We start from the raw sequence: 115,343 nt of genomic DNA, 5'->3' as shown, positions 1-115,343 counted from the left end.
GGCACCTTCCACGCGTTCGTCCCCGACGAGGGCGTGAAGCTGTACGGCTTCGAGGCGGGCGGCGACGGGGTGGCGAGCGGCAAGCACGCAGCGACCCTGGTCGGCGGCTCGCTCGGCGTCATCCACGGCATGCGCACCTACCTGCTCCAGGACGACGACGGGCAGACGATGGAGACCCACTCGATCTCCGCCGGGCTCGACTACCCGGGCGTCGGCCCCGAGCACTCCTGGCTGCACGACACCGGCCGGGCCGAGTACCGGGAGATCACCGACGCCGAGGCGATGGACGCGTTCGCGCTCCTGTGCCGTACGGAGGGGATCATCCCGGCCATCGAGTCGGCGCACGCGCTCGCGGGCGCGCTCAAGGTCGGCAGGGAGCTAGGCCCGGACGCCACCATCGTGGTGTGCCTGTCCGGACGCGGTGACAAGGACATGCAGACGGCGGCCACCTTCTTCGGCCTGATGCCCGAGGGAGAGGCCCAGTGACCGTCAAGACCGCCTACGACAAGGCCAAGGCCGACGGGCGCGCCGCCCTGGTCGGCTACCTGCCCGCCGGATTCCCCTCGTACGAGGGCGCCATCGAGGCCGCCAAGGCCATGGTGGAGGCCGGCTGCGACGTCATCGAGATCGGCCTGCCCTACACCGACCCGATGATGGACGGCCCGACCATCCAGGACGCCGTTCACCAGGCGCTGGTCGGCGGCGTCCGGGTCGCCGACGTGTTCCGTACGGTCGAGGCCGTGGCCGCCACCGGCGTGCCCACCCTGGTCATGACCTACTGGAACCCGGTCGACCACTACGGCGTGGACGCGTTCGCCCGCGACCTGAAGGCGGCGGGCGGCGCCGGCCTGATCACGCCCGACCTCAGCCCGGAGGAGGGCGAGGACTGGCTGGCCGCCGCCGACGCCCACGACCTCGACAAGGTCTTCCTGGTCGCGCTGAGCTCCACCGACGAGCGCATCGCCAAGATCACCCAGGCGTCGCGCGGGTTCGTCTACGCCGCGTCGCTGATGGGCGTCACCGGCGCCCGCAGCGCGGTCGACACCGGGGCGCCGCGGCTGGTCGAACGGACCAAGGAGAGCATCGCCGCGCAGGGGCTCGACCTGCCGGTCGGGCTGGGGCTCGGCGTCGGCAACGGCGTCCAGGCCGCCGAGGTGGCCGGGTTCGCCGACGGTGTGATCGTCGGCTCGGCGTTCATCCGCCGGATCCTGGACGCCCCGGACGCCGCCGCCGGTCTCGCCGGCATCCGCGAGCTCACCGCCGAGCTCGCCGAGGGCGTCCGCCGGGGCCGCTGACACGGCGCGGCCCGCACGGGTCGCGCCCGCGGAGGCCCGTTGACACGGGGGACTCATGCGGAGGCGCCTGACACGGAGCTGATGGGGGAGCGGCGGTGCCTTGCGGCGCCGCCGCTTTCCCTTAGCCCTACAGCGCGCTTATACGCCGTCCCCTAAGGTGGTCCCGCCGGCCCGTGGGCGTCGCCCACGGGCCAGAGCGGCATCCGGCACGGGCGGGTTGGAAGGATCCTGATGGTTCAGCAGGTCGAGAAGCAGGACGGCGGCGCGGCCAAGGCGCCGGCCCGGCCGCTGTGGTTCGTGGTCCCCGCCTGGCTGCTCACGCTGGCCGGGCTCGGTATCTCGATCTACCTGACGATCAGCCACTACGACGACAAGGCCCTGGTCTGCTCGGCGAGCGGCAAGATCGACTGTCACGCGGTCACCACGAGCAAGTACTCCGAGATCCTCGGCATCCCGCTGCCGCTGCTCGGCCTGGCCTTCTTCGTGGCGTTCGCGGTGCTGATCACCCCGTGGGCACTGCGCTCGGAGAACCCGGTCTTCCGCTGGGGGCGGCTGGCCGGCGCGGGCGTCGGCGTGATCATGGTCGTCTACCTGGTGACCGTCGAGCTGGCTCTGCTGCACAAGATCTGCCTGTGGTGCACCGGGGTCCACACGATCACTATCCTGCTCTTCATCCTCGTTCTGGCCGACGAGTTCCGGCGCATCGGCCAGGTCGACTAGGGCCCGCGGTACCAACCCTTCTCACCCGCGCGATCCGAACGCGCGGATCCCCTGCATAGGAGAACCGACAATGAGCAAGGCCGCACGAGAGCGTTCCGCCCGGGAACGGCTCGCCGAGGAGCGCAGGCGGCAGGCGGCACGCGACAAGCAGCGCAAGCTGCTCGCGATCGTGATCGGCGCGGTGGTCGCCGTCGCCGCGGTGGTCGTGGTGACCGTGATCGTCATGGACCGGCAGGGCAAGAGCAACCAGAAGGCGTCCGCGTACACCGGCCCGCAGGCCCCGACCAGCCGCCAGGCCGACGGCTCCATCGTGATGGCCAAGGCCGGCGTCACCGCCCCCACGCTGGAGGTCTTCGAGGACTTCCAGTGCCCGGTCTGCAAGCAGTTCGAGGACAGCACAGGCAAGACCGTGAAGCAACTGGCCTCCGAGGGCAAGGTGAAGGTCGTCTACCGGCCGTTCCACCTGTTCGGCCAGCAGCCCGACCCGGTGAAGCGCAACTCCTTCGCCTCGGCGAACGCCGCGCTGTGCGTGCCCGCCGACAAGTGGCTCTCCTACCACGACACGCTTTACAAGTACCAGCCTGAAGAGGGCACCAAGGGCTTCGCCAACAAGGAACTGGTCAACTGGGGCAAGGACATCGGGATCACCGACCCCGGCTTCGACAAGTGCGTGAACGACCAGCAGAAGAAGGACCAGGTCAACTCGATGACCTCGTACGCGCTCGACACCAAGAAGGTGACCGGGACGCCGACCCTCTTCCTGAACGACCAGAAGCTGGACACCAAGGACTACGACTCCGGCGACGCCATCACGAAGGCGATCGAGGCCGCGGGTAAGAAGACGACCAAGTAACACCTCGCGCGGGCCCGGACGCCGGGCCCGCGCCCCCGTCGCGGCTACGCTCTGGTCTGCGGTACACGCAGGTCAGAGGGGCCGATCGGGGGATCGATGAGCAAGGCGGAGAGGGAGCGCTCGGCGCGGCAGCGGCTCGCGGAGGAGCGGCTCAAGCAGGCGGCGCGCCAGAAGCAGCAGCGGATGCTGATGATCGTGCTCGGCGTCGTGGCCGTGGTCGCGGTCGCGGTGGTCGTCATCGTCACGGTGAGCAACTCCGGCGACGACAAGAAGGCCCCCAAGTACGCCGGGCCTCTCGCGCCCACCTCCCGCCAGGCCGACGGCTCGATCGTGATGGCCAAGGCCGGCGTCGCCAAGCCCGTCCTCGAAGTCTTCGAGGACTTTCAGTGCCCGGCGTGCAAAGCGCTGGAGGACACCACGGGCAAGACCATCAAGGAGCAGGCCGCCGCGGGCGCCGTCAAGGTCGTCTACCGGCCGTTCCGGCTCTTCCAGCAGGAGCCGCTGAAGTCCAACTCCCAGCGCGCCGCCAACGCCGCCGAGTGCGCGCCCGCCGACAAGTGGGTCCCGTTCCACGACCAGCTCTACGCCAACCAGCCCGAAGAGGGCAGCGACGGCTTCGCCAACAAGGACCTGATCAAGTGGGCCGGCGAGGTCGGGATCACCGGCGACGCGTTCACCCAGTGCGTGAACGGCGGGCAGAAGAACGCCTCGGTCGACCAGGCCACGGCCTACGCGCAGAAGGCCGGTGTCACCGGCACCCCGACGCTGATGCTGGACGGCAAGAAGGTCGGCGACGACGCGCTGACCCCGGACGGTTTGAAGAAGGCGATCTCGGCGGCCGGGAAGTGACGCCGATCTTGGCGCGGGGTGGCCGCCGGACGCGGTAACGTCCATGCTCATGCAGCCGCTCGCGTCCATTCCGAGTCCCTCCCAGGGTGTCTGGCACCTCGGCCCCCTCCCGATCCGCGCGTACGCGCTGATGATCATCATCGGCATCGTCGTCGCGGTATGGGTGGGCGAGCGGCGCTGGGCCGCCCGCGGCGGGACGCCGGGCGTGGTCATCGACGTCGCCGTCTGGGCCGTGCCGTTCGGGCTGGTCGGCGGCCGCCTCTACCACGTCATCACCGACTACCAGCGCTACTTCGGCGACGGCAAGGACCCGGTCAACGCGCTCAAGATCTGGGAGGGCGGCCTCGGCATCTGGGGCGCGGTGATCCTGGGCGCGGTCGGCGCGATCATCGGCTGCCGGCGGCGCGGGATCTCGGTGCTGGCGCTCGGCGACGCGATCGCGCCCGGCATCGCGCTGGCGCAGGCGATCGGCCGCTGGGGCAACTGGTGGAACCAGGAGCTGTACGGGCGGCCGCTGCACACGTTCTGGGCGCTCAAGATCGACTACGGCAACCGGCCCAAGCTGCCCGACGGCAGTGTGGACCCCAAGTACGCCGACGTCGCCACCTACCACCCGACGTTCCTGTACGAGTCGCTGTGGTGCGTTGGCGTCGCGATCCTGGTCATCTGGGCCGACCGGCGCTTCAAGCTCACCCACGGCCGTTCGTTCGCGCTCTACGTGGCCGCCTACACGGTGGGCCGCTTCTGGGTCGAGGCGCTGCGCATCGACGACGCCCACCACTTCCTGGGCCTGCGCCTGAACGACTGGACCTCGATCATCGTCTTCCTGGGCGCGGTCGGCTACCTCTACTGGGCCCGCAACCAGACCGGCCCCGAGAACGTCGTGGTCGGCGGTACGGAGGCCCCGGCCACCGAGCCCGGCCAGCCCGCCGCCGAGACGGACGAGCCCAAGGACGCCGAGCCGGTCGTCGCGGACGCTGCGGATGCGGAGCCGGAACCCGAAGACGAGGAACCGGCCAAGGCCGAGCCCGTCGCGGAAGAGGAGCCTCCCGCCGAGGAGGAGCCCGCGAAGGCCGAGCCCGCCAAGGCCGAGCCCGCCGAGGACGCTGCGGCCGAGGACGCGACGGTCGAGGAAGAGCCCGCCAAGGCCGAATCCACGAAGGACGCGCCCGCCGAAGACTCGCCTGCGGAGGACGAGCCCGCGAAGGCCGAGCCTTCGGCCGAGGTGACCGAGACCGCCGACGAGGTGGTGGACGAGGCTCCCGAGGCAGAGCCCGAGGCGCCGAAGGCCGCGGAGGCCACCGAGGCCGAGGAAGAGCCCGCGGCTAAGGCGGACGAGCCCGCCGAGTCGGAACAGTCTGCGGCCGAGGCGGACGAGCCCGCGGAGCCTGCCGAGCCCGTGGCCGAGGAGGAACCTGCCGCTGAGCAGGAGGAGCCCGCGGCCGAGGCGCCCGCCGCTACCGAGGAACCCGCCGACGAGGCCGAAACCGCCGCCGACGACAATGGAACGGGCGCGAACGGCAAGGCCGAGGACACCGAGGCCGGGGCCGAGCCCGTGAAGGACGGCAAGAAGTAGGCCTAGTCGGAGGAACCGGGTGACCGAGAGTGTGACCGCGGAGATCCATCACCAGCACCGGGACGTCAACGGCGGCTGGCTGCGGCCCGCGGTGTTCGGGGCGATGGACGGTCTGGTCTCCAACTTCGCGCTGATCGCCGGCATCGCCGGCGGTCAGGCGGATCAGAAGGTCGTGCTGCTGGCGGGCCTGGCGGGCCTCGCCGCGGGCGCGTTCTCCATGGCGGCCGGCGAGTACATCTCGGTGGCCTCGCAGTCGGAGCTGGCGATGGCGGAGATCGAGGTCGAACGGCTGGAGCTCGCCCGCCACCCGAAGGCCGAGATGCGCGAGCTGGCGCAGGTCTTCGAGGCGCGCGGCGTGGACCCGGACGTGGCGGCCGAGGTCGCACGCCAGCTGTCGCGCGACCCGGACGAGGCCCTGGAGGTGCACGCCCGCGAGGAGCTCGGCGTCGCCCCCGGCGACCTGCCCTCACCCGTGCTCGCCGCCGGTTCGTCGTTCCTCTCGTTCGCGATCGGCGCGATGCTGCCCGTTCTGCCGTACCTGCTCGGCGCCACCAACCTGTGGCCCGCCGCCGTGATCGCGGGGCTCGGCCTGTTCGGCGCGGGCGCGCTGGTCTCGCGGATCACGACCCGCTCGTGGTGGTTCGGCGGCCTCCGCCAGCTCGGCTTCGGCGCGCTCGCCGCCGCGCTCACCTACGGTCTCGGCGCGCTGATCGGCTCGAACGGACTCTGACCCGCTACAGAAGGGGATAAAGAGCCCTTTTGGGAGCGCGGGGTGCCGGTGTACCACTAAGCTCCCGGATTGTGATCGAGGCGCGTGACACAGACGCTAAGGGCGGGGCCGACTTCTGGCCCGAGTACAAGCCCGGGGACCGCGATCCCGGGTCCCGGTCGAAGCTGCTGTACGCCGGCGCCGCAGCGGTCGCCCTGGTGGCGATCATCGCCGTGGCCGTGGTCGTGCTGACCGGCGGTGGCGGCGACGACAAGGGCAAGGCCCCGGCGGCCGCCGCCGACAACGGCACCAAGGCGTCCCCGACCGCGTACACGCCCCAGCTGGCCGAGAAGTCGATGGCCAAGCTCGCGGCCCGAACCGCGGACGCGCGGCCGGTCACCGCGGGCGAGGTGTTCACCGCCGACGCCAAGAGCGTCAAGTACCGCAAGTTCACGTTCGCGCTGGCCGGCTCCCAGCTGTCGACCGACTGCAAGGCCGTCACCTGGGGCACGCGCCTGCAGGGCGACCTCGCGACCGCCGGTTGCACGCAGATCCTGCGCGGCGCGTACGTCAGCTCGGACAAGTCCCACGTGGGCCAGTGGATGGCGATCAACCTGTCCGGCCAGGACGGCGCGAACCAGATCGTCCGCGACCTCGACCCGAACACCCAGGCCGGGTTCGTCCTGCCGCTGAAGGCCGAGGGCATGCCCGCGTTCGGCACCGGCTTCAGCGCGGCCTACGCGCAGGCCTACGGCCACTACGTGGTCGTCACCTGGGTGCAGCGCGCGGGTGGCGCCACGCCGAGCTCGCTGAACGAGATGATCGACGCGAGCCTCGCCATCGACAAGCCCACCGACTTCGTCTGGGGCCGCCTGGAGATGGCCGACGGCAACCAATGAAAACGCCACGTCACAGCGTTACGGGCAGTAGTCTGCGGGCTCGTGGAGCACGATGACCCCCGCCGCCAAGGCCGCCCGGCGACCGGGCCCGGCCAGCGGCGCGGCTCGAGCGGCCGTTCCGGCGCACCCCGCCGCATAGGCGGCTCCCGCCGCCAGCCCACCCGCGGCCGCCCCCAAGGCAAAAGCCGCCGGGACCCCGACCGCTACCAGGCTCCACAACCCCCCGCCTCACCCAACGGCCCCGGCCTCCCCACCGCCCCCGGCACCCCCGCCCCATCCGCCGGCCAAGACGCCTCCGGCACATATGGCCTACGCGGCCCCGGCTCACCCAGCACGCCCGGCGCGCCCGGCTCACCTGGCGTGTCCGGCACAGCCGGCGCGACTGGCGGCCAAGACACTTCCGGCGCATATGGCCCGTCTGCTGCGCGACCTGGCATGCGCCCCGCGTCCGACGCGTATGGCCGGTCCGCCTCGCCCGGTGGACCAGACTCGCCCGCGTCCGGCACCGCCGACGCTTTCGGCCGCCCCGGAACGCCTACATCGCCCGGCCGCCCCGGCGCGTCCGGCGGTCCCGGCACTGCTGGTGGGTACGCCGCGTCCGGCGGCTACGGCTTGCCCGGCACGACCGGCTCACCTGGCGTGTCTTCTGCATCTGGCGGTCTCGGCGCGACGGGTGGGTACGGCGCGTCCAGCGGCTACGGCTCGCCCGGCACGACCGGCTTGCCCGGCGCGGCATCTGCGCCTGGCGGTCCCGGAACGTCTACGTCGCCTGGCCGCCCCGGCACGACCGGCGGACCTGGTGCGACCGGCGGGTATGGCGCGACCGGTGGTCAAGGGTCGACCGGCATGACCGGCACGGCCGGTGTGGCCGCGGCGTCCGGTGGCTCCGGCTTGCCTGGCGGGCCTGGCGGGCCTGGCGGGCCTGGCGCGGATGGGGCGGACTCGTGGCCTGAGGGAACGCGGGGGCGGGGGGTTGCGGCTGAGGTGCGGGCGGAGCCTGTTCCGCCGCAGCGGCGGTCGGGTGGGCGGCGGGCCAAGAGGGGGCCCTCGGCGGGGGCGTTGTTCGGCGCGGCGGGGGTGCTCGCCGTGGTGGTGGCCATGATCGTCGGGGCGCTGGTGATCGTGGATCGTTCCGGTGGGACGGCCAAACCGAGTGCTTCGGCAGACGGCTCGCCGGCCGAGTCCAGTGGGCCTTCGCCGGTGTCCTACTCCAGTTCGGCGTCGGCCAAGGCGTATGCGAGGATCGCGCAGCGGTCGGCGGACGCGGCCCCGTTGACGTCGGCGGAGCTGTTCCCCTCGTCGGCGTCGAGCGTCACGGTCGACAAGCTCAAGTTGTCCCGTACGGACAAACGATTGGACCGTGACTGTTCCGCGGCGGCCTGGGGCGACGCGGTGGCCACGCGGCTACGCGCGGACGGATGTACGCAGGCGGCGCGGACCACCTACGTCGACGGCAAGAAGCAGTACGCGCTGGCCGTGGTGGTGTTCAACCTGGCCGGGTCGGCGAAGTCCAACGACTTCGTGGACGTTCTGGGGAACGGGCGCGGCGGCGGTTTCGTGGCGCCGCTCGACCCGCCGGACGGGTTCGGCGACGGGTTCAGCATGGCCAGGGGCCTGGCGATGGGTCACTACGCCGTCGTCTCCTGGGCCCAGCGCCTGGACGGCAAGGGCGACGAGCAGGACGAGACGCTGCTCTCGCTGATCATCGAGGGCGGCAAGGCGCCCGCCGTGCTCGGCCGCGCCGCACGCTCCTGAGCGGACGCTCATTCTGGCCGGAGCGGCAACTCCGTTTCGTGCACTTCACGGTCGTTTCGCCTTAAACCTGATCGTTCGGTGACGATGATCACCGAGGTCAGGGCGATTTGGCCGGAACGCACCCCGGTATCCTGGTCTAAACCACTCAGAGATGACATCGAAGCGATCGGTGCGGAGAAGTTTCGCGATCTGGTCGTGTCGGGCATGATCCCGGCAGTGATGTAATGTCATCACACCGCAGCAGGGCCAACGTCGTCCCGGACTGCACTGACTCCGGCAGTGACAACGACGACGACGGGAGGGTTGATGGCTTCTGCTGCCCTCACTCCGGGCCTGCCTCGCAACCAGGGGCTGTACGACCGGGCCAACGAGCACGATGCCTGCGGCGTCGGCATGGTTGCCGACCTGCACGGCCGTAAGAGCCACGACATCGTTCAGAACGCCCTGACCGTCCTGAAGAACCTGGACCACCGCGGCGCGGTGGGCGCCGAGCCCGATGACGGCGACGGGGTGGGCATCCTCGTCCAGATCCCCGACGCGTTCTTCCGCGAGGTCTGCGACTTCGCGCTGCCCGCGGCCGGCTCGTACGCCGCCGGCCTCGCCTTCCTGCCCACCGACGGGGACGAGCGGGCCGCCGCCATCGCCCACGTCGAGACCCTGTGCGTCGAGGAGGGCCTGACCGTTCTCGGCTGGCGCGAGCTGCCGCACGACCCCGAGTTCGCGGGGCCCGCGGCGCGCAAGGCCATGCCGCACTTCGCGCAGCTGTTCGTGGCGCCGGCCGAGCCCGGCCCGCACGCCGGCACGACCGGCCTGGAGCTCGACCGCGCCGTCTTCTGCATGCGCGAGCGCGCCGAGCAGGACGTGCAGGTCTACTTCCCGAGCCTGTCCAGCCGGACCATCGTCTACAAGGGGATGCTGACCACCCCGCAGCTGGAGCCGTTCTTCCCCGACCTGTCGGACCGCCGCTTCGCCAGCGCCATCTGCCTGGTGCACTCGCGGTTCTCGACCAACACCTTCCCGGCCTGGGAGCTGGCCCACCCGTACCGCTTCATCGCCCACAACGGCGAGATCAACACGGTCAAGGGCAACCGGAACTGGATGCGCGCCCGCGAGGCGCTGCTGAAGTCCGACCTGATCCCCGGCGACCTGGCCCGCACCTACCCGGTGATCGACATCGAGGCCAGCGACACCGCCTCGTTCGACGAGTGCCTGGAACTGCTGCACCTGGGCGGCCGGTCGCTGCCGCACGCGGTGCTGATGATGATCCCCGAGGCGTGGGAGAACCACAGCGAGATGGACCCGCAACGGCGGGCCTTCTACGAGTTCCACTCCACGCTGATGGAGGCCTGGGACGGCCCCGCGTCCGTCACGTTCACCGACGGCACGGTCGTCGGCGCGGTGCTGGACCGCAACGGCCTGCGCCCCGGCCGCTACTGGGTCACCGACGAGGGCTTCGTCGTGCTGGCCTCCGAGGCCGGCGTGCTGGACATCCCGGCCGACAAGGTCGTGCGCAAGGGCCGCCTGCAGCCCGGCAAGATCTTCCTGGTCGACACCGAGGCCGGGCGGATCGTCGAGGACGACGAGGTCAAGGCCGAGCTGGCCGCGCAGCACCCTTACGAGGAGTGGCTGCACGAGGGCCTGGTCCGCTTCGAGGAGCTGCCGCAGCGCGAGCGCGAGATCCCGACGCACGAGACGCTGGTGAAGCGCCAGCAGACCTTCGGCTACACGCTGGAGGAAGAACGGATCATCCTGACCCCGATGGCCCGTACCGGCGCCGAGCCGATCGGCTCGATGGGCACCGACACCCCGCTCGCCGTGCTGTCCGAGCGGCCGCGGATGCTGTTCGACTACTTCAAGCAGCTGTTCGCGCAGGTGACCAACCCGCCGCTGGACGCCATCCGCGAAGAGATGATCACCAGCCTGCAGTCCACGCTCGGGCCCGAGGGCAACCTGCTGGAGCCCGGCCCCGAGTCGTGCCGCCGCCTGGTGCTGCCGACCCCGATCCTGGACAACGACGAGCTGTCCAAGATCATCCACATCAACGACGAGGGCTCGCTGCCGCACCTGGACGCCCACGTCGTGCACGGCCTGTACGACGTGAACGGCGGGGGAGAGGCCCTCGAGCACCGCCTCGAGGAGATCTGCTCGGAGGTGTCGCGGGCCATCTCGGCGGGCGCACGGATCATCGTGCTGTCCGACCGCGGCTCCGACCACCAGAAGGCGCCGATCCCGTCGCTGCTGCTCACCGGCGCGGTGCACCACCACCTGATCCGGGAGAAGACCCGCACCCAGGTCGGTCTGCTGATCGAGACCGCCGAGGCCCGCGAGTGCCACCACATGGCGCTGCTCATCGGGTACGGCGCGTCCGCGATCAACCCCTACCTGGCGCTGGAGACGGTCGAGGACCTGATCAAGACCGGTCAGATCGACGGTCTGGACCCGGTGACGGCCTCGCGCAACCTGGTCAAGGCGTACGGCAAGGGCGTCCTCAAGGTCATGTCGAAGATCGGCGTGTCCACGGTCGCCTCGTACACCGGCGCGCAGATCTTCGAGGCGATCGGCCTCGGCGCGGGCGTCATCGACCGCTGCTTCACCGGGACCACCTCCCGGCTCGGCGGCGTCGGCTTCGACGTGCTGGCCGCCGAGGTCGCCGAGCGGCACAAGAAGGCCTACCCGCCCGGCGGGAACGAGGCCGCGCACCGCACCCTGGAGGTCGGCGGCGAGTACCAGTGGCGCCGCGAGGGCGAGCTGCACCTGTTCAACCCGGACACGGTGTTCAAGCTGCAGCACGCCACCCGGACCCGCAAGTACGAGATCTTCAAGGAGTACACCGGCAAGGTCGACGACCAGGCCGAGAAGCTCATGACCCTCCGCGGGCTGTTCAAGCTCAGGGAGGGCGACCGGGAGCCGATCTCGATCGACGAGGTCGAGCCGGTCTCGGAGATCGTCAAGCGGTTCTCGACCGGCGCCATGTCGTACGGCTCCATCTCGGCCGAGGCGCACGAGACCCTCGCCATCGCGATGAACCGTCTCGGCGGCAAGTCCAACACCGGCGAGGGCGGCGAGGACCCGATCCGCTTCACCCCGGACGCCAACGGCGACCTGCGGCGCAGCGCGATCAAGCAGGTGGCCTCGGGCCGGTTCGGCGTGACGAGCGAGTACCTCACCAACGCCGACGACATCCAGATCAAGATGGCGCAGGGCGCCAAGCCCGGCGAGGGCGGGCAGCTGCCCGCGCACAAGGTCTATCCGTGGATCGCCAGGACCCGGCACTCCACGCCGGGCGTGGGCCTGATCTCGCCGCCGCCGCACCACGACATCTACTCGATCGAGGACCTGGCGCAGCTCATCCACGACCTGAAGAACGCCAACCCGGCGGCGCGCGTGCACGTGAAGCTCGTCGCCGAGGTCGGGGTCGGCACGGTCGCGGCGGGCGTGTCCAAGGCGCACGCCGACGTGGTGCTGATCTCCGGGCACGACGGCGGCACCGGCGCCTCGCCGCTGACCTCGCTGAAGCACGCCGGCGCGCCCTGGGAGCTCGGCCTCGCCGAGACCCAGCAGACGCTGCTGCTGAACGGGCTGCGCGACCGGATCGTCGTGCAGACCGACGGGCAGATGAAGACCGGCCGCGACGTCGTCATCGCCGCGCTGCTCGGCGCCGAGGAGTACGGCTTCGCGACCGCGCCGCTGGTGGTGTCGGGCTGCATCATGATGCGGGTCTGCCACCTGGACACCTGCCCGGTGGGCGTCGCCACGCAGAACCCGGTGCTGCGCGAGCGCTTCAGCGGCAAGGCCGAGTACGTGGTCAACTTCTTCGAGTTCATCGCCGAGGAGGTACGCGAGTACCTGGCGGCGCTGGGCTTCCGGTCCCTGGACGAGGCGATCGGGCACGTCGAGATGATCGACATGCGCGAGGCCGTGGACCACTGGAAGGCGGCCGGGCTCGACCTGACCCCGATCCTGCACCAGCCCGAGCTCGCCGACGGCGCCGCCATGCGCCAGGTGAACGGGCAGGACCACGGGCTGGAGAAGGCCCTGGACAACACGCTGATCCAGCTCGCCGAGGGCGCCATCGCGTTCGGCGACAAGGTGAAGCTGGACCTGCCGATCCGCAACGTCAACCGGACGGTCGGCACCATGCTCGGCCACGAGGTGACCAAGAAGTGGGGCGGCGAGGGCCTGCCCGACGACACGATCGACGTCACCTTCACCGGTTCGGCCGGCCAGTCGTTCGGCGCGTTCGTCCCGCGCGGCATCACGCTGCGGCTGGTCGGCGACGCCAACGACTACGTCGCCAAGGGCCTGTCCGGCGGCCGCGTCACCGTTCGCCCGCCGCAGGACGCGGTGTTCGAGGCCGAGACGCAGATCATCGGCGGCAACGTGATCCTCTACGGCGCCACCTCGGGCGAGCTGTTCGCCCGGGGCGTGGTCGGCGAACGGTTCTGCGTCCGCAACTCGGGCGCGACCGCCATCGTCGAGGGCGTCGGCGACCACGCGCTGGAGTACATGACCGGCGGGCGGGCCGTCATCCTCGGCCCGACCGGGCGGAACGTGGCGGCCGGCATGTCGGGCGGCATCGCCTACGTGCTCGACCTGGCGACCGAACGGGTCAACCCGGAGATGGTCGAGCTGGAGCCGCTCGACGACGCCGACCGCGACTTCCTGCGGACGGCCGTCGAGGGGCATTTCGCCGAGACCGGGTCCACGGTGGCCGAGAAGCTGCTGGCCCACTGGGACGAGGCGCTGGCCCGCATCACCAAGATCATGCCGCGGGACTACAAGCGGGTGCTCGACGCCAAGGCGCAGGCCGAGGCCGAGGGGCGCGACGTCGACGAGGCCATCATGGCCGCCGCGCAGAGCTGAGAGGGGGCTCCTAGATGGCTGACCCGAAGGGTTTCCTGACCGTGCAGCGGGAGCTGCCCAAGCGCCGCCCGGTCGACGTACGGATCAAGAGCTGGTCGGAGGTCTACGAGAACTTCGGCAACGACCGGCTGGAGAAGCAGGCCAGCCGCTGCATGGACTGCGGCATCCCGTTCTGCCACCAGGGCTGCCCGCTCGGCAACCTGATCCCCGAGTGGAACGACCTGGTCTACCGGCAGGACTGGCGGGAGGCGATCGAGCGGCTGCACGCCACCAACAACTTCCCGGAGTTCACCGGGCGGCTGTGCCCGGCGCCGTGCGAGAGCGCCTGCGTGCTCGGCATCAACCAGGACCCGGTGGCGATCAAGCGGGTCGAGGTCGAGATCATCGACCGCGCCTGGTCCGAGGGCTGGGTGCGCCCGCAGCCGCCCGAGGTGAAGACCGGCAGGAAGGTGGCCGTGATCGGCTCCGGGCCCGCGGGCCTGGCCGCCGCCCAGCAGCTCACCCGCGCCGGGCATGACGTGAAGGTGTACGAGCGCGCCGACCGCGTCGGCGGGCTGCTGCGCTACGGCATCCCCGAGTTCAAGATGGAGAAGCGGCATGTCGACCGGCGCGTCTCGCAGATGCGCGCCGAGGGCACCGACTTCAAGACCTCGGTGAACGCGGGCGTGGACGTCACCGGCGACGAGCTGCGGTCGCGCTACGACGCGGTCGTGCTCGCCGGGGGCGCCACCGCCTGGCGCGACCTGCCCGTGCCGGGCCGTGAGCTCAAGGGCATCTACCAGGCCATGGAGTACCTGCCCCCGGCCAACAAGGTGCAGGAGGGCGACTACGACGTGTCGCCCATCTCGGCCAAGGGCAAGCACGTGGTGGTCATCGGCGGCGGCGACACCGGCGCCGACTGCATCGGCACCGCGATCCGGCAGGAGGCCGCCTCGGTCACCCAGCTGGAGATCATGCCGCAGCCGCCCGCGTCGCGCCCCGACGCCCAGCCGTGGCCGACGTACCCGATGCTGTTCAAGATGGAGAGCGCCCACGAGGAGCTCGCCGACATGGGCGGCGACCGGGTCTACGCGGTCTCCACCAGCGAGTTCGTGGGCGACGAGGACGGCAACGTCCGCGCGCTCAGGCTCGTGGAGGTCGAGGGCCCGGCGAACGGCTTCAAGCCGATCCCGGGCACCGAGCGCGAGATCCCGGCCGAACTGGTCACCCTCGCGATGGGCTTCCTCGGCCCGCAGAAGGAGGGGCTGCTGGAGCAGCTCGGCGTCGAGCTCGACCAGCGCGGCAACGTCGTGCGCGACAAGGACTACAAGACCTCGGTCGACGGGGTCTTCGTCGCGGGCGACATGGGCCGCGGCCAGTCCCTCATCGTGTGGGCGATAGCGGAAGGGCGGGCTGCCGCTCACGGAGTGGACAAGTTCCTTTCGGGTGAAACATCACTTCCGTACCCCATCCTCCCGACGGCGCGTCCGATAGCCTGATCAAGACACACACCCCGCCGTGTCTCCGGTGTCCCCTGTGGGCCCCGAGGCACGGCGGTGTCATGTTTGGGGGGAATCTCATGCCGACCCGTCAGATCGACGTGACCACCTGGTACCTGGAGCAGCGCGAACGCTCCGACCAGCGCTCCGCGCGCGAGCCCGACGTCCCCGTTGAGATCGTGCGCGCCTCGGAGCCCAGCCCGGAGCTGAGCCGCTTCCTCTACACCGCGGTCGGCGGTGACTGGTACTGGACCGACCGCCTGCCCTGGTCGTACGAGCAGTGGCAGAACTGGCTGGAGCGCCCCGGCGTGGAGACCTGGATCGCCTGCGTCCACGGCACCCCCGCCGGCTACGTCGAACTGGACCCCCAGCCCGAGGGCCAGGTCGAGATCACCTGCTTCGGCCTCCTCCCGAGGTTCGGCGGCAAGGGCCTGGGCGGCCACCTCCTGGCCACCGGCGCCGCCCGCGCCTGGGACCTCGCCGAACGCTGGCCCGACCGCAAGCCCACCGAGCGCGTCTGGGTCCACACCTGCTCCAACGACGGCCCCTACGCCCTCAAGAACTACCAGGCCCGCGGCTTCCGGGTCTGCGACGTCAAGGTCGAACCCGAGACCATCAAGCACACCCCACCCGGCCCCTGGCCAGGCGCCCGCTGACGGTCCGGCTCCGCGTTCCCCCGAACGGGCCGCCTGCGTCAGCATCGGGGGCATGGGGACGGCGGTGGATACCGGGCAGTTGCGGCAGGTGAGGCTGGCCAAGGACGCGATGGACCGGGACTGGGCGCAGCCGCTCGACCTGGCTGCGGTGGCGGCTCGGGCGGGGTACTCGCGCACTTATTTCGTCAAGGTGTTCCGCGAGGTCTATGGGGAGACGCCGGGGCAGTATCTGAGCAGGCGGAGGGTTGAGCGGGCTCAGGAGCTGTTGAGGTCGGCGAATCTGACGGTGACCGAGATCTGCATGCTGGTGGGGTTCAGCAGTCTTGGGACGTTCACGACGAAGTTCAAGCGGCAGGTGGGGATGACGCCGGGGGAGTTCCGGCGGGCGGCGCGGCGGTCGGGGCCGACGCCGATTCCGGGGTGCTTCGTGCTTTTCTGGGCCGGCGGATTCCGCGAGGAGACACCGTAACTTTCGAGAAGTCCGCAGGTGAGCGCTGCTGTCATCGTGGAATCACCACGGAGTGAGACGAAGGGAGCGGCGATCATGATCACTGGACTGGGATTGGCCACCATCTGGGTGCTGGACCAGGATTCGGCGAAGGACTTCTTCACCGAGAAGCTCGGCCTGGAGCTGAAGAACGACCGGACGCTGGGCGAGGGCGGCATGCGGTGGGTGACGGTCGGGATGAAGGACCAGCCGGGGCTTGAGCTGGCCCTGATGGTCCCGGGGACGCCGTCGCTGGATCCCGAGTCCGCCGAGCAGTTGCGGGGGCTCATCGCCAAGGGCGTGCTGGGGGCGGGCGCGTTCAACACCGATGACTGCCAGGCCGAGTACGAGCGCCTCAAGGCCAAGGGCGTGACGTTCGTCCAGGGGCCGGAGAAGCGCCCGTACGGCATCGAGGCGATCTTCCGCGACGACTCGGGCAACTGGTACAGCCTCACCGAGCCGTTCGACGAGCTCGACGAGAGCATCGGGTGGGGCGAGGAGTGCGCTACCTGAGGGTCAGCTCGCGCAGGACGTCCAGGAGGAGTTCGGCGTCGGCGCGGGTGGTGCGCCAGTTGACCAGCGTCGGGCGGAAGACCGTCATGCCTCGGTACGTGCTGGTGCCCGCGTAGACGCGGCCGTCGGCGAGGAGGGCGGCGCCCAGGGCTGAATTCAGGTCGTCCAGCCGGTCTTCGGGGACGCCGGGCGGGCGGTAGCGGAAGCAGACGACGGACATCTGGACGGGGGCCACGAGCTCGAAGTCGGGGGATCGTTCGACCAGGGCGCCCAGGTGGGACGCGGCGTCCAGGTGGCGTTCCACCATCTCCCGGTAGCCCTCCCGCCCGTACGCGCGCAGCGTGGCCCAGATCGGCAGCGCGCGGGCGCGGCGGGACGACTCGGGGCCCAGCATGTTGTAGTTGATCCGCTCGTCGTCCATGGACGGCAGGTAGGCGGCGCCCCACGCGCCGAACGCCTTGCCGAGGATCTCGGGGTCCTGGACGAACGAGAAGCCGCTCTCGTACGGCACGTTCAGCCACTTGTGCCCGTCCGCGGTGATCGAGTTCGCGCGCTCGATGCCGCGGGCGAGGTGGGCGGTGCGGGGAGACAGTGCGGTGAAGATGCCGAACGCGCCGTCCACGTGCAACCAGGCGCCGTGGCGGGCGGCCAGGTCGGCGAGGTCGTTGATCGGGTCGGAGTCGCCGCTGTTGACCTCGCCGAGGTTGGCGACGATCACCGCGGGGGCGCCGCCCAGTGCGGTGAGCGCGGCCTCCATCGCGGCCAGGTCGACGCGGCCGGCGTCGTCGCGGGAGAACGTCCGCAGGGTGTCGCGTCCGCAGCCGAGGATCTGGAGCGCCTTGCGGGTGCTGGCGTGCACGAGACCGCTGCTGAGGACCGGCATCTGCGGCAGCCCTGCCAGGCCCTGCGCCGCCACGTCCACGCCGTGCCGTTCGGCCCACCAGTGGCGGGCCGCGGCGAGCCCGGTCACGTGCGCGAGCGTGGCGCTCGGGGTCAGCACGCCGCCGAACGAGGCGGGGATGCCGAACAGGTCCTTCAGCCAGCCGAGCGCGACGGTCTCGACATGGGTGGCGAACGGGGAGACCAGCCAGAGCCCGCCGCCCTGGTCGAGCAGCGACGTCGCCCAGTCGCCGGCCATCGCCGCCGGGGTGGAGCCGCCGACGACGAAGTGGAAGAAACGCGGCCCCGACGAGTGGGTGCCCGCCTCCGTGCCGATTCGCAACAGCCGTTCGACCGCCGCCGGGCCGCCGTCGCCCTTCTCGGGGAGCGGCCCCTCCAGCTCGCGCAGCAGTGCGTCGCGGGTGCGGTCGTGGACGAGCCTGTCGTCCAGGGTGCGCAGGTACGGTTCGGCCGCCTTGGCGACCAGGTCGAGTCCGGCGGCCGCGGTGTCGTGCTCGTGGATGGGGTCGCTCATGCGGCCATTCAACAGCGAGAACGACCATCCGTACATGACCGACTTGCCCTATGGATCCTTAGGCCGCGCGGTGGGCGAGACCGTTTTCTACAAGACCACTGTCAGAGGCCCGCTCTAGGGTGAGCGCATGAACGAGGGTGCTCTCATGATCGACGGCGGACGGCTGGACCGGGCCGAGGACTTCATGCGGCGCAACGCGCGCCTGATCGACCGGCGCAGGTTCGCGTTCCACTTCCGCGGCGGGCCAGCGGCGGCCATCGCGGCGGCCCTGCGCCCGTACGAGAACGCCGACGGCGGCTACGGCCAGGCGCTGGAGCCCGACCTGCGCGGCGAGGGCAGCCAGCCCGTTCCGGCGCAGCACGCGCTGGAGTTCCTGCACGAGGCGGGCGCGGACGACGACGCGGCGGTGACGCGGCTGTGCGACTACCTCGCCACGATCAGCCGCGGCGGGGGAGTGCCGTTCGTGCTGCCGTCGGTACGCGAGGCGCCGCACGCGCCCTGGTGGCAGACGCCGGACGACCCGCCGGGCGGCATCGTCCCCACCGGCACGCTGGCCGGGCAACTGCACCGGATCGGCTCCGCCCACCCGTGGCTGGGCCCGGCGACCGAGTTCTGCTGGGCGGCGATCGACGCCGCCGACGACCCGGCGCCGTACGAGATCTACGCGATCCTCGCCTTCCTCGACCAGGCGCCCGACCGCGATCGCGCCGAGGCCGCGTTCGAACGCCTCCGCAAGCCGATGCTGCAGCGCGTCACCCTCGACCCGAACGCGCCCGGCGGCGACCTGCACTTCCCCCTCGACCTCGCCCCGGCGCCCGACGGGTTCGGCCGCCGCCTCTTCTCCGACGAGACGATCGAGGAGCAGCTGGACGCGCTCGTGGAGGCCCAGCGCGAGGACGGCGGCTGGACGGTCGACTTCCTGATCTGGACGCCCAAGACCGAGCCCGAGTGGCGCGGCTATGTGACCGTCGAACGGCTCAAGACCCTGCGCGCGTACGGAAGGCTGCCGCGATGACCCCCGACGACGTTTCCCAGCACTGCCTGTCACTGGAGAGGACCAAAGAGGACTACCCCTTCGGCCCCCAGCCCGCCGTCTACCGCATCGAGGGCAAGATCTTCGCGCTGCTGTCGGAGGACGAGGAGAACCCGCGGGTCAGCCTCAAGCTCCCGCCCGACGAAGTGGAGGCCCTCAAGGCCCAGTACCCCGGCACCGTCCTGCCCGGCTACCACCTCAACAAGAAGCACTGGGTGACGGTCGTCCTGGACGGAGATCTGGACCCCGGCGAGGTCCGCGGCCTGATCGAAGAGGCCTACGACGTGGTGGTGGCATCCCTCCCGCGCCGCCTGCGCCCCGGCTACATCCCGCCCGCCCCCACCCACACCCGCTGATCAGACGAGGCCGGTGAGGGGGGTGCCTGCCAGGTCTCGGACCTCGTGGGCCAGGTGGGCCTGGTCGGTGTAGCCGGTTTCGTAGGCGACGTCGGCGAACGGGTGGCCCGCGCGGGCCAGTTTCAGCGCGCGCTGGAAGCGGAGGACGCGCTGCAGGGTCTTGGGGCTGTAGCCGAACGCGGCCATGGTGCGGCGGCGGAGCTGGCGTTCGCCCAGGCCGAGCGAGTGGGCGGCCTCCCGTACGGTGCCCTCGGCCAGGGCGGTGACCAGCGGACGGGCGATCGGGTCCACCGGGCCGGAGGCGGACGTGCGGTTCAGGACGGCGGCGGTCAGGGCGGCCTGCGGGTCCGCGGAGGCGGTCAGGAGGTCGCCCAGGCGGTCGGCGGCGTCGCCCCACAGGTCGCGGAGCGGCAGTCGGCCGTCCCGTACGGCGTCGGCGGGGACGCCCAGGGTCGGAGCGGCCATGCCCGGGCGGAAACGGACGGCGATCAGGCGGTCGCCGGGCTTGAGCCCGGCCAGGTTCGATCGGGTGTCGGGGCCCGCGACCTGGATCTTGCCCTCGCCGGCCCACCAGATCAGGTCGATGCACCCGTCCGGCACCACGAGCTGCTCGAACGGGCCGTCCGCGTCGCGTGAGAGCTCCTGGCTCCACGCGCACGCCAGGCCCGCCCCGGAGGGGGCCGGGACCTCGCGGTAGCGGCTCGGGTTCACCCTTCCTGCATACCACCCCGGGTGCTGGGCAGGGTGCTCGATGTAGGCCGAACAACCGTACGAGGAGGGATTTCGCCATGTCGAGCGAGCTTGAAGGCAAGGTCATCGCGTTCCTGGTCGCCCCGGAGGGGGCCGAGCAGGTCGAGCTCACCGAGCCCTGGAAGGCCGTCGAGGACGCCGGTGGGCGGCCCCGGCTGGTCTCCACGCAGTCCGGCCGCGTGCAGGCCTTCGATCACCTCGACAAGGCCGACACGTTCCCGGTCGACACCACCGTGGACGTCTCCACTTCCGAGGAGTTCGACGGCCTGGTGCTGCCGGGCGGCGTCGCCAACCCCGACTTCCTGCGGACCGACCCGAAGGCCGTCGGGTTCGCCAGGGCGTTCTTCGACGCGGGCAAGCCGGTCGCGTCGATCTGCCACGCGCCCTGGACGCTGATCGAGGCCGACGTCGTGCGCGGGCGGGTGATGACCTCGTGGCCGAGCCTGCGGACCGACCTGATGAACGCGGGGGCGACGTGGGTGGACGAGGAGGTCCAGGTCTGCGCCAACGGGCCGAACGTCTTGATCACCAGCCGCAAGCCCGATGATCTCAAGTCGTTCTGCCAGGCCGCGGTGGAGGCGTTCTTCGGCTGATCTGGAGGCTCGGCGGGTGATGCGGACCACATGGTCTAGACCTTTGAGCTAGACCACTACGTGAATGTTGGGTGGCCGCATCCTGCACGTTTATCCGTACCGGCTGGTAACTAAGTAGCGTTGTGCCCGTGACCCGTCGAGCGAAGATCGTCAGTACCATCGGCCCCGCCTGCTCCAGCCCCGAGCAGATCCGCGCCCTCGTCGACGCAGGCGTCGACGTCGCCCGGCTCAACATGAGCCACGGCGAGCACGCCGTGCACGAGCAGGTGTTCCACCGGCTGCGCGCGGCCGCCGAGGAGACCGGGCGCGGCGTGGGCATCCTGGCCGACCTCCAGGGCCCCAAGATCCGCATCGGGCGGTTCCCGGACGGGCCCGTACGGCTCACGCTGGGCGACGAGTTCACCATCACGACCGAGGACGTCCCCGGCTCCCGCCGCCAGGTCTCCACGACCTACCAGGGCCTGCCGGGCGACGTGAACCCCGGCGACACCGTGCTGATCGACGACGGCCGTGTCGCCCTCGAGGTGGCCTCGGTGGACGGGCCGCGCGTCCTCACCACGGTCAAGGTCGGCGGCATGGTCTCCGACAACAAGGGACTCAACCTGCCGGGCGTCCCGGTGAGCGTGCCCGCGCTCACCGACAAGGACGAGGAGGACCTGCGCTGGGCCCTGCGGCTCGGCGTCGACATGGTCGCGCTGTCCTTCGTGCGCTCGCCCGAGGACGCCGACATCTGTTATCGGATCATGGAGGAGGAGGGCGTCCGCGTCCCCCTCATCGGCAAGATCGAGAAGCCGCAGGCCGTGGAGGCGCTGCCGGAGATCGTCGCGGCGTTCGACGGCATCATGGTCGCCCGCGGCGACCTCGGCGTCGAGCTGCCGCTGGAGCAGGTGCCGATCGTCCAGAAGCGCGCCATCGAGCTGTGCCGCGAGAAGGCCCGCCCGGTCATCGTCGCCACCCAGATGCTGGAGTCGATGATCTCGGCGCCGCGGCCGACCCGCGCCGAGGCCTCCGACGTCGCCAACGCCGTCTTCGAGGGCGCCGACGCGGTCATGCTGTCCGGCGAGACCAGCGTCGGGCAGTACCCGATCGAGTCGGTCCAGACGATGAGCCGCATCGTGCAGGTCGCCGAGAAGGCGAGCCTGCACGCCACGCACGCGCTGAACCGTCGTTCCGAGACCGTCGGCGGCGCCATCGCGCGCGCCGCCGCCGAGGTCGGCGCGCTGGTCGGCGCCGAGGCGCTGGTCGCGTTCACCATGTCGGGGGAGACCGCGCGGCGGCTGTCGCGCTACCGCTCACCGATCCCGCTGCTGGCCTTCACCTCGGTCGCCGCGACCCGCGGCCGCCTCGCGCACGTCTGGGGCGTCGAGACGTTCATCGTCCCGCACGCGCACCACACCGACGACATGGTCCGCCAGGTGGAACAGGGCCTGCTGGAGACCGGCCGGGTCCAGAAGGGCGACCGCGTCGTGATCGTGGCGGGCTCGCCCCCCGGAACCCCGGGCTCGACCAACGCGCTGCGCGTGCACTGCATCGGCGAGGACATCGCCGCCCGCGACGCCGGCTGAGATCGTTCGGCACGCTTTTTCCTTCGTCTTTTCCCTCGTCCTTTCCTTCGTCGCCGGGGCCCGTGGCAGGCCTCGGCGACGGGCTGAGGCGCGTTCGGGCGCGTTGACGCAGGTTGTCCGATCCCGGTCAGTATCGGGTCGAACCCGACTTCATGTTCGATCGTGTCGTCAGTACGGGAGTAAGGCGTAACCAAGGGGGAGACGCGCGCACACCTGTCCTCATCCGGCCACGCTCGCGGCCCCCGGCTTGATGATCACCTGCGCCGCTCACGGCCCGGGTGCACAAGATCGCTTGGGGTGGCTGGACTGAGGCGGCGGACCGGCCGATGGTGGGCCACGTCCCGCCCCGGACGTGCCACCGTGGAGGACTACGTGCCGAAGTCTGCCGCCCTGACCGACGAACTCGACATCGACCAGTTCGCCAACGCGATCGCCGCCGACGCGGCGCCCGCGCTGGCCACCGCACTGCACTCGGCAGGACCCCGCTACCCCTGGGAAGAAATCGTGCCGGACATGGTCCGGCGCCTGATCGAGTGCCTCTGGACGGCCGGGGAGCCGTCCAGCCCCGACAAGCGCCGGGTGGCCGCGGCCGCCCGGCGGTGCGCCCGCGACTGGGTGCCGCTGCAGGAGATCGAGCTGTGCTGCCAGATCGTGCTGGTCAGCCTGTTCCGCAACCTGTGGAACACCGTCCGCCCGCGCGCCGCCTCCGACCTGCTGCGCGCCAGCTCCATGGCCGCCTCCGGGCTGCCGGTGATCCTCACGGTCATCCGGCGCGCCTACATCGAGGAGACCATCCGCGTCGGCGGCGGCCAGGCCGCCGCCCAGCTCGTGGTCGCCACGCTGTCCGGCGGCGGCGACGTCGCGAGCGTGGCCAGCGAGGCGGGCGTGAGCCTGCCCGACAACGGCGTCATCGCGGCGCTGGTCCCCGTGCCCGCCGACGACAAGACCGAGCCGCCGCTGTTCGACGAGGTGCCGCCCGGCATCCGCGCCCAGCTCCCCGCGGGCGCCCTGTGCGCCCCGACGCCCGAACGGACCCGCCTGCTCGCCCTGCTCCCCGCTCCCGACTCCTGCGATCCCGAGACCGAACCCGCCGTGCGCATCGCCGCGACGCGGCTGCTCGGCGCCTGCCACGCGACGTACGGATGGGGCTTCGTCGCCGGGCTGGCCGGGCTGACCGGCGGCGAGACCGCCGAGACCAGGGCGGTCGAGGCCAAGGCCGCCACCGAGGAGGCGATCGCGACCAGCGCGTTGCTCGCGGGCCTGGGCGAGGCGGGCCGTGCGGCCTTCCTGTCCGACACGGTCGTCGGCGCGGCGCTGGTCACCCGGCGCGACCTGAGGCTGCGGCTGGCCGCCCGGATGGCCGCCGTCCGCGAGCGCGAGCAGCTGTGGACCACGCTGCTCGCGCTCTACCGCTGCGACCTGGACCGCGGCCGGACCGCCCGGCTGCTCGGCATCCACCGCTCCACGCTGGACTACCGCCTCAACCGCATCGAGCAGCTCGCGGGCTGCTCGCCGACAAGCGTCCGCGGCATCCAGCTCTTCTCGGCAGGACTGGCGGCCGACGCCCTCGGCCCGTGATCGCGAGCCGGCGCGCTCGGCCCGTGATGAACGCGCCCCCGGAACGCTAGGGCGCGTACTCGCGGCCCAGCAGGTGACGCGCGACGACCAGCCGCGTCACCTGCTGGGTGCCGTCCCCGATCTCCAGGCCGATGACGTCGCGGAGCCGCTGCGCGATCGGCAGCTCCTCCGACCAGCCGAGCTGCCCGAACGTGAGCAGCGCCTGATGGCAGGCCTCGACGGCGGCGCGCGGCGCCCACGCCTTGGCCATGTTGGCGGGCACGGCGGGGTCGCTCCCGGTGTCCTTCAGCCACAGCGCCTCGTACGCGAGCAGCCGCGCGGCCCGCAGGTAGGTGGCGTGCTCGGCGAGCGGGAACGCCACGCCCTGGAACCGCCCGAGCGGACCGCCGAACGCCTGCCGTGAACGGGCGTGCTCGTGCGCCTCGTCGATGGACTGGCCCGCGGCGGCCAGGCACATCAGGCTGATCAGCGCGCGCGAGTAGTCGAAGCCGCGCATCACCTGGATGAAGCCGAGCCCCTCGCCGCCGACGATGTCCTCGGGACCGACCGGCAGCCCGTCGAACCGCAGCTCCGCCCGTCCCGCCGAACGGCCGCCGAGATCGCGGCCGCGCGTCCGCGTGAGGTGCGCGTCGTCCAGGGCGGCGTAGAAAGCGGTGACGCCGCGCGCGCCGGGGCCGCCCGTACGGGCGAACACCAGGCCGTGCGTCGCGTACGCGCCCAGCATGATCGAGGTCTTCACCCCGTTCAGCAGCCAGCGGCCGTCACCGGCCGGCTCGGCGGCCAGCTCGATCGAGGCGGCGTCCGAGCCGTGCCCCGGCTCGGTCAGGCACAGCGCGACCAGCGCCTCGCCGGACGCGATCCCCGGCAGCCACCGCGCCTGCTGCTCCTCGGACCCGTTGGAGGCCAGCACGTCGGCGATCAACGCGGCCTGCAGCACGGCGTAGCAGGCGTTGAAGTCGGCCCTCGCCAGCTCCTCCAGGGCCAGCCCGGTGGTCACGCAGTCCGCGCCGCGACCGCCGAGCGCGGCCGGTACGCGCAGCCCGAGCAGACCCTGTTCGGCGAGCTCGCTCCAGATCCCCGGCCGCGGTTCGCCGGTCCGGTCGCCCTCCTGGTAGTGCGGGGCGACGCGCTCCTCGGCGAACTTGCGGATCTGCGCCGCGTAGCGCTCCTGGTCCGGTGTGAACGAGAAGTCCATGCGTCACCCTTCGGTGATCTGGTCGGTGATCTGGTCGGTGGTCTCGTCGGCGAGCTCGGTGCGGAGCTGGAATTTCTGGATCTTCCCCGACGGGGTCTTCGGCAGTGCCTCGCGCAGCTCCAGCCGTTCGGGCCAGTACTGCTTGGCCATGCCGAGGTCGGCCAGGTGAGCGGTCAGCTCGGGCAGGCCGGGCGCGGGCTCGCTCGCGACGATGAACGCGCAGGCCCGTTCGCCGAGCCGATCGTCGGAGTAGCCGACGATCGCCACGTCGCGTACGGCCGGATGCCGCAGCAGCGCCGCCTCGACCTCGACCACCGGCACCTTCTCGCCGCCCCGCACGATGAGGTCCTTCACGCGGCCCGCGATGCGGATGCCGCCGAAGCCGTCGTCGCGCGCCAGGTCCCCGGTGTCGAACCAGCCGCCCGGCGCGAGCGACTCCTCGTAGAGATCGGGACGGCCGAGGTAGCCGAGGCACTGGCTCGCGCCGCGCACCTGGAGGCGCCCGGTCGTGCCCTCCGCCACGGGCTCGTTCGCGGCGTCGACGATCCGCGCCTCCATCCAGGCGACCGGGCTGCCGTCGCTCATGGCGGCACGGTCCGGCGGGTTCTCGGGCCGGGTGATCGTCACGGTCCCGTTCTCGGTCATGCCCCACAGCGCGTGGACACGCAGGCCCAGCACCTCGGTGGCGCGTTCCACGACCAGCGGCGGGATCGGGCTGCCGCCGCACGCGAAGACCTTCAGCGACGACAGGTCGCGCGGCGCGACGCGCTGCTCCTCGATCGCGTCGACCAGGAACGTCGTCGCGCCCATGCCGAACGTGACGCCCTGCTCCTGCACCAGGCGCAGCATCAGCGACGGGTCCCAGGACTCCTGGATGACCGCGGTCGCGCCGAGCAGCAGCGGCATCAGCATGCAGTACGCGAAGCCCGCCTGATGAGTCATCGGCGAGCCCATGCTGATGACGTCGTCGCCGGTCAGCGCCAGCGATTCGGACTCGGCGCGGGTCAGCGCGTACAGGGTGTTGTGCGAGTGCATGACGCCCTTGGGCTCGCCCGTCGTCCCGGACGTGAACATCACCTGCGCGAGGTCGTCGGGACGTGCCTCGCGCTTGTCGAGCTCCTCCGGCCCGTACGTCTCGCCCCACGAGGTCTGCAGGAAGTGCGCGTCGAAATCCAGCGCCTCGCCGCCCCCGTCGCCGCCCCCGTCGCCGCCCCCGTCGCCGTCTCCATCGCCGTCTCCATCGCCGTTCAGCAGGACGACGTGCTGGAGCGTGGGGACCTCGGAGCGGACCTCGGCGAGCATGCCCGCGTAGTCGAAGCCGTTCCAGGAGGCCGGCGCCACGTAGACCTTCGCGCCCGTACGCCGCGTCATGAACGCCACCTCGCGGCGCCGCATGATGGGCAGCACGGGGTTCACCGCCGCGCCGACCCGCGCGCACGCCAGGCACAGCGCGACGAACTGCCACGAGTTCGGCATTTGCAGGGACACCACGTCGCCGCGGTCGACGCCGAGCGCGAGCAGCCCCGCCGCCAGCCGGTCGACCATCTCCACGAGTTCGGCGTAGGCCAGGCTCTCGACGTCCTCCGACGCACGGTCCGCGCCGGTGCGGTAGACGACGACCGCCGGCCGGTCCGGATGCGCCGCGGTGGCGCGCCGCAGGTCGTCCAGCACCGTGTCGTCGCGCCACCAACCACGTTCCCGGTACTCCGCGGTCATGATCATCCTCCTCGTTCGACGAGACCGAGTATCAGCGCGGCGCCCGCGCGGCGGACCGGGCCGCCACTACGACATGTGCCGGAAGAAGTCTGGGCAGTTCCGACAATCTGCTCATGCTTGGGCAATACAGGTGAACGACGGCGCTACATACGCTCGGCGCTGCCGTCCCGGGTCCACGGTCGCGACGCGGCGACCGCCCGGCGCTCTGGCGTGAAGGGACGCAACCGTGTTCACCAGTGAGGAGACAGGACTCGCCGTCGAAGGGGGCCCGGCCGCTCGCACCGAGCCGTGGCCCACCTATGACAAGGGCGATGTCTTCATCAGCCCGGAGGACGAGGCGGCCGTCATCAAGGCCGTCCGCTCCCGCCTCTACTTCCGCTACGACCACCGCTCCTACGAGGAGACCTGCACGGGCCGCTTCGAGCGCCGCCTCGCCGAACGCTTCGGCGCGCGCCACGCCCTGGCCTGCAGCAGCGGCACCACGGCCATCTCGCTGGCACTGCTCGCCGGCGGGCTGGAGCCCGGCTCACCGGTCGCCTGTCCCGCGTTCACGTTCGCGGCGACGCCGAGCGCGATCATCCTGGCCGGGCACACCCCCGTGCTGGTCGAGTGCGACGCCGACCTGCACATGGACGTCGCCGACCTGAAGCGCGTGCTGGACGAGGGCGCCAAGGCCGTCGTCGTCGTGCACATGCGCGGCTTCGCCAGCGACATGCCCGCCATCTGCGAGCTCGCCGGAGAGTACGGCGTCCCGGTCGTCGAGGACGCGGTCCCGGCGCTCGGCGCGCGGATCGGCGACCGCCACCTCGGCACGTTCGGCGACTTCGGCGCGTTCAGCACCCAGTCCGACAAGTCCCTGAACACCGGCGAGGGCGGCTTCCTGCTGACCGACGACCCCGAGGCCTACGCCCGGGCGACGGTGTTCAGCGGCGCGTACGAGGACCGGATGAACCGCCACTTCGAGGGGACGCCCCCGCCCGTCGACGACCTCGCCTACCCGATCTTCTCGTTCCGCATGGACGAGATCCGCGCCGCGCTCGCCGACGCGCTGCTGGACCGGCTGCCCGACCGGCTCGCCCTGCACCACCGCAACTACGAGCACGTCGCGCAGTGCCTGGGCGAGATCTCCGGGATCACGCTCCGCACGCCCGTCGCGCCGCGCGCCTACCTGGGCGAGGCGCTGGTGTTCCGGCTGGAGGGCGCGAGCCCCGAGCAGTGCGCCTGGTTCGCCCGCGCGCTGTGCGCCGAGGGCGTGGACGCCCGCGCGCTCGGCGACCGCGGCGACAAGAACGTCCGGTCGTTCTGGAACTGGCGGTTCCTGGTCGGCCCCGACGCCGACGCCGCCCGCGCCGCCCTGCCCCGCACCGCGCGGTACGTGAGCGAGGCCATCGACATCCCCCTGTCGGCCAACCTCACGCCACGCGACTGCGACGACCTGGTCACCGCGGTCCGCAAGGTCCTGCCCGCGCTCGGCTGAGCCCCTCGCCCTCGCCCCTCGCCTTCCGGAAGGAACACCATCATGTCCGCACCCGCAGTCGCCCCCGCGGCCGCCGTCCCCCCGCCCCTGCAGGGGGAGGTGCCCTCGCCCGGCAGGGAGCTCGTCCGGGCGCTCGCCGAGGCCCCCGACGGCTCGGCCGAGGTCGCCCTCGACCTCCCGGTGACGCTGACGACGACCTTCCCCTTCTTCGCCACCCGCCCCCGCTACACCGTCCGCCACCTGCTCGGCACCCGGCCGGTGGAGGACGGCGCCGACCGTGCCACCTACGTCATCGAACCGGTCCGCGCCGACACCCCGGCCGAGTCCGGCACGTCCTACGACGCCAGTCCCGAGGCGGCGTTCGAGCCCGTGCTCGCCGAGGCGCGGCTCACCGACGTCCGCGTCACCGTGCCGCTGCCCGCCGGTCTGGTCGAACGTCCCGACCTGCTGGCCGCGCACATCGACCGCCGGGTCGTGGTCCGGCTGTGCACCGCCGAGAACGAGATGCTGCTGCACGGCAGCGCGGACGGTGCCGTACCGGGGCTGCTGAAGGCCCGCGGGCTGCGGACGGCGCGCGGCCGCGGCCGGATCGCCGACGACGTGGCGTGGGCCGCCGCGATGGTCGAGGAGACCGGCGGATCGTGCGACGGCATCGTCGTGCACCCGGACGTCTACTGGGCCCTCGCCCTGGACGGCCGCCTCGCGCACCTGAACGCCGCCGGCGTCCGGGTGTCGCGGACCCGGATGATCGCCCGTCATCAGGCGCTGTTCGCCGACTTCCGCGCCGTCGCGACGCTGCTGGACCCCGCCAGCTCCCGTCTCGTTCTCCGACGTGGCGGGAGCAACGGCAACGGCAACGGCAACGGCAACGGCAGCAGCGGCAGCAGCGGCAGCCGCGGTGCCGACGTGGTGGAGGCGTCGTGCCGCGTCGGTCTCGCCGTTCACCTGCCCCAGCACCTGGTCCTGGTGGACCTGGGCGAGGCGCCGCAGTGAAGGCCGCGGTGAAGGTCCTCTACATCACCGGCTGGTGCCGTTCGGGCAGCACGCTGCTCGGCAACGTGCTCGGTGAGCTGCCCGGGGTCGAGCACGTCGGCGAGCTCTCCTACCTGTGGAGCAACGGCGTGCTGCGCACCGGGACGAACCCGACCTGCGGCTGCGGCGAGGACCTGCTCGACTGCGGCGTGTGGAGCAAGGTGCTGGCGTCCCTCGCCGAGGACGACGCCGGGCTGCAGGCGCTGGCCGCCGACTGGGTGCGGCGGCACGACGCTCACCTGCGGACCCGCCACACGCGGGCCCGCCTGGCCGAGGCGACCGGGCGCACGGAGCCCGACCTGGACGTCGGTGCGACCCTCGGCGCGATGACCTCGCTGTACGAGGCGGCGGCGGAGGTGCTCGGCGCGGACGTCATCATCGACAGCTCCAAGTTCCCCGCCGAGGCCGCCGCGCTCACCGGACTGCCCGGCATCGACGCCCGGATTCTGCACCTCATCCGCGATCCTCGAGCGACGGCCTACTCATGGTTGCGCGCCAAGTCCTACATTCCGGCCATGGATCTGCGGCGCAGCACCGCCTACTGGACCGGGTTCAACATCGCCTCCGAGTGGATCGGCGGGGCGTTCCCGCGCCGATATCGCCGCCTCCGCTACGAGGACTTCGTCGCCGAGCCCGCGCGCGTTCTCACAACGCTCGCGGCCTGGGCCGAGCTGCCCGGCGCGCCCGCCGTCGGGCCCGGCAAGACCGTGAACCTGGGCGAGAACCACACCGTCACCGGCAATCCCGACCGGCTGCGGCGCGGCCCGGTCAAGATCCGCCCGGACGACGCCTGGGTGACCGGCCTGGCCCGCGGCGACGCGGCCGTCAGCACGGCGATCGCGCTGCCGCTGCTGGCGCGCTACCGCTACCCGCTCACCCCGAACGCGCGCGCCCCGAAAACACCGACTCCGGGGGGCTGAGCCATGGATCTCGGAGTGGCGGGCAAGGTCGCCCTGGTGGCGGGTGCGGGCAGCGGGCTCGGACGCGCGATCGCCTTGCGGCTCGCAGCCGAGGGCGCCGACGTCGCGATCTGCGGCCGCGATCCCGGCAGGCTCGCGGACGCCGAACGGGAGATCGACGCCGCCGGTACGGGCAGGGTGTGGAGCCAAGCCCTGGACCTCACCGTCGACGGCGCCCCCGAGGAGTGGGTGGAGTCGGCCGCCGACGAGGCGGGCGCGCTGCACATCGTCGTCACCAACGCCGCCGGGCCCCCGCCGGGACCGGTGGACTCCTTCACCCCGGCCGACTACCGTGCGGCCGTGGACGCGGCCTTCATCCCGCACATCGCGCTCGTGCTCGCCGCGCTGCCGCATCTGCGCGTCGCCGGCTGGGGCCGCATCCTGATGATCGCCTCGGAGACCGTACGGCAGCCGATCCCGCGCTACGGCCTGTCGAACGCGGCGCGCCCCGGGCTGGTCGGGTTCGCCAAGTCGATGGTGCAGGCGCTCGGCGCGGGCGACATCACGGTGAACGTGCTCGCCCCCGGCTACCACCGCACCCCGGCGCTGGAACGGCAGTTCGGCGACCGGGCGGACGAGGCGATCGCCGAGATCGCCAAGGACATCCCGCTGGGCCGGATCGGCACCCCCGACGAGTTCGCCGCGGTGGCCGCCTTCCTCGCCTCGGCCCACGCGGGCTTCGTGACCGGAACCGTCCAGCTCGTGGACGGCGGAGCCACCCGGGGGATCCCGTGACCACCTCCATGACCGGCACCGATACCGATTCGCGGACCTGGACGGGCACGTTCGCGGCGCTCTGCGCGATCCTGCTGCTGACCTTCACCGCGTTCGGCTCGGTCATCCCGGTGCTGCCCAAGCTGCTCACCCATGAGCTCGGCGGGTCGGACCTCGCGGTCGGCGCGGCGTTCGGGATCTCGGCCATCGCGGCGCTGCTGAGCCGCCCGTACGTCGGGCGGCTCGCGCAGGGCGGCGACGTCCGCCACGTCATCGCGGCGGGCACGGCGGGCGCCGCCCTGCTCGGCGCCGGTTACGCGGCGGCGGCCTCGCTCGGCGGCGGCGCCGCGATCGCTGCACTGCTCGCGCTGCGCGTGCTGATGGGCATGGCCGAGGCCGCGGTGTTCACCGCCGGGTCGCTGTGGGTGGTCGCGCTCGCGCCCGAGGACCGGCGCGGGCAGCTCGTCGGCTGGTACGGCCTGGCCATGTGGGGCGGCTGGACGCTCGGCCCGGTGATCGGTGACCTGCTGCGCCGCGAGATCGGCTACGGCGCGGTCTGGACGCTGCACGCCGTGCTGCCCGCGATCGCCGTCGTCATCGCGTTGCGGATGCCGCGCGGCGACCTCGGCGGCGGCGCGGTCTCCCGGCGGCTCGTGCCGCGGCCGGTGCTGCTGCCGGGCACCGCGCTCGCGCTCGCGGCGGTCGGCTACTCCGCGCTCGCCGGGTTCGTGGTGCTGCACCTGGACCACCGGGGCGTGGGCGGCGGTTCGCTGGCACTCGGGCTGTTCGGCGCCTCCTACATCGCCGTACGGCTGCTGTTCGGGCGGCTGCCCGACCGGGTCGGCGCCGCCCCCATCGCGGTGGTGTCCGGACTGCTGGAGGCGATCGGCCTGGCACTGATCGCGGTCGCCCACTCGCCCTGGCCAGCGGGGCTGGGCGCGCTGATCATGGGCGCGGGCTTCACCCTGCTCTACCCGTCGCTGGCGCTGCTGGTCATCAACCGTTCCGATCCCGCCGAACGCGGCGCGGCGCTCGGCGCCTACACCTCGTTCTGGGACCTGGGCCTGGGCGCGGCGGGCCTGATCACCGGCGCGATCGCGACCGGCCTGGGCTACCCGGCCGTCTTCGCGGTCGCCGCCTGCGCCGCTCTCGCCGCCGCTCTGGCGGGCCGTCTGGCCCGGTGACGTCTGGCCGAGTGACCTCTGGCCAGGTGACGTGTGGCCAGGTGACGTCTGGCCAGGTGACAGGGGCGGGTTGGCACTCTGAGCCGGGTTTCCGGGGCAAGGCCGCATGAGGCCATGTTCCGGAGGCCCGGTACCGCTTTGATCATCTGCGTGCCACCTTGTTGACCATGCGGCGAACGGGGCGCCTGGCCGTGCTCTGGCGGGGGATCAGGCTGAGGCGCGGCATGTCCGCCGGCGTCTTCCTGATGGCCGTCGTGTCCGCGGCCGCCGCCTCGGTCGGCCCGTCCTTCCACGACGCCGCCGCCACGTCCGCCCTGCGCCAGGCCATCGCCCTGGCGCCGCCGGGCGGGCAGTCGCTGCTCATCACGCTGACGGCCTCGACCAACGAGCCGGGCGGGCCGCTCTCGCCGGAGAGCCTCCAGACCGCGGCGAACACGGCCATGGGCGCCAACACGCGGCTGTTCCGCGCTCCCGTCCGCGAGATCCAGCTCCCCGGAGCGGTTCCCGGCAGCGACACCGCCGGCCTGATGTGGCGCGACGGCGTCTGCGGCCATCTCACGCTGGCCGCCGGCCGCTGCCCGCAGCGCGGCAACGAGGTCGTCGTGGACGAGGCGACGGCCACCGCGCGCGGCTGGCGGACCGGCTCCACGATCCCGACCCTGATCCCCGAGCCGGAGGAGGAGCCGGGGGCGGGCCAGGGCATGCTCACCCTCGATGTGGCCGGGGTCTACACGATCACCAGCCCGGGCGAGCCGTACTGGTACGGGCACGCCGCCGGGCCCGACGGCCGCCCGGCCTCCGGCGCGATCTTCGCCGCCGACCCGCTCATCACCTCGCTGACCACCTACCCGGTCCTGCCGGACAAGGTCGGGCTCATCGGCCGCGTGATGCTGCCGGTGCGCGGCGACGCGCTCCGTTCGGGCGACGGTCCCGTCCTCGGCCAGGCCGTACGGGACGTCGCCGCGTGGGTCGCCCACGACTCGAACCGCAGGGCGTTCAGCTCCACCATCGTCACCACGCTCGACGACATCGACTCCTCGCTCGGCGCCCTGCAGGTGCCCGTGGTGACGGTGACCGTCCAGCTCGTCGTGCTGTGCTGGCTGCTGCTGTTCTTCCTCATGATCGACATCGCCGAGGCGCGGGCCCCCGACGTCGCGCTCGCCAAGCTGCGCGGCCTCACCGGCGTGCGCCTGCTGGTCTTCGGCCTCGCCGAGCCGCTCGTGCTGCTCGCCGTCGCGCTGCCCGTCGGCGTGCTCGCCGGCCGGTTCGGGGCACGCCTGCTGGCCGACACGTTCGTCGGCGGCGTTCCGATGGGCTTCCCCTCGACGGTGTGGCCGGCCGCCGCCGCGACCACGGCGGGCGGCGCCGTCGCGGCGGCGCTGGCGTTCCGCGCGGCGCTCACCCGGCCCGTCACCGAGCAGTGGCGCCGCACCGCGGGGCGCCGCCCGCCGCGCGGCTGGATCCCCGAGGCCGTGCTGCTCACGCTGGTCGCGGGCGGTCTCGTGCAGATCATCGGGAACGGTCCGCTGGGCGACGCGGGCCGTCAGCACTCGGCCGCGCTGCTCGTGCCCGGTCTGCTCGCGCTCGGCGCCGCCCTGGTCGCCGCCCGGCTGCTGCCGCCCGCGTGCCGGTCGCTGTTCGCCCGGACGCGCAGGCGCGGGGGACTGGAGTACTTCCTCGCACTGCGGCACATCGCCCGGCGACCCGGCGTCAACCGGATCACGATCTCGCTCGCCACCTCGGTGGCGCTCGTGGTGTTCGCCGTCGCGGCCTGGTCGGTCACCCGTACCAACCACCACGAGTACGCCAGGCTCCAGCTCGGCGCGCCGGTCGCGTTCAGCGTCAGCGAGCCGCCGGGGCAGTCCGTCGCCGACTTCGCCGAGGCGGCCGACCCGGGCGGCCGGGACGTCGCCGGGGTGATGATCGCCAGGAGCGCCGAGGCGGGCACACCGGCCACGCTCGCGGTCGATCCGCAGCGCTTCGCCAGGGTCGCGTACTGGCGCAAGGACTTCGCGCCCCAGTCGCTGGCCGCCATGACGGCCGCGCTCAAGCAGAGTTCGCCGCCGCCGGTCGCGCTGCACGGCGACCGGCTCCGGATCCGCGTACGGGTCCAGAAGCTGAACGCCCGCGGCATCGAACTCCACGCCGACCTGATCGTTCCGGGCCAGCCACGCCCGACCGAGGTCGGCCTCGGGACCCTGCCCACCTCCGGGCGGCGTTCGCCCACCACGCGGCTTCCCGGATGCGAGCGCGGCTGCGAGATCCAGCGGATCTTCCTGCGCGACCAGCCCGCGGTCACGCCCGTCGACACCGACGGGCAGTTCACCGTCGAGGCGCTCGACGAACGGGTCGGCGGGCGGTGGCGGCCGGTCGACGCCGGGCTCGCCCAGCCGTCCCGGTGGCGGATCGTCCAGCCGCAGAACGCCCAGTACGGGGTGGGCAACGCCGGGGGAGGCGCCCAGGCCGACGGCCTGCACGTCACCGTCCAGTCCGACCTCGCGAGCTGGCGCGGCGTCTACCCGGCCACCTTCCCCGAGACCCTCTCGGCGATCGTGACCCCCGCCGCCGTACGCCCGCCGCCCGACCGGCCCGACGAGCGGCCGCCGCCGATCCGCGGGCTGAACGCGGGCACCCTCGCGATCAGGCAGGCGTTCACCGCCCGGGCCCTGCCCGCGGTGGCCGACCTCGGCGTCATCGTGGACCAGGACGAGGCCCGCCGTTCCGCCGGAGGCATCGACCGGGGCGTGGAGTACCAGGTCTGGACGACGCCCCGGGCCGCCCCCGCCGTCCGCGCCAAGATCCGCGCCGCCGGGATGACGATCTTCTCCGAGCGTTCCGTCGGCCAGGCCACCCGCGACCTGGACCGCCAGGGCCCCGGCCTCGCGCTGGCGCTGCTGCTCGCCGCCTCCGCGGCCGCCGCGCTGCTGGCCGCCGCGGGCGCCATGCTGAGCCTGTACGCGTCGGGACGCCGCCGCACCTACGAGCTGGCCGCGCTCCGCGTCGCCGGAACGCGGCGCCGTGTGCTCGCCGCCAGCCTCGTCCTCGAACAGCTGGTCGTGCTCGGCTTCGGCGCGCTCGTCGGCGTCGGCGCGGGCCTGCTCACGATCTGGCTCGCGCTGCCGTCGGTGCCGCAGTTCGTCCGCAAGCCCACCGCGCCCGTGCTGACCAACGCCCCGGACCCGCTCCCGCTCGGACTCGCAGTCACGGGCGTCGTGGTCGTGATGACGGCGGGCTCGCTGCTGATGTCGCGGGCGATCATGTCACGGGTGCACGCCGACCAGCTGAGGGAGGCGCCGCCGTGACCGTCGTCAGCTGCGAGAACGTCATGCACATCTACCACCTCGAGGGAAACGAGGTGATCGCGCTGCGCGGCGTGGACCTGCAGGTCGAGGAGGGCGAGAGCGTCGCCCTGCTGGGCCCGTCGGGCGCGGGGAAGTCGACGCTGCTGTGGCTGCTGGCCGGGCTGCTGCGGCCCAGCGCGGGCGGGCTGCGCGTGCTCGGCCGCGACGTCGAGAAGCTCGGCCCCGGCGCGCTGACCCGGCTGCGCGCCCGGGAGATCGGCATCGTCCTGCAGAACCCGGCGCGCAACGTCTTCGCGCACGCCACCGCCGCGCAGAACGTCGCGAACGCCCAGCGCATCGCCCGCAGCCGCCGCGCCTCCCGTTCCCGCCCGGTGAACGAGCTGCTGGGCCGGGTGGGCCTCGCGGACCTGGCCGGCCGGCCCGCGGGCCGCCTGTCGGGCGGTGAGCAGCAGCGGCTCGCCGTCGCCATCGCGCTCGCCCACCGTCCCAAGCTGCTGCTGGCCGACGAGCCCACCAGCCAGCTCGACCGCGAGTCCGCCGACGCCGTGATCGATCTGCTCCGGGAGGCCGGCGCCGAGAACGGCGCCACGGTCGTGGTGGTGACGCACGATCCCGCCGTCGGCGCCGCGTTCGACCGCGGCCTCACCATCCGCGACGGGCGCGTGGGCACCGAGGCCCGCGACGGCAACGAGTACCTGGTGGTCGGGCGGGACGGCTCCGTTCAGCTGCCGCCGGCCCTGCAGGAGCTCCTGCCGCCCGGCACCCGGGCCCGGGCGCGCGCCCTTCCCGACGGCGTGGAACTCCGCCGCGTCCACGAGGGGGAGGACGGGTGAACGAGCCGTTGCTGCGGGCCGAGGACCTGACCTACGCGGTCGACGGGCGGACGATCATCGACGGGGTGAGCCTGCGGATCGAGGCCTCCGAACGCGTCGCCGTCATGGGCCCGTCGGGCTCGGGCAAGTCGACCCTCTTCACCCTGCTCGCGGGCCTCGCTACGCCCGCGGCGGGGCGGGTGCTGCTGCGCGGTGAGCCGGTGGGGGAGTCCGGCCGGCAGGAGATCTCCTACGTGTTCCAGGGCTACGGCCTGGTCTCGTTGCTCACGGCCGCCGAGAACATCGAGGTCGCCCTGCGCGCCGCCGGACGGGCTCCGGAACACGCCCGGCGTCTGGCGGCCGACGCGCTCGACATGGTGGGGCTGACGCCGTTCGCCGACCATCTGATCGAGGAGCTGTCGGGCGGCCAGCAGCAGCGGACCGCCGTGGCGCTCGCGCTGGCCAGGCGCCCGGGGCTGCTGCTGGCCGACGAGCCCACCGCCGAGCAGGACTCGGGCAACCGTGATTTGGTGCTGAAGGGCCTGCTGGCCGAGACCGAACGCGGGGCCGCACTGGTCATCGCGACGCATGACCCGGATGTGGCCGCTCGCTGCGACCGGACCCTGACCCTCCGCGCGGGCCGTCTGGCCCCTCCGGAGACCCTTCCGGAGACCCGGACCGAGGCCCCGGCGGATTAAGGTTTCCTGAGAATTATCGAGGTGCCCCGAGTGGGATTCGAACCCACACTAAACGGTGTTTGAGACCGCTTCCTCTGCCATTGGGATATCGGGGCCCATGCCCGGGCAAACCGGACGTGGATCCGAGCCTGAGGCGGGCGCCCGTAACGCCTACCTGGCGAAGACCAGCGTAGCGGGTCCCGGTAGTCTCGTGCGCGTGACGGAGAGCGCGCGACGAGTTGTGATCGCTGAGGACGAGGCACTGATCCGCCTGGACCTCAAGGAGATGCTGCACGAGGACGGCTATGAGGTCGTCGGCGAGGCCGGGGACGGTGAGACCGCCGTGCGGCTGGCCGCCGAGCTGAAGCCGGACCTGGTGATGCTCGACGTCAAGATGCCCGTGCTGGACGGCATCTCGGCGGCCGAGCGGATCTCCGCGGACCGGATCGCGCCGGTGGTGATCCTCACCGCGTTCTCCCAGCGCGAGCTGGTCCAGCGGGCCACCGAGGCCGGCGCGATGGCCTACCTCGTCAAGCCGTTCACCAAGACCGACCTCGCGCCCGCCATCGAGATGGCGATCAGCCGCTACACCGAGCTGCGCGCGCTCGAGGCCGAGGTCGCCGGGCTCCAGGACCGGCTCGAGACCCGCAAGGTCGTGGATCGGGCCAAGGGGCTGCTCCAGGAGGCCAACGGGTGGAGCGAGCCCGAGGCGTTCCGCTGGATCCAGAAGACCTCGATGGACCGCAGGCTGACCATGCGCGCGGTGGCCGACGCGGTGCTCGCCGGGGCGCTCGGCAAGGGCGACGCCGGGCCCGACGGCGGGTCCGACGGCGGATCCGCCGGTACGGCCGACGGCACGGCCGGTGGGGCGACCGGTGGCACGGCGGGCGGGGTGCCCGGCGCCTAGGCGGGGCCGCCGGCCCGGCCTCCGGAACGGGCGCCTGACCAGGACCCCATCCGGGTGTGGCCGCGACCGCTTCCGGACCCCTTCAGACCTTGATAACGGCCTCCTGATCACCCTTTACCAGGGATTCACCAAGATTCATGGGATGTCTATGACATTTGGTCACTGTCTGTAATCAGTGCATGTACAAGCGGGTGTCGCATGAGCACGGAGCCGTAACGAAGGGGTAACCCTTCTGCGCGTAGGTGCTGATCTGTGATGTGCCGTCGGTGTACTAACGACAGGTCCCCGGATGACCGCTTTGGCCGATCTTCGGCTGTGGCGTTGGTCACCGGGGCACCACTCGTACCCGATCCACGGCGGATCCGGATTGAAAGGTTGGGCACCTTGCGGCGCAACATGATGAGGGTCACGGGCGCTGTGGCGCTGAGTGCGGCGCTTGCGCTCAGTGCCGCCGCGTGCGGTGGCAGCGACAAGAAGAGCGGGAGCGGTGACACCGTCACCATCGGCTTCATGGGTGACCTGACCGGAGAGAACTCCGGCATCGTCATTCCGCCGAAGCAGGGCGCGCAGATGGCCATCGACGCCTACAACGCGACCAACCCCAAGACCAAGATCACTCTGAAGACCTACGACAGCCAGGGCAAGGGCGAGCAGGCCGTGCCCCTGGCCAAGCAGGCCATCACCAAGGACAAGGTCGTCGGCATGATCGGCCCGGCCTTCTCCGGTGAGTCGGCGCAGGTCGGCCCGGTGCTGGAAGAGGGCAAGATCCCCAGCGTCTCGCCGTCGGCGACCAACGCCGCGCTCGGCACGCACGGCTGGAAGTACTGGCACCGGATCGTCGCCAACGACAACGTGCAGGGCGCGGGCATCGGCGGCTTCATCACCCGGGGCCTGAAGGCCAAGAACGTCTTCATCATCGACGACCAGTCGGAGTACGGTAAGCCGCTGGCCGCCACGGTGAAGGACACCGTCACCAAGGGCGGCGCGTCGGTCAAGACCGGTGCGATCGACCCGCAGGGCTCGGACTTCTCCGCGGCCGTGAACCAGGCCAAGGGCGCCAACCCCGACGCGATCTTCTTCGGTGGTTACTACGCGGCGGCCGGCAAGCTGGTCAAGCAGCTGCGCGAGGCGGGCGTGAAGGCGCGCTTCCTGTCCGGTGACGGCTCGCTGGACAAGGGCCTGGCCAAGGGCGCCGGCGGCGCCAACGCCGACGGCTCGGTCATCGGCTGCCCCTGCCTGATCGACCCGACCGGTAAGGCGAGCGAGGCGAGCAAGACCTTCTCGACCGCCTACAAGGCCAAGTTCAACGCCGACACCGCGATCTACTCGGCGGAGGGCTACGACGCCGCCACCGCGTTCATCGAGGCGATCAAGGCCGGCAACACCGACACGGACAAGATCAACGCCTACCTCGGCAAGATCGACGTGCCGGGCGTCTCGAAGCAGATCAAGTTCAGCCCGACGGGTGAGCCGGCTGCCGCGGACGTCTACGTCTACCAGATCAAGGGCGACACGCTGCCGCTCCTCGGCAAGGCCTCCGAGGCGACGGTCAGCTAATCCATCCCACCGTTCCGGCCGCGCCGCCGCGCACGCCCGCTGCACGATCATCACTGCGGGCACCGCGGCGGCGCACCGGACGGGTTCACGTAGGCGCAGGGGCGAGGGCGTCACGAGCGCGCTCGCCCCTTCGACGAAGGCGACCCACACGTGCACAACTTCTTCGACCAATTCTGGCCGTCAACGGTCGACGGCCTCTCGCTGGGCTCCATCTACGCTCTGGTCGCGCTGGGCTACACGATGGTCTACGGCGTGCTCAGACTGATCAACTTCGCGCACTCCGAGATCTTCATGATCGGCACCATGGCCGTCATCGGGGTCCTCAACGCGTTCGACGTCAACAGCCTCTACGGCGGCGTCGGCCTGATCGGCTTCGTGCTGATCCTGGCCCTCGTCGGAGCCGTCGCCTCGGGCGGCAGCGCCGTGCTGCTGGAGCTCATCGCGTACAGACCGCTGCGCAAGAAGGGCGCCTCCCGGCTGGCGGCGCTCATCTCGGCCATCGGCGCCTCGCTGTTCCTGCAGCAGCTGTTCGCCCGCATCATCATCCCCAAGGCGTTCGACCTGCCGAAGGAGAAGGGCGCGCTGCCGGTCCAGGGACACTTCGTGCAGCGCGAGAACCTGATCTCGATCGGCAAGTTCGTGGTCAGCAACGACAAGCTGATCGTGTTCCTCGGCGCCGTCCTGATGATGGTCCTGCTGGACCAGTTCGTGAACCGCACCAAGCTCGGCCGGGGCATCCGCGCCACCGCGCAGGACCCCGAGACCGCGGTGCTCATGGGCGTCAACATCGACCGGATCGTCACCGCCACGTTCCTGATCGGCGGCGCCATGGCCGGCGTCGCCGCCGCGCTCTACATGGTGCGGTTCGAGGAGACCAAGTTCGACGTCGGCTTCCTGCTCGGCATCAAGGCGTTCACCGCGGCCGTCCTCGGTGGCATCGGCAACCTGCGCGGCGCGCTGGTCGGTGGTCTGGTGCTCGGCCTGGTCGAGATGTACGGCGCGTCGATCTTCGGCGCCGAATGGCAGCACGTGATCGCCTTCTCGGTCCTGATCCTGGTCCTGATGTTCCGTCCCACCGGCATCCTCGGTGAGTCTCTCCAGCAGGCGCGCGCATGAACGAGAAACTGGTCAAGAAGACCGCGGGCGGCAAGCCCGCGAGCTCACAGCCGAACGTGCTGGAGCGGGCGCAGAACCGCGTCGCGCACCGGCCGGCCTGGCTCGGTTTCCTGCTCCTTCCGCTGTTCGTGGTGACCGAGTCGTTCGGCTCGGTCAACGACATGTTCAGCACGTGGTGGGCCAAGCAGCCGGGCTACATGCGGTGGATCGTCTACGTCCTCCTGATCATCGGCGCGATCCTGCTGCCGTCGGAGAGCGTCGCCAACTTCATGTCGCCCGACACCGACTGGCCGACACTCCTGTTCTTCCCGATCGGCGGCTACATCCTGCTGGCCATCGGCCTGAACGTCGTCGTCGGTTACGCCGGCCTGCTCGACCTCGGCTACGTCGCGTTCTTCGCCATCGGCGGCTACACGATGGCGATCTTCGGGACGAAGTACGGCTGGAACTTCTGGGAGATCCTGGTGGTGGGCATCGTGCTCTCCGCGCTCTCGGGAGTGGTCCTCGGCGGCCCGACGCTGCGGCTGCGCGGCGACTACCTGGCCATCGTCACGCTGGGCTTCGGTGAGATCGTCCGCATCACGGCGAACAACACCGACTACGTGAACGGCCCGAACGGCATCGGGGGCATCCCGCACCCGCCGAGCTTCAGCGAGTACACGACGCCGGACTCGTTCCCGTTCAGCACGCTCGGCCTCGCCGGCGTCCAGCCGTTCAAGTTCGGCACGCTCGGCGCGCACTCGTACTACTACCTGATGCTCGCGGTGATCATCGTCGCGATCATCTTCTGCAAGCGGCTCGAGCGCAGCCGGGTCGGCCGCGCGTGGGCCTCGATCCGCGAGGACGAGGACGCCGCCGAGCTGATGGGCGTGCCGACGTTCAAGTTCAAGCTGGCCTCGTTCGCGATCGGCGCGGCGATCGGCGGCGCGACCGGCGTCGTCTACGCCGCGCAGGCCGTGTCCATCATCCCGACGAACTTCCCGTTCATCCTCTCGGCGACCATCCTCGCCGCGGTGGTCATGGGCGGTTCCGGCAACATCCCGGGCGTCATGGTCGGCGCGTTCCTGGTGGCGTGGATCCCCGAGCGGGTCCGCTTCCTCGGGGAGTACCGCATCCTGGTGTTCGGCGCCGTGCTGGTGCTGCTGATGGTCTTCCGTCCGGAGGGCCTGCTGCCGTCCAGGCAGCGCAAGGCCGAGTTCGAAGAGGGTGGCGGGGGCATGGGCAGCATGGGTGCCGAGGTCGGCGGGAAGACCGTCGTTGCGGAACCGGAGGCGAGCCGATGAGCGACACGACGCCAGAGAGCACGCCGGAGGGCACGCCCGAAGCGGCGTCCGAAGCGACGTCCGGAGGCGCGTCCGGAGCGGCATCCGCCTCGTCGGGCAAGCCGATGCTCGAACTGCGCTCCATGACCATGCGCTTCGGCGGTGTGGTCGCGGCCAACAAGGTCGAGCTCACCGTCAGGGAAGGCGAGATCTTCTCCCTCATCGGGCCGAACGGCGCCGGCAAGACCACCGTGTTCAACGTGGTCACCGGCGTCTACCGGCCCAGCGAGGGCCAGGTCATCTTCAACGGCTCGCGGCTGGACGGGACCAAGCGCTTCAAGGTCACCAAGCTCGGCGTGGCCCGCACGTTCCAGAACATCCGGCTCTTCCACAACATGAGCGCGCTGGACAACGTGATGGTGGGCGCGGACGCGCACCACCGGGCCGGGCTCGCGGGCGCGGCGCTCGGGCTCCCGTGGCACCGCCGCGAGGAGCGCGAGGGCAAGGCCAGATCGCGTGAGCTGCTGGACTTCGTCGGCATCGGGCACCGTACCGAGGAGGCGGCCAAGAACCTCCCGTACGGCGACCAGCGCCGGCTGGAGATCGCCCGCGCCCTCGCCACCAACCCGAAGCTGCTGCTGCTGGACGAGCCGGCGGCGGGCATGAACCCGGTGGAGAAGGCGTCCCTGCAGAACCTGATCCGCAAGATCCGCGACACCGGGGTCACCGTGCTGCTGATCGAGCACGACATGAGCCTGGTCATGGGGATCAGCGACCGCATCGCGGTGCTGGACTTCGGCCAGAAGATCGCCGACGGCCTGCCGGCCGAGATCCAGGACGACCCGCGGGTCATCGAGGCCTATCTGGGGGCTGCCGCCGATGCTTCTTGAGATCCAGGACATCCACGTCTACTACGGCAAGATCGCCGCGCTGCGCGGGATCTCGCTGGAGGTCGACGAGGGTGAGATCGTCACGCTGATCGGCGCCAACGGCGCCGGCAAGACGACCACGCTGAAGACCATCTCCGGGCTCCGCCCGCTCACCCGCGGCAAGATCATCTTTGAGGGCAAGGACATCAGCCGCGTGCCCGGCCACAAGCGGGTGCTGAGCGGGATCGGGCAGGCGCCGGAGGGCCGGGGGATCTTCCCCGGCATGACGGTGACCGAGAACCTCCTCATGGGCGCGTACGCCCGCAAGGGGGACATGGACAAGGAGCTCAAGGAGGTCTTCGAGCTCTTCCCGCGCCTCGCCGAGCGGCGCAACCAGGCGGGCGGCACCATGTCCGGCGGCGAGCAGCAGATGCTGGCCATCGGGCGGGCGCTGATGACCAACCCGCGGGTGCTGCTGCTGGACGAGCCGTCCATGGGGCTGGCGCCCAAGCTGATCGCGCAGATCTTCTCGATCGTCGAGGAGATCAACCGGCGCGGCACGACGGTGCTGCTGGTCGAGCAGAACGCCCAGCAGGCGCTCCAGGTGGCGCACCGCGCGTACGTCATCGAGACCGGCGAGATCGTCAAGTCCGCGCCCGCCGCGGACCTGCTCGACGACCCCGAGGTCCGGGCCGCCTACCTGGGCCACGGCGCCGACCGTCCGGTGGAGGAGGTCGCCGCCGAGGCCGCTCCGAACGTGGTGGCGCCGGTCGACACGGCTTCGGAGGACTCGGCTCCGGAGGACTCGGCTTCGGAGGGCAACGAGACCGCGCGGCGCGAGAGCGACTGACGCGAGAACGGCCTGTGACGGCCCCGGTGGCTTCGGCCGCCGGGGCCGTCGTTGTGAGCGGGTTCTGTTTGAGCGGGTTCTGGCCGTACGGGCGTCAGCCGTCGAGGGGGAGATCCTTGGTGGCGGGACCGGCCTGCTTGCCCGCCAGCTGGTCGCTCAGCTTGGAGGAGGACGCGTCGCCGGTGATCCGCAGGGCCTTCACCTTGGCGCCGACCGGGATGTCGTACCAGAGGTCGAACGAGCGGACTTCATCGCGGGCGATGCTGAACGGCGTCGCGGGTCCCCGCGCCACCTGCATGGCGTCATAGCTGATCTTGTAGGTCTTGCCGTCGCGGGTGACCAGGAACTGCTTGTTCAGGTCCAGGTCGTGCCGGTCCCGGCCGCGGTTGGTCATCATGATCCGTACTCGCGCGTACCGGCCCTTGGCGGGGACGTCGGCGTGCGAGCCGGTGACCGAGACGATGTCGGTCAGCAACCCGATGCCGGCGTAGTCGACCTCGCCGATCGTGATCGTCTTGCCCGGCAGGGCCTTCTCGTGCTCGCGCACGGTCTGCCCTGGATTGGGATAGGAGGCGGGCCCGGAATCCGAGCACCCCGTCAACGTGGCCACGCCCGCCAGCAACGCTGCGGCGGCGAAGATCGCGCGCATGGGCCGACGGTAAGCCGGGCGCCGTACGGTTGGGAACGAGCCGTGCGGTTTCGCAACGCAACCGAAACCGGCTAACGACCATCGGGGGTTACACGCCCCGGGACGAGAATTACATGACTCGGGACCGCCTTTGGGGCCGCACGGGCCTTCCCCGGACGCGTGCGTTGTCTACTCAGCGGTCCCGAGCCGTTCCGGTCAACGCTACAGACACGGCGGCGCCCATCGCAAAGAAAGCGTGAAAGATCGCGTGTCCGACCGTGGCCGGGGCTCCCGGAGAACCCTCGGGAGGCGGCCCGGGAACCCTCAGGAGGCGGCGGGCGCGTCCCTGAGCATGCAGGTCAGGCGGGCCGTGCAGACCCTGCGGTCCTGATCGTCGGTGATGACGATGTCGTAGGTGGCCAGTGTCCGGCCGCCGTGGACCTGGGTGGCGACGCCCGTGACGTACCCCTCGGTGGCGGAACGGTGGTGGGTGGCGTTGATCTCGATGCCGACGGCGATGCGGCCCTCACCGGCGTGCAGGGCCGACCCGACCGAGCCCAGGGACTCGGCCAGGACGCAGGAGGCCCCGCCGTGCAGGATGCCGTACGGCTGGGTGTTGCCCTTGACCGGCATCCGGCCGACGACCCGCTCCGGGGACGCCTCCAGGTACTCCACGCCCATCGAGGATGCGAGGTCCCCATGGGCGTCGATCCCGGTCTCCGCGAGGATCTTCGCCCGCTGGTCGGGGTTCGCGTCAGTCACTTATGCCTCCCTGAAACTGTCTCACCGGCAGACTAGGCTCCCTGGTGTGGCAGCAGATGTACCGACCCCTGACAAGCAGCGGCTCCTCCTCCTGGACGGGCACTCCCTGGCCTACCGCGCCTTCTTCGCGCTCCCGGTGGAGAACTTCTCGACGACCGACGGGCAGCCGACCAACGCGGTCTACGGCTTCACCTCGATGCTGATCAACGTGCTGCGGGACGAGCAGCCGACGCACATCGCGGTGGCCTTCGACCGGTCGGAGCCGACGTTCCGGCACGAGCAGTACGTGGAGTACAAGGCGGGCCGGCAGAAGACGCCCGACGAGTTCCGCAGCCAGATCAGCCTGATCTTCGAGGTGCTGGACGCGCTGCGCATCCCGCGCATGTCGGTGGCGGGGTTCGAGGCCGACGACATCATCGCCACGTTGTCGGTCCAGGCCACCGCGGCGGGCCTGGAGACGTTGATCGTCACCGGTGACCGCGACGCGTTCCAGCTGGTCGACGACAAGGTGACGATCCTCTACCCGGTCCGCGGCGTGTCCGAGCTGGCGCGCATGGACCCGGCCGCCGTCGAGACCAAGTACGGCGTTCCCCCCGAGCGCTACCGCGAGCTGGCCGCGCTCGTCGGCGAGAGCAGCGACAACCTGCCCGGCGTGCCCGGCGTCGGCCCGAAGACCGCCGCCAAGTGGCTGGTGAAGTACGGCAACCTGGACGAGCTGGTCGCCCACGTCGACGAGATCAAGGGCAAGGCCGGCGACAACCTGCGCGAGCACCTCGGCGACGTGCTGCGCAACCAGCAGCTCAACAAGCTCGACTGCGACGTGGCCCTGGAGGCCGCGCCGCCCGAGCTGAAGATGGGCCAGTGGGACCGCGACGAGATCCACACCCTCTTCGACTCCCTCCAGTTCCGCGTGCTGCGCGAGCGCCTCTACTCCTCGCTGACGGCCGCCGAGCCCGAGGCCGACGAGGGCTTCGAGATCGACGTCCAGACCCTGGAGCCCGGCGCCCTCGGCAGCTGGCTGGAGGACAACTCCGGCGGCCGCCTCGGCATCGCCGTCACCGGCACCTGGGGCCGCGGTACGGGTGAGATCACCGCGCTCGCCCTGGCCACCCTGGCGGGCCCCGCGGTCAGCCTCGACCCCGCCGAGCTGATCGAGGACGACGAGCGCGCCCTGGCCGCCTGGCTGGCCGACGCCTCCAAGCCCAAGGCGATGCACGAGGCCAAGGGCCCGATGCTCGCCCTCTACGCCCGCGGCCTCACCATCGAGGGCCTCACCAGCGACACCGCGCTCGCCGCCTACCTGGCGCTGCCCGGCCAGCGCACGTTCGACCTGGCCGACCTCGCCCTGCGCTACCTGCACCGCGAGCTGCGCAGCGAGACCGAGGACACCGGCCAGCTCACCCTCGACGGCTCCGGCGAGGAGGAGGCGGCCAACGACCTGGCCGTCCGCGCCCGCGCCGTCGCCGAGCTCGCCGACGTCTTCGACGCCGACCTGGAGAAGCGCGGCGCCACCCGCCTGCTCCACGAGGTCGAGCTGCCGCTGGTCCGCGTTCTGGCCGACATGGAACGCGCGGGCATCGCCGTGGACGCCGACCACCTGGTCGGCATGTCCGCCTCCCTCGGCGGCCAGGTCAAGGAGACCGAGCAGCTCGCGCACGCCGCCGTCGGCCGCGAGTTCAACCTCGGCTCGCCCAAGCAGGTCCAGCAGGTGCTCTTCGACGAGCTCAACCTGCCCAAGACCAAGCGCACCAAGACCGGCTACACCACCGACTCCGACGCGCTGACGACCCTCCTGGAAAAGGACGGCCACCCCGTCCTGGAGCACATCCTGCGCTGGCGCGAGGTCGCCAAGCTGAAGAGCATCGTCGACTCGCTCATCCCGATGGCCGACGACGCCGGGCGCATCCACACCACGTTCAACCAGATGGTCGCCGCCACCGGCCGTCTCTCCTCGACCGACCCCAACCTGCAGAACATCCCGATCCGCACCGCCGAGGGCCGCCAGATCCGCGAGGCCTTCGTCGTCGGCCCCGGCTACGACACCCTGCTCACCGCCGACTACAGCCAGATCGAGCTGCGGATCATGGCGCACCTCTCTGAGGACGACGCGCTCCTGGACGCCTTCTCCTCCGGTGCCGACTTCCACACCATCACCGCCTCCCGCGTGTTCGGCCTGCCGCCCGAGCAGATCGACTCCGAGCTGCGCGCCCGCATCAAGGCGATGAACTACGGCCTGGCCTACGGCCTGTCGGCGTTCGGCCTCTCCCAGCAGCTGCGCATCTCCGCCGACGAGGCCCGCGGCCTCATGGAGGAGTACTTCCAGCAGTTCGGCGGCGTCCGCGACTACCTGCAGAACGTCGTCGCCAAGGCCCGCCAGGACGGCTACACCGAGACCATCCTCGGCCGCCGCCGCTACCTGCCCGACCTCAACTCCGACAACCGCCAGCGCCGCGAGATGGCCGAGCGCATGGCCCTGAACGCCCCCATCCAGGGCTCCGCCGCCGACATCATCAAGGTCGCCAGCCTCAACGTCGACAGCGCTCTGCGCGAGCACGGCCTGAAGTCCCGCATGCTCCTCCAGGTCCACGATGAACTCGTCTTCGAAGTGTCACCGGACGAGCACTCTGAGCTAGAATCTCTCGTACGCGAGCACATGGCGGGCGCCTACGAACTGAAGGCCCCGCTCGAGGTCTCGATGGGTACAGGCCGTACGTGGCAGGACGCCGCCCACTGATCCGCCCCAGGGGCGATCAAAGGCGAGGAGCGCCAGACCACAGAAACGCACCACCCATGACCTCTCCCATCGCAACGGCGCGAGAGAGAGGGGACAGTCATGTCCACCCCCCGAGAGATCAACCGCAGGATGAACCGACAGGAGAACGAGGTCGTGGATATTCACGACGCGCTCAAGGAGATCCGCGACACGCAGAAGAAGCAGACCGAGCAGTTCGAGGCGCGATTCACGCAGATGGATGCGAAGTTCGAGGCTGGGTTTGCTCGGCTGGACGAGAAGATCGATGCGAAGTTCGATCTGGTCGTGGGCCTGCTGACGAAGGGCGGCGAGGGGTAGGCCGCGGGAAAGGCCGAGGTGGCCGGGCGTCCGGGTAGACCGGGCGCCCGGTTTTCGTTTGTGCGCAGACGGCGCATGGTGGGCGATATCTCCAAGTTGTCCGCAATTGCCGATCTTTGCCTCTAGGCTCCAGGGCCGACAGCATCCCCCCGCTGGAGGCTTCATGACGGCAAGATCTACGAAGGTCGCGATCGCGTCGACGGTCGCGGTGGTCGGTATCGGCGGCGCGTCGGTGTACGCGTTCGCGGGCGACGACGGGCCGAAGGCGAGTGTCGGCGTCGCGGCGGTGCAGGGAGCGCCCGCCGCGGACACGGCACAGGCGAGCGAGCAGGCGACGGCGCAGGGCAAGGTGCCGAAGAAGGTGCTCGCCGCGGAGAAGGCCGTGTTCGACATCACCAACAAGCAGCGGCGCGCGCACGGGTGCAAGGCGCTGCGGCTGGCGCCGACGCTGACGATCGCGGCGCGGCGGCACTCCGACGACATGAGCAAGCACCACTACTTCTCGCACAACTCGCAGAACGGCACGTCGCCGTGGACGCGGATGAAGCGGGCCGGTTACCCGTACTCGGTGGGCGCGGAGAACATCGCGATGGGTTACCAGAGCGCGAAGGCCGTGATGGTCGGCTGGATGAAGAGCCCGGGCCACCGGGCGAACATCCTCAACTGCCGGCTGAAGGCGCTCGGCGTCGGCGTGCACTTCGGCGGCTACGGGCCCATGTGGACGCAGGACTTCGGCTTCAAGTAAGCGAGTGAGGTAGGCCCGGAGCTTTCGCTCCGGGCCTTTTCTTATTGCTCGAATTCTTTACTGCTCGAACTGCTCGAACTGGTCGAAGGGTTGGCGTGAACCGGCTAGGCGGTCGCGCCAGGCCTGGACCTCGGCGGGCTTGGCCCGGGAGGCGCGCCAGAGGCGGACCCGCTCCTTGCCGGAGGGGGCGGAGTCGGCGGGGAGGGCCGCGGTCCAGGTGCCGTCGGTCTCGAACTCCCAGATGAGCCCGGCGGTGACGGCGCCGGTGATGGGGTGGTCGCGGTAGTAGTGCGCCCAGTCGTCGAACGTCCAGACCCGGGCCTCGTCGAGGTCCCGTATGCGGATGCGTTCGGTGCGGAGGGTGTCGACAACGCGCTTGGCGTGCCGCTGTGCGCCCTCGATGCCGGTGCTGCCGTACCGCTTCTTGAAGCCGCGCGGGGTGGCGAACGGGTGTGCCGTGCGCTTGCGGACATCCTCGTCGTCGATCCAGGTGAGCGCGACCGTGTGGGCGTCCTCGACCGTGAGTTCGGCCCGGAACGGCGTCTTGCCGGAGATCGTGCGCTGGTCGTCCGGGCCGAACGTGCCGGTCCGGTCGGGCAGGAGGAGGCCGTGGGCGGGTACGGCCCGTTCCTGCTGGACCTCCTCGGGCACCCCCATGCGGGTGGCCGCCTCCCGCATCACGGGCGCCAGCCGGTCCTCGCGCAGGACGACGTAGTCGATCAGCCGGTAGAGCAGCCACAACCCGTCCAGCGCCGCCTGGTGGTTCAGGTCGGCGAGTCCGTAGAACGCGGCGACGGCGAGGGCGTCGTTGCGGAGCTGGGAGCCCTCGCCGGGGATCGCCGCCGACACGCGGGCGACCGTGATCAGGTCCGGTACGGCGGCCGGGTCGCCGGTCTGCCCGGCGGCCATCGCGATGCCGATGGCGATGGCGTTGCTCTGCCTGCCCGCCTGACGGTCGAGCGAGCCGTTCGCCAGCAGGCGCAGCGCGTCGAGGACGAACCCCGGCGCGCCGGGGGAGGAGAGCAGGACGGCGGTCCGCTTGGCCCAGGCCGGCTTGAGCTTGCGGCGATCGTCGAGGTGGTCGTTCACGGCCGCGAGGTGGCGTCCCAGCTCGTCCAGCTCCGGCGGGAGGTCGCGGAGGCGCTCGCGGAACGCCTTCACCCAGTCTCCGTCGGCCTCGGGCACCCAGTCGGGGAGTTCGGTCATGCCGATGATCCTTCCGGACGGGCCCGGCCTTGGTGGGCGAAGTCGTTCGTTGGAGGAGCCGGGCCGTTGGGGGAGCGAGATCGTTGGGGGAGCGGGGCCGTTGGGGGAGCGGGGCCGTTGGGAGGACGCAGTCGTTCGTTGGGGGAATGGACACCGGGCGTCATCTGTCGAGCAAAGGCCTGTGGGGCCTAGGCTTGGGGGCTCTGGTCGTGTCCGAGACGATCGACGGGAGGCTCGTGCCTATCCTCCACAAGCTCGCCGCTGCCCTGATCGTTTGCGCGGTGGTGCTCGGGTTGACGCTGCCCGGGCCCGACCGTCACAAGGAGCAGGCGACCAAGGCTCGTGCGGCCGGGGCGGCCACGCGGACGGCGCCGCCGACCGCGCCGGGACCGAGTCCGAGCGCGTCGGGGAGCGGGAAGGCCTCGGCCTCACCCAGCGCGTCGGCGTCCCCCACTCCGCCGGCGAAGCTGGCGGCGGCGACCCCGGCGGCGGTGGCGGCCAAGGCGAACGAGCTCGGTGAGGTGCCGGTGCTCATGTACCACCGGATCATGAAGAAGCCCGAGGCGTCCCTGGACCGTTCGACCAAGGAGCTGCACGACGAGCTGACCCGGCTGGCCAAGGAGGGCTACATGCCCATCACGGCGGCCGAGTTCGTCAGCGGGCGGATCGACGTGCCGGCGGGCAAGCACCCGGTCGTGCTCACCTTCGACGACAGCACGCCGGGGCACTTCGGGCTGGACGCCCAGGGCAACCCCAAGCCGGACACGGCGGTGTCGATCATCCTGGACGTGGCCAAGCAGAACCCCGGGTTCCGGCCGGTCGCCACGTTCTACCTGAACAAGGACCTGTTCCTGCTCGGCCCGCAGGAGTCGGCCGGGCTGAAGTGGCTGATCCAGCACGGGTTCGAGGTCGGCAACCACACGGTCACCCATCCCGATCTCTCCCGGATGAGCAAGGACGCGGTCCAGAAGGAGATCGGCGGCATGGAGAGCAAGATCGTGTCGCTGACCGGGGCGCACACGACGACGTTCGCCTACCCGTTCGGCGCGGCGCCGAAGAAGCGGTCCTGGGCCGAGAGCAAGGACGGCGAGTACGACTTCAGAGGAATCTTCCTGGCCGGGTGGAAGCCCTCAGAATCGCCGTTCAGCAAGGACTTCGACCGTTTCGCCATCCTCCGGGTGCGGTCCGAGGGCAAGATCAAGGAGAACGACTGCAAGCTGTACTGCTCGACGGCCTGGCTGGACTGGCTGGACAAGCACCCCGGCGACCGCTTCACCAGCGACGGAGACCCGAATACCATCAGCTTCCCGGCCGCCGGCGAGAAGAGCCTGGCCAAGGACTATCGGCAGTACGGGCGTACTTACTAAGGGAAGGGGGCCCAAGCGGCTCCCTCCGATTGACCCCACGGGTCTCGTCCCATATCCTGATCGCTGCGCTGTGGGCTTGCGCGCGCTTCAGACGGAGCAGGCTCGCGCTCGGTCAGGTCGTCGACATCGGTTCGGTTTTCACTGGCGCGGTTCGTCCGCGCCCGGGTCCTCGGCAGGGCGGAAGGCCCTCATCGCGTTCTTGACACCTACGCATGTCCGTATCCGGAGCCAGCCGACACATGACGAGCAGCACCGAGGCCACCTCGACCACCCCGCAGGTAGCGGTCAACGACATCGGTTCCGAGGAAGCCTTCCTCGCAGCAATCGATGAGACCATCAAGTACTTCAACGACGGCGACATTGTCGAAGGCACCGTCGTCAAGGTCGATCGTGACGAGGTCCTCCTCGACATCGGCTACAAGACCGAGGGCGTCATTCCCTCGCGTGAGCTGTCCATCAAGCACGACGTCGACCCGAACGAGGTCGTGTCGGTCGGCGATCACGTCGAGGCCCTGGTCCTCCAGAAGGAGGACAAGGAAGGCCGCCTGATCCTGTCCAAGAAGCGCGCTCAGTACGAGCGCGCCTGGGGCACGATCGAGAAGATCAAGGACGAGGACGGGATCGTCACCGGTACCGTCATCGAGGTCGTCAAGGGCGGCCTCATTCTCGACATCGGTCTTCGCGGCTTCCTGCCCGCCTCGCTGGTCGAGATGCGCCGGGTCCGGGACCTGCAGCCGTACGTCGGCCGCGAGCTCGAGGCCAAGATCATCGAGCTGGACAAGAACCGCAACAACGTGGTCCTGTCCCGCCGTGCCTGGCTGGAGCAGACGCAGAGCGAGGTCCGTCAGACCTTCCTCAACACGCTGCAGAAGGGCCAGGTCCGCAAGGGCGTCGTCTCCTCGATCGTCAACTTCGGTGCGTTCGTGGACCTCGGCGGCGTCGACGGTCTGGTGCACGTGTCCGAGCTGTCCTGGAAGCACATCGACCACCCGTCCGAGGTGGTCGAGGTCGGCCAGGAGGTCACGGTCGAGGTCCTGGACGTCGACATGGAGCGCGAGCGCGTCTCCCTGTCGCTCAAGGCGACCCAGGAAGACCCGTGGCAGCAGTTCGCCCGCACCCACCAGATCGGCCAGGTCGTTCCGGGCCGCGTCACCAAGCTGGTGCCGTTCGGCGCGTTCGTCCGCGTCGAGGAGGGCATCGAGGGCCTGGTGCACATCTCCGAGCTGGCCGAGCGCCACGTGGAGATCCCCGAGCAGGTCGTCCAGGTCGGCGACGAGATCTTCGTGAAGATCATCGACATCGACCTCGACCGGCGCCGGATCTCCCTGTCGCTCAAGCAGGCGAACGAGGGTGCCGCGGGGATCGAGGACGAGGACTTCGACCCGACCCTGTACGGCATGCCGGCCGAGTACGACGAGGGCGGCAACTACAAGTACCCCGAGGGCTTCGACGCCGACACCGGCGAGTGGCTCGAGGGCTTCGACGAGCAGCGCGAGACCTGGGAGCGGCAGTACGCCGAGGCCCGCTCGCGGTTCGACGCTCACCGCAAGCAGATCGAGGACGCCCGCAAGGCCGAGGCTGAGGCCGAGGCCACCGGCGGGACCACCTCGGTCGGCGGCGGAGGCGGCGAGACGTCCTACTCGGGCGGCGGCGAGGCCGAGACCACCGGTGGCGCCCTCGCCACCGACGAGGCTCTCGCGGCGCTCCGGGAGAAGCTCTCCGGCGGTCAGTGAGCACCCGCCGGTGAGAGCCGGCGACCGGTGACGTGAGATCACGGCCGGAGGCGGTCCCCAGGGACCCCCTCCGGCCGTGATCGTTTTCCCGGGCCGCCGCGCCGTCTTCGGGTGTCGGTCCCAAATCGGGCACCGGACCTCGGTACGCTCGCTGCGACGCGTTCGCCCGACCTTGTCCGGGCCCGTCGCCTTCGACCCCCTCATCGGCCACCCCTCAGTCCGCAACCCCCTCGATCACCACCCCGCACGGCACCACCAGCACGGGGCCCTCACCGCAGGCGTCCCGGGCGCGGGCCCCCGAGTACCGCCCCAGCGACACGGGACTTCGGGTACTGCACTAGCAAGCACAGCCCCCGGGAGCAACGGTTCAATTGGCCAGCACAGACCTAGGCACCAGGCACGCAGGACCGGCCGAGCCGGCCGGTCCGTCGATCGTCCCCCAGGGTCCGGCGCGGCTCGCCCTCATCGCGACCACGGTCGCGGTGCTCGCGCAGACCCTGCGCTTCGCGCTGCCCCAGCTCGACCACTTCGGCGACGACGCCGGGACCGCCTCGGCCGCGGCCCTCGTCACGGTCGTCTTCCTCGCGGGCTTCCTCAGCCCGGTGATCCGGCGCGTGGCCGGTCCGCGCGGCCTGCTGCTGGTCGGCGTCGCCGGGCTGTTCGCGGTACGGCTGGTGGCGCAGGCGCTCGGCCCGCAGGTCTGGCTGGCGTTCCTCGGCGCCGCCATCGGCATGATCGCGATCGCCGCGCTGTACGAGGGCGCGCGCGGCCTGTCGGGCGTCGGGTTCGCCACGGCGGCCGTCGCGGGCCTGGCGATCGACACGGCCGTACGGATGATGTTCGCCACCTGGGACCCGGTGTGGCGGTCGGGGATCGGGCCGTGGCTGGCGTGCCTGGGCTTCGTCGGCCTGGGCGCCGCCGCGCTCTACCGTGAGCTGGCCTCGGGCCCGGTGAAGGCGCCCGGGATCTCGTGGCGGGACGCGCTGGGCGCCGCCGGGATGGGGCCGTTCCTCGCCCTGCAGGTGCTGGTCTTCTCCAGCCCCGCCTTCGTCGCGTCGTCCGGGTGGCAGTCGCTCGTCGGCGCGCACATCGCGATCGTGGTCGGCCAGGGCCTGGCGCTGGCGTTCCTGGCCTCGGGCCTGGCCGTACGGGCCGTGCCCGGCGGCGTCTGCGTGCTCGGCGGAACGCTGCTCGGCGTCGGCGCCGGGGCGATCGCCGGAACGTACGCCATGACCGGCATCGAGGTCGTGCCCATCGTGATCGTCGGCCAGGTGCTGTCGGCCTGGCTGCTGGCCGTGGCCTGCCGCGCGCCGCTGCGCCGCGCGGGCCAGGGCGGCCCGGTCTGGCGGATCGACGTGGGCGCGGCGGCCGGCGGCCTGCTGATCGCCCTGATCCTCGTTCCGTACCAGGTCAGCGCCATCACCCCGCTGCCGATGCCCAACAACGTGCTGCCTGGCCTGGCCGGGATCCTGCTCGGCGGCCTGGCCGCGATCGCCGCCGCCCGCGGCGGCCCCCTCCCCGCCCGTGCGCCGCTGCGCGCCGTGACGGCCGGTGCCGCCGCGATCGCGCTCCTGCTCGGCACGGCGATCTTCACCGTGGCCACCCCCAAGGGCGAGGCCCGCGCCTCGACGGCGGGCGGCCAGGTGCGGGTCGTGACGTACAACATCCACGACGCGGTCAACCAGGACGGCCACCTCGACCCCGAGGGCGTCGCCCGCGCGATCAAGGCGCAGAAGGCCGACGTCGTCCTCCTCCAGGAGGCCAGCCGCGGCTCGCTGCTGTCGGGCACCACCGACGTCGGCGTGTGGCTGTCGCGCCGCCTCGGCATGAAGCTGCTGTGGGGTCCGGCCGCCGACGGCCAGTTCGGCAACGCGATCCTCACCAGCCTGCCGGTGAAGAGCTCGGGCACCGGCCGGATGGCCGAGAACGACTGGTCCCAGATCCGCGGCTACGTCTGGGCGCGGCTCGGCGTCGGCGACACCACCCTCACCGCCTGGTCGACCCACCTGGAGGGCGGGGCGGACTCCGGCGACGAGCGCACCCGCGAGGCCGCGACGCTGCTGCGGGCCTGGGCCGGCGCGCCCCGTACGGTCATCGGCGGCGACATGAACGACGAGCCGGGCAGCGCCGCGATCAGCCGCCTCACCGACGGGGGAGACCTGCGCGACGGCGCCATGGGCGATCCCTCGCACACCACCCCGGACGGCAAGCGGACCGACTGGATCTTCGGTACGGACGACGTGATGTTCTCCGACTACGCGGTGACCCGGTCCGCGGCGTCGGATCACTATCCGGTCGCGGTGACCGTCCGTATAGGGCGCTGAGGAGACCCCTGGCGCATGCGCCGCTAGGGTCTCCCTATGAGCACCGAGGAAGTCGGGATCGAGCCCGCGGGCGTCGATGACGCGGGTGAGATCCTGACCGCGCAACGTGCCGCGTACGTGAGCGAGGCGCAGCTCTACGGCGACCCGTTCATCCCGCCGCTCGTCGAGTCCTACGAACAGCTCCACAAGGTGCTGAGCGGCGACGCGGTGGTCCTCAAGGCGATGCTCGGCGCCCGTCTGGTCGGTGCCGTTCGCGCACAGTTCAGCGACCACACGTGCCTGATCGGCCGGCTCGTCGTGGTCCCCGACATGCAGGGCCGGGGCATCGCGCGCGCCCTCATGGAGGCCCTGGAGAAGGAGGTCGCGGGCCGAGCCGAGGCGGTCGTCCTGTTCACCGGCCACCTCAGCGAGGACAACCTGCGCCTCTACCGCAAGCTCGGCTACAGCGAGACCCACCGCGAACGCGTGGCCGCCCACCTCACCCTCGTCCACATGCGCAAGACCCTGGTCCCCGCCGAGACCTCCAGTTGAGGGCGCCGGCCGCGGTCTGAGGCGCCCCACCTGGCGCACCCGGGCCACCGGGGTGCCGGCCGGGAGGCCCGCTTGAGTACGGTGGTGCGCGTGCTGCTCAAGGTTGGACTCACCGGCGGGATCGGCTCGGGCAAGAGCGAGGTCTCCGCGCAGTTGGCCGCGCACGGCGCGGTGGTCATCGACGCCGACAAGATCGCGCGCGAGGTGGTGGAACGGGGCACGCCCGGGCTGGCCGCCGTGGTCAAGGAGTTCGGCGACGAGGTCCTGCTGCCGGACGGCGCCCTGGACCGCGAGAAGGTCGGCTCGATCGTCTTCGCCGACCCCGAACGCCTCAAGGCCCTCAACGCCATCGTTCACCCGCTCGTCGGGGAGCGCATGCAGGAGCTGATGGACGCCGCCCCCGAGGACGCGATCGTGGTCTACGACGTCCCGCTTCTCACGGAGAACAACCTGGCCGAGTTCTACGATGTGGTCGTGGTCGTCGACGCCCCCGTGGAGACCCAGCTCGACCGCCTCACCGCCAAGCGCGGCATGACCGAGAAGGCCGTCAGGGAACGCATGGCCGCCCAGGCCACCCGCGAGGCCCGCCGCGCCATCGCCCACCACGTGATCGACAACTCCGGCAGTCTCGAAGACCTCAAGACCCAGGTCGACGCACTCTGGGAGACCCTCAAGGAGGGCTGATGCAGGTCAGCTGGGCGACCGACGAAGGCAGCCCCGAGCGCGGCAACGAGGACTTCGTCGCCAGCGCACCCGGCGCGGTCGTCATCCTGGACGGTTGCGGCCTCCCGCTCGGCACCGACCTCGGCTGCGCGCACGGAACGGCCTGGTACTCCCGTTCCCTCGGAACGCGCCTGCTCGCCCGCCTCATGGACGGCGTCGGCCCGCCCGGCAGGCCGCCCGTCGCCCAGCCCGTCGGCCCACCCGAGGGCGCACACCAGCCGGGGGAGCGGCCGCTGGTCGCCCGCCTGGCCGGGGCCATCTCCGACGTCGCGGCCTCGCACCGCGCCACCTGCGATCTCGGCCGTTCCTCCACGCCCGCCGCCACGGTCGTCGCCCTGCGGGTGCGCGGAGACCAGGTCGACTACCTCGTCCTCGCCGACTCCAGCCTCCTGCTGCACCGGACGGACGGCGAGATCCAGCACATCACGGGCGGCGGTACGTTCGCCGCCGCCGATCCCGACGTGGCCGAGGCCGCCATCACCGGCACCGTCCCGCTCGCCGAACTGCGCCACGCGACGCTGCTCACCGACGGCGCCACCCGCCCGGTCGACTCCTACCGCCTCATGGACTGGCGGGAGATGGCGGACATCGTCGTTCGGCAGGGCCCGCGCGCCCTCATCGACCGCACCCGCGAGACCGAACACGGCGACCCCCAGGGGACGCGCTGGCCGCGCCAGAAGATCCACGACGACGCCACCCTGGCCCACTGCACCTTCGCCCCCTGAGAACGCCCTCACAGGCATCTCAGGGCGTTTCAGGCCTTACGCCTTACGGGAAGCCCCTGGGTGCCTGGACGCCCGGAGATCGGCCTCCAGGCCTGCCCGTACGGGCTAGAGGTCGGCTTCCAGGGGGAGGTGGCGGACTTCGGGGAGGTAGGGGTCCAGCTCGCCGGGTTCGAAGCGGGACATGCCGATGGCGTACCAGAACTCGGCGGTGACGTTGCCCTCCCACTTGTAGCGGCCGTCGGCGGCGAGGGCTGCCCAGCCTTCGGCGAGGCCGAGGAGGGTGGCGCGCTGGCCGGGGGCGGCGGGGTCGGCGACGTCCCACAGGATGATGGCGCCGTCGTCGCCCGCGCTGGCGAGCAGGCGGCCGTCGGGGCTGAAGGCGACCTGCCAGACGCGGCGGGTGTGGCCGGTGAGGGTGTGCAGGTGGCGGCCGGTGCGCGGGTCCCACAGGCGGACGACCAGGTCGTCGCCGGCGGTGGCGAGGAGCTCGCCGTCGGGGCTGATCGCGGCGGTCCAGAGGCGGCCGGTGTGCCGGGTGAAGGTGTGCCGGGCCTCGCCGGTGCGGGTGTCCCACAGCACGGCGGTGCCGTCGTTGCTCGCGCTGACCAGGCTGTCGCCGTCGGGGGCGAAGGCCACCCGGTAGACGCGGTCGGTGTGCCCGTGCATCGCCTGGACGCATTCGCCGGTACGGGTGTCCCACAGGCGGACCAGGGCGTCGTCGCAGCCGGTGGCGACCAGCGCGCCGTCCGGGCTGAACTCGATGGAACGGACCCGGCCGCGGTGGTCGGCGAGGTTGACGGTCTCGCGGCCGGTGGTCCAGTACCAGAGCCGCACGGTGTCGTCGTCGTTGGCGGTGGCGAGGAGGTCGCCGGCGGGGTTCCAGGCGTGCGCCCAGACGTGGTCGGTCTCGACGTTCAGCTCGCGTTCGAACGTCACGGTCGAGGCCTGCCACAGGTGCACGCCGCCGTCGTTGGTGGCGGTCGCCAGCTGCGAGCCGTTGGGGTTGAACGAGGCGGAGGTGAGGTTGTCGGCGACGCCGTGCAGCTCGCGGATCATCCGGCCGGTGCGCGGCTCCCAGAGCCGGACCAGGCCGTCGTTGCCGCTGGCGGCCAGCAGCGAGCCGTCCGGGCTGAACGCGACGCCGGTGGCGCGCCGGCCGTGCCCGCGCAGGACGGCGCGTGACTGGCCGGTCTCGGTGTCCCAGAGCCGGGCGGTGCCGTCGTTGCTGCTGGTGGCGAGCTGGGCGCCGTCGGGCCGGAACGCGAACGGCCAGACCGCGCCGCGGTGACCGGCGAGCTCCAGCCGCGCCTCGCCCGTCCCGGGGTCCCACAGGCGCACGGCGCCCGCGCTGTCGGCGGTGGCGAGGTGGCCGCCGTCGGGGCTGAACGTGGCCTGGTAGATCGCGCCGGAGTGGCGCGGCAGGGTCAGGATCTGCAGGCCCTCGCGCCAGACGCGGACCGAGCCCTTGGTGTCGCCGGTCGCCAGCAGCCCGCCGTCGGGGTGGAACGCGATGGCGTACACGCGGCCGGTGTGGCCGAGCAGTTCCTGGCGGATCTCGCCGGACCGGATGTCCCACAGCCGTACGACGCCGGCCTCGTCACCGGCGGCCAGCAGCGTCCCGCCGGGGTGGAAGACCGCCCGGAAGATCGCGCCCTGGTGGCCGCCGAGGGTGCGCTGGAGCTCGCCGGTGGCCAGGTTCCAGACGCGCAGCGTGCCGCCCGCGTCGCCGGTGACCATCAGCGTGCCGGACGGGTCGAAGACGGCGGTGTAGATCGGCGCGGTGTGGCCGGGCAGCTCGTGCAGCAGTTCGCCGGAGGCCAGGTCCCAGACGCGGATCGTCCCGTCGGCGGCGCCGGCGGCCAGCATCTCCGGACCCATGATGACCGGCCACACGCCCTCGGGGTGAACGGGGAGGGTGTGCGTGCAGCGGCCGGTCGCAAGGTCCCAGATCCGCACCGTTCCGTCGGCCGAGCCGGTGGCGAGCAGGTTGCCGTGCTCGTCGAAGACCACGGCGTAGGTGCGGTCGCGGTGGCCCTGCAGGGTGCGCAGCGGCAGGCCCGTGACGGCGTCGCAGATCAGCACGCCGCCGTCCTCGCTGCCGACCGCGACGACCGAGCCGCCGGGGCTGTAGGCGAGCGGCTGCGGGAGTCGGCTGGTGGCGAAGTGGAAGCCGTACGGGACGCCGACGGCGGCGGGGGCGACCTGGATGTCGACCGGCCGTCCGGGTGCGATCGCGGCCTCGTACAGCTCGGGCGCCGAGGCGATCCGGTCGGGCAGGTTGGCGTCGATGAGCGCGGCCCGCGTCCAGCGGCTGCCGTCGATCGTGGCGTCGCGCAGGTCGGCGCGGGCCAGGCGGGCGCGGGACAGGTCGGCACCGCGCAGGTCGGCGCCGGTGAGGCGCGCCTCGTCCAGCCGCGCCCCGGCGAGCGAGGCGTCGCGCAGCACGGCACGCGAAAGGTTCGTGCCGACCAGCTGCGCGTCGGTGAGGTCGGCGCCGGTGAGGTCGACCTCCTGCAGGTCGCGGTACGACAGGTCCTCGCCCTGCAGCTTGGCGCCGCGCAGGTCGGTCTGCGACGGGGTGCGCAGCCGAGTCGTGATCTTGATGGCGTTGGCGCGGGCGAGGTCGTCGGCGTTCGGGTCGGCGAGCACGCCGGACGCCCACTCCTGGCAGGCCCGGGTGTCGGCCAGGTCGCACAGGAAGTCCACGGTCAGCTGGGACAACGCCCGTAGCGTCAGGGTCCGCGGCGCGATGCCCCGTTCCAGCTCCTCGGCGATGTGCCGCGCCACCAGCCATTCCATGACCGACAGGTGGATGAAACCGAACAGCCCTTCCTCGGTGCGGATGAGCAGGCTTCCGGCGCCGACCGCGTGCGTGATCTGGCTGTGCGACAGGCGCCCGTCGGTCAGTCCGGTCAGTGCGTCGGCGATGTCGGACAGCTCGGCGAGCCGCAGGTACTGCTCGTTGCTCTCCCACAGCCGCAGCGCCAGCGTCCCGACCGCCTGCCACATGTCGTCGGTGGTGAGACCGGCGGGCCCGCCGGTGTGCCGGACGCGTTCGGCCTCGTAGGCCAGCCAGGACGACAGGATCTCCTTGTAGAGGTCGGCCGGGCTGACGGTCGCGCGCGCCTGCGCCACCGCGCGCAGCCGCTCCTCGGGCAGGTCGGCGATGAAGCTCAGCATGCGCGGGTTGCTGGTCAGGCCGAGCAGCTCCTCGACCCCGGCCAGGATCCGCAGCCGCTCCTCGGCGGCCGCCTCGCTGCCGTACCGGTTGATCAGGTACGAGTGCACCTGCGCGGGCGTGAACTCCTCCAGCGACAGGACGCGGCGGTGCGGCAGCACGCCGACCTTCTCGCCGAGCGCGGTCAGCACCTGCGCCTGCGACTTGAAGTGCTGCGTACGGCTCGCCACGACGATCTTCGCCTTGTCCTGGGCGGCCTGCAGCAGCGTGTCGAGGTGGTCGGCGGCCTGATCGTAGGTCACCCGCGTGACCAGCTCGTCGAAGCCGTCGAACAGCAGGACGATGCGCCCCTGCCGCAGCATGTAGTGGAACGCCTTGAGGTCGATCAGCTCCTCGCCGTGGTTGGCCAGGTGCGCGGCGACCAGGCCGTCCACCGAGTGCGCCTTGTCGAGGGCGCGCAGCTCGATGAGGATCGGGATCACGTGCGGCAGCTCGACCGGGATGCGCCGGGCCAGCTCGCGCAGCGCGAACGTCTTGCCGCGCCCGAAGTCGCCGAGCAGCAGCATGAACCGGCCGTGGTCGGTGGCCAGCAGCCGCAGCATCTCGCCGACCGCGTCCTCCTGCACCTCGGGTTTGGCGCCTTCAGGTGAAGCCTCTTCCGCGCCTCGGGGGGTGTGGGGTGTCGTCCCCCCTCGGGTGAGCTGAGCGCGGTCGCTCTCCCGGAACCGCTGCGGAACGTACAGCGACGGCGCGTACAGGCCGCCGGACGCCAGCCGCGCGGTCTGCCCGGCGACGTAGTCCGACAGGTCGAGCAGGCCCTGGAACTCGGTGAGGCTGCGCAGCCGGATCCCGCGCCGCTGCGCGTCGTCTCGGAGCGAGCGCGGTGCCTGCGGGCCGAGGTAGACCAGCTCGGACCCGTGGTCGGTGCCGTCGGCGTGCACGTGGCGGACGAACGCGTCCACGTCGGCCTCGGTGACCGCGCCGACGTGCGCGCCGATCCGGTACTGCCGTACGAAGCCGTCCTCCAGGTGCGTCAGCAGCAGGTGCGGGGGATCGGCGTCGATCCGGCGGATCGTCGCGCGTTCGAACCTGGTCTCGCAGGCCTCGGAGATGCGGTCGAGCAGCTCGCCGGTCGGGTCGGGGACGGTGACCGGGTCGATCTCGGTGCGGACCGGGCCGAGCTCGGGCGTCGGCCCGGCGGGGATCTCCGGCGGCGCCGCTTCTTCGCGCGGGGGCGGGAACGTTCCGGCGACGCGTTTCCAGGAGCGTTCGAGGCGCGTCGGGCCTCGGGTGGCGGCCTCCGCCGGGACCCAGCGCTCCAGGCCGTCGCGCTTCACGACGACGATCTGGTGGCGGCCGGGGCCGAGCGCGGGGATGCACGGGACGCCGGAGTCGAGGGACTGGATGCCGCCGCCGAAGCCCGCCTCCGTTCCCTGGAAGAGCAGGTTGAGGTGACCGCCGAGCAGCGAGTCGACCGCCTCGGGGTCGCGCAGCGCGCCGGGCTCGCCGGAGAGCGGGGCGTGCTCCAGTGCGCCCAGGCGCAGCCAGCCCTCGTCCTCGAAGTGCCGCAGCCGTTCGGTGAACCACGCCGCCTGCGCCTGCCCGACCTGGCCGTAGCGGTCCTCGTCGCGGTGGGTCTGGGGGAGTGTGGAGTTGAGCCCGGCGACGACCACCTTCAGGTCGTTGATCGGGAAGAGCGTCCACGGCTGGGCGCTGTCGAAGACCAGGCTGTCCAGGCCCTGGTAGAGCTCCTTGAACAGACCCGCGAAGTGTCGCCACTTGGGCCAGAACGGCGGCTGCGGATCGATGTCGTCGGCCTCGCAGCTGGAGAAGTAGGCCTGGGATGCCGCCCGGTTGACGTCGTGCGTCCCCGGAACGATCACGACGCGCTGCGCCTCCAGGCCGAGGAGGGCGCGCAGGTTGGTGAGGAACGACAACGCCTCGGCGAACTCCTTGCGGCTGCCCGAGTGCGTCAGGTTGCCGGTCACCACCAGCAGGTCGGGGCGCGGCACGTCCGAGTCGGCCAGGCGGGTGACGTCGCTCCAGATCTCGTCCTGCAGCTCGCTCGCCGTGGTCGCCTCGCCCGGATCGGCGAGCGTACGCCCGAACCGCGGGCCCGTCACATGCAGCACGCTGATGTGCTCGCGCGGGCGGTCGGCGACCCCGGGCGCGGCGGGGAACGCGGGCACCGCCACCGGCGCGCGCCGCGCGGGCCGTTCGCCCGTCATCTCAGGGCGTTCGGTGTCCTTGCCGTACAGCCGCGGCCGCCCGGCCGTACTGCTCGCCCGACCGGTCCCCGTCTGTCCCGAGCCGGACTGTCCCGAGACGGCCGTCTGGCCGGAACCGCCCGCCTGGCCGGAACCGCCCGCCTGGCCGGAACCCTGGCCGAACGCGCCCGCCTGGCCGGGGCCGCCTGCCTGGCCGGAGCCTTGGCCGAACGCGCCCGCCTGGCCGGGGCCGCCTGCCTGGCCGGAGCCTTGGCCGAACGCGCCCGCCTGGCCGGGACCGCGTGAGACCTCTTCCTCTACGCGGCCGGGGATCGCGCCGGGGAACCGCGGGCCGTCCGGCGGCATCGCGTGGCCCGCGAGCGCCTCGTCGATGCGGCGCATCAGCAGGTCGCGGGCGTCGTCGGGGTCGTCGACGCCGACGAGGTCGACATAGGTGATCGTGGAGAGCAGCCCGTCGATCGGGCAGTCCTCGATCCGTACGGTCACCAGCTTGTTCGCCGGGTTGTCGGGGTCGGCGCGGAGCGCCGTCATCCACTCCCACCGGCCGTACCGCGACCGCAGGTAGTTGCTCGACAGCACCGCCACCACGACCTTGGCCTCCGACAGGCCGCGGTCCATGAAGTCGATGAAGTTGGTCCCCGGCACGAAGTCCCACGCCTGCATCATCGTGCGGTGCCCGGCCGCCTCCAGCTGCCAGGCGATCCAGGAGGCCCAGCGTTCATCGGCAGGGGAGTAGCTGATGAACAGATCCGTCGGGCGGTCCTGCCGCGACTGGCCGGGGGGCGTCGTCATTCCCTCAGTATTGCGCGGTGACACGACGATCGCAGCGTCGCGGGGCGCTTATGGGATCATGTCCGCCGTGCCTTCTCCCGCGAACCTCCTGAGCCGTCTGGGGGTGCTCGACTGGATCCGCATCGGGCTGCTGCTCCTCGGCCTGGTGTTCGTCGCGACCGGTCTGCTCCCGAGGGCGACCGCGCAGGACAGCCTCGAGCGGATCGCCCCGCTGCTGCTGTTCCTGTTCAGCGTGATCATTCTCGCCGAGCTGACCAAGGAGGCCGGGGTCTTCGACGCGATCGCGCAGCGGATGGCACGGGCGGGACGCGGCGACTACGCGGCGCTGTTCGTGCTGTGCTTCGCGTTCGCCACGGTCAACACGGTCTTCCTCAACCTGGACACGACCGCGGTGCTGCTGACGCCGGTCATGCTGGCGCTGGCGAGCCGGGCGAAGATCGCGCCGCTGCCGCTGGCGATGACCACGGTGTGGCTGGCCAACACCGCCAGCCTGCTGCTGCCGGTGTCGAACCTGACCAACCTGCTCGCCGCCGACCGGGTGGCGCTGGAGACGCCCGAGTTCGCCGCGCGGATGTGGTTGCCGCAGCTGGCCGTGCTGATCGTGACGGCGGCGCTGCTGTGGACGTTCTTCTGGCGGCGTTCGATGCGCGGCGCCGACCGCTACGAGCCGCCCGTGCCCGAGCCCGTACGCGACCGCGTGCTGTTCTCGGCGACCGGGGTGGCGTGCCTGCTGTTCATCGGGGCGATCCTGGCCGGGGTCCACACGGGGTTCCAGCTCGGCATCGCCGCGACGATCCCGGCCGTGATCGCGGTGGTGGCGTTCGCCGTACGGGACCGGACGGCGCTGAAGCCCGCGCTGATCCCGTGGCAGCTGCTGGTGTTCGTGGCGGCGCTGTTCCTGGTGGTGCCCACGCTGGAGCGGTACGGGCTGGACGACGCGATGCGCTCGCTCATCGGCACCGACGACGGCTGGGCCGGTGCGATGCGGGCCGCGTTCGCCGGCGGTGGTCTGTCGAACGTGCTGAACAACCTGCCCGCCTACGTCGCGGGGGAGTCGGCCGTACCGGCCGAGAACAAGGACCAGCTCCTGTCGCTGCTGATCGGCACGAACGTGGGCCCGGTCATCACGCCGTGGGGTTCGCTGGCCACGCTGCTGTGGTTCGAGTGGTGCCGTCGCTGGGACGTCCGCGTTCCCATGCGCAAGTTCGTCCTGACCGGCGTCGCGCTGGCCACACTGGGCTGCTCCTCCGCCGTGGCCGCCCTCCTCCTCACCAGCTGACCGGCGCCAGCGGCGCGAGGCGGTGTGGTTGCCAGGCGGCGCGGCTGCCAGGCGGCGCGGCTGCCAGGCGGCGCGGCTGCCGGGCGGTGCGGTTGCCGGGCGGTGTGGTTGCCCGGCGACGGCGACGCGGCTATCAGGCGGTGTGGTTGCCAGGCGACGCTGCTGCCAGGCGATGCGGCTGCCAGGCGATGCGGCTACCGGGCGGTGTGGTTGCCAGGCGGTGTGGTTGCCAGGCGGTGTGGTTGCCAGGCGGTGTGGTTGCCGGGCGGTGTGGTTGCCGGGCGGTGTGGTTGCCAGGCGATGTGGTTGCCAGGCGGCGCGGCTGCCAGGCGGCGCGGCTGCCAGGCGGCGCGGCTGCCGGGCGGTGCGGTTGCCGGGCGGTGTGGTTGCCCGGCGACGGCGGCGCGGCTATCAGGCGGTGTGGTTGCCAGGCGACGCTGCTGCCAGGCGATGCGGCTGCCAGGCGGCGCGGCTGCCGGGCGGTGCGGTTGCCGGGCGGTGTGGTTGCCCGGCGACGGCGGCGCGGCTACCAGGCGGCGCGGCTGCCGGGCGGCGCGGCTGCCGGGCGGTGTGGTTGCCGGGCGATGCGGTTGCCCGGCGACGGCGGCGCGGCTACCGGGCGGCGCGGCTACCGGGCGGCGCGGCTGCCGGGCGGCGCGGCTGCCGGGCGGTGCGGCTACCAGGCGATGCGGACGGCTTCGGGGTTGGCGCCGTTGGCGTTGATCTTGACGGCCTCGGCGGCGGAGCCGGCGGTCTCCAGGAGGCTGTCGAGCAGGTCGGGGCGGGCGGCGACGAGCCCGCGCTCGGCGGCGGGCAGGTCGATGCTCGGGTCGTACGGGCGGCCGTCCAGCCGCCGCAGCTCGGCGCCCGCCTCCTCGGCGATCAGCACGCCTGCGGGCAGGTCGACCAGCTCGGGCCGGTAGCCGACGATCCCGTCGATGTCGCCGCGCGCCAGCATCGCCCAGCCGACCAGCGGCGCCCACAGCTGGATCACGCGTGCGCTGCGCGCCTCAAGCATCAGCTTCAGCGGGATCACGACCGGGTCGTCGGGGCCGACGCCGTGGCCCTGGATCCACGCCAGGACGGGCTTGTCAGCGCGGCCGGGCCGGGGTGCTGGCGGCAGCCGCAGGGCTTCGCCGTCGGGGCCGAGAGTGCCCTCGCCTCGTGTCGCCGACCACGTTCGCCCGGTCACCGGTTCGTGCACGACGCCCAAAACGGGGGTCTGGCCGACGCAGAGCGCGAGGCCGACCGCGCAGACCGGCATGCCGATCGCCACGTTGTTGGTGCCGTCCAGCGGATCGACCAGCCACGTCGCGTCCGCCGTGGCGCCGCCGACCGTTCCGGCCTCCTCCGAGACGATCCGGTGGCCGGGGAAGGCCGCGCCGATCCGGTCCAGGATCAGCGTCTCGGACGCCAGGTCCAGGTCGGTCACCACGTCGCCGGACGCGTCCTTGAGCCTCACCTCCAGCGGACCGGTCAGGCGGGCGCGCAGCAGGTCACCGGCGGCCTCGGCGGCCTCGACCGCCACGCGCCGGGCCCGGTGGAGGTCCACGTTCGGTGCGTTCATCGGGCCTCTCCGGTCGCGGGGTCGGGATCGTGCGTACGGTCTACGTCGTGCGATGAGCGCAGGGTTCATGCCGTTCCCCGAGCGAGTCGGGTTCGGGGCGGCGCGGGTGGGCGGCGGCCAGCAGGCGGGCCGAACGGCGGGCGGCGCGGACGGCCTCGTCGGGGTCGCAGGGCTGGCGGTGGGTGTGGTGGGTCGCCGCGTCCAGCGGGCCGAGCGACAGGTCGCCGCCGCCCGGGGTCTGGCGGCCGAGCGCGACGGTCGCGGCGTCCAGGCCGTTCTCGATGCGCGTGCTGTGGAAGACGCCCGCCGGGAGGGTGTAGGTGTCGCCGGTGCCGTGCACCGAGGACCCGCCGTCGCCCTCGGCGTAGCGGACCGTACGGGGCGTGGCACGCAGCTCGTCGCCGTCGGGGCCGCTCGCCACCTCGAAGATCCGATGCGTGGCGGCACCGGCGCCGGGCTCGACCGCGGCCGCCCCGAACGCGGCCTCCTCGACCGCGCCGGGCTCGACCGCGATGTCCTTGACCGCGCCGGGCGCGAGCGCGGCACCCTGGACCGCGCCGGGCTCGACTGTGGCCACCCCGACTGCGGCCTCCTCGACCGCGACGCGGGTGTTGCGGACCGTTCCGTACAGCACGAAGCTCACCAGGTCCCAGCTGTGGCAGTGCACCGGGGACGTGGTGGTCTCGGCGGCGCGAACCTCCGGCGTCCAGATGTGCAGGCACACGCCGTACTCGCCGCTGCGTTCCACCGGCAGGCACAGGAAGCCCAGCGGATGCCGTACGGCCGTCACCGTGCTCGCGCCCGCGTCGATCTCGTCCAGCACGCGACTCGCCCACGCCGGGAGCGAGCCCGCCGCGGTGCCCGCGGCCAGCTCGGCGAGGATCTCGTCGTATTTCATCGTCACTCGTGTCTCATGGTCACTGGTATCTCATGGTCACTGGTGCTTCATCGTCACTCGAAGGGGTCCTTGGCCCGCAGGGCCTTGCGGATGATGTCCACGATGTCGCGGTCGGTGTAGCCGCGGGCGAGCTCGATGCCGAGCACCTCGAAGAGCTTGCGGACCTCTTCGACCGTCGGCTCGTCGTCCAGCGGCGCCAGCCGCGCCTGCTCGATCGGGACGCGGCGGGCCTGGTCCAGGCTGATCTGGAGCTCGGCGCTGTACCAGCCGTAGTAGAACTTGTCGTTGTCGATGACCAGCGCCTCGCCGCGCGGGTCGTCGCGGGTGACCACGACGCAGGACTTCGACAGGTCGTAGCGGAGCGTGGTCATCGTCGCGGACACGCCCATGTCGATGTCGAGCATGCCGAACCGCTGCTTGTGCCAGCAGGCGGCCAGGATCGTGGCGTACGCCTCCTTGCGGGTGCGTTCCAGCGTCCAGGTCTCGCCGGTGCCGTCCGGATCGTCGGTGACCGAGCGGCGGTGGCGGGCGTACGCCTCGCAGACCTCCACGTTGGTCGGGTCGATGATCTCCAGGCGGAACAGCAGCGTGCGGCGTTCGCGGCGGGCCGTCGCCACGCACTCGGGGAGCGTGCGGGCGCGGATGTAGGTGCCGGTGCCGCCCTTGAAGAACCAGCGGTCGGTGCCGCGCCGCGCCTCGGCGAGGACCTCGCCGACTTGGCCGCCGCTGATCACCCGGACGACCGCGGTCTCCTCGAGCGCCCGTTTGGTGCCCGAGACGACGTTCTCGAACTCCTCCAGCCGCGACAGCTTCTCCGTCAGCCCGTCCAGCGTCGCCGACGAGGCCTGCAGTGTGTCGCGGACCTCGGCCTCCACCGGCGCCCGGCGGCCGCGGTCGCGCAGCACCGACGAGGCGAGCAGGCCCATGACCAGCAAGATCGCGCTGCTGGTGATCTGATCTTCGTGCGGCAGCTGGAACCCGATGTCCATCAACGTCACCACGACGGCCACCAGGAGCGCGATCGCGGCGTCGGCGTTCTTGCCGAACCAGATGACGAATCGGGTCATTGTCTGGGGGTCCCCGTCCCTTGTGGTGGCGCCGTCATCGTAACCAGACCACCGTCGCCGGGCCACCTGCGCGACCGCCGCACCCCCGTGCACGCAGCCGTTGCGGGGGCGCGCGTGGAGCGTTCGAAGTCGGCAGGCGGTCGGCGGGCGGTCGGCTGGCGGCCGGTAGGTGGTCCACGTCACATTGGTGACATATGAGGTCATAAACGGGCTATAAGCTCAGGTCATGCGCATTCGGGACTGGTGGTCGGCGCTGTGGCCGACGAGACAGGCCCGTGCGCTCGACCTGACATTGGCGATCAGCCTGGCCGTGTTCGACGGGGTCTGGATGCGGCTCGCCGACCAGAGCTTCTGGCTGCCGCCGACGGTCGTGTCGATCAGCAGCGCGCTGATGTCGCTGGCCCTGATCGTGCGGCGGCGCCATCCGGTGGCGCTGGTGCTGGTCTCGCTGACGCTCGGCACGATCCTCGGGGCGGGCGGCCTCGGCATCCTGGTCATGCTCTACTCGCTGGGCGCCTACACGGCGTCGCGGTGGACCGCGATCGGGCTGGCGATGGCGGGGTACGTGGCGTACCTGATCTTCCCGGGACCGACCTCGCGCGACCAGCCGCTCGCCGCCCAGGTGATCTTCGGCCTGGCGTTCTCCGCGCTGCCCGTCGTTCTTGGTCTCTATATGGGCGCACGCAAGCAGTTGCTCGCCTCGCTGCAGGAGCGCGCCGCCCGGCTGGAGCGGGAGCAGCATCTGCTCACCGAACGGACCAGGGCCGAGGAACGCACCCGCATCGCGCGCGAGATGCACGACGTGGTCGCCAACCGGGTCAGCGTGATGGTCGTGCACGCCGGGGCCCTGCGCGCGGTCGCCCACCGCGATCCCGACCGTGCCGCCGAGACGGCCGCCGTGATCGGCGACATGGGGCGGGCGGCGCTGGACGAACTCCGCCAGGTCATCGGCGTTCTCCGCCAGGGCGAGCAGGCGCTGCCGCGCCAGGCGCCGACGATCTCCGACGTCCGCGATCTCGCCGGCCAGTCCCGTGCCGCCGGGCTCGCCGTCGACCTGCGGGTGCTGGGGGAGGAGCAGCCGATGCCCGCCGCCGTCGGCCGAACGGTCTTCCGCCTCGTTCAGGAGGGGCTGACCAACGTCCACAAGCACGCGGGCGACGCCGACGCGTTCGTGCGGCTCCGGCTGACCCACGAGATCGTCGAGGTGGAGGTCGAGAACGGCCCGCCCAAGTCCGCCCCCGCCCACGACCTGCCCAGCGGCGGAAACGGCCTGGTGGGGCTGGAGGAACGCGTCGTGGCGCTCGGCGGCTCGTTCGACGCGGGCCCCTGCGAGGAGGGCGGTTTCGCGCTCCGCGCCACGCTGCCCCTCCCGGCATCCGACCTGCGCAAATAAGCGGTCGCTTTCCGTGTCCGCCCGCCTGTCCGACCTGCGGGGACAAGCGGTCGCTTTCCGCGTCCCGCCCGTGGGGACGAGCGGTCGGTTTCCCTGCCCGACCTGCGGGGACAAGGGGTCGCTTTTCGTGTCCGCCCGCCTGTCCGACCTGCGGGGACAGGTGGTCGCTCTCTGTGTCCGACCTGCGGGAATTCTGTGTCCGACCTGCGGAAATAAAGCGCGCCCGGCGATTGTCCTACCCCCTGCATAGAGTGGGGGAGGCGGGTCGAGCGGGCCCGCCGGGGGCTGATCAGGAGAGTCCCGCCGGGGTTGATCAGGGAGAGCTGAGCATGCGGCCGATCACAGACCTGCAGCGCAAGGTGGCGCCGTTCGAGGTCGTCACGGAGATGACGCCGTCGGGCGACCAGCCGCAGGCGATCGCCGACCTGTCCGTGCGGATGGAACGCGGCGACAAGGACGCGGTCCTGCTGGGCGCGACCGGCACGGGCAAGACCGCCTCGATCGCGTGGCTGGTCGAGAAGCTGCAGCGCCCGGTCCTGGTCATGCAGCCCAACAAGACGCTGGCCGCCCAGTTCGCCAACGAGCTGCGCGAGATGATGCCGCACAACGCGGTCGAGTACTTCGTCTCGTACTACGACTACTACCAGCCCGAGGCGTACATCCCGCAGACCGACACCTACATCGAGAAGGACTCCTCGATCAACGACGAGGTGGACCGGCTGCGCCACTCGGCGACCAACAGCCTGCTCACCCGCCGCGACACCGTCGTGGTCGCCTCGGTCTCCTGCATCTACGGCCTGGGCACCCCGCAGGAGTACGTCGACCGCATGGTCCGCCTGCGCACCGGCCAGGAGATCGAGCGCGACGACCTGCTCCGCCAGCTGGTCGGCATGCAGTACACCCGCAACGACCTGGCGTTCACCCGCGGCACGTTCCGCGTCCGCGGCGACACGATCGAGATCATCCCGCAGTACGAGGAGCTCGCCGTCCGCATCGAGATGTTCGGCGACGAGATCGAGAAGCTGAGCACCCTGCACCCGCTCACCGGCGAGGTCATCAGCGAGGACAACGAGCTGTACGTCTTCCCCGCCTCCCACTACGTCGCGGGTCCCGAGCGCATGGAACGGGCGATCGGCACCATCGAGGCCGAGCTGGAGGAGACGCTCGCCACCATGGAGCGGCAGAACAAGCTCCTGGAGGCCCAGCGCCTGCGCATGCGCACCACGTACGACATCGAGATGATGCGCCAGGTCGGCACCTGCTCGGGCATCGAGAACTACTCGCGCCACATCGACGGCCGCGAGCCCGGCACCGCGCCCAACACCCTCCTGGACTTCTTCCCCGAGGACTTCCTGCTGGTCATCGACGAGTCCCACCAGACCGTCCCGCAGATCGGCGCGATGTACGAGGGCGACGCCTCCCGCAAGCGCATGCTGGTCGAGCACGGCTTCCGCCTGCCGTCCGCGATGGACAACCGCCCGCTGAAGTGGGAGGAGTTCCTGGAGCGCATCGGCCAGACCGTCTACCTCTCCGCGACGCCGGGCACCTACGAGATGAACCGCGTCAAGGGCGACGTCGTCGAGCAGGTCATCCGCCCGACCGGCCTCATCGACCCCGAGATCGTCGTCAAGTCCACCAAGGGCCAGATCGACGACCTGATCCACGAGATCCGCCAGCGCACCGAGAAGGACGAGCGCGTCCTGGTCACCACCCTCACCAAGAAGATGGCCGAGGACCTCACCGACTACCTCCTCGAACTCGGCATCCAGGTCCGCTACCTGCACTCCGAGGTCGACACCCTCCGCCGCATCGAGCTCCTCCGCGAGCTGCGCGCCGGCGAGTACGACGTCCTGGTCGGCATCAACCTCCTCCGAGAGGGCCTGGACCTCCCCGAGGTGTCCCTGGTCGCCATCCTGGACGCCGACAAGGAGGGCTTCCTGCGCTCCGAGACGTCCCTCATCCAGACCATCGGCCGCGCCGCCCGAAACGTCTCCGGCCAGGTCCACATGTACGCCGACACGGTCACCCCCTCCATGGAACGCGCGATCGACGAGACCAACCGCCGCCGCGCCAAGCAGCAGGCCTACAACACAGAGAACAACATCCAGCCCCAGGCCCTCCGCAAGCGCATCGCCGACATCCTCGACTCTCTGGCCCGCGAGGACGCCGACACCGAGAAGCTCATCGGCGGCGCCGGCCGCCAGCAGAGCCGCGGCAAGGCCCCCGTCCCCGGCCTCGCCTCCCGCGCCGGCCGCCACGCCGCCGACCTGGTGGGCGAACGTCCCCGCGAGGAGATGGAGTCCCTCATCGAGCAGATGACCGACCAGATGCACCAGGCCGCCACCGACCTCCAGTTCGAGCTAGCCGCCCGCCTCCGCGACGAGATCAAGGAACTCAAGCGCGAACTCCGCGACATGAAAGAAGCCGGCGTCAAGTAACCCCGACCGGCACCCCACCAACACCCGCCCCACCAAGCCCCACGTTCGCCACGCCCTGCGTTCGCCACAGGTCCGCGTTCGGCACGGCCTGCGTTCGGCGCGGGTCGGCGTTCGCCACGCCCGGCGTTCGCCACGCCCGGCGTTCGCCACGCCCGGCGTTCGCCACGCCCGGCGTTCGCCACGCCCGGCGTTCGCCACGCCCGGCGTTGGCCACGGCCCGCGTTCGCCACGCCCGGCGTTGGCCACGGCCCGCGTTCGCCACGCCCGGCGTTGGCCACGGCCCGCGTTCGCCACGCCCGGCGTTCGCCATGACCGGCGTTTGGGACGGCCCGCGTTCACGGCGGCCCGGGTTCGTCACGGGCCCGCGTTCGCCACGGCCCGCGTTCACCACGACCTGCGTTTGCCATGACCTACGTTCGGCACAGCTCGCGTTCGCCACGGCCTACGTTCGCCACGGTCGGCGTTCGGCACGGCCTGCGTTCGCCGTGACCGGCGTTCGCCACAGCCCGCGTTTGGTACAGCCCGAGTTCGCCACGACTTGCGTTCGCTTCGACCTGCGTTCACCGCGACCTGCGTTCGGCACGACCTGCGTTCGGCACGGCCTGCGTTCGCCATGACCGGCGTTTGCCGCGGCCTCGCGTTCACCACGACCCGGGTTCGGCACGACTCGGGTTCGGCACGGCCCGGGTTCGGCACGGCCTGCGTTCGGCTCGCTAGGCGGGGTCGTGCTGCACGTCGCGCTGTTGTGGCTGGCGGGGGATGAGCATGGTGAGGGCGTGTTCGGTGTAGCGGGTGGCCAGCTCGAGGAGTTCGTGGGTCTTCTGGGGTGGCGCTTGGAAGGCCTGCTGGACTCCGGCGATGGCGGTGCCCACGGTGAGGGCGGCGACTGCGTGCAGGTCGTCGTCGGGCTTGTGGCCTAGTGCGGTGAGCTCGGCGCGGATGAGTTCGGCGATCTTCGTGGTGATCGTGGTGATGAGCTCGGTGACCGCGGCCAGGTGGCCTTCGGCTTCGGTGGTGAAGATCAGCCGGAACCCGTCGGGGTTGTCCTCGGCGTAGTCGAAGATCGCGGCCATCGCCGTGTGGATCTGCTCGTGGGCCGGCCGGCCGGCGGCCTGGTCGTAGGCGTTGAACAACCACGCCTGGAGACGGTTTAGCTCGCGCCGTAGGGCCGCGAGGTAGATGGCGTGCTTCGACCGGAAATGCGCATACAGGGTCGGCTTCGTGCACCTGGCGGCGTCGGCGATCTGCTCCATGCTCGCTGCAGTGACCCCGACCTGGGCGAACACCGCACGGGCGCCGTCGAGCAACTGGTCATCGCTAGGGCGTGCTCCCCGGCTCAGGCGCGGTGCGGGTTCAGAACTCACGGTTGTCATCCTCTCGCACCTCTGTTTAACTCCGAGTTAAACATGCCGGAGAGCACAGTGGAGGGTCGTGATGGTGGCACGCCGGGGCGCGCAACGGCTGGTGCGGGCGATGCTGATACCGACCGCGCTGGTGTTGGCGGCGGTGTCGACGCCAGCCATGGCGAACGTCGCGCCGGGGACCCTCGCGACGGCGAACGCTGCGACGGCGATCCCCGCGATGGCGAACGCCGCGATGGCGAACGCCGGGGCCGGGGCCGGGGCCGCGAGCCGGCCTGTGCAGGCGTGTGGGATGCCGGCCGCGGGCAAGGGCCCGGGGCGGGCGGAGCCGTCAGCGATGGGGTTCGATCCGGGCCGGCTCGCCAAGGCGGTCGCGTTCGCCGACAGCCGGCTGCGGTTGAACGTGCAGGTGTACCGGCACAACTGCCTGGTGGCGGAGGGATCGCGGAACGCGGTGACCGGCACGGTGCCGTGGAACATCTGGAGCGCGACGAAGAGCGTCGTGTCGATGCTGGCCGGGATCGCCGTCTCGGACGGGAGGCTCGACCCCAACGCCCCGATCGGACGCTACCTGCCTGCGGGGCAAGGGGACGCGGCGCATCGGGCGATCACCGTACGGGACCTGCTGACCGAGACCTCGGGGCTGAAGCAGTCGATCGTGAGCGAGGCCGTGCCGAGCCTGGTCGGGGCCGATCCGGACATCGTCGCCCAGACCCTCGCGCTGCCGATCGTGCACCGGCCGGGGACGTACTTCGAGTACAGCCAGCGCACCCCCGACCTGCTCGCCTACATCGTGCAGCGCGCGGTCGGCCAGGACCTGCAGACCTTCGCCCAGCGACGTTTGTTCGGCCCCATCGGGATTCCGGCCAGTGACTACTTCTGGCTCCGGGACCGGTCCGGGCACACCTACGGGCACGCCAACCTCTATCTGCCGCCGAACGCGTTCGCCCGGCTGGGCACGCTCATGCTCAACAACGGCCGATGGAACGCGACGCAGCTCATCGCCCCCGGCTACGTGCGGCAGGTTTCGAAGCCCACGAAAACGAACCCGTGCTATGGCTACCTGTTCTGGACCAACCACGCCCCGTGCGTCGGTCCCTCGATCCCATCGAGGAAGACCTTTGCCGCTCCGCCGCTGCAAGGCATGCCGTCCGACAGCTACGCCATGGTCGGGTTCCTGCAGCAGAACAACTTCCTGATCCCCAGCCTCGGCATCCAGGTCACCTGGACCGGGGTGCTCGGGGACGCTTCCCTCGACCCGCAGACCCTGATCTCGGCCAGCCCGAGCAGCGAGCTCTACTACAACTTCATGCGCCTGCTCGGCCGCGCCATCACCACGCCGCATGTCCCCGATCCCGGCCCCTACCGTCAGACCTTCAACCTCGACGTTCGCCCCGACGAGTTCGCCGACCCCGCCATCCTGCTCGGCACTCTCGGCATCGGCCCCGACGCGCCACGGGACTGCAACATCTTGTTCTGCCACGGCACCGTCCCCCTGCACGGCACCGCCCAGAACGTCGAAGCCATCCTTCGAGCACTCCTGGCCCGCATCACCCGCCAACCACACTGAAGCAGGCCCCGACTCGCCGGGGGCCAGGCAGACACCGGCGCGGGCAGGCATGGCCGGTGCGGGCACAGGCCCGGGCGGGCACCGGCCCGGGCATGCACGGCCCGGGCGGGACAGGCCCGGGCAGGCGTCGGCCTGGGTAGGCGCGGCCCGTGCGGGCACAGGCCTGGGCCAGCGTCGGCGCGGACAGGCGTCGGCCTGGGCAGGCACCGGCCCGGGCATGCACGGCCCGGGTAGGCGCGGCCCGTGCGGGCACAGGCCTGGGCCAGCGTCGGCGCGGACAGGCGTCGGCCTGGGCAGGCACCGGCCCGGGCATGCACGGCCCGGGTAGGCGCGGCCCGTGCGGGCACAGGCCTGGGCCAGCGTCGGCCCGGGCAGGCGTCGGCCTGGGTAGGCGCGGCGCGGGCGGGCATCGGCCTGGGCGGGCAACGGCGCGGGTGGGCGTCGGCCCGGGTAGGCATCGGCCTGGGTAGGCGCGGCCCGGACAGGCATCGGCCCGGACAGGCGTCGGCCCGGGTAGGCGCGGCCTGGGCGGGCACTGGCCTGGGCGGGCCGTGGGCTAGGCGGGTTGTGTGGGTTCTTGCGGGCGGGGGGTGAGGGTTACGGGGAGGCGTTCGAAGCCGCGGAGCATGTAGATGGGGCGGCGGGCGGCTTCGCCGGATCGTTCGATGTCGTAGCGGGTCACCAGGAAGTGCAGGAAGACCTCTGCCTCCAGGCGGGTGAGGTGGGCGCCCAGGCAGAAGTGGAGGCCGGACGCGAAGGCTAGGTGCGAGCCCTGGTCGCGGCCGAGGTCCAGTCGTTCTGGATGGTCGAAGCGTTCCGGGTCGTGGTTGGCGGCGGCGAAGAGGGGGAGGACCATCCGGCCCGGTTCTAGGTCGGCGCCGGCCAGGGTGACCGGTTCCAGCACGGTCCGCACGGTGAACTGGACGGGCGGGTCGAAGCGGAGCAGTTCCTCGATCGCGAGGGGGATCAGTTCGGGGTGCTCGCGGAGCCTGCGGAACTGCCCGGGATCGTTCAGGAGCGCGTTCAGGCCGTTGCCGAGCAGGTTGGTGGTGGTCTCGAAACCGGCGATGAACAGCAGGATCGCCGTGGAGATCATCTCCTGGTCGTCCAGCGCGTCGTCTTCGCGTGAGGCGACCAGGCGGCTGAGCATGTCGTCGGCCGGGTGGGCGCGCTTGTCGGTCAGCAGCGCCGAGAAGTAGCCGATGAGGTCGCGTCCGGCCCGTTCACCGGACAGCACGCATTCCTGATCCGCCGTGGGTGCCAGCGCGGCGACCAGCGCGTGCACCTTCGGGGTGAAGGCCATCCGGTCGGCCTCGGGGATTCCCAGCAGGTCGGAGATGACGTTGACGGGCAGCGGCAGGGCCACGGTGGTGATGAAGTCGCCGCCGGGTTCGGCGGCCAGCGCCTCCAGCAGCGTGCCGGTGCGGCCGGTCACCGCGGGGCGCAGGTCCTGGACGTGGCGGGTGTTGAACGCGGAGCTGACCAGCCGCCGCAACCGGGTGTGGTCGGGTGGATTGGCGAAGAGCATGCTGCTGCTGAACAGCTCCACGAGCGTCACCGAGCGGTTCAGCGGGGTGTCGGAGATCTTGGGGTCGAAGACCTGGTCGTCCTTGCCCAGGGCGCGGTGGCGCAGCGCGTGCTCGCAGTCGTCGAACCTGCTCAGTGCCAGGGTCCCGTCGGAGGTCAGCAGCGCGGGCGCCTGTTCGCGCACGTGCCGGTAGCCCTCGTACGGCTCGTCACCGAGCGGGTCGAGCATGATCTGGTACAGGAGCCGTTCGGCGTCGGGGTCGGTGCGGGCCGCCGTGGTGCCGGGGGCGGGTGGTGGGCTCGGAGACATCGGCCGCTCCTTCCGCATGGACGGGTCATGGTCACGACCGCGCGGGCGTCAGGCTGACGGGCAGGGCGCGGTGGCCGTTGGAGATGAACGAGTCGAGCGGCTGGAGTTCGTCCGGCTTCACGGCGAGCGCCAGGTCGGGGAACCGAGTGAACAGGGCGGGCAGCGCGATGGCCGCCTCCAGCCTGGCGAGCGGCGCGCCGAGGCAGTAGTGGACGCCGTAGCCGAACGCCATGTGCTCCTTGTCGGCGCGGGTGACGTCGAAGAGGCCGGCGTCGTCGCCGTGGGTGCCGGTGTCGCGTCCGGCCGCCGCGTAGCAGGCCAGGATCGCCTCGCCCTTGCCGAGCGTGACGCCGTCCTCCAGCTCGATGTCCTCGACGGCGAAGCGCAGTGGCAGGTTGGCGATCGGCGGCTCGGCGCGCAGCGTCTCCTCGATGACGTCGTCCCAGGTGGCCCGTCCCGCCTGGACCAGGGCGCGCTGGTCGGGACGGGTGAGCATGGCGTGGATCGCGTTGTCGAGGAGGTTGACGGTCGTCTCGTGCCCCGCGCTGAGGAACAGTACGAGGGTGTCGACCAGTTCCTCCTCCGAGAGGGGCGAGCCCTCGTCGCGGGCGGCGATCAGCGCCGAGGACAGGTCGTCGGCGGGACGCGCCCGCTTGTCCTGGACGAGGCCGCGCAGGATCTCCTGCATCCGCGGGAACGCCGCGGCGGCCTCCTCCGGCCCGGCCGTGGTACGGAAGAACACGTCGACGCAGCGGCGTATCTCCTCGCGGGCGCCCGGGTCATCGACCCCGAACAGCTCGCAGATCACTCTGATCGGCAGGGGGTAGGCGTAACGGTCGCGCAGATCCACCGGCTCGCCGGGCGAAGCGGCGGCGCCGAGCTCGAGCTCGAGTTCGAGTTCGTCGAGCAGGTCGGCGACGATCGCCTCGACGCGGGGGCGCATGGCGGCGGTGCGGCGCACGGTGAACGCGCTGGAGACCAGGCGCCGCAGCCGCCGGTGGTCATCGCCGTAGGCGGTGAGCATGTTGCGCACCGCCACCCAGGCGAACAGCGGCCAGCCCGGACCGACCTCCCCGTTGATCAGGGACGGCCAGTGCAGGTAGGCGTCCTTGGAGACACGGTCGTCGGTCAGCAGCAGCCGCAGCAGTTCGGGGCTGCTCACCGCCCACGCCTCCACGCCGCCGGGCAGCGTGACGCGCGCCGCGGGCCCCCGCGCGCGGATCCGGGCCGCGTCGCCCTGCACGTCACGGCCGGTGGGGTCGATCACGAACGGACCGTCGTCTTCGGGAGTGCGCATCAACTCTCCTGGAGTGTTCGCTGGACGATCTCGAACGACCGGCGGGTCGCCCAGGCCGGGGCGCCGCCCGGCGGTCGTCCGCACCGGTGCGAGCCCCCATGTGCGCCAGTACTTCACGCGACCACATGACTCGTCCATACGGTCCGCCTGACAGATCGTGTCCACAAGAGGTCCGAGACGATCCGGCCGGGCTCCCGTTCCTCCGGCCAGGCTCCCGTTCTTCCGTCCGGGCTCCTGTCCCTCCGGCCGGGCTCCCCGTCCTTCCGTCCGGCTCCCCGGTCGTTCCGGCCGGGCTCGTCCTTCCGGCCAGGCTCTCGTCCTCAAGGTGGCCGTCCGAGACCGGCCCTGGCAGGCGCCTGGGTGCCGGTGTTACATGGAGCCGTCCGCCCCATCGGAAGGACGACTGCGATGCGCGCCGAGAACGGTCCGGTACCCGTCGGTCCGAGTGCCAGGGAGGCGACGTCCTGGCTCATCGACCAGGCACTCGGTTTCGTCTTCCCCGCCGCGCTCCGTGCGGTGGCCGTCCTGGGCGTGGCCGACCGGCTGGCCGGCGGGCCGCTCCCGGTGGCCGAACTGGCCGAGCGGGCCGGTGTCCACGAGGGGAACGTCCTGCGGGTGCTGCGCGTCCTGGCCACCCGGGGCGTTGTCGAGGAGTTGGACGACGGGCGCTTCCGCCTCACCGAGCTCGGACAGCCCCTGCGCTCCGACGCCCCGCTGCCGGCCGGTCCCGCCATCCTGATGCTCACCGACCGCTCGCTGTGGCAGCCCTGCGGCGAACTGGAAGCCTGCCTGCGGCAGGGCGGGCCGGTCTTCGACGAGCTGTTCGGCATGCCGTTCTTCCAGTACTTCGCGCAGGAAGAACGCACCGCGACCGCGTTCCACAACGGCATGGCCGCCTTCTCCGACCAGGAGAACGAGCCGATCGCCGCCGCCTACGACTTCCCCGAGGCCGGGACCGTGGTGGACATCGGCGGCGGCCGGGGCGGCTTCCTGCTGGAGGTCCTGCGCCGCCGCCCCGGCCTGCACGGAGTGCTGCTCGACGAGCCGCACGTCGTGACCGACCACCGCCTGGACGTCGACGAGGTCAAGGGCCGCTGGGAGGTGACGCCCGGCGACTTCTTCACCGAGGTCCCCACCGCGGACGTCCATATGCTCAAGCGCATCCTGCACGACTGGGACGACGAGCGGTGCGTGGACATTCTGCGCACCTCCCGCCGCTCCCTGGCCCCCGGCGGACGCGTCCTGGTGATCGACGCGGTCATTCCCAGCGGCAACGCTCCCCACCAGGCCAAAGCCCTGGACGTGCTGCTGATGGCGGCGTTCCCGGGCAGGGAACGCACCCGCGCCGAGTTCGAACGCCTCTTCGCGGCGGCCGGGCTTGCACTGTCTCGGATCGTCCCCACCGGCACGGTCGTATCCGTCGTGGAGGCCCGCCTCGGCTGACCGCGGTCAGAACCTGCCGCCGTCCACGACGACGCGCCGGGCCTCCCGCTGCCGGTGCGGAACAGCCCGCGGATCTGGCCGACGGTTCTGGCCGGCGGATCTGGCCCGCGGTTCTGGCCGGCGGATCTGGCCGGCGGATCTGGCCCGCGGTTCTGGCCGGCGGATCTAGCCCGCGGTTCTGGCCCGCGGATTTAGCCGGCGCTGACGGTGAGCGCGTAGTCGACCATGACCCGGAACCGGCCTGTGCGACCGCGGATACTGATCTTGTGTTTGCCGGGGGTGAGGGGCCTGACCGACGCCCATAGGCCGCACCCATAGCCTCCCAGGCTGCCGGCTCCCGTCGACACCGGGTTGTCGTCGACCGCGTCGAACTCGATCGGCACCGCGTTCCATCGGAGGGTACGGGCCGCCTTGCCGTCCGCCGTGAGCTTGCCGGATGCGCCCTTGAGGAAGGCGGAGCAGTCCTTCTTAGTCTGGCCTACCAGATTGACCAGCGGCGCTACCAAGGTGCGTCCAGCCGGAACAGTGCAGCGACGCTTCGCGGCACCGCCGAACGTGCCAGCAAGGAACCAGATCTGGTCCTTCTGGCCAACGCCGCAATGCTTGCCGGTCCTGTCTTCTACAGGGTTGCGGCCATGTGGCGCAGAGGATGCCCAGGTCCACCACGCACCCTGAACCTCTGCAGGATCAAGCTGTTGCTGCTGTTGCTGCGTCGGCTGGGCGGCGGGGCTGGCGCTCGTGGAAGGCGCGGCACTGCCGGTGGTCGGCGTGGTCGCGTCTGACCCCGAGTTGCCACCGCAGGCACTAGCAAGAAGTACAAGGCAAATAAAAGGCGCAAATCGTCTGATCATCGGCACAGGCTAGCGAGGCAGCGACGGGTCCAAAGGAGGATTGAGGCGCCCTGATTCGCTTGCGCGGTCGTACGGACGACCGCGGATGGACCTGTTTGGGCTCGTGTGGCGGGGGTTAGCTGTTGGCGAAGCGGGCCAGGTTGGTGGAGATGGGCTCGGGCTGGCCGTTGTTCTGGGTGGCGGCGGCGGTCAGGACGTCCAGGTGCTGGTAGCCGGGGGCGGTGATGTCGCCGGGCTGCGGGTCGCTGAAGCCGATGCCGTCGCCGGCCTCCAGGTTGATGGTGGGGTTGGCCTGGATGCCGTCGGTGTGAACGGCGCCGTCGGCGATGCCGGGGGCGGCCGCTAGAGCGATGTCGGTGATGATCTTGGTGGGGAAGTAGTCCTCGGTGAAGTCCAGGGGGTGTTCGGACAGGCTGCGGGCCAGCTCGCCGATGTCGGTCACCTCTTTGGCGGGGCTGGTGAACGGCTGGCCGTCCTTGGACTTGTAGGGGAGTCCCGCGACGTCGTCGTAGTTGCGCCAGGTGTAAAGCGGGCCGTTCGGCTCGTCGGGCATGGCCTTGCGTTCGGTGCCCAGCAAGTTGCGCAGGAACGGCATGCCCGCTTGTGCCAGGTCGTTCGGTACGGGGAAGTCCTTGTCGACCAGCCGCCCGCCGTCGGCGAAACCGACGCTGGACTGGAGGAACGCCAGGGGCTGGGAGTTGTCGTCCATCAGGGCGCCCAGCGCGGCGGCGTTGGTGAAGTGGAAGTCCTTCACGGTGGGTGTGCCCCGGAAGAAGGTGTCCAGGTCCTTGGAGAACAGCAGCCTGTAGGTGGTGTCCAGGTTGAAGCTGGACGGGATGTAGGTCGCCAGGTCCGAGAGACCGGTCGGCTTCACGCGGGCGGCCAGGCCCGCGACCGCCAGGAGGTTCATGGTCTCGGTGTTGATGACTGCCGGGGCCGAGAGCGTGCGGGGCACGATCCCGGAGTCCATGCCGGTTCGTACGGCATCGGCGCCCGCCTTGATCAGCGGGATCAGGTCGGTCGGGACCTGTCCGCCGAGACCGGCGAGACTCGCCTGGACGCGGGTGTCGAGCGCGAAGTAGCCGCCGCACTGGTTGTATCCGGCGTCGGAGGTGGTGGCGGGGTTCCCATCGAAGTCCCACTCGGCGAAGTAGCCGGTCAGGATGCCGCCCAGGGAGTGCCCGCCGCAGAGCACCTTCTGCTTGCGCAGGGCCTGGCTGGGCAGCTCTGTCTTCATCAGGTCGTACTGGTCGCGAACGGTCTGCGCCAGTCCGACGTTCTGCAGCCACTTCACCTGGTCGTTGCTCTGGTATCCGGCGAACGTGTGCCCGCCGACCTCCTTGTGCCGGTAGTAGTAGTCGACTGCGACATGGGGATCGTCGGCCGCGAGACCTGCCTGAACGCCGGAGTTGTCCTCAAGACAGTTCGATCGGCGGTCCAGCGCCCAGAGCTCGATGTGCTTGCCGCTCTTGGCGGCTGCGGCGATCGTGTTGCGGGCGACCGAGTCGAAGGCGCCCGCGCCCTCCAGTACGCCGGGCTGGGCGATGAGGATCCGGTCGGCCTGGGCGGACGCGGCGGGACCGTCCTTGTGCCGGAAGCGCAGGTAACTCAGCCAGTCGCAGGCCTCCGGATGCGGCCCGACGGACGCGGGCAGCGGAACGTGCACCCGTACGGCCGACTCAACGACCTCGGTGACCGGCGAGGTGGAGGCGACCGGCGTCTCGACCCGGTCCTCCGCGAGGGCGGTGCGCGCCGGGCCCGCACTCATAGACGCAGCCAGGGCTGCGGCAAGGACGGCGGCTGTACGTGATGGACGACCCATCGATCCTCCTCGATATGAGCCAGGCAAGTTAAGCCAAGACCAGCACCCGGCCCAAGCCCGGACCCAGTCCCGCACCAGCGCCAGTCCCGCGCCGTACCCAGGCCAGCGCCGTACCCAGGCCAGCGCCGTACCCAGGCCAGGGCCAGCGCCAGGGCCAGCGCCAGGGCCAGCGCCAGGGCCAGCGCCTGATCCAGCGCCCGCGCCTTGCCCGGGCCCGCGCCTGAGCCAGGGCCCGCGCCTGAGCCAGGGCCAGCTCCCAGTCCAGTGCGAGCACTGGCACCTGCGCCAAGGCCGCGCCAGACCCGCGCCATGCGCGGCGAACAGCGCGGCCAGGACCATCCCCACGGCCGAACCGGCGTTCATACCGCCGCCGAACAGGATCGACCCCGCACGCAGACCAGGACCAGCGCTGGACCACGCGCGAGCGCCGGCGCTTGGGCCAGCGCCTGAGCCAGGACCAGGGCCAGGGCCTGAGCCAGGGCCTGAGCTAGGGCCGGCTCCCGGTCCAGCGCGAGCACTGGCACCTGCGCCAAGGCCAGCGCGCAGACCGGGACCAGCGCCGGACCACGCGCGAGCGCCTGCGCCTGGGCCAGGGCCAGGGCCGGCTCCCGGTCCAGCGCGAGCACTGGCACCTGCGCCAAGGCCAGCGCGCAGACCGGGACCAGCGCCGGACCACGCGCGAGCGCCTGCGCCTGGGCCAGCGCCCGCGCTTGGATCGGGCCGGCACTGGCACCTGCGCCAAGGCCAGCGCCAAGACCAGCGCCAGAGCGCGGACCCGAGCCGCCGTCGGCGCGTGAGCCAGGGCCAGCGCCAGTGCCACGACCAGTGCAGGCACCCGAGCCGAGCCAGGGCCGACACCCGAGCCAGGGCCGACACCCGAGCCAGTGCAGGCACCCGAGCCAGTGCAGGCACCCGAGCCAGTGCAGGCACCTGAGCCAGGGTCGACATCCGAGCCAGGGCCACGGCCCGGTCCGCACCTGGGTCAGAGCCCTGGCCTGGGCGTGAGCCTTGGCGTTGGGTTAGATGCCAGGTACGGGGCCGAACCGGTTACCGCGATCGACGTCACGGTAGGCGCATCGAGCGTTGCGTTCTCTAAAGCAAGCAGTTGATTGTCCGAGCACTTCTTGTCAGGTGGGTCACAAATGCCGCCGCCCCGCCGTCATACCAGTAGGCCGTCATACCAGTAGGGGGCCGGGCAGATGCTGGAGTGGTGAACGTCCGAGTCCCACGGGAGCGTGCGCGATGACGAACACCAGGCTGGTCGCGATCACTCGATGGGTGAGCCTGCTCGGTGGCGGTGTGCTCTCTGGGATCGCTCTCACGGTTCTCGTCCTGGAACTGGCGATGCGCCGGCTCGGCGGTCCGGCGTACGTCCAGGTCAGACAGGCGGAGTATGGCTATCTCACGTGGTTCATCAGTGCCGTCTTCGTTCCCACGCTCATCGCCGTGGTGATGCTGGTCGTGATCGCCCGCAGGACGGGCAGCCCAGCGTTCCGGCCCGCTGTGGTCGCGCTTGTGCTCCTGGTGCTTGCCCTCCTCATCACGGTCGTGGTGAACGGTCCCATCAACTTCGAGCAGATCGACTGGAACGCCAGGACCCCTCCGCCGGACTGGGCCGAGGTCCGTGACCGCTGGCAGATCGCCCATGCCATCCGGACCGTTCTGATCGCCATCGCTTCCGGCTTCCTCTGCGTCGCAGTCCTCGGCCGCCCGTTCGCGCGCCCGCCCGTCACCGTCAGCCGGTCGGTTCCTGGATGAACGGGAGCACCGTGCGGTACTGGACGAGCTCGCCGTACGGCCGGCGCGTGCCGACCGGCAGCGTCGCGAGCCAGAGCACATCAACGGCGGCCTGATCGGGTGATAGGGCCTCGGTCATGTCGTCGAACCAGGGACGGGAGGCCGCGGTGTCCACCAGGCCCGGGCAGGCGGCGTTGATGATGATGTCGCGCCACGCCGCCTCCTCGGCCATGTCACGGGCCATCACCCTGACGGCGGCGACCTGACCGACCTTGGACGGCGGATTGATCCAGTCGGGCCAGCCCTCGTCGGTCGCCCGGCCCGCCTCCACCGCGTCCACGTACGCGTCCATCACCTTGGCGACATCGGCCTGGGTCATGTGTTCGGTGTTGAAGCGCTGATGCAGCCGCGGATCCAGGCTCGCCAACGTGCCGAACGAACTGGCCACCACGACGAAGCGCGCCCCGTCGCGGAGCCGCGGACCGAACGCCTCGATCATGCGACGTGTGCCGTGGTTGTTGGTGTCGACGAAGTCCCGGACCTGATCGGCGTTCGGAACGCCCGGCGAGATCCGCGCGGCCGCATTCGAGATGACGATGTCCACGCCGCCGTGCCGTTCCGCCAAACGATCGGCGCACTGCCGCACCGAAGCGTCGTCCCGCACGTTCAGCAACTCCAGTCGAGGCGACGATCCTTCGCCTTCCAACTCCCGTACGGCCTGCTCACCGCGCCCCCGGTCGCGCGCCGCAAGGTAGACGACGCCGTTCTCGCCCAGCTCCCGGCAGAGCCCGCGAACCAAGGCCAGGCCCAGCCCTTGGTTGCCGCCCGTCACGATCGCAACCTTCCCCATGCCCGCCCCTTACGCCCGATTCCATGCCCTTGGGGCCAAGATCGTTTCAGGCGGGCAGTGGCCTGTCGAGAAGACCGCTGGTCACGACTGGTCACGAGGGGAGCGGACGTTGGTGCTTCTGAGGTTGGCTGCGTCATGCGCGGGCCGGAGCAGGAGTCCGTGGACCGCTTGGGTGAGGTCGCGTGGCTGAGGTTCGCGTTTCGCGCGGGTTGGGTGGCAGCGGTTGCCCCTTCTGTTGCGGTCGCTGCCCGGCTGGCGGGTGGGGTGTTGGTTGAAGGCCGAAAAGCTCGGCGACGCGGAAGGCGGGGGCGGGGCTGGGGGTGCGCTGGTCGGCTGCGGGTCACCACGGGGTTGGGGTTCGTGCTTGGTAGTGCGCTCCGCGTGGGATCTGCGGCAGCGGTCGCCCCTTCCGTTGCGATTGGGTGTCCGGCTACCGGGTGGGTGTTGGTTGAAGGCCGAAAAGCTCAGCGACGAGGAAGGAAGGGGCAGGGCGGGGGTTGCTGGTCGGGTGCGGGTCGGCGCGGGGTTGGGGTTCGTGCTTGGTGGCGCGCTTCGCGCGGGATCTGCGGCAGCGGTTGCCCTTTCGGTTGCGGTTGTTGCCCGGCTGGGGGTGGGTGTTGGCTGAAGGCCGAAGTGTTCGGTGGTGAGGAAGGTGGGGTCGGGGTCGGGGTCGGGGTCGGGGGTTGCTGGTCGGGTGCGGGTCGGCGCGGGGTTGGGGTTGGTGCTTGGTGGCGGGCTTCGCGCGGATTGGGCGGCAGCGGTCTCCCCTTCCGTGGCGGTCGCTGCCCGGCCGGGGGTGGGTGATGGCTGAAGGCCGAAAAGCTCAGCGACGAGCAAGGAGGGGTGCTGGCTGGGGTGTGCTGGTCGGGTGCGGGTGGTCACGTGGCTGGGGTTCATGCCTTTGGGCCGCGCTTCGCGCGGGAAGGCGCCGGGGGAAGGGGCGCGCGTGGGCGTGCCTGTAGCCCGGAGTGGGTGAGGCTCCGGGCCTTGGTCAGGCGGCTAGGGGGTGGTCGTCGTGCCAGGGGTTGGCGTCGTGTTCGGGGGTCGATCTTCGAGCTCGTGCGATCCCGTCGGGCGCCAGGGTCCGGTAGACGAATCGGCCGTCGGTTTTGCTGATCTGTATCTGTTGGGGGTTGGTGTGTTTCCAGCGGTTGTGCCAGCCGCAGCAGAGGGTGAGTTTGTCGATGTCGGTGGGGCTGCCGAGTGCCCAGCCGTCGACGTGGTCGACTTCGCAGAGGAAGCCGGGGACTTCGCAGCCGTGGACGGCGCAGGTGTCGTAGAGGGTTTCGAGGACGCGGCGTTGGCCGGAGTTGGCGATTCGGATGGTGTGGCCGAGGTAGAGGGGGATGTGTCCGGGGCCGAGGATCAGGGGTGAGATTCCGGCGGTCAGCGCTAGGCGGCGGACTTGTTCGGCGGGGATTGGGGTGCCGTCGCGGAGTCGTCCGGGGGTGTCGGCGCCGGTGAGGGTCTCTAGGTCGGCGATGACGGTGACGCGGGTGGCTCCGTGGCCTCCGGCGAGCACGGTGGTGAGGGCGGCGGCGGTCCGCTCAGCCAAGTCTCGGTAGTCGTCAGTTCCGGCGGGTTTGGCGAGGGGCGCGAGGGTGCCGTCGAGGATGGCGGTGTCTTCGGGGTTGAGCCAGCCCTTGAGGTAGCAGCCCCCATCCAGCGACCGGCTGACGGTCACCCAGGAGCGCTCATAGCCGCGCTGGATGTCCTCGGGTGGCCTCTCTTCGCCGTTGTGCTCGCGGACCAGGTCGTGGATCTTGCCGCCCAGTTTGGCGACCTTCCCGGCCGACAGGCCTTCGCCTGCGGCGGTGAGGAGGATGTCCTCGGCGACGGCGGTGTCGTCGTCGCCCAGGCGCTGCACGGCGTCGGCGATGGTGGCGGCGTAGCCGAAGGACAAGTCACCGGCGGCCAGGTCTTTGCGGACGCGGCCGAGGCGGTGGAGTTGGCGGGCGAGAGTGATGCGTTCCTTGGCGCGGCCTTCGCGCATGCCCATCCGGCAGCGCAGCCAGGCCTGGGTGGAGGGCAGGCCCCAGTGCTTCATCTCGCCGGTCCGGTCGACCACGGCGATCAGCCCGGCCAGCGCATGCTCGGCCTGGTCAGTGGCTCTGGCCAGTGCCTCGGCCAGCTCCATGCAGGCGGTGCCAGATTCGGGCGCGGCCCGGTTGGCGAGTTCGGAGAATATGACGGATGCCGCTTCCACCAGCTGCCGGGTGGAAGCGGATGCGGGGTCCGCCACGATCGAACTCATACCGTTACTTTACCATCACAGTGCGTCAATGTGATGATCGAATAGAAAATATTCGAAGATTCTTTCGATGGCGTCTTTTCTGTGTGAAGCGCGGCTCCACGGGCTTGTGGCTCAGCCACGTGAGGTCCGCGCCCGACCAGCCCATCCGGGCCCGGCTCCTTCCTTCGTCGTCGCTGAGCTTTTCGGCCTTCAACCAGCTTCAACCCGTAGACGGGCGGGAAGCCGAGCGGAAGGGGTGATCGTAGCCGCATCCCGCGCGAAGCGCGCTAAGGGTTCGAACATCAGCCACCGCGAAACCCGCACTCGAACACCAACGTCCAGCCACCCGCCCACTCTTTTCGTCGCCGAGCTTTTGGTCTGTAGCCATCACTCAACCCGCAGGCGGGCACCAGATCTCAGCGGAAGGGGCGACCGATGCCGCCCGGTGGTGAGCGGTTAGCTGATCAACAAAGGCCGGCGGCCGTCGTGGCCACGGCTACGGGCGTTCCTGGAGCGTGCGCTTGTAGTGGTCGGCGATCTCGTCGCTGGTGGTCAGCCAGACGTCCGGCTGCGCGGCGACGAACTCCAGCGCCTGGTCCAGGTACTTGGCGCGGAACGGCTGGCCGGTCACGAACGGGTGCAGGGCCAGGGCCATCACGCGGCCGCTGTGCTCGGAGTCGTCGCGCAGCTGCTCGTACTGGTCCTTGACGATCTGAACGAAATCCGGGCCGGTGGTGCCCTTGGAGAAGAGGCCCAGGTCGTTCAGCTCGACGGTGTAGGGGACGCTGAACATTCCGGGCACGTTGAGGGCGTACGGCTGGTCGTCGTTCGTCCAGTCCAGGATGTAGCTCAGGCCTTGCTCGGCGAGGAGGGCCGGGGTGTTGAAGGTCTCGGTGAGGCCGGGGCCCATCCAGCCATTAGGGCGCTGGCCGGTCGCGTCGGTGATGGTGCCGACGATGTCGGTGAGTACGGCGCGCTCTTCGTCCTCGGACATGTCGGCGTGCAGGATCGAGTTGGTACGGCCGTGCGCCAGCCAGGCCCAATCGCGCTCCACACCGGCCTTGATGATCTGCGGGTAGTGCTTGGCGGCGTCGGAGTTGAGGAGCGCGCTCGCCCGGATGCCGTGCCGGTCCAGGCTCTGGATCGTTCGCCAGATGCCGACGCGGGGGCCGTAGTCGCGCCAGCCGTAGTTGAGCGCGTCCGGGACCAACTCCGCCGTGCCGGGCCAAATGCTGGTGGACGGGCGATCAACGAGGAAGTGCTCAATGTTGAGGCCGACGTAGAACGCGACCTTGGCGCCGCCAGGCCACGTGAGCTGCGGGCGGTCGGTGATGGGGCTGTAGTCGAAGAGTTGGTTCTCAGCGGTGTTCGTCATGCCGCCAAGGTAGAACCTCACACCAATGTCAGATTCAAGCCCGAGACTTGATGCCGCTCAGAAAGGCGCGCCAGGCAGGACCGGAGAGGGAGAGCCTGGGGCCGTCCGGGTCCATGGAGTCGCGCACGGCGATGCGGTGATCCTGCTGTGCCACCTCGACGCACGTGGCTTGCTCTGCGTCGCTGTGGGTGCTCTTTCGCCAGGCGGAGTGGGAAGGGTCCGGTCTGGTCATAGTTGTGACGCTACCTCCTCGATCATGATTCGGGAATCATGAGGAGATAGAGCGACCGGGACGGTTTGTCGGAAGGCAACGTGGAAGCGGTCGATCTCCTCCGCGTCCTCTATGGAGATCCGCTTTGTGAGTCGATCGACCAGCACAACGCTGAGCGTGGATGGGGCACCGACCTCCACGATCGCAAACGTTCCGTTGTGCGTGACAGCAGCCGCGCTGGAGAAGGAAAGGACTTGGATGGTGACGTGCTCGTCGCGTGACCGGTCGAGCAAGTGTTGAAGCTGGTCGCTCATGACGCCTGGCTCGCTGCGAACACGGCGAAGTGCGGCTTCATCGATGATCACGTGCAGCTGTGGAGGGGCGGGTGAACGCAGGACCCGCTGCCGCGCCATTCGGAAACCCACATAGCGTTCGGCCCGACGCGGATCGTTCTCAAACAGGCTCGCACGCATGATGGAACGCGTGTATTCCTCCGTCTGCAGCAGCCCTGGGATGCTTTGCGTGTAGATACCCGACAGCCTGCTTGCGGAGTTCTCCAGGGACACGTAGTCGCGGTCATCCAACGAGGTGATGTCCCTGAACTCGTTCCACCAGCCGGTTTGCTGCTCCTGCTTGGTGAGGGTCAGCAGGGTGGCGCGGAGGCCGGGGTCGACCTCGTAGCTGTCCAGGATGAAGTTCAGGTCGCGGGGGCGGAGTAGCTGGCCGCCGTTCTCAATGATGCTGAGGGACGAGGCCGAGCGTTCAACGTGCCGACTGGCGGCGGCGAGGGAGTATCCGGCCTCCTCGCGCACTGCGCGCAGCGCTTTGCCGATCGCTCGGCGGCGAACGGTCGAGCCGTGTTCCGACATGTGAGCAGATTGTCACGCTACGGAGTCGACTCGCCACACAATCCTCAGAGAATGAAAATCCAGTCATTGGATCGGCAGAATGCGGCCCTTCACTTCTCCGAAGGAAATGGCCTCGCCGTTGGTGCCAGGGGCGGTTGCGGTGATGGTGACCTCGTCGCCGTCCTCTAGGAAGGTGCGGGTGCTGCCGTCGTGGAGCTTCAGGGGGTTTTCGCCGCCCCAGGTGAGTTCGATGAACGAGCCGCGCTGGGAGGCGTCCGGGCCGGACACGGTGCCGGAGGCGTAGAGATCTCCTGTACGGACGCTGGCGCCGTTGACGGTCATGTGGGCGAGCATCTGGGCAGGCGACCAGTACATCGACGCGTACGGCGGGTGGGAGAGCGCGTGGCCGTTCAGGGAAAGCGTCAGGGACAGGTCCAGACCCCAGGGCTCGGCGTCGGTCAGGTAGGGGAGTGGGGCCGGGTCCTGGGGCGGGGTGGGAACGCGGGCCTCGGTGAGGGCGTCCAGGGGGACGATCCAAGGGGAGATGGACGTCGCGAAGGACTTCCCTAGGAACGGGCCCAGTGGGACGTACTCCCAGGCCTGGATGTCGCGCGCGGACCAGTCGTTCACCAGGCAGACGCCGAACACGTGATCGGCGAAGGCGGAGGTGGGGATCGGTTGGCCGAGGGGTGAGGGGGAGCCCACGACGAAACCGACCTCCACCTCCACGTCGAGGCGGCGGGAGGGGCCGTGGTCCGGTGTTCGCTGGTTCGGCGGCTTGCGCTGGCCGGAGGGGCGGACGATGCCGGTGCCCGAGGGAACGACGGTGCCGGCGCGGCCGTGGTAGCCGACCGGCAGGTGCTTCCAGTTGGGCAGCAGCGGGGCTGAGTCCGGGCGGAACATGCGGCCCAGGTTGGTCGCGTGCTCTTCGGAGGCGTAGAAGTCGACGTAGTCGGCCACTTCGAACGGCATGTGGAGGTGGACACCGGTGAGGGGGTGCAGCGGGCCGTTCTCCAGGGCGGCGGGGATGCGCGCGCGGACCTCGGTCCAGCGGGCGCGGCCCTGGGCCATGAACGGGTTGAGGGAGGGGCTGGCGAAGACCGGGTCGTTCAGGGCGGCGGCCAGATCCAGGACCTGGTCGCCGAAGCGCACACCGACCCGGGGTGCCGTGCCGGGCGTGGAGAACACGCCGTACGGGAGGTTGTTCAGCCCGAAGCCGGTAGTCATCGTGGTCCTTCCTCAAGGCCTAGCGCGCGTGCCTGTTCGATCGGTGTGGAGGTACTGCAGGAGCCGTAGCTGACGAAGGCCCTGCGTAGGCGCTCTACGTCGGTGACCGCCCGGAGGCGGGTCGTCAGGGCGGCGGGGTCGGTGAGCTCCAGGGCCGTACGGACGTCGTAGGGCTCGGCGCCGTCCAGGGCCTCGGCCACGGCCAGGAGGAGGTTGAGGTAGCCGTGGTGGGTGAAGCCGGTCTCCGGGTTGTGATGGCGTACGGCTTCATGGAGGCCTGCGGTGGCCTTGAGGGGGACGTTCGCGGCCACCGCGGTGACTATGGCGTTCGCCAAGGTGGCGGGACTGGGGAAGAGCTCCGGTTTGATGCCGCCGCAGCGAAGCTTCAAGCCGCCGCCCTCGGAACCGCCCTCCTTCACGCCGACGCCGTGTGCGCCGACGTCCTTGGAGCCGACGCCGTGTGCGCCGCTGCCCTTGGAGCCGACGCCGTTCGGGCCGACGCCGTTCGGGCCGACGCCGTTCGGGCCGACGCCGTTCAAGCCGCCCTGCGTGCCGACGCGGTTCGAGCCGCCCTGCGTGCCGACGCGGTTCGAGCCGCCCTGCGGGCCGCCGCCCAGCGCTCGGACCGTCTCGGGGACGGCGGCGTAGGAGGAGGGCTCGAAGAAGGCCTGCGCGTCGCCGATGACCCGGCGCGTCTCGACGACGGCGGTGGCGGGGTCGTGCGGGATCGCGGCCAGGGGAACCTCTAGGTGGGCCAGCTCGACGCGGGGATCGATGTCGATCTCCTTGAGCGCGTCGGGCAGGCCGTCCAGGCCGGTGTCGGCGATGAGACCGAGGCGGACGCGGCGCGCGCCGTTCAGGCGGCTCCGCAGCTCGGCCAGGCGGCTGGCCGGGCACAGGAAGCGATGGCTCAGCATCGGATGCCGGGCCGCCTGGTCGTTGACGTGACGGTGAACCGCGTCCGCCATGTTCAGGGACGTGGGCGGGAACAGTCCGGCGTCGTCGACGAGCCCGGACAGCAGCCCGGTCCGGTCCGGCCCGCCGGTCATTTCCGGCCGCCCGCCCAGGTCCAGGCGTACGCCTCGTCCTCGGAGGCGAGGCCGCCTTCGCCCACCTGCAGGGGACGGAACGTGTCGACCATGACTGCGAGCTCGTCGAAGAACTCGACGCCGATGCTGCGCTCGTACGCGCCGGGCTGCGGGCCGTGAGCGTGGCCGCCGGGGTGCAGCGAGATCGAGCCCTGGCCGATGCCCGAGCCCTTGCGGGCCTCGTAGTTGCCGCCGCAGTAGAACAGCACCTCGTCGGAGTCGACGTTGGAGTGGTAGTACGGCACGGGGATCGACAGCGGGTGGTAGTCGACCTTGCGGGGCACGAAGTTGCAGACCACGAAGCCGTTGCCCTCGAAGACCTGGTGTACGGGCGGCGGCTGGTGCACGCGGCCGGTGATCGGCTCGAAGTCGCCGATGTTGAACGTGTAGGGGTACAGGCAGCCGTCCCAGCCGACCACGTCGAACGGGTGGTGCGGGTAGACGTAGCGGGTGCCGGTGATCTCGCCGCGCGCGCCGCGGTGCTTGACGAGGACGGGGACGTCCTCGCCCTCGGCGGTGAGCAGGCCCTCGGGGCCGTGCAGGTCGCGTTCGCAGTACGGGGCGTGCTCCAGCAGCTGGCCGAACTTCGACAGGTAGCGGCGCGCGGGCGTGATGTGGCTGCTCGCCTCGATGATGAAGACGCGGAGCGGCTCGCCGCCCTCGGGCACCCAGCGGTGCGTGGTGGCGCGGGGGAGGATCACGTAGTCGCCCTGGCGCACGGGCAGCTCGCCGAAGACGGTCTCGACGGCCCCCGAGCCGGACTCGACGTAAACGCACTCGTCGCCGATCGCGTTGCGGTAGAGCGGGGAGGACTCACCGGCGGCGGCGTACGACAGCCGGACGTCGTCGTTGCCGAGCAGGAGCCGGCGCCCGGTGACGATGTCCTGCGCCTTCCAGTCCTCGGTGAGGTCGTGGGTCTTCAGGTGGCGCGGCTTCAGCGGATGGTTCGGGGTGACGACCATGTTCGGCGGCTCCCACGGCTCGGCGTCCGCGATCGCCGAGGGGATGTACCGGTGATAGAGGAGGGAGGAGTCGGAGGAGAAGCCCTCCTCGCCCATGAGCTCCTCGAAGTAGAGGGAGCCCTCCGGAGTGCGGTGCTGGGTGTGGCGCTTGGGCGGAACCGCGCCGACCCGCCGGTAGTAGGCCACGCCGACCTCCTCGCTCGTGTCGCTCGTGTCGCTAGTGTCGATCAGGCTTGTCCGATAATCGGACTAAACAACCCGATTATCGGATAGCCTAAGGATGTGCTCCCGGTCACGTCAAAGACCGACGTCACAGCCCCGATCCGGAGTTACTGCTCCGACCCCGGGTCACAGCCCTGATCCCGAGTTGCTGCTCCGAGCCTGAGGTGAACCGTGCCCGAGATCTCCAAGACCGCCGACCAGGCGCTCGTTCTGCTGCTCTCGATGGCGGAGGCGGGCCCGGGAACGGCGGCTGGGCTGGCCGAACGGCTGGGCATGCACCGCACGGTCGTTCACCGGCTGCTGGCCACCTTGGAGGGGCGCGGCTTCGTGCGGCGCCAGGGCAGCTCGTACGCCCTCGGGCTCGTGCTGCGGCACCTCGCCGAGCAGGTGGAGAGCGACCTGCTGACCGCCGCGCGGCCCGTGATGACCGAACTCAGCGCCGCCACGGGGGAGACCGTGACCCTGCACGTGCGGGAAGGTGAGGAGATCGTCGTCGCCGACCGCGTTCAGGGGTCCCGGCACCCGGTCCGGGTCGACTACCAGCCGGGCGACCGCAACCCGCTGAGCGTGGGCGCGGCGGGGCGCGCCGTACTGGCCCATCTCGCTGCGGAGGCCCCCGCGCCGCTGATCGAACGGCTGGAAGAGATCCGGCGGACGGGCCACGACTACTCGCACGACGAACTGAAGGCGGGCGTCAGCGGCATCGCGGCGCCGGTCTTCTCCCGTACGGGCGTGGTGGCCAGCCTGAGCCTGGTCGTCCCCACCAGCCGCGACGAGAGCCTCGCCGAGCACGTTCCCGAGCTGATCGAGGCCGCCGGGGCCGTGACCTCCCGCCTTGCCGCGATGTGACTTCCTGCAGTGACTCCTTTCCGCCGAATCGGGGAATACCCGCCAGGGGTAGATCGTTCCCGGTCGTATACCCTGATGGGGTATGCGAGGGAGGCGAGACATGCAACAGGCACACGAGCACGAACACGCGCAGCCGCAGCCGCAGCCGCAGCCGCAGACGCAGACGCAGACGCAGACGCAGGACCATGGTGTCCACGGTGGCCATGAGGAGCACGGCGGGCACGTGGGCCATGGTGGGCACGGCGGGCATGGCGGGCATGGTGATCATGCCGCGGTGTTCAAGCGGAAGTTCTGGCTGAGCCTGCTGATCTCGATTCCCGTCGTGGCGCTGAGCCCGATGGCGGCCGACCTGCTGGGGTACGACGCGCCGCACGGCGGGCCGGCCAGGTGGATTCCGCCGCTGCTCGGCACGGTCGTCTTCGTGTACGGCGGCTGGCCGTTCCTGACCGGCGCCGTGGACGAGCTGCGCGGACGCAGGCCCGGCATGATGACGCTGATCGCGACGGCCATCTCCGTCGCGTTCGTCGCGTCCTGGGCAGCCACCCTGGAACTGGCCTCGCACCGGCTCGACTTCTGGTGGGAGCTGGTCCTCCTCGTCGACATCATGCTGCTCGGCCACTGGCTGGAGATGCGTGCGCTGGGCGCCGCGTCCGGCGCGCTCGACGCCCTGGCCGCGCTGCTGCCCGACGAGGCCGAACGCGTGACCCCTGGCGGCGTCGAGAAGGTCGCCGTCGGCGCGCTGGCGGTCGGCGACGTCGTCCTGGTCCGTCCGGGCGGGCGCGTACCCGCCGACGGAACGGTCGTCGAGGGCACCGGCGAGTTCGACGAATCGATGATCACCGGCGAGTCGCGGCCGGTCGCCCGCGGCGTCGGGGACCGCGTGGTGGCAGGCACGGTCGCGACCGACACGGCCGTACGGGTGCGGGTCACGGCCGTGGGAGAGGAGACCGCGCTGGCGGGCATCCAGCGGCTGGTCGCCGACGCCCAGGCCTCCAAGTCGCGCGCCCAGGTGCTGGCCGACAAGGCCGCGGCGCTGCTCTTCTACTACGCGATGGGCGCGGGCCTCATCACGATGCTGGTCTGGTCGATCCTCGGGAACGGTGCCTCCGCGATCGAGAAGACCGTGACCGTCCTGGTGATCGCGTGCCCCCACGCCCTCGGCCTGGCCATCCCGCTCGTCGTCGCCATCTCCACCGAGCTGGCCGCCCGCCAGGGGATCCTGGTGAAGGACCGCGTGGCGCTGGAGCGCATGCGCGACACCAGCGTGGTGCTGTTCGACAAGACCGGCACGCTCACCGAGGGCAAGCCCGCCGTCTCGGCGGTCGTCGCGGCCCCGGGCTGGGACTCCGACCGGATGCTGGCGCTCGCCGCCGGCGCGGAGAACGACAGCGAGCACCCGCTCGCCCGCGCCATCGTCGACGCCGCCTCCGAGACCCCGGCGGCCGAGGACTTCCGTTCGATCCCCGCGCTCGGCGTCGAGGCGACCGTCGACGGGCTGCGCGTCCGCGTCGGCGGACCGCGCCTGCTCACCACCAGCGGCGCCGCGGAGCCGGAGAAGGTCGCCGAGTCCACCCGGCAGTGGGCCGAACGCGGCGCCACGGTCCTGCACGTTCTGGCAGGCGATGAGGTGATCGGCGCGCTCGCGCTGGAGGACGCCGTCCGGCCCGAGTCCCGGCAGGCCGTTCGCGAGCTGCACGACGCGGGAGTACGGGTCGGCATGATCACCGGTGACGCGCGCAACGTGGCCGAGGCGGTCGGCAAGGACCTCGGCGTGGACGAGGTGTTCGCCGAGGTGCTCCCGCAGGACAAGGACGCCAAGGTCGCCGAGCTCCAAGCCCGAGGCCTGCGCGTGGCGATGGTCGGCGACGGCGTGAACGACGCGCCCGCCCTGGCCCGCGCGGACGTGGGCATCGCGATCGGCGCCGGCACCGACGTCGCCGTCCAGTCCGCGGGCGTGGTGCTGGCCAGCGACGACCCCCGCGCCGTCCTGGGCGTACGGAAGCTGTCGATCGCCGTACGCCGCAAGATGATCCAGAACCTGGTGTGGGCGGCGGGCTACAACGTCATCACCGTCCCGCTGGCCGCCGGAGCCCTGGCCTGGGCCGGAATCGACCTGTCCATGGAGGTCGGCGCGGTCCTGATGAGCCTGTCCACGGTCGTGGTCGCGCTGAACGCCCAACTCCTCCGCCGCCTCGACCTCCGCGAACCCGATCCGGCCAAGCGATAGCCGAGACCGGCTACCAGGTGACCGCCGAGATCTCGGCGGTCACCTGGTACGGCTGCCGGACCTCGAGGTGGTCCCGATGGATGCCGGTGGCGATGTAGGCGCTGCTCGCCGGGTCCAGCTCGTAGGTATGGAAGGCCATGGCGTCGTTCTCGTTCTCGACGAGCCAGAAGTTGGGAATGCCGACGCCCGCGTAATCGACGGGGCGATGCTTGCGATCCTTGGTGCGGGTGCCGGGCGAGACCACCTCGATTACGAGGCGGACGTCGGCGGGCTCGAAGACGAGGCTGGTCGACAGGACCTTCGCCCGGTCGACCACCAGGACGTCGGGCACGGGCGCGAAGTCCTCGCGGATCTCGACGCCCTTCTCGACGACGACCGCGAGATCGTCTGGTGCCTGTCGGCGGAGCATGTCCCGGACCAGGATCTTCGCCTCGCCGTGCCACTGAGTGGCCGGCGCCAGCATCATGATCTCTCCGTCGACCAGCTCGTACGGCAGGTCCAGCACCAGGCCGGGGAGGTCGGCGACCGTATAACCGCCGGGCTTGGGCGCCGGGTAGTCGACCTGCCAGTAATTCGGCTCCGCCGTCATCTCGTCCTTGCTGTGTACGCCTGCTCAAGGCTGAAATGAGACAGGCTAGCGGGCTCAGGCCTGGCGGGTTTGGGAGGCGGTGCGTTTTCGGCGGGCTCTTGCGGCCTTGACCAGGCGGAGGCCTGCGAAGGCCAGGAGGACCAGGGCTATCAGGGCGATCACGGGGGCGAGGATGGCCAGGAGGCTCATGCCCAGGGAGACGGTGTCCTCGGCGGTGCTGACGACCGGGGCGCCGGTGCCCAGGGTGCCCGCGTTCACCACCGGGCGGACGGTGGCCTTGGTCAGGTGGACGATCAGGGCCACGACGATGCCCAGGACCCAGCCGATCCAGGGGTTGTCGTGCATGAACGTGGAGGAGTCGACCTGCTGCGCGGCGTCGGTGGCGGCGAAGACGGCGCCGCCGGCGGCGGGGCGGACGAAGGTCTGGACGGCGTCGTTGGCGGTGTCGACGATCGGGACCTTGTCCAGGACCACCTCGGCGATGAGCAGGACGGCGATCGCGGACAGGACCCAGCCGTTGGTCAGCCAGCCGAACTCTGCGGGCAGCCTGACCACGTCGGTGTAGCGGTCGAGGAGGCCCACCACGAGCAGTGGGATGTAGGCGTTGAGGCCCGCGGCCGCGGACAGTCCAAGGCCCGTGAGGACCGCGAGCATGATTCCCCCGGAAGTATCGTGGTTCCCCTTGAATGAAGGATTCCCCCGTCCGAGGCCCCCGGCACCTCCCGGTATTTGATCTACGTATTTGATCTACAATGTAAAGGGCTCGGCCTCGGGAACCTGAGAGACGTCATGGACGTCTGGTCATGCGGGGACGAGTGGAGGGCGGGCGATGTCGGGTTCGTGGCCGGAGCGGATCAAGGACCGGCTCGGGGAACGCGGACTCGCCCTGGCGATCTTGGCGGGGTTGCTGGTCCTGGGAGTCGTTCCGCTGGTGGCGCTGCCCGCCGCGCGCTGCCACGTCTTCGGGGACGGCTGCACGGCCAAGCTCCAGCCGCCCAAGCCCGCCGACCCGGTCGCCGCGCACGGCAGCAAGGCGCTCACACCGGCCGAGGCCGCCACGCACGGGTCGTACGTCGCGCTGGGCGACTCCTACTCGGCGGGCGTCGGCGCCAACCTGAGCCCGGCCGACCTCAATCCGCTCAACCGCTGCCACCGCAGCGGCAAGGCCTACTACTACGACGTGGCCAAGGCCTTCAAGTTCGGTAAGGGCACCTCGTTCTGGGCCTGCTCGGGCGCGACGACCGGCAACCTGGAGAACGGGCAGTCGGGGGAGCCGTCGCAGATCGGGCGCGTCGACCAGAACACCAGCCTGGTGACGCTGAGCATCGGCGGGAACGACGTCGGCTTCGCCCGGGTGCTCGCCAACTGCGTCATCAAGCTGCCGTGGAGCAACAAGTGCGAGGGCCAGGGCGGCGAGATCGCCGACCGGATGGCCAAGCTGCGCCAGTCCCTGCCCGACGTGCTGCAGAAGATCAACGAACGGGCGCCGGCCGCCCGCGTGATCGTGCTCGGCTACCCGCGCGGGTTCTCCGAGGCGTCCGGCTCCAACGGCGACAACCTCAGCGTTCACGACCAGCAATGGCTGAACGGCCGCGCCCGCGACCTGAACGAGCTGATCAGGCAGGTCGCGAGCGAGGCCGACCGGCGCATCGCGGCGACCGAGGGCCAGGGGAGCGTGGAGTTCATCGACGCCTACAGTGCGTTCGCCGGGCACGAGGTCGGCAGCCCAGTCCCCTACATCAACGGCCTGTCGGTCGACCTGGGGGCGCTGAAGTCCGAGGCGCGCAGCTTCCACCCGACCGACGCCGGCTACCAGGCCCTCGCCAAGCTGTTCATCGATCAGGTCAACAAGGGCCCGGGGCGGCAGCTCAACCAGTTCCGCTGAGCATTGTCGCGTCGCCCGCTCAGCCAACACGCGAGCGCGCTGACCGAGTGGGCGACGAGCCGAAGGCGAAGCCGCCCGCCAAGACGGCGAAGCCGTGTCGCGCTCGCCGCTCGTGCGGTTCGGGCCCCGAGCCGCCAGGCGAGTCGCCAGGCGAGGGGCCTGAGGCCGCGGAAGCTAAGCTGACATGGCGTTCAGGCGCTCGATGGCGTCGGCGAACTCCTCGATCATGTCGTAGACGACCTGGCGGGCGGGCTTGACGGTGTTCATCTGGCCGACGCACTGGCCGACGAAGTAGTTCGCCAGCTCGCGGGCGCCCTCGTTGCCCGACTCGGCGACCTTGTTGATCTGCCGCATCGCGCCCTCGGCGACGATCATCTGCAGCGGCATGCCGAGCGCGCCCGGGCTGCCCTCGCCCTCCCACTCCTCCGTCCACGCCGACTTGAGCTGGCGCGCGGGCTTGCCCGTACGGGAGCGGGAACGGATCGTGTCGCGCGAGGTCGCGGCGAGCATCTTGGCCTTCACATGCGGCGGCGTCTCGGCCTCCTCGGTGGTCAGCCACACCGAGCCGCACCACACGCCGGACGCGCCGAGCGCCATCGAGGCGGCCATCTGGCGGCCGGTCGCGATGCCGCCCGCGGCCAGCACGGGGACGGGCGCGACGGTGTCGACGACCTCGGGGACCAGCACCATCGTGGAGATCTCGCCGGTGTGGCCGCCCGCCTCGCCGCCCTGCGCGACGATCAGGTCCACGCCGGCGGCGACCTGGCGGCGGGCGTGCTCGGAGGTGCCGACCAGCGCGGCGACCGGGATCCCGGCGGCCTTGGCCTTCTCCACCATGAGGGCGGGCGGGGTGCCGAGGGCGCTCGCGATCAGCCCGATCGGGTGCGCGAGCGACACGTCGATGAGCTCGGAGGCGCCCTGCTGCGTCACCTGCGTTCCGGCGCCCCGTGCTGTTCCAGACCCCGCGTTGGCCTTCTTGGCCTTCTCGAAGTCGGGCAGCGGCACGTTGTACTTCTCGAAGAGCTGGAAGAGGAACGCCCAGTGCTCCTGGGGCACGGCAGCGAGCATCGTGTCGAGCCCGCCCTCGCCGCGCCCGGCCCGTTCCGCGGACTCGTCGATCTTGCTGGGGACCAGCACGTCCACGCCGTACGGGCGGCCGCCCACGTGGTCGTCGATCCAGCGCAGTTCCTCCTCCAGCCGGTCGGGCGTGTAGGCGACCGCGCCGAGCACGCCGAGGCCGCCGGCGTTGGTGACGGCGGCGACCACGTCGCGGCAGTGGCTGAAGGCGAACAGGGGGAACTCGATGCCGAACGTCTCGCAGACCTGGGTGCGCATGCCCCGACGCTAATGGACCGAACGTCATTCGGTCCATACCCGGCCGGGACGGTCAGGGCCGGAGCGTTCACGGCCGGGGCGTCCAGGGCCGGAGCGTTCAGGGCCAGAGCGTTCAGGGGCGGAGCGTTCAGGGGCGGAGCGTTCAGGGCCGGGGCGGTCAGGGGCGGAGCGTTCAGGGCCGGGACGGTCAGGGCCGGGGCGGTCAGGGGCGGAGCGTTCAGGGCCGGGACGGTCAGGGCCGGGGCGGTCAGGGCCGGGGCGGTCAGGGCCGGGGCGGTCAGGGGCGGAGCGGTCAGGGGCGGAGCGGTCAGGGGCGGAGCGTCCAGGGCCGGGGCGTCCAGGGCCGGGGCGTTCAGAGCCAGAGCGTCAGGGGCGGGGTGGTCAGGGGCGGAGTGTTCAGGGGCGGAGTGTTCAGGGGCGGAGTGTTCAGGGGCGGAAGCGGTCGGTGGCCTCGATCAGGTGGTGCAGGGTGCCGGGCTCGGTGGAGGAGTGCCCGGCGTCCGGGACGACGTGCAGCTCCGAGCCGGGCCAGGCCTGGTGGAGCGCCCAGGCGGCGTCGATCGGGCACGGCAGGTCGTACCGCCCGTTCACGATCACGCCCGGCAGGTGGCGGATGTGGTGCATGTCGCGCAGCAGCTGGCCCTCGTCCATGAAGCAGTCGTTGCCGAAGTAGTGGTTCTCCAGCCGACCGATCGCCACGGTCGCGCGCGGGTCGTCGTCCTCCTCGGGCTGGGGGAGCAGGAACGAGATGGTGTCCTCCCAGCGCACCCACGCCTGAGCCGCCGCAACGTGCACCGCCGGGTCGGGATCGGCGAGCCGCCGAGCGTACGCGGCCATGTAGTCGCCGCGCTCGTCCTCCGGAATATGGTCGCGGAACCCCTCCCACGCCTCCGGGAAGAGCCGCGACGCGCCGCCCTCGTCGAAGCACCACGGCTCGTCCTCGGGCTGAACGAGGTAGATCCCGCGCACGATGATCTCGGTGACCCGTTCGGGATGGGCCTGGGAGTAGGCCAGCGCGAGCGTGCTGCCCCATGAGCCGCCGAACACCAGCCACCGCTCGATGCCGAGGTGCTCGCGCAGCAGCTCGATGTCGGCGACCAGGTGACCGGTCGTGTTGGCGCTGAGGTCGATCTCGGGGTCGCTCGCGTGCGGCAGGCTCCGCCCGCAGTTGCGCTGGTCGAACAGCACGATCCGGTACGCGTCCGGGTCGAAGAAGCGCCGGTTGAACGCCCCGGCGCCCGCGCCCGGCCCGCCGTGCAGGAAGATCACGGGCTTCCCGTCCGGGTTCCCGCAGACCTCCCAGTAGATCTCGTTGCCGTCGCCGACGGCGAGCATCCCCGACTCGTGCGGCTCGATCGGCGGATACGGCTCCCTCAGTCCCATCCCCTCATGATCACACGGGCCGGAACAGCAGATAGGACTCGCCCTCAGCCGGGTGCTCGAACGTCGCCCTCAGCGGCTGCCCTTCCCGCAGTTCCGACGGCTCGACGCCGTCCAGCCGTGCGTGCAGCCAAGGGCCCTCCGCCAGCTCGACCAGCGCGAGATAGGCCGGGGGAGGCGCGGTCCCGTCCTCGTTCGGACGGCCATGCGTGACCGTCCAGGTGACCAGGGTGGCGTCCCCGGACGCCTGCGCCCAGGTCAGCTCCTCCTCGCCGCAGCCGGGGCAGGCGGTCTCGCTCGGCGCGAACCACCGGTCGCACGGCTCGCACCGCTTGATGACCAGCCTGTCCTCGGCGGTGCCGTCGAAGAACGCGTCCGTCCGCCCGTCCCGGCGCAGGATCCCGATGTCCATGCCCGTTGAGCTCACAGGGCCCCCTTGGCGTGCGGGCTGACGATGAGGGTCGAATGATGGTCCAGGATGCCGCCGTTCCCGCTCACCAGCACGACGTCGTTCTTGTCCGCCTGCCGTTCGCCGCCCTGCCCACGCGCCTGGACGACGGCCTCCGACAACGGCGTCATGCCCCACATGTAATAGGCGGACAGCTGACCGCCGCCGGTGTTGGTCGGCAGCGCGCCGCCCGGTCCGAGCGCCCCGGAGGCGACGAACGCGCCGCCCTCGCCCTTGCCGCAGAAGCCGTAGTCCTCCAGCGACACCAGAACCGTGTAGGTATAGCAGTCGTATAGCTGGCAGATGTCGACATCATCGACCGTGACCCCGGCCATCTTCATCGCGATCGGCCCGGAGGTCTGCGCCCCGGTCGTGAGCCCGAACTCGCTGCCGCGCTCCTTGCGGTGCCCCGGATGCCCCTGCCCCCAGCCCCACACGTGCACGGCCGGCTGAGCCAGATCCTGCGCGCGCTCAGCGCTCGTCACAATCACGGCGATAGCGCCGTTCGACACCAGACAGCAGTCCAGCAGATGCAGCGGCTCGGCGACCCACCGCGAGCTCTGATGGTCCTCCAGCGAGATCGGCTCCCTCATCTGGGCGAGCGGATTCCTCGTCGCCCACTCCCGAGTGCTGACCGCGATAGCCCCCAGCTGCTCACTGGTCGTCCCGTACCGCTCCATGTGCCGCTGGGCCGCCAGCGCGTAGAACGCGTTGACACTCCGGAACCCCAAGGCAGCCGTCATGCCGCCGAAGCCGTACCACTCCGGCGCGTTCCGGTGGTACGCCGACCCCGCCGACTGCTTGGGCTTCAACGGCGCATCCGCGAAGACACACGCCACCGTGGACGCGGCCCCGCTCATCACCGACATCGCCGCGTACGACACCATCGCCCCGGCCGTGGCGCCGAACGAGTTCATCTGCGTCAGCAACCGCAGATCCCGCAGCCCCAGCGTGTCCGCCAGTTCGATCCCCGGCGACCCGCCCATCCCGTGGCTGACCAGCAGCCCGTCGAGATCCCCGAGCCCGAGCCCCGCGTCGGCCACCGCGAGCCGTACGGCGTCGGCCGCCAGCCGCCGCGGGCTGCGCCCGTACACCTTGCCGAGCTCGGTCATCCCGAGCCCCGCGATGCTCGCGCCGCTAACCATCCGCCACCGCCACGGGTTCTCCTCTCCAAGCACTACCCGCCACCGTACCGAATTGGATTCTGATTCAACGACGGAGGCTGCCGCTTGGTCGCGCGGCGATCACAAGAGCCCCCTCGTCCCGGCACCTGGCGGACGAGGGGGCTCCGGATGGCAGCGGGCTAATGCCGGACGCAGCGCTTCTTGGAGTAAGTGGAGCGCCCGTTGACCACGACGCCGACCTCCGTGCACCACATCTGCTTGCCGCGCCAGCGGTCCCGCACGTACGGGGTGTAGGTGGTGCAGGCGTACACCTTCTTCTTGCATTTCACGATCTTCTTGGCGAGGACGTTGTAACCGCCGAACAGGCGGACCGCAATGACGAAGCTGGACTTGGACCGGCAGGAGGCCCCTCCCGCCCCGTACATGTTGGTGGTCCCGTCCTTAAGATCCGCCAGCGCCCAGGCATTGCACGCCGCCGCCGTGGCGGAACGGGCGTGTTCGGTGGCGGCACCGCTGCGCCCATGCGGGGAGGCATCGTCCGCCTGGGCAACGCCGGTCATCATGCTCGACCCGGCCAGGACGCCGGCTGCGACAGAGATCGCCAATCGCCTCGGAGACATTCCGAATCCTTCCTCTGCTTTGGTCCGGCCCGCGCTCAGGCGTACCAGTTGTCGAAGTACTGGTTCTTGGCCCGCTTGACGGTCCAAGCGACCACCGGTGCGTTGTCGGCCTTGGACGCGCCCGCCACGTCAAGCGCGTTGTTCTTGTAGGACCTGATCCAGGGCTTCATGAAGGTGAACTTCTGGTTGTTCTTCCCGTGGCACTTCCACTGCCAGAGCTTGGTGCCCTTCTTGCCGCCGTGGGCCAGGTCGAAGCACTTGCCGCTGTTCCGGTTGCGGTAGACCCCGAAGAAGGCCGCGACCTGCTCGAACCGCCACTGCTGGTTGGTCGCGCCGACGCACCGATACTGGTTGATGTAGGCGCCATCCCTCTTGCTGGCTCCGCCGACGGTCAGGCACTTCTTGCTGTGCCTGAACCGCAGGTACATCCACTTGCCCGGGGGAAAGTTCTTGCCCTTGACGGGGATCGCCTCAACGTCGTCCATGGTGCCGGTGCCGGTGCCGGTGCCGGTGCCGGTGCCGGTGCCGGTGCCGGGGCGCGTGGCCGCGGCGGGAGCCGGATGACCGGTGGCCGAGTTCGCCGGATGACCGGCCGCCGCGTGCGCCGGGCTGACAGGCGTCAGTGTCGCGAGCATTGCCGTCGCACCAGCGGCGATGGCGAATGGCTTCCTCATGGGGTCCCTCCTGGGAGCTTTACTTTGTGCCACCCATGAGAGGACGTGCGTGTCTCGAGAACGTCGCCGCGCTGTCTCCGGAATGTCGTCCTGGCGTCTCCGCCTTTTCCGCGGATGGAAGCCGTCCCAGTTCGGCCTGCTGACCCGCTCGGCCGAAAAAGGACGGTGTATCCCGGCAGAAAGACGGGGTATCCCGGCAGAAAAAGGCCTCTGGCGTACCCCATGGGGTACGCCAGAGGCCCGAAAAGGCTCCTCAGGAGGCCAGGACGGCCTGGAGGAAGTCCTTGGTGCGCTGCTCGGTGGGCTCGCCGAAGATCTGTTCCGGCGGGCCCTCCTCGACGATCTGGCCCTTGTCGAACATCAGGACCCGGTTGGAGATGTCGCGTGCGAAGTGCATCTCGTGGGTCACGCACAGCAGGGTCAGGTCGCTCTCACGGGCGATGTCGCGCAGCAGGTCCTGCACGCCGACCACCAGCTCGGGGTCGAGCGCCGAGGTGACCTCGTCCAGCAGCAGCACCTTCGGCTGCATCGCCAGGGCCCGGGCGATCGCGACCCGCTGCTGCTGGCCGCCCGAGAGCTGGGACGGGTGCGCGTCGATCTTGTCCGCGAGGCCGACCATGTCGAGCAGCCCGCGGGCCCGTTCGACGGCCTCGTCCTTGGAAAGGCCGAGCACGCGGACCGGACCCTCGATGAGGTTGCGCAGCACGTTCATGTTCGGGAACAGGTTGAACTGCTGGAACACCATGCCGATCTGCTTGCGCATCTCGTGCAGGTGCTTCTCGTTCGCCGGTACGAGCTTGCCGCCGCGGTCCATGTGCGACAGGGGCGTGTCGCCGACGAAGATGGTCCCGCCGTTGACCTTCTCCAGCGTCATCAGCAGCCGCAGGATCGTGGTCTTGCCGGAGCCGCTCGGCCCGATGAGCGTCACGCGCTCGCCCGGTTCGACGGTGAAGTCGAGCTCGCGGAGCACGACGTTGTCGCCGAAGTGTTTGACGACCTTCTCGAAGCGGATGCCCGGTGTGGCGCCATGGGGCAGCGCGACGTCCGCCTTTTCCGGGCTCGCCTCGGGGGTGGGGGCGTCGGGGGCTGTGTCAGTGGGTGGCATAACGCCCCTCCAATCGTCGGATCAGTACGGAAGACAGGACGCTGACGATGACGAAGATGGCCGCGGCCATGGTGAGCGGCTCGAGGTAGTCCGCGGCCTTCCCGGCCTCGGTCGTCGCCCGGGACATCATTTCCGGCACCGTGATCACGAGCAGCAGTGGCGTGTCCTTGAACAGCGCGATCAGGTAGTTGCCCAGGGTCGGGATGACCTTGCGAACCGCCTGCGGCAGCACAACGCCGAACCAGACCCGCCTGCGGGGCAGGTTGAGGGCCGTGCACGCCTCCCACTGCCCGCGCGGCACGTCCTCGATGCCCGCGCGGTAGACCTCCGAGATGTAGGTCGAGTAGTGCGTGCCGAGCCCGATCACACCGGTCCAGAAGGGACTGAACTGGAATCCGGCCTCCGGCAGCGCGTAGAACAGGAAGGCCAGCTGCACCAGCAGCGGTGTGCTCCGGATGAACTCGACGACCCAGCGGACCACCTGGTTCACCACGATGTTGGGCGACCTGCGGAGGATGGCCCAGACGAGGCCGAGGGCGAGCGCCAGCAGGTAGCCCAGCACGGTCGCACCCAGCGTGTACTTCAGACCGCTGAGAAGCGGGGACACCACGTGGCCCGCGAGGTTCCAGTCCCAGCTCATGAGCTCGCACCTCCACTACCGCCCGCGACGACGGCGCCCGGGGCGCCCTGGGCGCCCGCGGTGCCGGCGATGGACCTCGCGGCGCCCCGCTGGGGCCGGCGGCCGAGGCTGCGCTGGCTACGGCGTTCCAGGAGGCGCACGAGCACCTGGAGCACCTGCGCGATCACGAAGTAGACGACCAGGATGATCAGGTACACCGTGACGGTCTTGCCCGTGGAGGCCCGCAGCTTCTCGGCGCCAAACATCAGGTCGCTGATGCTGATGAGCGACACGATGGCGGTGGCCTTGAGCAGCTCGATCAGCAGGTTGCCGAACGGGGGCAGCATGAGCGGGACCGCCTGAGGCATCAGCACCCGCCGCATGCGCTGCATGGGCCGCATGTTGAGCGCGATGGTCGCCTCGTACTGCGCCTTCGGAACGGCGTTGATCGACCCGCGCACCACCTCGGCGCCGTAGGCACCATAGTTGAGGCTCAGGGCGAGCACGCCGCAGAACAGCGTCTCGAGCCTGAAGCCGACGAGCGGCAGCGAGTAGAAGAACCAGAACATCAGGATCAGCGCCGGCAGGCCGCGGAAGAACTCCACGTAGGTCCGGCCGATCGCGCGCAGCCAGAGGTGGGTCGAGGTGCCCATCAGCCCGAAGAGGAAGGCCAGGACCAGCGCGAAGACCGCCGAATACAGCGTCAGCTGCAACGTCTTCCCGGCCCCGTGCCACAACAGCGGGCTCTTGAGGATCTCCGACATGGGATCAGGCCTGGCAGAACTCGGCGGCCTTGTGGTCGCCGGGCATCTCGGCCTGGCTGAACCCGAACGGCTGGAGGGTCTGCAGCAGGCGGCCGTTCTGCTTCAGCTCGGCGAGCTTGCCGTTGAACGCCTGCACGAGGTCGGTGTCGGCCTTGCGGAAGCCGAAGCCGCCCGCGCCGAACTGCTCCTTGCCGTCGATCTTCACATCGAAGGCGTCGGTGACCTCGAACGGGTCGCCCTTGTGCTTGGACAGCAGGTCCACCAGGGAGATGCGGGTGAGCGCGATGCAGTCACAGCGGCCGGCCTTGATGCCGTCGAAGGCACCGGGGGCGTCGGGGAAGGTCTTGATGTTGCCCTCGCTGACACCGAGCTTGGCGGCGTAGTCGGCCTCGACCGCACCCTTCATCACGCCGACCTTGGCCTTCTTCTTGCTGGCGTCGTCGAAGTTCTTGATGCCCTTGGGGTTGCCCTTGGGCACCAGGAAGGCGGTCTTGGCGATGTACTCCGGGTCGGCGAAGGCGACCGCGGCGCACCGCTTGGCGTTGATGAACATCCCCGCCGCGATCGCGTCGAAGCGCTTGGCCTGCACGCCGGGGATGAGCCCGTCGAAGGCCACCTGGACGCCGCGGATCTCGTTGATGCCGAGTTCCTTGAAAATGATCTTGGCGAGCTCGGGCGCCTCGCCCGTCAGCTTGCCGCCGGCGGTGGTGAAGCCGTACGGGGACTCGTTGGCGTAGCCGACCTGGATGTAGCCCTGCTTCTTGGCCTTCTCCAGGGTGCCGCCGCCCGACTTCTCCTTGTCCGGGTCGGTGGTCGAGCACGCGGCGGCGCCGAGGATGGGCACCGCCCCGGCGAGGAGAACGCCGCTGCGCAGGAAATCGCGTCGGGAGGAAGTCATCTTTGAACTCCTGATCGGGGGTGCCACCGAGCCCGCCGGGGGCCGAAAGGCCTCCGACGGGCTCGGTGGGTCGTTGTAGTTGGCGGGGGACTAGACAGCGGGGGACTGGACATCGGGGGGACTAGGGGACAGGAGGACGGTGGATTCTCAGGCGCCCACCGGGGTGAAATCGCGCGCGCCGATGAAGCTCGGGCGCGGCGACGGCGCAGAGAAGGGCTCACCGCAGGTGTTCTCGACGCTGTTGAAGACGACGAAGACATTCGAGCGGGGGAACGGGGTGATGTTCCCGTTGGAGCCGTGCATGCAGTTGCAGTCGAACATGGTCGCGGAGCCGGCGGCGCCCGTGAACAGCTCGATGCCGTGCTTGTCGGCGAGGATCGACAGGCTGCCCGGATCGGGCGTGCCGATCTCCTGAGACTTCAGCGAGGCCTTGTAGTGGTCCGCCGGAGTCTCGCCGACGCACGCCACGAAGGTCTTGTGCGAACCGGGCATGATCATAAGCCCGCCATTGTGCACGAAGTTCTCCGTGAGGGCGATGGAAATGCTCACCGCGCGCATGCGGGGCATGCCGTCCTCCGCGTGCCAGGTCTCGAAATCGGAGTGCCAGTAGAAGTCCTTGCCAGTGAAACCTGGCTTGTAGTTGACCCGGCTCTGGTGCACGTAAACATCGGAGCCGAGAATCTGCCGGGCGCGGCCGACGACGCGGGGGTCGCGGACGAGTTCGGCGAAGACCTCACTGATCTTGTGGATCTCGAAGATGGAGCGGACGTCGTTCGTGCCGTGCTCGGTCACGGTCCGCTCGTCGGCCAGCACCTCGGGGTCCGACGACATCCGGCGCAGCTCGGCGCGGTAGGTCTCGACCTCCTCCGGGCTGACCAGCTGGTCGATCGACAGGAAGCCGTTGGCCTCGAACGAGTCGAGGGTCTCGCCGTCGATCGGGCCGCCGTCGGGCGCCCCGTACACGACGGGGTCCTGGCGGTACAGCAGGGTGGGCTCGGTGGAGACGCGGGTGGGGTACGCGTCGTTGATATCAGGGTGGGACTCGATGATGCTCATGCGTCCTCCTCGGTGAGCAGCGGGTAGACACCGTTCTCGTCGTGGACTTCGCGCCCGGTGACGGGTGGGTTGAACACGCAGACCGTGCGCACATCGGTATGAGCACGAAGGGTGTGGTGCTCATGACCGTCGAGCAGGTACATCACGCCCGGCTCGATGCGGTGCTTGTCGCCGGTCTCGTCGTTGACCAGCTCGCCGTGGCCCTCGATGCAGTAGACGGCCTCGATGTGGTTGGCGTACCACATCTTGGTCTCGGTGCCCGCGTACAGCACGGTGTCGTGCATCGAGAAGCCGACGCCCTCCTTGGCGAGGACGAACCGGCGGCTGGTCCAGGTCTCGGCCTTGACATCGCGATCGGTGCCGAGAATCTCCTGTAGGGACCGTACGATCATGCTTTTCTCTCTCCTCGGGTGTTGCTGTCCTTCTTGTCGCTGGTCGTGAGGCGGTCCGCCGCCGACCGGTCAGGCGGTGGCCGGTCAGGCTGTGACCGGTCAGGCTGTGACCGGTCGGCGGTGACAGTCAGGCTGTGACCGGTCAGGCGGTGGCCGGTCGGCGGTGACGGTCAGGCGGTGACCGTCAGGCGGTGACCGGGGTGCGGACGGCGCGCATGGCCTCGGCGATGATCGCCAGGCCCTGGTCCAGCTCGGCCTCGGTCACGGTGAGCGGCGGCAGCAGCTTCACGACCTCGCTCTCGGGACCGGAGGTCTCCATCAGCAGGCCGCGCTGGAACGCCTCGGCGCAGACCTTGGAGGCCATCTCCGGGTCGCGCATGACCATGCCCCAGACCAGCCCGCGGCCGCGGACGGTGTCGACGGCGCCGGCGTGCTCGAGCGCGATCTCGTTCAGCGCGCGCTCGATCTGCTCGCCCTTGGCCAGGGTCTGCTTCTCCATGCCCTCGCCGGTCCAGAAGTCCTCCAGCGCGGCGGTGGCGGTGACGAACGCGGGGTTGAAGCCGCGGAACGTTCCGTTGTGCTCGCCGGGCTCCCAGACGTCCAGCTCGGGGCGCATCAGCGTCACCGCGAACGGCAGCCCGTAGCCGCTGAGCGACTTGGACAGGCAGACGATGTCGGGCTTGATCCCGGCGTCCTCGAAGCTGAAGAACGGGCCGGTCCGGCCGCAGCCCATCTGCACGTCGTCGACGATGAGCAGGATGTCGTGGCGCTTGCACAGGTCGGACAGGTGACGCAGCCAGTCGGCGCTGGCCACGTTGATGCCGCCCTCGCCCTGAACGGTCTCCACGATCACGGCGGCGGGCTTGTCCAGGCCGCTGCCGCTGTCGTCGAGCATCGTCTCGAAGAGCAGGAAGTCGGGCGTGCGGCCGTCGAGGTAGTTGTCGTACGGCATCGCCACGCCGTGACCGAGCGGGACGCCGGCGCCGGTGCGCTTCATCGAGTTGCCGGTCACCGCGAGCGCGCCGAGCGTCATGCCGTGGAAGGCGTTGGTGAAGCTCACGATGGTCTCGCGGCCGGTGTACTTGCGGGCCAGCTTGAGCGCCGCCTCCACCGAGTGGTTGCCCGCGGGGCCGGGGAACTGCACCTTGTAGTCGAGGTCCCGGGGGGCCAGGACGATCTCGTTGAAACGCTCGAGGAAGTCGCGTTTGGCGGTCGTGTACATGTCGAGGCTGTGCACGATCGCGTCGCCCTCGAGGTACTCCATCAGGCGGCGTTTCAGGTCCGGGTTGTTGTGCCCGTAATTGAGCGTGCCCGCGCCGGCGAAGAAGTCCAGGAAGGTCTTGCCGTTCTCATCGGTGATGTAGCTGCCCTTGGCAGTGGTGAACACCGCGGGCCAGCCTCGGCAGTAGCCGCGTACTTCGGACTCGAGACGAGCGAATACGTCCATGTGCATCCTCCGGCGGTGTGGTGGTGCGTGGTGGGGTGGTCGGGCCGTGCGAGCTGCGGGCCGTGCGCGTTGCGGGCAGGCGAGCTGCGTTCGGGGGAGCGGTCCGGTCTGGCGCAGCGGGCGCCGGCGGGCCGCGCGGCATCGGCCGCACGCCTCGCTTCGGGGGGCCCTGACGGGCCTCCTGCCGCATGGAAGGGATGGCTACAGAGGGCCGATCTTGAAGAGGACCTCCGGGTCGTGCCCGGTGCCCGGCGGGAAGTGCTCGGAGCCGAACAGCGGCCGGCGCACCAGCTCGCAGTCGCGGTCCCGCGCGAACGACTCGAACATCGCCGTCGAGGCGGTGTTGTCGGGGGTCACCGTGGCCTCCATGAACCGGCAGCCGCGCTCGGCCATCCGGTCGCCCAGCCGGTCCAGCATGCGTCGCGCCAGTCCCTTGCCGCGGTGAGCCTGGTCGACCGCGACCTGCCAGACGAAGAAGGTGTCCGGCTGCTGGGGGCGCACGTAACCGGTGATGAATCCGCATGTCTCGTCGCCTGCACGGGCGACCACCGACGTGTCGGCGAAGTCGCGGCACCAGAGGGCGTAGCTGTAGGGCGAGTTGACATCCAGAACCTGAGAATCCCTTGCCATCCGCCACAACTCCCGGCCATCCTCGAGACTCGGCTCCAGGAGGCGCATGTCCGGGGTTCCCTCTCGTCGCGGTGGTCGTGATTGCAAGGGTTTTATTGCCATGTCCAGGCAACTTACCCGTGGTTCCTGGAAGGCCGTCCTTGATTGTTACCTGGGTGATGTTTGCCTGCTCATGCCCCGGGTAGGGGTAGCCGATTACTCGGGTCCAGGGTTGTGATTCGCTTCTGCAAACCGCTCAGAACGCATCAAATAGCCCCTCTCAGCAGGGGTGATCCGGGGGTCGCCCGCGGTGACCTGGCCGGGACCCAAACTGATCACGCTGCGTAAAAGCCGGTTCGTCGGGCGGCGATGGCCGATTACATTTGTGTGACCTGAATCACTCGTTCTTAATGACAACGATGTGCAGAAGGCGTGCGTCGCAAGCGAAATCTGGGTGAACCGGAATCCCGCCGCTCAGGCGCCCGGCGCCGGTGACCTTGGCCGCCGCCCGCCCATAGCCCACCGCTATGGCCGCCATCGCCGGAACCCTCTGGGCGCCGCCCCCGCCCGCTGCTCGGATCGGGACGGAAGCACCCCCCGACCCGGAAGGGCGAGGCATGTCCCCTCGACGCACGTCTCCCGCACGCACGTCTCCCGCACGCACGTCTCCCGCACGCACGTCTCTGCTCCGTCCCACGTGCAGGTCTGCTGTCCGTCCCGCACGCGTGTCGCCTGTCCGTCCCGCACGCTGGTCTGCTGTCCGTCCCGCACGCTCGTCTGCTGTCCGTCCCGTGCGCGTGTCTGTCCGTCTCGTTCGCATGGCGCCGGTACGCGTGCCGCTCGCCGTGGCCGCCGTCCTGGCGACCGCGGGCCTGCTCCCGATCCACGCCGCCCAGGCGGCTCCCAGTGTTCCCGCTGCTCCTGGTGCTGCCGTACGCGCTGCCGCCGCGCCTGCCGTACGCGCTGCCGCTGCGCCCGGGAGCAAGCGGCACGTGGTCGTCTTCGGCACCGACGGCACTCGCTGGGACAAGCTGCAGGCGGCCAGTGCGCCCAACATCAAGGCACTCATCGGCAGCGGCTACGCGAGCCAGAGCTGGCTGTACGCGCCGCCGCTGGCCCAGACCTCCAGCGGCCCGGGCTGGTCGACGAACCTGACGGGCGTCTGGCCCGACAAGCACAAGGTCGTCGACAACTCCTTCAGCGGCAACGACCTGGCGAGCTATCCGGACTTCCTGACTCGGATCGAGCGCTCCAACACCGCCTACAAGACCTACGCGGCGCTGGACTGGAAGCCGATCAGTGATCGCATCATGACCAATTCGGTTGACCGTAAATACGTTCTGGATGGCGACGCCGACGGCTACCCGGCCGACGACGCCAAGATCACGACCGACGCGTCCTCCTACATCAAGGCCAACGGCCCCGACGCCTCGTTCGTCTACCTGGGCAACGTGGACGAGGCCGGGCACGAGCACGGTGGCGCCAGCACCCAGTACGCGCAGGCCATCGAGACCATGGACACGCAGGTCGGCCAGGTCATCTCGGCGATCAAGAGCCGCCCGACCTACGCCCAGGAGGAGTGGCTGTTCGTCGTCACCACCGACCACGGGCACACCGACGCGGGCGGCCACGGCGGCGACTCCTGGCAGGAGCGCCAGTCGTTCGTGGTCGCGGCCGGGCCGGGCGTGGCGCACAGCGTGCCCGCCGTCAAGCCCCGCAACGTGGACGTCGCCGCGACCGCCATGGACTACCTGGGCGTCGCCCGTCCCGCCGCCATGGACGGCAAGCCGGTCACGACCGCGGTGAACGACCCGTTCGACGCGCTCGCGGGAAGCCTCAAGCCGCGCGTGGACGAGACCGGCATCCCCGCCTCGGTCCTCGGCTGGACCGGCGCCGCGCCGTCCGGCTGGAAGATCGACAACACCGGGATGGGCACCGGCGGGGTCACCGAGTGGCACGGCTGGAACTTCACCGACGACGACTTCTGGACCTACGCCCAGCGCGGCCAGAACAGGGAGAACAACGTGCGCGAGCGCGGCGTCTTCGCGGTCGCCGACTCCGACGAATGGGCCGACAGGAGCTTCAGCGGAACGTTCAACAGCACGCTCGTCTCGCCCGCCTACACCGTGGCCGGCAAGAGCAGCGTGAACCTGTCCTTCGGCTCCCACTACCTGCAGGAGGGCGCCCAGAAGGCCCAGGTGCTGGTCTCCTTTGACGGCGGCGCCGACCAGCAGGTCCTCGCCTGCACCGCCGACGCCAGGGCCAAGCTGGAGAAGCTGACGGTCTCGGTGCCGTCCGGCGCGCAGAAGATGACGGTGAAGTGGCGCCTGTCGAACGCCGACAACAACTGGTACTGGGCCGTCGACGCCCCGGCCGTGAGCTGACCTGGGCACGTGGGACCGCGCGGGCCGCCCCCGGTGAGTGTGGAGCGGCCCGCGTGTCTCAGCGCCTGGCTCAGCGCGTGTCTCGGCGCCTGGCTCAGCGCCTGGCTCAGCGCCTGGCTCAGCGCGTGTCTCGGCGCTGAGCGCCCGTCTCTGGGCGGGGCTCGGCTCAGCCCTTGGCGAAGCGGTCGGTCGCCTCGATGAGGTGGTGGGTGATGCCGGGCTCGGTGAACGCGTGGCCCGCGTCGTCGACCATGTGGAACTCGGCCTCGGGCCAGGCCCGGTGCAGGTCCCACGCGGTCGCGGGCGGGGTGCACACGTCGTACCGGCCCTGAACGATCACCGCCGGGATGTGCCGGATCTTGTCCACGTTCGCGATGAGCTGCTCGTCCTCGAAGAAGCCCTCGTTCACGAAGTAGTGGTTCTCGATCCGGGCGAACGCCACGGCGCTGTCGGCCTCGCCCGCCTCCTCGATCGCCTTCTCGTCGGGGCGCAGGCGGATCGTCCCGGCCTCCCACTGCGTCCAGGCCTTGGCCGCCGTCACCCGTACGTCGGCGTCGGCGGAGGCCAACCGCTCGGCGTAGGCGCTGATCAGGTCGTCGCGGTCGTCCTCGGGGATCGGCTCGAGGTACTTCTCCCACAGGTCGGGATAAAGGAGCGACGCGCCCTCCTGGTAGAACCAGTAGAGCTCGAAGGGCCGCAGCGTGAAGATCCCGCGCAGCACGAGCTCGGTCACCCGGTCCGGATGCGTCTGCGCGTACGCCAGCGACAGCGCGCTGCCCCAGGAGCCGCCGAACACCTGCCAGCGGTCGATGCCCAGGTGCTCGCGCAGCAGTTCCATGTCGGCGACGAGCGTCCAGGTGGTGTTGTTCTCCAGGGAGACCGCCGGATCGCTGGCGTGCGGCCTGCTCCGGCCACAGTTGCGCTGATCGAACAGAACGATCCGGTAGGCCTGCGGGTCCCACTGCTGCCGGTGCTCGGGGCCGCACCCCGCGCCCGGCCCGCCGTGCAGCATGACCACGGGCTTGCCGTCGGGGTTTCCGCAGGCCTCCCAATAGATCTGATTGCCGTCGCCGACGTCGAGCAGCCCGGATTCGTAGGGCTCGATCGGCGGATACAGGGTCCGAAGCTCCATGAGCTGTGATTCTTCCACCTCGTGGGCCCCTTCCGGCGGACCCTTACCACGCGGTCTCAAGCGCGAATAGACCGTGAGGATCAAGAAACTAAACCCCAAACTGGGCAAACGCTGTCCGGGTCCCCACTAGAGTGCTTTCCGTGAGCGATCTCAACGGATCGGGTGGTTCGCGTCCCGTCCCGGACGCCGGCTCGCCCTGGCCGATCCCGGGACGTGATCCGGGGCCGCAGCCCGACGTGCCCATCCAGGCCCTGCAGAAGGTGGCCCAGCAACAGCAGCAGTCCCAGCAACAGCAGAAGCAGCAGCAGTCAGCCGCCGAGGCCGCGCGCAGCGAGCCGGAGCGGCAGGAGGCGCAGCCCTGGGACATCGTCGAGCGGTTGCGCCAGATGGCCGACCTCATCGGCGACGCGCTGGCCGCTGGAGAGCGCAAGGTCTCCGAGGCCCAGACCGACGCGGCCTCCCAGGTCGCCTCCCTCCAGGCCGACAAGGAGGCGTCCGCACGCGACGCCGCCGCCGCCTGGGGCGAGGTGCAGCGCGCCCGCGGCCAGGCCGAGCAGGCCGACCGCCGCGCGGTCGAGGCCGAACGCCGCATGGCCGAGGCGCAGCAGGAGGCGCAGAACCAGGTCGCCTCGCTGCAGGCCGAGAAG

At 70.8% G+C, this 115,343-nt stretch carries 96 protein-coding genes, 1 tRNA gene and 1 pseudogene (2 of these 98 cut by a window edge); 54 read left to right on the top strand and 44 right to left on the bottom strand.

The window, feature by feature from the left end:
• The 15 genes from trpB to J4573_RS21860 all read left to right on the top strand — a co-directional run.
• Positions 1-486, top strand: the 3' portion of a protein-coding gene (gene trpB / locus J4573_RS21930; RefSeq protein ID WP_208257641.1) for a tryptophan synthase subunit beta. 750 nt of this gene lie to the left of the window's left edge; the window shows 486 of its 1,236 coding nt (coding positions 751-1,236); its start codon lies beyond the left edge, outside the window; it ends in the stop codon at positions 484-486.
• Positions 483-1,295 carry a tryptophan synthase subunit alpha gene (trpA, locus tag J4573_RS21925; RefSeq protein ID WP_208257640.1) on the top strand — a complete coding sequence of 271 codons (813 nt, stop codon included), beginning with the start codon at positions 483-485 and terminating at the stop codon, positions 1,293-1,295. Before trpB ends, trpA begins: the two co-directional genes overlap by 4 nt.
• A gap of 231 nt (positions 1,296-1,526) precedes the next feature.
• Positions 1,527-2,015: a vitamin K epoxide reductase family protein gene (locus tag J4573_RS21920; RefSeq protein ID WP_208257639.1), complete on the top strand. Its 489-nt coding sequence runs from the start codon at positions 1,527-1,529 to the stop codon at positions 2,013-2,015.
• 70 nt (positions 2,016-2,085) lie between these two features.
• Positions 2,086-2,868: a DsbA family protein gene (locus J4573_RS21915; protein WP_208257638.1), complete on the top strand. Its 783-nt coding sequence runs from the start codon at positions 2,086-2,088 to the stop codon at positions 2,866-2,868.
• Positions 2,869-2,964: 96 nt separating this feature from the next.
• Complete coding sequence (locus J4573_RS21910) at positions 2,965-3,717, top strand: DsbA family protein (RefSeq protein WP_208257637.1); 753 nt, start codon at positions 2,965-2,967, stop codon at positions 3,715-3,717.
• 49 nt (positions 3,718-3,766) lie between these two features.
• Positions 3,767-5,293, top strand: coding sequence for a prolipoprotein diacylglyceryl transferase (gene lgt / locus J4573_RS21905; protein ID WP_208257636.1), 1,527 nt, complete (start codon positions 3,767-3,769; stop codon positions 5,291-5,293).
• A gap of 19 nt (positions 5,294-5,312) precedes the next feature.
• Positions 5,313-6,023, top strand: a complete 711-nt coding sequence (locus tag J4573_RS21900) for a VIT1/CCC1 transporter family protein (protein ID WP_208257635.1) — start codon at positions 5,313-5,315, stop codon at positions 6,021-6,023.
• A 71-nt stretch (positions 6,024-6,094) separates the two neighbouring features.
• Positions 6,095-6,901 carry a hypothetical protein gene (locus J4573_RS21895; protein ID WP_208257634.1) on the top strand — a complete coding sequence of 269 codons (807 nt, stop codon included), beginning with the start codon at positions 6,095-6,097 and terminating at the stop codon, positions 6,899-6,901.
• Positions 6,902-7,885: 984 nt separating this feature from the next.
• Positions 7,886-8,656 (top strand): hypothetical protein, encoded by a 771-nt coding sequence (locus J4573_RS21890; protein ID WP_208257633.1) that lies wholly within the window; start codon positions 7,886-7,888, stop codon positions 8,654-8,656.
• 78 nt (positions 8,657-8,734) lie between these two features.
• Positions 8,735-8,881 carry a hypothetical protein gene (locus tag J4573_RS21885; protein WP_208257632.1) on the top strand — a complete coding sequence of 49 codons (147 nt, stop codon included), beginning with the start codon at positions 8,735-8,737 and terminating at the stop codon, positions 8,879-8,881.
• A gap of 81 nt (positions 8,882-8,962) precedes the next feature.
• Positions 8,963-13,519 carry a glutamate synthase large subunit gene (gene gltB, locus J4573_RS21880; RefSeq protein WP_208257631.1) on the top strand — a complete coding sequence of 1,519 codons (4,557 nt, stop codon included), beginning with the start codon at positions 8,963-8,965 and terminating at the stop codon, positions 13,517-13,519.
• A gap of 14 nt (positions 13,520-13,533) precedes the next feature.
• Positions 13,534-14,997 carry a glutamate synthase subunit beta gene (locus J4573_RS21875; RefSeq protein ID WP_208257630.1) on the top strand — a complete coding sequence of 488 codons (1,464 nt, stop codon included), beginning with the start codon at positions 13,534-13,536 and terminating at the stop codon, positions 14,995-14,997.
• Positions 14,998-15,077: 80 nt separating this feature from the next.
• A complete protein-coding gene (locus J4573_RS21870; protein ID WP_208257629.1) occupies positions 15,078-15,653 on the top strand; it encodes a GNAT family N-acetyltransferase in 576 nt (191 codons plus the stop codon).
• A gap of 52 nt (positions 15,654-15,705) precedes the next feature.
• On the top strand, positions 15,706-16,122 hold the full coding sequence (locus tag J4573_RS21865; RefSeq protein WP_208257628.1) for a helix-turn-helix transcriptional regulator: 417 nt from the start codon (positions 15,706-15,708) through the stop codon (positions 16,120-16,122).
• 75 nt (positions 16,123-16,197) lie between these two features.
• A complete protein-coding gene (locus J4573_RS21860; protein ID WP_208257627.1) occupies positions 16,198-16,653 on the top strand; it encodes a VOC family protein in 456 nt (151 codons plus the stop codon).
• Here J4573_RS21860 and J4573_RS21855 read toward each other — a convergent pair.
• Positions 16,646-18,067 carry a pyridoxal phosphate-dependent decarboxylase family protein gene (locus J4573_RS21855; protein ID WP_208257626.1) on the bottom strand — a complete coding sequence of 474 codons (1,422 nt, stop codon included), beginning with the start codon at positions 18,065-18,067 and terminating at the stop codon, positions 16,646-16,648. The two genes, J4573_RS21860 and J4573_RS21855, sit on opposite strands and share 8 nt — an antisense overlap.
• A gap of 127 nt (positions 18,068-18,194) precedes the next feature.
• Between J4573_RS21855 and J4573_RS21850 the strand changes: the two genes are divergently transcribed.
• Together J4573_RS21850 and J4573_RS21845 are read left to right on the top strand one after the other, a co-directional pair.
• Positions 18,195-19,082, top strand: coding sequence for a hypothetical protein (locus tag J4573_RS21850; protein WP_243773341.1), 888 nt, complete (start codon positions 18,195-18,197; stop codon positions 19,080-19,082).
• A complete protein-coding gene (locus J4573_RS21845; protein ID WP_208257625.1) occupies positions 19,079-19,456 on the top strand; it encodes an MmcQ/YjbR family DNA-binding protein in 378 nt (125 codons plus the stop codon). Before J4573_RS21850 ends, J4573_RS21845 begins: the two co-directional genes overlap by 4 nt.
• On the opposite strand, the gene J4573_RS21840 is transcribed toward J4573_RS21845, so the two are convergent.
• Entirely contained in the window at positions 19,457-20,167 is a 711-nt protein-coding gene (locus J4573_RS21840; RefSeq protein WP_208257624.1) for a helix-turn-helix domain-containing protein, read from the bottom strand.
• A gap of 77 nt (positions 20,168-20,244) precedes the next feature.
• On the opposite strand from J4573_RS21840, the gene J4573_RS21835 reads away from it, so the two are divergent.
• The 3 genes from J4573_RS21835 to J4573_RS56155 all read left to right on the top strand — a co-directional run bounded on the left by J4573_RS21835 (position 20,245) and on the right by J4573_RS56155 (position 23,942).
• Positions 20,245-20,799 (top strand): type 1 glutamine amidotransferase domain-containing protein, encoded by a 555-nt coding sequence (locus J4573_RS21835; protein ID WP_208257623.1) that lies wholly within the window; start codon positions 20,245-20,247, stop codon positions 20,797-20,799.
• 128 nt (positions 20,800-20,927) lie between these two features.
• The gene (gene pyk / locus J4573_RS21830) at positions 20,928-22,364 is read left to right on the top strand and encodes a pyruvate kinase (protein ID WP_208257622.1); all 1,437 of its coding nucleotides are present in this window, start codon (positions 20,928-20,930) and stop codon (positions 22,362-22,364) included.
• Positions 22,365-22,736: 372 nt separating this feature from the next.
• Positions 22,737-23,942 carry a PucR family transcriptional regulator gene (locus tag J4573_RS56155; protein ID WP_208257621.1) on the top strand — a complete coding sequence of 402 codons (1,206 nt, stop codon included), beginning with the start codon at positions 22,737-22,739 and terminating at the stop codon, positions 23,940-23,942.
• A 46-nt stretch (positions 23,943-23,988) separates the two neighbouring features.
• On the opposite strand, the gene J4573_RS21820 is transcribed toward J4573_RS56155, so the two are convergent.
• Together J4573_RS21820 and J4573_RS21815 are read right to left on the bottom strand one after the other, a co-directional pair.
• On the bottom strand, positions 23,989-25,137 hold the full coding sequence (locus tag J4573_RS21820; RefSeq protein WP_208257620.1) for an acyl-CoA dehydrogenase family protein: 1,149 nt from the start codon (positions 25,135-25,137) through the stop codon (positions 23,989-23,991).
• 3 nt (positions 25,138-25,140) lie between these two features.
• Positions 25,141-26,853, bottom strand: a complete 1,713-nt coding sequence (locus J4573_RS21815; protein ID WP_243773340.1) for an AMP-binding protein — start codon at positions 26,851-26,853, stop codon at positions 25,141-25,143.
• Positions 26,854-27,079: 226 nt separating this feature from the next.
• On the opposite strand from J4573_RS21815, the gene J4573_RS21810 reads away from it, so the two are divergent.
• From J4573_RS21810 to J4573_RS21775, 8 genes are all read left to right on the top strand, one after another.
• Positions 27,080-28,330 (top strand): DegT/DnrJ/EryC1/StrS family aminotransferase, encoded by a 1,251-nt coding sequence (locus J4573_RS21810; protein WP_208257618.1) that lies wholly within the window; start codon positions 27,080-27,082, stop codon positions 28,328-28,330.
• Positions 28,331-28,372: 42 nt separating this feature from the next.
• Positions 28,373-29,323 carry a family 3 encapsulin nanocompartment shell protein gene (locus tag J4573_RS21805; protein WP_208257617.1) on the top strand — a complete coding sequence of 317 codons (951 nt, stop codon included), beginning with the start codon at positions 28,373-28,375 and terminating at the stop codon, positions 29,321-29,323.
• Positions 29,320-30,282, top strand: a complete 963-nt coding sequence (locus J4573_RS21800; protein ID WP_208257616.1) for a sulfotransferase — start codon at positions 29,320-29,322, stop codon at positions 30,280-30,282. Before J4573_RS21805 ends, J4573_RS21800 begins: the two co-directional genes overlap by 4 nt.
• A 3-nt stretch (positions 30,283-30,285) precedes the next feature.
• The gene (locus J4573_RS21795) at positions 30,286-31,056 is read left to right on the top strand and encodes an SDR family oxidoreductase (RefSeq protein WP_208257615.1); all 771 of its coding nucleotides are present in this window, start codon (positions 30,286-30,288) and stop codon (positions 31,054-31,056) included.
• Positions 31,053-32,219 carry an MFS transporter gene (locus tag J4573_RS21790; RefSeq protein ID WP_208257614.1) on the top strand — a complete coding sequence of 389 codons (1,167 nt, stop codon included), beginning with the start codon at positions 31,053-31,055 and terminating at the stop codon, positions 32,217-32,219. The genes J4573_RS21795 and J4573_RS21790 overlap by 4 nt, the downstream gene beginning before the upstream one ends.
• A 167-nt stretch (positions 32,220-32,386) precedes the next feature.
• Entirely contained in the window at positions 32,387-35,521 is a 3,135-nt protein-coding gene (locus tag J4573_RS21785; protein WP_208257613.1) for an FtsX-like permease family protein, read from the top strand.
• Positions 35,518-36,354, top strand: a complete 837-nt coding sequence (locus tag J4573_RS21780) for an ABC transporter ATP-binding protein (protein ID WP_208257612.1) — start codon at positions 35,518-35,520, stop codon at positions 36,352-36,354. Before J4573_RS21785 ends, J4573_RS21780 begins: the two co-directional genes overlap by 4 nt.
• Entirely contained in the window at positions 36,351-37,031 is a 681-nt protein-coding gene (locus J4573_RS21775; RefSeq protein ID WP_208257611.1) for an ABC transporter ATP-binding protein, read from the top strand. Before J4573_RS21780 ends, J4573_RS21775 begins: the two co-directional genes overlap by 4 nt.
• A gap of 22 nt (positions 37,032-37,053) precedes the next feature.
• Here J4573_RS21775 and J4573_RS21770 read toward each other — a convergent pair.
• Positions 37,054-37,126 (bottom strand) — tRNA-Leu (locus J4573_RS21770).
• 125 nt (positions 37,127-37,251) lie between these two features.
• On the opposite strand from J4573_RS21770, the pseudogene J4573_RS21765 reads away from it, so the two are divergent.
• The 6 genes and pseudogenes from J4573_RS21765 to J4573_RS21740 form a co-directional block, all read left to right on the top strand.
• A pseudogene (locus J4573_RS21765) lies at positions 37,252-37,806 on the top strand (ANTAR domain-containing response regulator); the annotation flags it as partial.
• Positions 37,807-38,313: 507 nt separating this feature from the next.
• Complete coding sequence (locus J4573_RS21760; protein ID WP_243773339.1) at positions 38,314-39,474, top strand: branched-chain amino acid ABC transporter substrate-binding protein; 1,161 nt, start codon at positions 38,314-38,316, stop codon at positions 39,472-39,474.
• A gap of 150 nt (positions 39,475-39,624) precedes the next feature.
• Positions 39,625-40,590, top strand: a complete 966-nt coding sequence (locus J4573_RS21755) for a branched-chain amino acid ABC transporter permease (protein WP_208257609.1) — start codon at positions 39,625-39,627, stop codon at positions 40,588-40,590.
• A gap of 161 nt (positions 40,591-40,751) precedes the next feature.
• Positions 40,752-41,873: a branched-chain amino acid ABC transporter permease gene (locus tag J4573_RS21750; protein WP_208257682.1), complete on the top strand. Its 1,122-nt coding sequence runs from the start codon at positions 40,752-40,754 to the stop codon at positions 41,871-41,873.
• 104 nt (positions 41,874-41,977) lie between these two features.
• Entirely contained in the window at positions 41,978-42,742 is a 765-nt protein-coding gene (locus J4573_RS21745) for an ABC transporter ATP-binding protein (protein WP_208257681.1), read from the top strand.
• A complete protein-coding gene (locus J4573_RS21740) occupies positions 42,732-43,571 on the top strand; it encodes an ABC transporter ATP-binding protein (protein ID WP_208257608.1) in 840 nt (279 codons plus the stop codon). The genes J4573_RS21745 and J4573_RS21740 overlap by 11 nt, the downstream gene beginning before the upstream one ends.
• 94 nt (positions 43,572-43,665) lie before the next feature.
• Here the strand turns inward: J4573_RS21740 and J4573_RS21735 are convergent, their stop codons facing one another.
• Entirely contained in the window at positions 43,666-44,220 is a 555-nt protein-coding gene (locus J4573_RS21735; protein WP_208257607.1) for a DUF4352 domain-containing protein, read from the bottom strand.
• A 303-nt stretch (positions 44,221-44,523) separates the two neighbouring features.
• A complete protein-coding gene (locus tag J4573_RS21730) occupies positions 44,524-44,880 on the bottom strand; it encodes a PaaI family thioesterase (protein WP_243773400.1) in 357 nt (118 codons plus the stop codon).
• 127 nt (positions 44,881-45,007) lie between these two features.
• Here J4573_RS21730 and polA point away from each other — a divergent pair, with 127 nt between their 5' ends.
• The 3 genes from polA to J4573_RS21715 all read left to right on the top strand — a co-directional run bounded on the left by polA (position 45,008) and on the right by J4573_RS21715 (position 48,776).
• Positions 45,008-47,695: a DNA polymerase I gene (gene polA, locus J4573_RS21725; RefSeq protein ID WP_208257606.1), complete on the top strand. Its 2,688-nt coding sequence runs from the start codon at positions 45,008-45,010 to the stop codon at positions 47,693-47,695.
• A gap of 99 nt (positions 47,696-47,794) precedes the next feature.
• Positions 47,795-48,031, top strand: a complete 237-nt coding sequence (locus J4573_RS21720) for a hypothetical protein (RefSeq protein ID WP_208257605.1) — start codon at positions 47,795-47,797, stop codon at positions 48,029-48,031.
• Positions 48,032-48,194: 163 nt separating this feature from the next.
• Entirely contained in the window at positions 48,195-48,776 is a 582-nt protein-coding gene (locus J4573_RS21715) for a CAP domain-containing protein (RefSeq protein ID WP_208257604.1), read from the top strand.
• 57 nt (positions 48,777-48,833) lie between these two features.
• Here J4573_RS21715 and J4573_RS21710 read toward each other — a convergent pair whose 3' ends face one another.
• Positions 48,834-49,982: a DUF4132 domain-containing protein gene (locus J4573_RS21710; protein WP_208257603.1), complete on the bottom strand. Its 1,149-nt coding sequence runs from the start codon at positions 49,980-49,982 to the stop codon at positions 48,834-48,836.
• 316 nt (positions 49,983-50,298) lie between these two features.
• The gene (locus tag J4573_RS54145; protein WP_243773338.1) at positions 50,299-50,517 is read right to left on the bottom strand and encodes a hypothetical protein; all 219 of its coding nucleotides are present in this window, start codon (positions 50,515-50,517) and stop codon (positions 50,299-50,301) included.
• 13 nt (positions 50,518-50,530) lie between these two features.
• On the opposite strand from J4573_RS54145, the gene J4573_RS21705 reads away from it, so the two are divergent.
• From J4573_RS21705 to J4573_RS21680, 6 genes are all read left to right on the top strand, one after another.
• Positions 50,531-51,349 carry a polysaccharide deacetylase family protein gene (locus J4573_RS21705; RefSeq protein WP_243773337.1) on the top strand — a complete coding sequence of 273 codons (819 nt, stop codon included), beginning with the start codon at positions 50,531-50,533 and terminating at the stop codon, positions 51,347-51,349.
• 239 nt (positions 51,350-51,588) lie between these two features.
• Positions 51,589-53,082, top strand: coding sequence for a 30S ribosomal protein S1 (gene rpsA / locus J4573_RS21700; protein ID WP_208257601.1), 1,494 nt, complete (start codon positions 51,589-51,591; stop codon positions 53,080-53,082).
• A gap of 371 nt (positions 53,083-53,453) precedes the next feature.
• Entirely contained in the window at positions 53,454-55,406 is a 1,953-nt protein-coding gene (locus tag J4573_RS21695) for an endonuclease/exonuclease/phosphatase family protein (protein WP_208257600.1), read from the top strand.
• 36 nt (positions 55,407-55,442) lie between these two features.
• Positions 55,443-55,937: a GNAT family N-acetyltransferase gene (locus J4573_RS21690; protein ID WP_208257599.1), complete on the top strand. Its 495-nt coding sequence runs from the start codon at positions 55,443-55,445 to the stop codon at positions 55,935-55,937.
• A gap of 93 nt (positions 55,938-56,030) precedes the next feature.
• Entirely contained in the window at positions 56,031-56,621 is a 591-nt protein-coding gene (gene coaE / locus J4573_RS21685) for a dephospho-CoA kinase (RefSeq protein WP_208257679.1), read from the top strand.
• A complete protein-coding gene (locus J4573_RS21680; RefSeq protein WP_208257598.1) occupies positions 56,621-57,385 on the top strand; it encodes an integrase in 765 nt (254 codons plus the stop codon). Before coaE ends, J4573_RS21680 begins: the two co-directional genes overlap by 1 nt.
• Positions 57,386-57,490: 105 nt before the next feature.
• On the opposite strand, the gene J4573_RS21675 is transcribed toward J4573_RS21680, so the two are convergent.
• Positions 57,491-63,583, bottom strand: a complete 6,093-nt coding sequence (locus tag J4573_RS21675; RefSeq protein WP_243773336.1) for a WD40 domain-containing protein — start codon at positions 63,581-63,583, stop codon at positions 57,491-57,493.
• A 67-nt stretch (positions 63,584-63,650) separates the two neighbouring features.
• Between J4573_RS21675 and J4573_RS21670 the strand changes: the two genes are divergently transcribed.
• A complete protein-coding gene (locus J4573_RS21670; protein WP_307796769.1) occupies positions 63,651-64,862 on the top strand; it encodes an ArsB/NhaD family transporter in 1,212 nt (403 codons plus the stop codon).
• 676 nt (positions 64,863-65,538) lie between these two features.
• On the opposite strand, the gene J4573_RS21665 is transcribed toward J4573_RS21670, so the two are convergent.
• The 3 genes from J4573_RS21665 to J4573_RS21655 are packed head-to-tail and all read right to left on the bottom strand — an operon-like array spanning position 65,539 to position 68,394.
• Entirely contained in the window at positions 65,539-66,429 is an 891-nt protein-coding gene (locus tag J4573_RS21665; protein ID WP_243773335.1) for an inositol monophosphatase family protein, read from the bottom strand.
• A gap of 40 nt (positions 66,430-66,469) precedes the next feature.
• Positions 66,470-67,327, bottom strand: coding sequence for a hypothetical protein (locus tag J4573_RS21660; RefSeq protein ID WP_208257596.1), 858 nt, complete (start codon positions 67,325-67,327; stop codon positions 66,470-66,472).
• A gap of 53 nt (positions 67,328-67,380) precedes the next feature.
• Complete coding sequence (locus tag J4573_RS21655) at positions 67,381-68,394, bottom strand: hypothetical protein (protein WP_208257595.1); 1,014 nt, start codon at positions 68,392-68,394, stop codon at positions 67,381-67,383.
• A gap of 226 nt (positions 68,395-68,620) precedes the next feature.
• Here J4573_RS21655 and J4573_RS21650 point away from each other — a divergent pair, with 226 nt between their 5' ends.
• Entirely contained in the window at positions 68,621-69,787 is a 1,167-nt protein-coding gene (locus J4573_RS21650) for a sensor histidine kinase (RefSeq protein WP_208257594.1), read from the top strand.
• 329 nt (positions 69,788-70,116) lie between these two features.
• Positions 70,117-72,225, top strand: coding sequence for an excinuclease ABC subunit UvrB (uvrB, locus tag J4573_RS21645; RefSeq protein ID WP_208257593.1), 2,109 nt, complete (start codon positions 70,117-70,119; stop codon positions 72,223-72,225).
• 713 nt (positions 72,226-72,938) lie between these two features.
• Here uvrB and J4573_RS21640 read toward each other — a convergent pair.
• Positions 72,939-73,589 (bottom strand): TetR/AcrR family transcriptional regulator, encoded by a 651-nt coding sequence (locus J4573_RS21640; RefSeq protein ID WP_208257592.1) that lies wholly within the window; start codon positions 73,587-73,589, stop codon positions 72,939-72,941.
• 70 nt (positions 73,590-73,659) lie between these two features.
• Here J4573_RS21640 and J4573_RS21635 point away from each other — a divergent pair, with 70 nt between their 5' ends.
• On the top strand, positions 73,660-75,156 hold the full coding sequence (locus tag J4573_RS21635) for a serine hydrolase domain-containing protein (RefSeq protein ID WP_208257591.1): 1,497 nt from the start codon (positions 73,660-73,662) through the stop codon (positions 75,154-75,156).
• A gap of 556 nt (positions 75,157-75,712) precedes the next feature.
• Here the strand turns inward: J4573_RS21635 and J4573_RS21630 are convergent.
• Together J4573_RS21630 and J4573_RS21625 are read right to left on the bottom strand one after the other, a co-directional pair.
• Entirely contained in the window at positions 75,713-76,993 is a 1,281-nt protein-coding gene (locus tag J4573_RS21630; RefSeq protein ID WP_208257590.1) for a cytochrome P450, read from the bottom strand.
• A 31-nt stretch (positions 76,994-77,024) separates the two neighbouring features.
• Positions 77,025-78,290: a cytochrome P450 family protein gene (locus tag J4573_RS21625; RefSeq protein WP_208257589.1), complete on the bottom strand. Its 1,266-nt coding sequence runs from the start codon at positions 78,288-78,290 to the stop codon at positions 77,025-77,027.
• Positions 78,291-78,698: 408 nt separating this feature from the next.
• On the opposite strand from J4573_RS21625, the gene J4573_RS21620 reads away from it, so the two are divergent.
• A complete protein-coding gene (locus J4573_RS21620) occupies positions 78,699-79,733 on the top strand; it encodes a methyltransferase (RefSeq protein ID WP_208257588.1) in 1,035 nt (344 codons plus the stop codon).
• 191 nt (positions 79,734-79,924) lie between these two features.
• Here J4573_RS21620 and J4573_RS21615 read toward each other — a convergent pair whose 3' ends face one another.
• The 3 genes from J4573_RS21615 to J4573_RS55435 form a co-directional block, all read right to left on the bottom strand.
• Positions 79,925-80,584 carry a signal protein gene (locus J4573_RS21615; RefSeq protein ID WP_208257587.1) on the bottom strand — a complete coding sequence of 220 codons (660 nt, stop codon included), beginning with the start codon at positions 80,582-80,584 and terminating at the stop codon, positions 79,925-79,927.
• A gap of 115 nt (positions 80,585-80,699) precedes the next feature.
• Complete coding sequence (locus J4573_RS21610; RefSeq protein WP_208257586.1) at positions 80,700-82,352, bottom strand: hypothetical protein; 1,653 nt, start codon at positions 82,350-82,352, stop codon at positions 80,700-80,702.
• 413 nt (positions 82,353-82,765) lie between these two features.
• Entirely contained in the window at positions 82,766-83,032 is a 267-nt protein-coding gene (locus J4573_RS55435; RefSeq protein WP_208257585.1) for a hypothetical protein, read from the bottom strand.
• Between the two features lie 616 nt (positions 83,033-83,648).
• Here J4573_RS55435 and J4573_RS21600 point away from each other — a divergent pair.
• Complete coding sequence (locus J4573_RS21600; RefSeq protein WP_208257584.1) at positions 83,649-84,164, top strand: anthrone oxygenase family protein; 516 nt, start codon at positions 83,649-83,651, stop codon at positions 84,162-84,164.
• Here J4573_RS21600 and J4573_RS21595 read toward each other — a convergent pair.
• The 8 genes from J4573_RS21595 to J4573_RS21560 form a co-directional block, all read right to left on the bottom strand.
• Positions 84,142-84,993 carry an SDR family NAD(P)-dependent oxidoreductase gene (locus J4573_RS21595; protein WP_208257583.1) on the bottom strand — a complete coding sequence of 284 codons (852 nt, stop codon included), beginning with the start codon at positions 84,991-84,993 and terminating at the stop codon, positions 84,142-84,144. The two genes, J4573_RS21600 and J4573_RS21595, sit on opposite strands and share 23 nt — an antisense overlap.
• Positions 84,994-85,984: 991 nt before the next feature.
• Positions 85,985-87,247, bottom strand: coding sequence for an HNH endonuclease signature motif containing protein (locus J4573_RS21590; protein ID WP_208257582.1), 1,263 nt, complete (start codon positions 87,245-87,247; stop codon positions 85,985-85,987).
• A gap of 475 nt (positions 87,248-87,722) precedes the next feature.
• Positions 87,723-88,601 (bottom strand): polysaccharide deacetylase family protein, encoded by an 879-nt coding sequence (locus J4573_RS21585; RefSeq protein WP_208257581.1) that lies wholly within the window; start codon positions 88,599-88,601, stop codon positions 87,723-87,725.
• 34 nt (positions 88,602-88,635) lie between these two features.
• Positions 88,636-88,833 carry a DUF397 domain-containing protein gene (locus J4573_RS21580; protein ID WP_208257580.1) on the bottom strand — a complete coding sequence of 66 codons (198 nt, stop codon included), beginning with the start codon at positions 88,831-88,833 and terminating at the stop codon, positions 88,636-88,638.
• Positions 88,830-89,681 (bottom strand): helix-turn-helix domain-containing protein, encoded by an 852-nt coding sequence (locus J4573_RS21575; RefSeq protein ID WP_208257579.1) that lies wholly within the window; start codon positions 89,679-89,681, stop codon positions 88,830-88,832. The genes J4573_RS21580 and J4573_RS21575 overlap by 4 nt, the downstream gene beginning before the upstream one ends.
• 63 nt (positions 89,682-89,744) lie before the next feature.
• The gene (gene fahA, locus J4573_RS21570) at positions 89,745-90,887 is read right to left on the bottom strand and encodes a fumarylacetoacetase (protein WP_208257578.1); all 1,143 of its coding nucleotides are present in this window, start codon (positions 90,885-90,887) and stop codon (positions 89,745-89,747) included.
• Complete coding sequence (locus J4573_RS21565) at positions 90,884-91,936, bottom strand: hypothetical protein (RefSeq protein WP_208257577.1); 1,053 nt, start codon at positions 91,934-91,936, stop codon at positions 90,884-90,886. Before J4573_RS21565 ends, fahA begins: the two co-directional genes overlap by 4 nt.
• The gene (locus J4573_RS21560) at positions 91,933-93,123 is read right to left on the bottom strand and encodes a homogentisate 1,2-dioxygenase (protein WP_208257576.1); all 1,191 of its coding nucleotides are present in this window, start codon (positions 93,121-93,123) and stop codon (positions 91,933-91,935) included. Before J4573_RS21560 ends, J4573_RS21565 begins: the two co-directional genes overlap by 4 nt.
• Positions 93,124-93,330: 207 nt before the next feature.
• On the opposite strand from J4573_RS21560, the gene J4573_RS56150 reads away from it, so the two are divergent.
• A complete protein-coding gene (locus J4573_RS56150) occupies positions 93,331-94,008 on the top strand; it encodes an IclR family transcriptional regulator (RefSeq protein ID WP_208257575.1) in 678 nt (225 codons plus the stop codon).
• Positions 94,009-94,108: 100 nt separating this feature from the next.
• Positions 94,109-96,235: a heavy metal translocating P-type ATPase gene (locus J4573_RS21550; RefSeq protein ID WP_208257574.1), complete on the top strand. Its 2,127-nt coding sequence runs from the start codon at positions 94,109-94,111 to the stop codon at positions 96,233-96,235.
• Between the two features lie 10 nt (positions 96,236-96,245).
• Here J4573_RS21550 and J4573_RS21545 read toward each other — a convergent pair whose 3' ends face one another.
• Positions 96,246-96,824, bottom strand: coding sequence for a Uma2 family endonuclease (locus J4573_RS21545; RefSeq protein ID WP_208257573.1), 579 nt, complete (start codon positions 96,822-96,824; stop codon positions 96,246-96,248).
• 54 nt (positions 96,825-96,878) lie between these two features.
• On the bottom strand, positions 96,879-97,478 hold the full coding sequence (locus tag J4573_RS21540) for a DUF4126 domain-containing protein (RefSeq protein ID WP_208257572.1): 600 nt from the start codon (positions 97,476-97,478) through the stop codon (positions 96,879-96,881).
• Between the two features lie 175 nt (positions 97,479-97,653).
• On the opposite strand from J4573_RS21540, the gene J4573_RS21535 reads away from it, so the two are divergent.
• Positions 97,654-98,709 carry an SGNH/GDSL hydrolase family protein gene (locus J4573_RS21535; protein WP_208257571.1) on the top strand — a complete coding sequence of 352 codons (1,056 nt, stop codon included), beginning with the start codon at positions 97,654-97,656 and terminating at the stop codon, positions 98,707-98,709.
• 174 nt (positions 98,710-98,883) lie between these two features.
• On the opposite strand, the gene J4573_RS21530 is transcribed toward J4573_RS21535, so the two are convergent.
• The 14 genes from J4573_RS21530 to ectA form a co-directional block, all read right to left on the bottom strand.
• Complete coding sequence (locus J4573_RS21530) at positions 98,884-100,044, bottom strand: NAD(P)H-dependent flavin oxidoreductase (protein ID WP_208257570.1); 1,161 nt, start codon at positions 100,042-100,044, stop codon at positions 98,884-98,886.
• A 426-nt stretch (positions 100,045-100,470) separates the two neighbouring features.
• Positions 100,471-101,427 carry a prolyl aminopeptidase gene (gene pip / locus J4573_RS21525; RefSeq protein WP_208257569.1) on the bottom strand — a complete coding sequence of 319 codons (957 nt, stop codon included), beginning with the start codon at positions 101,425-101,427 and terminating at the stop codon, positions 100,471-100,473.
• 10 nt (positions 101,428-101,437) lie between these two features.
• Entirely contained in the window at positions 101,438-101,851 is a 414-nt protein-coding gene (locus J4573_RS21520; RefSeq protein WP_307796766.1) for a Zn-ribbon domain-containing OB-fold protein, read from the bottom strand.
• The gene (locus J4573_RS21515) at positions 101,848-103,050 is read right to left on the bottom strand and encodes a thiolase family protein (protein WP_307796765.1); all 1,203 of its coding nucleotides are present in this window, start codon (positions 103,048-103,050) and stop codon (positions 101,848-101,850) included. Before J4573_RS21515 ends, J4573_RS21520 begins: the two co-directional genes overlap by 4 nt.
• Before the next feature lie 125 nt (positions 103,051-103,175).
• Positions 103,176-103,616 carry a hypothetical protein gene (locus J4573_RS21510; RefSeq protein WP_208257568.1) on the bottom strand — a complete coding sequence of 147 codons (441 nt, stop codon included), beginning with the start codon at positions 103,614-103,616 and terminating at the stop codon, positions 103,176-103,178.
• A gap of 35 nt (positions 103,617-103,651) precedes the next feature.
• A complete protein-coding gene (locus J4573_RS21505) occupies positions 103,652-104,290 on the bottom strand; it encodes an RICIN domain-containing protein (protein ID WP_208257567.1) in 639 nt (212 codons plus the stop codon).
• 253 nt (positions 104,291-104,543) lie between these two features.
• The gene (gene ehuA, locus J4573_RS21500; protein ID WP_208257566.1) at positions 104,544-105,395 is read right to left on the bottom strand and encodes an ectoine/hydroxyectoine ABC transporter ATP-binding protein EhuA; all 852 of its coding nucleotides are present in this window, start codon (positions 105,393-105,395) and stop codon (positions 104,544-104,546) included.
• Positions 105,382-106,035 carry an ectoine/hydroxyectoine ABC transporter permease subunit EhuD gene (gene ehuD, locus J4573_RS21495; RefSeq protein WP_208257565.1) on the bottom strand — a complete coding sequence of 218 codons (654 nt, stop codon included), beginning with the start codon at positions 106,033-106,035 and terminating at the stop codon, positions 105,382-105,384. The genes ehuA and ehuD overlap by 14 nt, the downstream gene beginning before the upstream one ends.
• Entirely contained in the window at positions 106,032-106,778 is a 747-nt protein-coding gene (ehuC, locus tag J4573_RS21490; protein ID WP_208257564.1) for an ectoine/hydroxyectoine ABC transporter permease subunit EhuC, read from the bottom strand. The genes ehuD and ehuC overlap by 4 nt, the downstream gene beginning before the upstream one ends.
• A 4-nt stretch (positions 106,779-106,782) precedes the next feature.
• A complete protein-coding gene (gene ehuB, locus J4573_RS21485) occupies positions 106,783-107,676 on the bottom strand; it encodes an ectoine/hydroxyectoine ABC transporter substrate-binding protein EhuB (RefSeq protein ID WP_208257563.1) in 894 nt (297 codons plus the stop codon).
• A 147-nt stretch (positions 107,677-107,823) separates the two neighbouring features.
• Positions 107,824-108,732, bottom strand: coding sequence for an ectoine hydroxylase (gene thpD / locus J4573_RS21480; RefSeq protein WP_208257562.1), 909 nt, complete (start codon positions 108,730-108,732; stop codon positions 107,824-107,826).
• Positions 108,729-109,124 carry an ectoine synthase gene (locus J4573_RS21475; protein WP_208257561.1) on the bottom strand — a complete coding sequence of 132 codons (396 nt, stop codon included), beginning with the start codon at positions 109,122-109,124 and terminating at the stop codon, positions 108,729-108,731. Before J4573_RS21475 ends, thpD begins: the two co-directional genes overlap by 4 nt.
• 184 nt (positions 109,125-109,308) lie before the next feature.
• Positions 109,309-110,571: a diaminobutyrate--2-oxoglutarate transaminase gene (ectB, locus tag J4573_RS21470; protein WP_208257560.1), complete on the bottom strand. Its 1,263-nt coding sequence runs from the start codon at positions 110,569-110,571 to the stop codon at positions 109,309-109,311.
• A gap of 201 nt (positions 110,572-110,772) precedes the next feature.
• Complete coding sequence (gene ectA, locus J4573_RS21465) at positions 110,773-111,249, bottom strand: diaminobutyrate acetyltransferase (RefSeq protein ID WP_208257559.1); 477 nt, start codon at positions 111,247-111,249, stop codon at positions 110,773-110,775.
• A 749-nt stretch (positions 111,250-111,998) separates the two neighbouring features.
• On the opposite strand from ectA, the gene J4573_RS21460 reads away from it, so the two are divergent.
• The gene (locus J4573_RS21460) at positions 111,999-113,564 is read left to right on the top strand and encodes an alkaline phosphatase family protein (RefSeq protein WP_208257558.1); all 1,566 of its coding nucleotides are present in this window, start codon (positions 111,999-112,001) and stop codon (positions 113,562-113,564) included.
• A 166-nt stretch (positions 113,565-113,730) separates the two neighbouring features.
• On the opposite strand, the gene pip (J4573_RS21455) is transcribed toward J4573_RS21460, so the two are convergent.
• Positions 113,731-114,696, bottom strand: a complete 966-nt coding sequence (pip, locus tag J4573_RS21455) for a prolyl aminopeptidase (protein ID WP_208257557.1) — start codon at positions 114,694-114,696, stop codon at positions 113,731-113,733.
• 140 nt (positions 114,697-114,836) lie between these two features.
• Here pip (J4573_RS21455) and J4573_RS21450 point away from each other — a divergent pair, with 140 nt between their 5' ends.
• Positions 114,837-115,343, top strand: partial view of a coiled-coil domain-containing protein gene (locus J4573_RS21450; RefSeq protein WP_208257556.1) — the beginning only. Its footprint extends 1,077 nt past the window's final position; 507 of the gene's 1,584 nt are visible here — the first part of the coding sequence; it begins with the start codon at positions 114,837-114,839; its stop codon lies beyond the right edge, outside the window.

The organism is Actinomadura barringtoniae, assembly GCF_017573505.1.
Taxonomy (GTDB): Bacteria; Actinomycetota; Actinomycetes; order Streptosporangiales; family Streptosporangiaceae; genus Spirillospora; species Spirillospora barringtoniae.
The sequence above is the reverse complement of the archived record's forward strand: the minus strand, read 5'-3'. Positions and strand labels throughout refer to the sequence as shown.

What these genes read in the sequence shown, in the direction of transcription:
- J4573_RS21920 (WP_208257639.1), top strand. Translation starts at nt 1,527, where the DNA reads ATGGTTCAGCAGGTCGAGAAGCAGGACGGCGGCGCGGCCAAGGCGCCG.
- J4573_RS21915 (WP_208257638.1), top strand. Translation starts at nt 2,086, where the DNA reads ATGAGCAAGGCCGCACGAGAGCGTTCCGCCCGGGAACGGCTCGCCGAG.
- J4573_RS21910 (WP_208257637.1), top strand. Translation starts at nt 2,965, where the DNA reads ATGAGCAAGGCGGAGAGGGAGCGCTCGGCGCGGCAGCGGCTCGCGGAG.
- lgt (WP_208257636.1), top strand. Translation starts at nt 3,767, where the DNA reads ATGCAGCCGCTCGCGTCCATTCCGAGTCCCTCCCAGGGTGTCTGGCAC.
- gltB (WP_208257631.1), top strand. Translation starts at nt 8,963, where the DNA reads ATGGCTTCTGCTGCCCTCACTCCGGGCCTGCCTCGCAACCAGGGGCTG.
- J4573_RS21875 (WP_208257630.1), top strand. Translation starts at nt 13,534, where the DNA reads ATGGCTGACCCGAAGGGTTTCCTGACCGTGCAGCGGGAGCTGCCCAAG.
- J4573_RS21870 (WP_208257629.1), top strand. Translation starts at nt 15,078, where the DNA reads ATGCCGACCCGTCAGATCGACGTGACCACCTGGTACCTGGAGCAGCGC.
- J4573_RS21865 (WP_208257628.1), top strand. Translation starts at nt 15,706, where the DNA reads ATGGGGACGGCGGTGGATACCGGGCAGTTGCGGCAGGTGAGGCTGGCC.
- J4573_RS21860 (WP_208257627.1), top strand. Translation starts at nt 16,198, where the DNA reads ATGATCACTGGACTGGGATTGGCCACCATCTGGGTGCTGGACCAGGAT.
- J4573_RS21855 (WP_208257626.1), bottom strand. Translation starts at nt 18,067, where the DNA reads ATGAGCGACCCCATCCACGAGCACGACACCGCGGCCGCCGGACTCGAC.
- J4573_RS21850 (WP_243773341.1), top strand. Translation starts at nt 18,195, where the DNA reads ATGAACGAGGGTGCTCTCATGATCGACGGCGGACGGCTGGACCGGGCC.
- J4573_RS21845 (WP_208257625.1), top strand. Translation starts at nt 19,079, where the DNA reads ATGACCCCCGACGACGTTTCCCAGCACTGCCTGTCACTGGAGAGGACC.
- J4573_RS21835 (WP_208257623.1), top strand. Translation starts at nt 20,245, where the DNA reads ATGTCGAGCGAGCTTGAAGGCAAGGTCATCGCGTTCCTGGTCGCCCCG.
- J4573_RS21820 (WP_208257620.1), bottom strand. Translation starts at nt 25,137, where the DNA reads ATGGACTTCTCGTTCACACCGGACCAGGAGCGCTACGCGGCGCAGATC.
- J4573_RS21815 (WP_243773340.1), bottom strand. Translation starts at nt 26,853, where the DNA reads ATGACCGCGGAGTACCGGGAACGTGGTTGGTGGCGCGACGACACGGTG.
- J4573_RS21805 (WP_208257617.1), top strand. Translation starts at nt 28,373, where the DNA reads ATGTCCGCACCCGCAGTCGCCCCCGCGGCCGCCGTCCCCCCGCCCCTG.
- J4573_RS21795 (WP_208257615.1), top strand. Translation starts at nt 30,286, where the DNA reads ATGGATCTCGGAGTGGCGGGCAAGGTCGCCCTGGTGGCGGGTGCGGGC.
- J4573_RS21785 (WP_208257613.1), top strand. Translation starts at nt 32,387, where the DNA reads ATGCGGCGAACGGGGCGCCTGGCCGTGCTCTGGCGGGGGATCAGGCTG.
- J4573_RS21760 (WP_243773339.1), top strand. Translation starts at nt 38,314, where the DNA reads ATGATGAGGGTCACGGGCGCTGTGGCGCTGAGTGCGGCGCTTGCGCTC.
- J4573_RS21750 (WP_208257682.1), top strand. Translation starts at nt 40,752, where the DNA reads ATGTTCAGCACGTGGTGGGCCAAGCAGCCGGGCTACATGCGGTGGATC.
- J4573_RS21745 (WP_208257681.1), top strand. Translation starts at nt 41,978, where the DNA reads ATGCTCGAACTGCGCTCCATGACCATGCGCTTCGGCGGTGTGGTCGCG.
- J4573_RS21740 (WP_208257608.1), top strand. Translation starts at nt 42,732, where the DNA reads ATGCTTCTTGAGATCCAGGACATCCACGTCTACTACGGCAAGATCGCC.
- J4573_RS21735 (WP_208257607.1), bottom strand. Translation starts at nt 44,220, where the DNA reads ATGCGCGCGATCTTCGCCGCCGCAGCGTTGCTGGCGGGCGTGGCCACG.
- J4573_RS21730 (WP_243773400.1), bottom strand. Translation starts at nt 44,880, where the DNA reads ATGGGCGTGGAGTACCTGGAGGCGTCCCCGGAGCGGGTCGTCGGCCGG.
- J4573_RS21720 (WP_208257605.1), top strand. Translation starts at nt 47,795, where the DNA reads ATGTCCACCCCCCGAGAGATCAACCGCAGGATGAACCGACAGGAGAAC.
- J4573_RS21715 (WP_208257604.1), top strand. Translation starts at nt 48,195, where the DNA reads ATGACGGCAAGATCTACGAAGGTCGCGATCGCGTCGACGGTCGCGGTG.
- J4573_RS21710 (WP_208257603.1), bottom strand. Translation starts at nt 49,982, where the DNA reads ATGACCGAACTCCCCGACTGGGTGCCCGAGGCCGACGGAGACTGGGTG.
- J4573_RS54145 (WP_243773338.1), bottom strand. Translation starts at nt 50,517, where the DNA reads ATGAGCACCGGCACCTCACCGAGCTCGTTCGCCTTGGCCGCCACCGCC.
- J4573_RS21705 (WP_243773337.1), top strand. Translation starts at nt 50,531, where the DNA reads ATGAAGAAGCCCGAGGCGTCCCTGGACCGTTCGACCAAGGAGCTGCAC.
- rpsA (WP_208257601.1), top strand. Translation starts at nt 51,589, where the DNA reads ATGACGAGCAGCACCGAGGCCACCTCGACCACCCCGCAGGTAGCGGTC.
- J4573_RS21690 (WP_208257599.1), top strand. Translation starts at nt 55,443, where the DNA reads ATGAGCACCGAGGAAGTCGGGATCGAGCCCGCGGGCGTCGATGACGCG.
- J4573_RS21680 (WP_208257598.1), top strand. Translation starts at nt 56,621, where the DNA reads ATGCAGGTCAGCTGGGCGACCGACGAAGGCAGCCCCGAGCGCGGCAAC.
- J4573_RS21675 (WP_243773336.1), bottom strand. Translation starts at nt 63,583, where the DNA reads ATGACGACGCCCCCCGGCCAGTCGCGGCAGGACCGCCCGACGGATCTG.
- J4573_RS21665 (WP_243773335.1), bottom strand. Translation starts at nt 66,429, where the DNA reads ATGAACGCACCGAACGTGGACCTCCACCGGGCCCGGCGCGTGGCGGTC.
- J4573_RS21660 (WP_208257596.1), bottom strand. Translation starts at nt 67,327, where the DNA reads ATGAAATACGACGAGATCCTCGCCGAGCTGGCCGCGGGCACCGCGGCG.
- J4573_RS21655 (WP_208257595.1), bottom strand. Translation starts at nt 68,394, where the DNA reads ATGACCCGATTCGTCATCTGGTTCGGCAAGAACGCCGACGCCGCGATC.
- J4573_RS21650 (WP_208257594.1), top strand. Translation starts at nt 68,621, where the DNA reads ATGCGCATTCGGGACTGGTGGTCGGCGCTGTGGCCGACGAGACAGGCC.
- uvrB (WP_208257593.1), top strand. Translation starts at nt 70,117, where the DNA reads ATGCGGCCGATCACAGACCTGCAGCGCAAGGTGGCGCCGTTCGAGGTC.
- J4573_RS21635 (WP_208257591.1), top strand. Translation starts at nt 73,660, where the DNA reads ATGGTGGCACGCCGGGGCGCGCAACGGCTGGTGCGGGCGATGCTGATA.
- J4573_RS21630 (WP_208257590.1), bottom strand. Translation starts at nt 76,993, where the DNA reads ATGTCTCCGAGCCCACCACCCGCCCCCGGCACCACGGCGGCCCGCACC.
- J4573_RS21625 (WP_208257589.1), bottom strand. Translation starts at nt 78,290, where the DNA reads ATGCGCACTCCCGAAGACGACGGTCCGTTCGTGATCGACCCCACCGGC.
- J4573_RS21620 (WP_208257588.1), top strand. Translation starts at nt 78,699, where the DNA reads ATGCGCGCCGAGAACGGTCCGGTACCCGTCGGTCCGAGTGCCAGGGAG.
- J4573_RS21615 (WP_208257587.1), bottom strand. Translation starts at nt 80,584, where the DNA reads ATGATCAGACGATTTGCGCCTTTTATTTGCCTTGTACTTCTTGCTAGT.
- J4573_RS21610 (WP_208257586.1), bottom strand. Translation starts at nt 82,352, where the DNA reads ATGAGTGCGGGCCCGGCGCGCACCGCCCTCGCGGAGGACCGGGTCGAG.
- J4573_RS21600 (WP_208257584.1), top strand. Translation starts at nt 83,649, where the DNA reads ATGACGAACACCAGGCTGGTCGCGATCACTCGATGGGTGAGCCTGCTC.
- J4573_RS21595 (WP_208257583.1), bottom strand. Translation starts at nt 84,993, where the DNA reads ATGGGGAAGGTTGCGATCGTGACGGGCGGCAACCAAGGGCTGGGCCTG.
- J4573_RS21590 (WP_208257582.1), bottom strand. Translation starts at nt 87,247, where the DNA reads ATGAGTTCGATCGTGGCGGACCCCGCATCCGCTTCCACCCGGCAGCTG.
- J4573_RS21585 (WP_208257581.1), bottom strand. Translation starts at nt 88,601, where the DNA reads ATGACGAACACCGCTGAGAACCAACTCTTCGACTACAGCCCCATCACC.
- J4573_RS21580 (WP_208257580.1), bottom strand. Translation starts at nt 88,833, where the DNA reads ATGACCAGACCGGACCCTTCCCACTCCGCCTGGCGAAAGAGCACCCAC.
- J4573_RS21575 (WP_208257579.1), bottom strand. Translation starts at nt 89,681, where the DNA reads ATGTCGGAACACGGCTCGACCGTTCGCCGCCGAGCGATCGGCAAAGCG.
- fahA (WP_208257578.1), bottom strand. Translation starts at nt 90,887, where the DNA reads ATGACTACCGGCTTCGGGCTGAACAACCTCCCGTACGGCGTGTTCTCC.
- J4573_RS21565 (WP_208257577.1), bottom strand. Translation starts at nt 91,936, where the DNA reads ATGACCGGCGGGCCGGACCGGACCGGGCTGCTGTCCGGGCTCGTCGAC.
- J4573_RS21550 (WP_208257574.1), top strand. Translation starts at nt 94,109, where the DNA reads ATGCAACAGGCACACGAGCACGAACACGCGCAGCCGCAGCCGCAGCCG.
- J4573_RS21545 (WP_208257573.1), bottom strand. Translation starts at nt 96,824, where the DNA reads ATGACGGCGGAGCCGAATTACTGGCAGGTCGACTACCCGGCGCCCAAG.
- J4573_RS21540 (WP_208257572.1), bottom strand. Translation starts at nt 97,478, where the DNA reads ATGCTCGCGGTCCTCACGGGCCTTGGACTGTCCGCGGCCGCGGGCCTC.
- J4573_RS21535 (WP_208257571.1), top strand. Translation starts at nt 97,654, where the DNA reads ATGTCGGGTTCGTGGCCGGAGCGGATCAAGGACCGGCTCGGGGAACGC.
- J4573_RS21530 (WP_208257570.1), bottom strand. Translation starts at nt 100,044, where the DNA reads ATGCGCACCCAGGTCTGCGAGACGTTCGGCATCGAGTTCCCCCTGTTC.
- pip (WP_208257569.1), bottom strand. Translation starts at nt 101,427, where the DNA reads ATGGGACTGAGGGAGCCGTATCCGCCGATCGAGCCGCACGAGTCGGGG.
- J4573_RS21510 (WP_208257568.1), bottom strand. Translation starts at nt 103,616, where the DNA reads ATGTCTCCGAGGCGATTGGCGATCTCTGTCGCAGCCGGCGTCCTGGCC.
- J4573_RS21505 (WP_208257567.1), bottom strand. Translation starts at nt 104,290, where the DNA reads ATGAGGAAGCCATTCGCCATCGCCGCTGGTGCGACGGCAATGCTCGCG.
- ehuA (WP_208257566.1), bottom strand. Translation starts at nt 105,395, where the DNA reads ATGCCACCCACTGACACAGCCCCCGACGCCCCCACCCCCGAGGCGAGC.
- ehuD (WP_208257565.1), bottom strand. Translation starts at nt 106,035, where the DNA reads ATGAGCTGGGACTGGAACCTCGCGGGCCACGTGGTGTCCCCGCTTCTC.
- ehuC (WP_208257564.1), bottom strand. Translation starts at nt 106,778, where the DNA reads ATGTCGGAGATCCTCAAGAGCCCGCTGTTGTGGCACGGGGCCGGGAAG.
- ehuB (WP_208257563.1), bottom strand. Translation starts at nt 107,676, where the DNA reads ATGACTTCCTCCCGACGCGATTTCCTGCGCAGCGGCGTTCTCCTCGCC.
- thpD (WP_208257562.1), bottom strand. Translation starts at nt 108,732, where the DNA reads ATGAGCATCATCGAGTCCCACCCTGATATCAACGACGCGTACCCCACC.
- J4573_RS21475 (WP_208257561.1), bottom strand. Translation starts at nt 109,124, where the DNA reads ATGATCGTACGGTCCCTACAGGAGATTCTCGGCACCGATCGCGATGTC.
- ectB (WP_208257560.1), bottom strand. Translation starts at nt 110,571, where the DNA reads ATGGACGTATTCGCTCGTCTCGAGTCCGAAGTACGCGGCTACTGCCGA.
- ectA (WP_208257559.1), bottom strand. Translation starts at nt 111,249, where the DNA reads ATGCGCCTCCTGGAGCCGAGTCTCGAGGATGGCCGGGAGTTGTGGCGG.
- J4573_RS21460 (WP_208257558.1), top strand. Translation starts at nt 111,999, where the DNA reads ATGGCGCCGGTACGCGTGCCGCTCGCCGTGGCCGCCGTCCTGGCGACC.
- pip (WP_208257557.1), bottom strand. Translation starts at nt 114,696, where the DNA reads ATGGAGCTTCGGACCCTGTATCCGCCGATCGAGCCCTACGAATCCGGG.